We start from the raw sequence: 112,924 nt of genomic DNA, 5'->3' as shown, positions 1-112,924 counted from the left end.
GCCGGCTGGACTTCATGGTCAACAACGCCGGCATCGCCGTCGGCGGCACCGCCCTGGAGATGACGCGGGCGCACTGGGACCGGACGATCGACGTCAACCTGCGCGGCGTCGTGCACGGGGTGCTGGCGGCCTACCCGATCATGGTGCGGCAGGGGCACGGGAACATCGTCAACACCGCGTCGATGGCGGGGCTGGTGCCCGCGCCGCTGATGCTCCCGTACACCGCCACCAAGCACGCCGTCGTCGGGCTGTCGCTGGCGCTGCGGGCCGAGGCGGCCGAGCACGGCGTGCGGGTGTGCGTGGTCTGCCCCGGTTTCGTGGACACGCCGCTGCTCGACAACGCCAACCCCGGGCTGCCCGCCACCAGGATCGGCGCGGCGGCGCGGCAGGCGATCGGCCCCGGACGGCTCTACTCCGCCGACGCGCTCGCCGCGGACGTCCTGCGCGGCATGGCCCGCGGCAAGGCCGTCATCGCGGCGCCCGCGTCGGCGCGGATCGCCTGGCGGCTGGCGCGGCTGTGGCCCGGCGGCGCGGTGCGGGTCGCCGGGCTGGCGTCCCGGCGGGTCAACCGCGGGGAGGACGGCGCGCCACCACCACCTCGGTCTGCCTGACGTGCTCCCACTCGCCTGAGGGGTTGTCCGCGAGCAGCTCTCTCCTCGCGTCCTCGGCGAACGCCTCCAGCCGCTCGCCGAGGTGCGCGGGCGTGCTGTAGGAGTAGGAGAACTGCAGGCCGAGCACGGTGTCGAGGCCGGTCGTCACGCGCCGCTCCCAGCAGGCCGTGGTGACGTCGGAGAAGGGCGAGGCGGCCAGGACGTCGTGGTGGTGCAGGCCGGTCGCCTGGTAGGTGGCGGGCGCCGTCTGCTTGCCCACGCCGAAGCGGGCGCGCACCCGCCGCATCGCCGGCTCCCACGGCTCCTCCGGCGGCTGCCGGGACGGCCCCAGCAGCACGACCACGCCGTCCGCCGGCAGCAGCCGGTCGAGCTCGGCCAGCACCGCGCGGCGGTCCATCCAGTGGAACGAACGTCCCATCACCACGTGGCCGAACGGCGGCAGCGCGGCCAGCCCGGTGGAGTCGCCGGACAGCCAGCGGATGTTCGGCACGTGCGCGCCCCGGCGCCGGCCCTCCGCCAGCATCTCCGGGTCCGGATCCACGGCCAGGACCTCGCGTACGTGCGGGGCCAGCGGGATCGCCACCGTGCCCGGGCCACAGCCGAGGTCGAGCACCGTCGCGTCCTCGCCCAGGACGGCGGCCACGTGGGCGACGGCCTCCTCGCCGTGATCCAGCCGGTGTCGGGCGTAGTACGGCGCCGCGCCGCTGAACGGGCTTCCCATGGATGGGACCATATACGGGTTCTTGACGTGTTCGATGGAAGGCTTTCGGCTTTGAGGCGGCTACTCACGGTCCTGCTGCTCGCCTGTGTCGCGGCGGTGATCGTTCCTCCGTACGCGGCTCAGGCGCACAACGTACTGGTCGGCAGCGACCCCCGGGACGGGGCGACGCTGACGGCCGCGCCCGGGCGGGTGACGCTGGTCTTCGACCAGGCGGTGCGGCAGGGATACGCGCAGATCGGGGTCACCGGGGCGGACGGCTCCTCCTGGGCCGACGGGGACGCGGTGGTGGCGGCGGAACGGGTTTCCGTGAAGCTCAAGCCGCTGCCGGGGGGCGGGCCTTACGTGGTGGGCTATCGCATTTTGTCGGCCGACGGGCACCCGGTGACCGGCAAGCTCACCTTCACCCTGGCCCCGGCGGGCCCCGCCTCCCCAGCACCTGCGGACGCCACCTCGGCCGCTACGGCCCCGAACGCTGCGGCGGCGTCGGAGGCCGCAGGGGCCTCGGGGGCGGCGGCCGAGGCGGCGGCGAACGGAGGGGCCGGGATGGCGGTCGTCTGGATCGTCGGGGCGCTGGTGCTGCTCGCCGCCGGCACCGCCGTCGCCCTCCGCCGCACCCCACCCCCGGCCCCTGCCGCACCAGGCACCCCGCCTCCGGCCTCGGCGGCGCCCGCTGCCTCGGCCCCGACGGGGCCTGCCGCCCCGGACGCTCCCTCCACGACCGGCCCCGCCGTCCCAGGAGCCCCCGGCTCCGTGGGAGCGGCGGGGGCCGGTGAGGGTCAGGGGGCGCGGTCGTGAGTGTCGCGGCTCCCACCCTCGCCCGCCCCCGGACCGGCGGCGGGCGGCTGCTGGCCGGGGCGTTCGGCGTGTGCGCCGTGGTCGCGGCCGTGGCGGCGAGCACGTTCACCGCGCAGGAGGCCGTCCCCGGCATCCCCATGCCCGGCCCGGTCGTGGAGTTGGGCCTGCCCGTCGTACGGGTCCTGCTCGACCTCTCCGCCGTCGCCGTGGTCGGCCTGAGCCTGCTGCCGAAGCTGCTCGGCTTCGACGCCCCCGACCGTACGGAGCCGATCCTGCTGCGGGTACGCCCGCTGGCCGTGATCGCGGCCTGGGCGTGGGCGATCTGCGCCCTGCTGACGATCGTGTTCCAGACGGCGGAGCTGAACCCGGGCGTCGTGCCCACGTTCGGGATGATCGCCGACTATGTCGGAAACGTCGGGACAGGCCAGGGTCTGCTGTTCAGCGCCGCGTGCGCGCTCGCCGCCGCCGGGATCGGGCTGATGGCGGTGCGGTTCGGCGAGAAGGTCCCCGCCGAGCTGCGGCTGGTCGTGGCCCTGTTCGGCCTGCTGCCCATCCCGGTGACCGGCCACGCCGTCGACTCGGTCTGGCACGACCCGATCATGGTCTCGATGGAGATCCACGTGATGGGCTCGGCCGCCTGGACCGGCGGCCTGATCGCGACCGTCGCGTTCGTGGGCCCGCACCGCGATCTGCTGGCGGTGACGCTGCCGAAGTTCTCCCGGCTGGCGACGTTGTGCCTGCTGCTGGTCGGCCTGTCGGGCCTGGTGACCGGGCTCGGCACGATGGCGCTGACGCCGGGCGTGACGCTGCCGGACGCGATCGTGACCAGCCACTACGGCCTGCTGGTCGTGGCCAAGACCGCGCTGGTGGCCGCGCTGGTGCCGCTGGCCGCGCACATCCGTTTCCGCCTGCTGCCCGCCATCAGGACCGGCCGGGCCACCGCCCTGGTGGGCTGGGCGGTGGCCGAGGTGTCGGTGATGGGCCTGGCGTACGGGGTGGCGGTCGCGCTCACCCGCGCCTCCATCGCCTGACCCGCCAGGATCGGGGCTCAGGCGGTGGCGACCGCCGGGGCCTCGATCGGCGCGGGGGCGGGGACCCGTCTGTGGGCGATCCACTCGGCGGCGAGCCAGGCGGCCAGCAGTCCCAGCCCGGCCCACACGGCCGAGGCCGTGGCGAGGGGCGGCGCGCCGGCCAGCCCCTCCTGGCCCTTCACGGCGCCGTACACCGCGCCCATGATCGTGCTCTGCGCGACGAGCGCCCCGTACGCGACGGCGGTCGCCCCCACGGCCCCCACGACGGCCCGTACCGCGGGCATCCGCAGCAGGAACGCCACGTCCACCATGAGCCCGGCCACGACCAGGAAGAACGGCACCGCCGACGGCGGGAAGCCGGTGAAGGTCAGCAGCGGCCAGATCAGCGTGCGGAAGGCCACGTACGCCCCGGCGACGAGGGTGGCGGCGCCGAAGCGGCCGATCAGCAGCCGCGCCACCACCAGCACCGACAGCCCGGCGACCACGGCGTAGACCGGGTAGAGGAAGTCGGGCACCGGCAGCGCGAAGCCGAGCATCATCGTACGGTCCACCGGCCGCCCCATCTGGTCGGCGGCGAACTGCAGCAGGATCGGCTCGGCGTAGACGGCGTTGTTGTCCCAGGCGCCGACCGACAGGATGCCGTACTCCTGGTGCTGCTCGGGGAAGTGCACGTTCTCCAGGAAGAAGGCGAGGAACGCGGCCAGCACGAGCGTGCGCTCCCTGCCGGGCGGCGCGCCCAGGAACCAGCCGCGGATCACCCCCGCGATCATGAAGAACGTTCCAACGTAGAGCATGATGTGCGACGGGCTCCACGAGGTGATGTCGAGCCCGTTGACGCGGTGGTTGATCAGGTCGAGCGGGACCGCGACGAGGAAGATCCCGGTGCCCCACTGGATCAGCCTGAGCGCGAGCTTGTCCACGCCGTAGCCGGTGTAGCCGTGGATGATCGTCAGCGCCACCACGATCGCCGTGCCCGCCGAGTTGAGCAGGTGGGGCGGGGCGAGGTCGTCGCGCAGCCACTTGAAGTGCCACGAGACGTCCCAGGCCGAGCCGAGCAGCTTGAGCGTGAGCGCCACCAGCCATCCGAAGTAGAGCACCCTGAACAGGTCGTTCGGCGTCTCGCGCCCCGCCTGGCCTCTGGTCCAGTACGGCAAGGCCCACTCAGCGGCCTTTTTGATCGATGCTGGAGACTTCACGGGAGTGAATCTTACGGTCCTTGGCGACCCCGGGTCGCGGTCCCTTGAACGTAAGGGACATACACCCCTCCTACTGCGACAATCCGCCATATGTCATACGAAATTCGGGCGGCTCGGCCGGAGGACGCCGGCGTCATCGAGGAGGTCCGCCTGGCGACCTGGCGCGTCGCCTACCGGGACGTCATGCCCGCGGACTTTCTCGCCGGGCTGGAGGTGCGGCCCGAGATCGTCCGCGGCCGCGCCGACGCCCTGGCGAGCGGGCGCGTGACGGGCCGGGTGGCGGTACGCGATGGCGTACGCGGGTTCGCCCTGTACGGCCCCTCGCGGGACGAGGATGTGCCCGGTATGGAGGTGTACGCCATCTACGTGCTGCCCGAGGAGTTCTCGACAGGCATGGGGCGGACCCTGATGGCCTCCGCCGTCGAGGACCTGGCGTCGGCCGGGCATCGGGAGGCCGGGCTGTGGGTGCTGGCGGCGAACGCGCGGGCGCGCCGGTTCTATGAGCGGTTCGGGTTCAGCCCGTCCGGCCGGTCGAAGATGCTGCCCGACCCGCCGCTGGAGGAGGTCCACTACCGGATGGGCCTTACAGGGGACGCGCGGTCAGGCGTACCGGCAGGCTCTTGAGTCCGTTCTGGAAGTTGGAGGTGAGGCGCCGGGGCTCGCCGGCGAGCTCGACGTCCCAGCGGAGCAGTTCCCTGAGCATCGCGCGGAACTGCGCGCGGGCCAGGTGCGCGCCGAGGCAGACGTGCGGGCCGAAGCCGAAGCTGACGTGGTCGTTCGGGGCGCGGGCGAGGTCGAGACGGTCGGGGTCGGGGAAGACGGACGGGTCGCGGTTGGCCGAGGCGTGGTAGACGACCACCTTCTCGCCCGTACGTACGGGGTGCCCGCCGAGGGTGAGGTCACGGGTCGCCGTACGGCGGAAATGGATCACCGGCGGCCAGAACCGCAGCAGTTCCTCGACCGCGGGCTCCAGGAGGGACGGGTCCGCGCGCAGGCGGGCCAGCTCGGCCGGGTGCTCCAAGAGCGTGAGCAGGCCGCCGGGGATGCCGTTGCGCAGGGTCTCGTTGCCCGCGACGGCGAACAGGAAGAACATGTTCTCGAACTCGCTCTCCGTCAGCCCGCCGCGCCGCATGGCGGACATGACGGACCCGTCGTCCCCGGACGCCCCGGCGAGGGCGTGCGCGTAACCGAACATGTCCGCCAGCGCCGCCCGCGACCTCGGGTTCACGCCCGGCCGCGGCTGCGGCCTGGACGTGACCGCCCGGCGGCCCATCGGCGTGAGCGAGGCGACGTCGGCCGTGGACAGGCCCGCGTGGTCGGCGTCCTGGTAGCCGATGACCCGCGAGGCCCAGTCGTACAGCAGCCGCCGGTCCCGCGCGGGAACCCCCATCACGTGGGCCAGCGTCCAGACGGGCAGGTCGGCGGCCACCTCCACGAAGTCGCACGTGCCCTGCGCGAACAGCGCCGCCGCGCGTTCGGCGATCGCCCGCTCCAGGGTGCGGACCGCGCGCGGGGTGAAGGCCGCCGCCACGATCCGGCGCAGCCTGGAGTGGTCCGGCGGGTCCATGTTCAGCATCATGTCCTGGACGAACGCCAGGTCCGACGGGGTGTCGGGGTCGCGGATCTGGGTGGCGCCGAGGTGTGAGGAGAAGTCCTCCGGGGTGCGGAGGACGTGCTTGACGTCGGCGTGCCGGAAGACGGCCCAGAAGCCGGGGCCCTCGCGCCAGGGGCCGACGGCGGGCTCGGGGATCCAGCGGACCGGGGTTTCTGCGCGGAGGCGGGCGAAGAGGTCATACGGGACGGAGTTCTCGTACGTGGACGGCAAGAAGACCTGAACCGCCTCCGCGTCCATCACTGCCGCCATGTCCGATCGATACACCGTCATCCCTGCCCTTCCCCGCCGGCCCTCTCGCTCCGCATACGAGCGTTCCCTCATCCCCGCACGGAGTTATCCACAGGCAGGCACTTCTCGCGCGACGGCGGGCGAGCGTGCATGATGACCGCGTGACCTCAGCAGATCTGACACCGCAAACTCCGGCACCGGCCGCCGGCCCAGAAGCCCTGGACGCCATCCTCCGTGACAACTTCGCCCCGTGGATCCAGCGGCTCGGCCTGCGCGTCGAGGAGGCGGGCGAGCGCCGCACCGTCCTGCGCCTGCCCTGGTCCGACGAGCTGGCGCGCGAGGGCGGCGGCCTGTCCGGGCAGGCGATGATGGCCGCCGCCGACACCGCCACGGCCCTGGCCGTCTGCGCCGCGCGCGGCGGGTTCGTGCCGATGACGACCGTGCAGCAGTCCACGACGTTCCAGCGTCCGGTGTCGGGCCGCGACGTCCTGGTCGACGTACGCATCACCAAGCTGGGCCGCACCCTCGCCTTCGCCGAGATCACCCTCACCGCCGAGGGCGCCACCGAGCCGGCCGCCCAGGCCACCACGGTCTACGCCCTCCTGGGCTGACCGTCCCGTCATCAGTGATCTTCCTGTTTCCGCAGGTCAACGGCACCGAGCACGACCGTGACGGGCCGCCGGGACGTCCGTCTCAGAAATTTCTCAGGTCCGGAAAGTAGGCTCTCGGCATGAAACGTGTGGCCGCGCTGGTGGCAGCACTCGCCCTGATCGGGGTGACGACCTGGCTGGTGTGGCCGTCGGCCCCGCAGGCGCGGGGCCAGGACCAGGCGATAAGTGTCGTCGACGGACCCGACGATGACCAACGGGTGCAACTGGACGCCACCTTCTTCCCTCCCTCCGGCGGCGGCAAGGCGCCGGTCGTGCTGCTCGCGCACGGGTTCGGCGGCAGCAAGCAGAGCATGAGGCAGCAGGCGGCGCAGCTCGCCCAGGACGGCTACGCGGTCCTGACCTGGTCGGCGCGGGGCTTCGGCCGTTCGACGGGCGAGATCGCGCTCAACTCCCCCGACTACGAGGTCAAGGACGTCAAGCAGCTCATCGACTGGGTGGCCAAGCGGCCCGAGGTCCAGCTCGACGCGGCGGGCGACCCGCGGGTGGGCATCGTGGGCGGCTCGTACGGCGGAGCCATCGCGCTGATGACGGCGGCCTTCGACCAGCGCGTCGACGCGATCGTCCCGCAGATCACCTGGGCCGACCTGGCCGACGCCCTGTTCCCGAACAACGCCGCCCAGAGCACCGACGCCGCCGCCCAGGCGACGTCCGGCGGGCTCGGCGACCCTGAGACCGGCGTCTTCAAGCGCATGTGGTCGGGCATCTTCTTCGGCCGCGGCCTGTCCCTCGAAAGCTTCGCCCAGCAGAGCCAGAGCCAGACCCAGGGCCAGACCCAGGGCCAGACGCAGAGCCGGGGCCCGGCGCAGAACGGCCAGGGTCAGAACGGGCAGGGTCAGAACGCTCAGGGCCAGAGTGCTCAGGGCCAGAACGGCCAGACGCGCGGTCAGGGACTTGGGCAGACGGCCATGCCGATGACGCCCGAGGAGGCGCGGTGCGGCCGGTTCCTGCCGGCCATCTGCGACATCTACCAGACCGTCGCCAAGGACGGCCGGGCCACCGCCGAGGCGATCACGCTGCTGCGCGCCTCCAGCCCGATCACCGTGGCCAACCGCATCAAGGCCCCCACGCTGCTGCTGCAGGGCCAGCGCGACTCGCTGTTCCCGCTGAGCCACGCCGACGCCAACGCCAAGGCGATCGCCTCCGCGGGCACTCCCGTCAGCCTCGCCTGGTTCGACGGCGGGCACGACGGCGGCAACGGCGAGGCCGACTGGCTCTACGAGCAGACCTCCGCCTGGCTCGCCCGTTATCTCAAGGGCGAGGGCTCGGCGCAGGCCACGCCGCCGGTCAGTGGCTTCACGGTCACCCGTGACGGCGGCCGCGACCCCGGCACCCGCCAGCGCATCCGCCTGCACCCGGAGACGGCGTCGTACCCGGGTCTCGCCGGCACCGACACCACCACCGTCCAGCTCAGCGGCCCCGAGCAGAACGTCGTCAACCCGCCCGGCGGCGCCCCCGCGGCGATCTCGACCGTGCCCGGCGTCGGCTCGCTCCTGGGCGGCCAGAGCGGCGGCGTGTCGATCGACATGCCCGGCCAGAGCGCGGTGTTCGAGTCCGCGCCACTGACCGCGCCGCTGCAGCTCACCGGCAGCTCCACCGCCAAGGTCAAGGTGACCGGTGAGGGCGAGGCGACGCTGTTCGCCAAGGTCTACGACGTGTCCGACGGCTCGCAGCTTCCGGTCCTGCCCGCCGGGCAGGTGGCGCCGTTCCGGGTGACGTTCCCGGACGGCGGCGGCAGCGTGGAGGTCACGGTCGCGTTGCCCGCCGCCGACCACAACTTCGCCGCCGGGCACCGGCTGCGCCTGGTGGTGGCCACGACCGACATGGGGTTCGCCACGCCGGCCGAGCCCGCCACCTACCAGGTGGCGCTCTCCTCCCCGGGGCTCGCCGTCCCGACGGTGCGCACCCTGTCGGCCCCGCCGGCCGGGATCGCCTGGTGGGTGTGGGCGATGCCACTGACCGCGGTCGTGATCGCCACCATCGTCCTCGCCACGGGCCGCACCTCCTCGGGCCGCACCTCCTCGGGCCGCACTTCCTCGGGCCGCGCCCGTATCGGCCGCGCCTCCACGAGCCGCACCACCGCTCCCGACCCCAGCACCGCCCCCGACGCCGCCACCGCCCCCGACCTCACCACTGCCCCCTCCCTCACCACCGCCACGCCCGAGCCGGGCGCGAGCGACGGCCAGGCGGTGCCGCTGGACATCAAGGGGCTCACGAAGGCGTACCGCAACGGGGAGCTGGCCGTCGACGGGCTGTCGTTCCGCGTCGAGCAGGGCCAGGTCCTCGGTCTGCTCGGCCCCAACGGCGCCGGCAAGACGACCACGATGCGGATGATGATGGGACTCATCCGCCCCGACGACGGCGAGGTCCGCATCTTCGGCGAGCGGGTGACGCCGGGCGCGCCCGTGCTGTCCAGGCTCGGATCGTTCGTCGAGGGTCCCGGCTTCCTGCCGCATCTGTCCGGCCGCGACAACATCCAGCTCTACTGGGCGGCGACCGGCCGTCCCCCCGCCGACGCGCACTTCGAGGAGGCGCTGGAGATCGCGGGCCTGGGCAAGGCGCTGGATCGGGCCGTACGCACCTACTCTCAGGGCATGCGGCAGCGCCTGGCCATCGCGCAGGCCATGCTCGGCCTGCCGGATCTGCTGGTCCTCGACGAGCCCACGAACGGTCTCGACCCGCCCCAGATCCGCGAGATGCGCGAGGTGCTCAAGCGCTACGCGCGCGACGGCCGTACCGTGATCGTCTCCAGTCACCTGCTCGCCGAGGTGGAGCAGACCTGCAGCCACGTCGTGGTCATGCAGCGGGGGCGGCTCGTCTCGGCGGGCCCGGTTTCGCGGCTGCTCACCTCGGCCAAGCCCACCAACGGGCACGGGCCGCGCCTGGAAGACGTGTTCCTCGACCTCATCGGAGACAAACCTTGACAACCTCCCCCTCGCGAACGAGGGGGATTCCGACCGTCGCCGGTCGGTCTTCCTGCTTCACCGCCGATCGCCCGCCCGAGAGGAGGACTCCCGTTGAGGTCTTACACCAGCTCCACAGGCGTTTCAGCTCTCCGCCAGCCCGGCGGCGAGCACGTTTCTGGCCGCGTTCACATCCCGGTCATGCACCACGCCGCAGGCACAGGCCCACTCACGCACGCTCAACGGCATGTTGTTCCGCAGGGCCCCGCAGGCCGAGCACAACTTGGAGGAGGGAAACCAGCGGTCTGTCACCACCAGGGTGCGCCCGTACCAGGCCGTCTTGTACTCCAGCATGCTGCGCATTTCCCGCCAGCTCGCGTCGGAGACGGCGCGGGCCAGCCTGTGGTTCTTGACCACGTTGCGGACGGACAGGTCCTCCACGGCGATCACTTGATGCTCGCGAACAAGCCGTGTGGTGACCTTGTGCAGGTAGTCGCGCCTGCGGTCAGCAATGCGGGCGTGAACCTTCGCCACTTTCAGCCGGGCCTTGGCCCGGTTCTTCGACCCCTTCTCCTTACGGGCCAGCGCCCGTTGGGCCTTGGCCAGCCTGCGCCGCTCACGCCGCTCGTGACACGGGTTGGCGATCTGCTCGCCGTTCGACAGCGTGAGCAGCGCGGTGAGACCGGCGTCCACGCCCGTCGACTGCTCGACCGGCGGCAAAGGCGCGATCCTCTCCTCCACCAGCAGGGACACGAACCACCGCCCGGCCGAGTCCCGGCTGACGGTGACCGTGGACGGCTCTGCCCCCTCGGGCAGCGGACGCGACCACACGATGGCCAGCGGCGCGCCCATCTTGGCCAGGGTGAGCCGGCCGTCACGCCAGCGGAATGCCGAACGGGTGTATTCGGCCGACGCCCGCGACCGTTTACGGGACTTGAACGTCGGGTACTTGGCCCGGCGGGCGAAGAAGTTCGCGAACGCCGCCTGCAGATGCCGCAACGCCTGCTGCAACGGCACCGACGACACCTCACACAGAAACGCCAGCTCCGGCGTCTTCTTCCACGCGGTCAGCGCGGCCGACGACTCCGCGTAGGAGACACTACGGCCCTCCTCGGCGTAGGCGCGGGTCCGCTCTTCGAGGGCCTTGTTGTAGACCAGGCGCACGCAACCGAACGTCCGGACAAGCTCCTCGGCCTGCTCAGGGGTCGGGTAGAAGCGGTACTTGTAAGCCCGCTTCACCAGCTGCGCCACCCCTCGATCCTAGGTGCGAGATCACTCGCGCACCGGCCGAATCCGAAAGACGACGGCGCTCCGCCTGACGGCGTATCGCCTGCTCCTGCCCTGCCCGGCAGGAGTCCGATTCCTCCCCCGCCTGAAGGCGGGGGTCTCCTCGGAGGTATCTGATGACCGCCGCGCCGGGCTACGCGCCCCGCCGCACCCTGCCGCTGCGCGTGGAGATCGTCCGGCAGTTCAAGCGGCGGCGGACGCTCGTCATGTTCGGGCTGCTGCTGGCCCTGCCGTGGATCCTGGTGATCGCCTTCCAGTTCGGGCCCCAGTCCAACAACGGCGGGCAGTCGCTGCGCATCTCCGACCTGGCGACGCAGAGCGGACTCAACTTCGCCGCCTTCGCCCTGTCGGTGTCGGCCAACTTCCTGCTGGTGGTGGCGGTCGCGATGTTCTGCGGCGACACCGTGTCCAGCGAGGCCAACTGGTCGTCGCTGCGCTACCTGCTGGCCGCGCCGATCCCCCGGGACCGGTTGCTGCGGCAGAAGCTGATCGTGGCGCTCGGCTACTCGGCGGCGGCCGTGATCTGCCTGCCGGTGATGGCGCTGGTGGCGGGCACGCTGGCGTTCGGCTGGAACGACATCCAGGTGCCGGTCACCGGCGAGATCATCCCGGCGCTGGACGTGCTGCCACGCTTCGGCATCGTGATCGGGTACGCGCTGGTCAGCCAGCTCGTGGTGGCGGCGCTGGCGTTCCTCGTCTCGACCATGACCGACTCCCCGCTCGGTGCGGTCGGCGGGGCGGTGGGGCTGTGGATCGTCTCGACGATCCTGCAGGCGGTCGAGGCGCTGGGATCGCTGCGCGAGTTCCTGCCCACCTACTGGAACAATGCCTGGACGGACGCGCTCACGCCCGAGGTCGACTGGGGCGGCATGGTCAAGGGCGCGTCGGTGTCGATCACGTACGCGGCCATCCTGATCGCGCTCGCCTTCCGCCGCTTCCGCCGCAAGGACGTGGTGAGCTGAACGGAACCCGGCCGGCCCGCGTCCCCGCGCCAGCGGGCGGCGGGCCGGCCGGGTGAGGACACGGCCTCCTGAGCCGTGTGCGCGAGGACGGTCTCCAGGAGCCTCGCCTCCCGTGGACGCGCGCCTCCTGAGCCGCCTGTGCGAGCGCGGTCTCCAGGAGCATCGTCTCCCCTGGGGCCGCCCGTCCCGCAATGGATGCGCAGATAGGCCCCGGCGCCGCTGGCCGACGCTCCGAGGAGGGTCAGGGGAGGGTGCGTTCGAAGGTGATCAGGGTGGTGCCGGGGCCGTTGTAGGCGGGGTGCGGGCCGCGGACCGTGAATCCCATGCGCCGGTGGAACGCGATCGACGTCTCGTTCACGGGCGAGGTGATCGCCTTCACCACCTGCCGCCCGTGGTCCCGCGCGATGCCGAAGAACGCCTCGTACAGCCTCCGGCCCAGACCGGTGCCCCGGGCCGCCGGGGAGACGCCCACGAAGTGGATGTACGCCTCGTCCTCCGCCGACGGCGAGGGGAAACCGACGAGAAAACCGGCGAGCTCACCCGCGTCGGTCGAGGCGACCAGGCTCGTACGGTGAAAGTGGTCGAGGAAGAGCCGGGGCAGGGAGGGGAGGATGGGGCGGCCCCACCACGTGTCGACGACGGCGGCGATGGCGTCGTAGTCGCCCGGGGTGGCGGGGCGCAGCCCAGGTGCGGTCACGGGGCTTCAGTCCCAGTGCGGGGGCCTGTTGTCCAGGTAGAAGCTGTCCGTGTCCTCGTCGGGGAGGTCGTCGCCCCAGCCGAGGTCCAGGTCGTCCGAGGTCTGCTCGGGGTAGAAATCTTCCACGACCGCCATGCTACCCAGACATACAAAGCAACACCGCGCGTGTCCCCAGGTCCAGGGACACGCGGCATTCGCGGGGGTACGATGCCAGGGTTGGTGTCGCCTGTCCCCCGTGAGGCTGCGCATGGCCACCCCGACAGGCTGGCGACGAGAGGGCAATCTTCCGGCGGAGCTCACCAGTTTCGTCGGCCGCACGCGCCTGCTCGCCAACCTCAAACGGCACCTGAGCGAGTCCCGGCTGGTGACGGTCACGGGCATCGGAGGCGTCGGGAAGTCGCGGACCGTTCTGCGCCTGGCGCATCAGGTCCGCGCGCAATACCCGGACGGCGTCTGGTTCGCCGACCTGGCCCGGCTGCAGGACGCGGGCATGGTCAAGCACACGATCTCCTCGGCGCTGCGCATCGCCGACCAGTCCTCGCGGGCGGAGTCGGAGTCGCTGTCGGAGTGGGTGGGCGAGCGCGACATGCTGCTCATCATCGACACCTGCGAGCACGTCGTGCAGGGCTGCGCGGAGCTGGTGCACGAGCTGCTGGAGGCGGCGCCCAACCTGAAGGTGCTGGCCACGAGCCGCCAGTCGCTGCACCTGCCGTACGAGCACGTGGTCCCGGTCCCGCCGCTGCAGGTGCCCGGCGACGACCCGGCGGAGAACCTGTTCACCAACGAGTCGGTGCAGTTGTTCGCCGCCCGCGCGGGAGCGAGCGTGCCCGACTTCCAGCTCGACGAGGGCAACATCGGCACGGTGGCCGAGCTGTGCCGGCGGCTCGACGGCATCCCGCTGGCGATCGAGCTGGCCGCGGTGCGGCTGCGGGCGCTGTCGGTCGATCAGATCCTGGGGCTGCTGGCCGACCGGTTCAGCCTGCTGGCCGGGGCGAGCCGGACGGCCCTGCCGCGTCACCAGACGCTGCGCGCGGCGATCGGCTGGAGCCACGAGCTGTGCGAGCCGGCCGAGCGGCTGCTGTGGGCGCGGCTGTCGGTGTTCGCGGGCGACTTCGAGCTGGACGCGGCCCGTTTCGTCTGCTCCGACGGCCGCCTGCCGTCCGAGGACATCACGGACCTCGTGACCGGCCTGGTGGAGAAGTCGGTCCTGCTGATCAGGAGCAACCACGCCGGCGTCCGTTACAAACTGATCGACACCCTGGCCGAGTACGGCGACGAGTGGCTGGACAAGCTCGGCCAGCGCGAGCAGATGCGCCAGCGGCACCTGGAGTACTACCTGAGCCTGGCCCAGCGCAGCGAGGACGCCTGGTCGGGCCCGCGGCAGATCTACTGGTTCGTACGGATGCGCCAGGAGCACGACAACGTGCGGGTGGCGCTGGAGCACGCGCTGAAGACGCCGGGCAGGGAGGTCTCGGCGCTGACGCTGCTGTCGTCGCTGTGGTTCATGTGGGTGTGCTGCGGTTTCGCCCGCGAGGGGCGGCTCTATCTGGAGCGGGCGCTGGAGGCCAATCCCGAGTTCAGCAAGGAGCGCTGCAAGGCGTTGTGGGTGCTGTCGTACGTCAAGAGCGCCCAGGGCGACAGCGCGGGAGCCCAGTCCTCGGCCGAGAAGTGCAGCACCGAGGCGGTGCGGGTGGGCGACTCGCGGGCGGTGATCCTGGCCTCGAAGATGCAGGGCACGGCCGCGCTGCTCCAGGGCGACCTGCAGAAGGCCAGCGCGCTGCTGGGCGTGGCGATCGAGTTCAACACCGACAACAAGGAGCTCAACCCGGGCCTGCTGCCCGCCATCGTCGAGCTGTCGCTGGTGCTGTCCTCGCAGGGCGAGCTGTACGAGGCCGAGTCGCTGCTGCAGGACTGCCTGCAGGTGTGCCGCGAGCGCGGTGAGCTGTGGGTCAGCTCGCACGCGCAGTGGGCGCTGGCGGGCGCCAGGCTGACGACGGGCCGGGCGGACGAGGCGCTGCACAACGTCCGGGAGGCGCTGCGCATCAAGCGGCACTTCCACGACACGCTCGGCACGCTGCTGGCGCTGGAGACGGCGGCGCGCATCTTCGCCGCGCTCAACGACGTCACGACGGCCACGCAGTTGCTGGGGGCGCTGCAGCAGAACTGGAAGACGGCCGGCCTGCCGCAGCTGGGCGCGCCCTGGATGACCGACGACCACGACGAGTGCGTACGGGCCTGCAAACAGGAGCTGGGCGAGCTGACGTACAAGAACACCTTCGAGGAGGGCGCGCGGCGCGACCTGGACGAGGCGTCCGCGCTCGCGCTGGGCGAGCTGGACGCCACCGACGAGAACCGGCCCTGAGACGGCCGGAGGGCTAGACGGCTCGGGGCCAGCGGGTGTCCTCGGGCCACGCGCCGACGTAGCGGGCGCTGCCGAGCGAGAACTCGATGTGCCCGCGGACCCAGTGTTCGAGGCCGCGGACGTACTTGCGGACCGGCAGGGTGGCCCAGCGGTCGAGCGCCGCGCGCCGGTCGAGGAAGGCCGCGACGGAGTCGTTGTGCATCTGCGCGACTTCGACCAGGGCGTCCTGGAGCGTGAGCGACTTGTGCGTGGCCAGCACCGTGACGAGGTTGTGCCGGGCTTTGTCGTTGTCGCGCTCCTTGGCGTAGGACAGCAGGTCGTTGTCCCAGCCGATGAGGTCGCAGGCGAGGTCGGAGAGTGTGCGCACGTCGGGGTGGTGCCACTCCTCGGCTTCGAGCCGGTAGCCGCCGCCCACGTCGATGAGGGCGAAGCAGGTGTACGTGGCCCCGGTGATGCGGCGCATCATGACGTAGTCCTCGGGGGTGGGGATCAGGTCGACCTCGCGGTTGGCGGCCTCCCATATTTGGGCGAACAGGTACTCCTTCACCGTCGTACGCCAGCGGTCCACCTGGGCGGGGGTGGCGAGTTCGGAGATGCGGTGGAGGAGCTCCTTCAGCGCCAGGCCGAACGCGTCGCCCTCGTCGGGCTCGCGGCGGTCGTCCAGGATCTCGAGGAGCGGGGGCAGGGCGCGGGCCAGCGCGGCGGCGCGGTGTCCCATCAGCTCGCCCTCGCAGAAGGCGTCGTCGAACGCGAACAGCCAGTTGTACCAGTCGTTGATCAGCCTGAGGCTGTCACGCGGCACCGCGGGATTGGTCCGTGCCGCGAGCATACCGATCTTGGAGCGCCGGAAGTGCTCGATGGTCTCGGCGCCTTTGAGCATGTGCGAGGCGGCCAGCCAGGTGTGGCTCTCCGCATCGACCGCGACGCCGTGCTCGTTGGTCTCGCTGGGGAACGGGCACGGCAGCGGAGGGATGTGGAGCGGTCGCCCGGAGAAGGAATGCGCAGAAGTAGCCACGCCCCAAGCATGACTACGGACTGCTCGAATGGCCACAGTCAGCATGTTCACCGGCTTTAATTCTTATTTCACACTGTGAATCCCATCCCGCACGCCTCGATAGGGTGCCGTGCGCGGAATCGTTCCGACCCGCCATAGGTTCTGGAAAGAGTACCTACGGAAAGGCTGTCCAACCGTGTTCGACCCGAAGGATCTCTACGAGCTCGCAGATGAGCTGCCCGAGCTGCGTGAGCCGGTGTTGCTGTACCACTTCGACGGCTTCGTCGACGCGGGGGGCTCCGGGCGTCTGGCGCTGGGCCACCTGCTGGCAGAGCTGGAGCACCGGGTCGTGGCGACGTTCGACGTGGACCGGCTGCTCGACTACCGGTCCCGCCGGCCCATCATGACCTTCGACACCGACCGCTGGGTCGAGTGCGAGAGCCCGGAGCTGGCCGTTCACCTGTTGGAGGACGCGACGGGGACGCCCTTCCTGCTGATGCAGGGGCCCGAGCCCGACCGGGAGTGGGAGCTGTTCACCGCCGCGGTGAAAACGCTGGCGGAGCGGCTGCGGGTGAACAAGCTGGTGACCGTGCACGGCATCCCGATGGCCGTCCCGCACACCCGCCCGCTCGGGGTCACCATGCACGCCAGCCGGCCGGAGCTGGTCAACACCCAGAACAGCGCGTTCGGCCGGGTCCAGGTGCCGGGCAGCGCGGCGGCGCTGATCGAGCTGCGGCTCGGCGCGCAGGGCTTCGACGCGATGGGCTACGCCGTGCACGTGCCGCACTACCTGTCGCAGGCGGAATACCCGACGGCCGCGGTGACCGCGCTGGAGGCGGTGACGCGGGGCACCGGGCTGGTGTTCCCGATGGACGCGCTGCGCGACGCCGCCGAGCGCACCACGGCGGAGATCGAGGAGCAGATCCGGGCCTCCACCGAGCTCTCCACCGCGATCACCGGCCTGGAGCAGCAGTACGACGCCTTCGCCGCGGGCGCCGAACGCGAGAACCTCATCGCCGAGTCGACCCCGATGCCGACCGGCGACGAGCTCGCCGCCCAGTTCGAACGCTTCCTCGCCGAACGGGAGGATCCGCCCGCCTCCTGAGCTTGGGTAGCCTGGCCGGATGAGCGAGATCAGGGTCGGGCTGGTCGGGTACGGAGTCGCCGGGGCGTTCTTCCACGCGCCGCTGATCGCCGCCACCCCGGGGCTGCGGCTGGCCACGGTCGTCACCCGCGATCCGGGACGGCAGTCCGAGGTGGCCGGCCGCTACGGCGCGCAGGGCGTCGCCGACGTCCGGGAGCTGTGGGAGCGGAGCGACCTCGTCGTGGTCGCCTCGCCGAACAGGACGCACGTGACCACCGCCGCCGCGGCCATCGAGCAGGGACTGCCGGTCGTGGTGGACAAACCGCTGGCCGGCACCGCCGACGAGGGCCGCGAGCTGGTACGCCTGGCCAAGGAGCGCGGCGTGCTCCTGACCGTCTTCCAGAACCGGCGATGGGACGGCGACTTCCTGACCGTGCGCCGGCTCGCGGAGGAGGGGGCGCTCGGCGAGATCCGGCGCTTCGAATCGCGCTTCGAACGCTGGCGGCCGGTCCCCAAGGGCGGCTGGCGGGAGAGCGGCGGGCCCGAGGAGATCGGCGGGCTGCTCTACGACCTCGGCAGCCACCTGGTGGACCAGGCCATGCGGCTGCTCGGGCCGGTACGCGAGGTCTACTGCGAGAGCGACGTACGGCGGCAGGGGGTCTCCTCCGACGACGACACGTTCGTGGCGCTCACGCACGACGGCGGGGCGCGTTCGCACCTGTGGGCCAGCTCGGTGGCGGCGCGGCCCGGCCCGCGTTTCCGGGTGCTGGGGTCGGCCGGCGCGTACGTCAAGCACGGCATGGACGTGCAGGAGGAGCGCCTGCGCGCCGGGATCGCGCCCGACGCGCCGGGCTTCGGGGAGGACGAGGAGGACCGCTGGGGCGAGCTCGGCACCGCCGAGCGGCACCGGCGGGTGCGCACCGAGCCGGGGTCCTACCTCGACTTCTACTGGGGCGTGGCGGCGGCGCTGCGCGACGGCGGGCCGCCGCCGGTGGACCCGGAGAGCGCGGTGGACGTGCTCACCGTGCTGGAGGCGGCCCGGCTGTCGGCCACCCAGCGCATCGTCGTCCACCTGTCCTGAGGATCGCCGGCCGCGGGCGTCAGTCCCGCAGGCGGGCGCGCATGGCCGCCGTGTCGTCCGCGGTCCAGCCGTTGGCCGCCAGCCAGCCCATCGGCCCGCCGAACCGTTCGTCCAGCACCCCGAGGAACTGCTCCAGGTAGCGGGCGCGGGGCGCATGGTCGTCGGCGGGACGGGAGTCGAGGTCGCCGCGGTAGGTCTCGCTGGCGCGCAGGCGCTCCAGGATCAGCTCCAGCCGCTCGCCGGTCGCCACGTAGTCGGCCACGATGGCCTCCCGCGTCGCGCCCGCGACCTCCAGCGCCAGCGCGCACAGCACGCCGGTGCGGTCCTTGCCTGCCGCGCAGTGCACCAGTGCCGCCCCGTCGTCCAGGGCCATCGTGCGCAGCGCCTCGATCACGGCGGACGGCCGGTCGCGCAGGTAGCCGAAGTAGAAGCCGGTGACCCGCAGCTCCTCGTCCAGCGCCCGCTCGGCCCACGGCAGCACCCGCTCCCCGTCGATGCCGGTGGGGGCGGTGTCGGCCTCGACGTCGGTGTAGCGCCCGCCCTCGGCGAACAACGTCAGATGGTGATGCCGCACCTCCGGCACCCGCGTGAGCGGGCCGGGGCCCTCCAGCGCGACCTCCGGCGTGGAGCGCAGGTCCACCACGTGCCGCAGCTTCAGCTCGCCGACCAGCAGGTCGATGTCGCGGGGCGTGAGCCCCTGCAGGTTGTCGGACCGGAAGATCCGGCCACTCTTCGTGACGCCGCCGTCGCCAAGGGCGACGCCACCCAGGTCGCGCGCGTTGACCGCGCCCTCAAGCTCGATCCACCTCGTCATTTCGCTCATCATCTTCGACCCTATATGTCCACCAAATATGAGCGGATTCGAGCTTCATAACGCAGCATTAACGTATGGATCCACGAGCTCTGCCTCCACGGCTGGTGATCGATCCCTCGCTGCCCCGGGAGATCTCGGTAGAGCTGCGGTCGAGCCCGCACATCCTCCGCATGGCTCGGACCGGCAAGCGCCTGGACACCACGTTCAACCCCGCGCTGCTGTTCGTCCTGCCCGCCTTCCTGCTGCTGATCGGCCTCCTGGTCAGCCTTCCGATCGCCGTCGTGGCCACCGTCGGCGTCGGGCTGATCACGCTGTTGCGGTGGGCGGCGGTGGAGGGGTCGTACCGCACGACGAAACGGCGGCTGCGCCTCGCCTACGCGCACGCCGACCGCTACGTCCTCGCCGAGGACCTGGACTACCCCTGCCAGCAGCTGCTGCGCCGGGCCCAGAACGCGGTCGAGGTCATCCTCGGCTCCAAGGTGCACCGGGCGGGCCTGATCGACACCATCGACAACCAGGTGACGCTGCCGGAGGAGGTCTGGCAGATCGCGCAGCGGCTGCGCAAGCTGTCGGCCATGCACGCCGAGCACGGCAAGCTGGTGCCGCGCGAGCTGCCGCCCGGCATGGAGGAGGCGTTCAAGCCGTACTCGAACGCCCTCGACGCCGCCTGGACGTCGCTGTCGCAGCGGGTACGCCACCTGGAGAAGTACGCCAAACAGGTGGTCAAGACCGACAAGGTCTACCAGACGCACCGGCGGCTGGAGGCGCTGGCGGCCAGGACGCCGGATTACCAGCGGCTGATCGCCGAGACCGTCCACGACGAGCTGGCGCACCAGCACATCAGGGAGCTCGCCGACCAGGCGGCGCACGCGCGAAAGATGTTCGAGGAGAGCATCATCCAGGCGAGGCAGGCGGCGGGCGCGCTGCTGCGTACCCCGCTCACGTGAGCGCTCAGGTGGCGGCCCGCCGGAGCAGTTCGAGGGTCCGGCGCATGCCCGCCTCGTTGCCGAGGCTGCGGTAGATGTCCCTGGCCTGCTCCAGCGGCCCCACGGCGGCCTGCGGCCCGCCCGCGTCCAGGTGGACCTCCCCCAGGTAGCGGAGGCTGAGCGCCATCCACCATCGGTCCTGGAGCTCCTCGAAGGCGGCGACGGCGCGGCGCAGCTCCCGCTCCGACTCCTCGGTGCGGCCGAGGCGGGCCAGCGCGCGCCCCGCGGAGACGGCGGTGCGTGCCCCGCCCCACGAGTCGCCGAGCGCGGCCAGGATGTCCTCCGCCCTGCGTACCTGGTCCAGCTCGCGCAGCCCGCTCGCGGGGTCGCCGACCTCGCCCGCGGCCCGCAGGCAGCGGGCCTCCTCCCACAGCTCGCCCCGCTGCCGGAACATCTCCGCCGCCCGGTCGAGGCTGAGGCTCGCCCGGGTGAACAGTCCGGCGGCGATCCTGCGGTCGCCCTCGCGGTGCTCGCCGCGCGCCTGCGCCGCCAGCACCTCGCCGTAGACGCGCAGCGTCTGGGCCTCGGAGTAGCGGTTGCCCTGGCTCTCGAACACCTGCAGGGCCTCCTCCAGCAGCTCTCTCGCCTCCTCGGGCCGCCGCTCGGCCATCCGCATCTCGGCCAGGTTGCGCTGGGTGCGGGCCATCCACCACGGGTCGTCCTCGCCCTTGAAGGCGGTGATGGCCGCGATCAGGTAGTCCTGGGCGCGGTCCAGGTGACCGTCGTTGAACAGCGTCATGCCGATGGTGCGCATGGCTCTGGCCGCCCACCAGCTCTCGCCCAGCTCGGTGAAGACGTCCATGGCCTGCTTGGCCTCCTCCAGCGCGTGCTCGCGCAGGCCGAGGCCGCCGTGCACGGCGGCGCTGTCGAGCAGCGTGATGGCGAGGGCCCGCGGGTCGCCGGCGCGTTCGGCCGCGGCACGGCCGATCTCCGCGACCGCCTTCCAGTCGGCCCAGTACGCGCGCAGCGAGTGACACAGCGAGCAGAACGCGCGGGCGAGGCCCCAGGTCAGCTCCCACAGTTCGAGCCGGCGGGCCAGGTCGACCATGGCGAGCAGCGTCAGGCGTTCGGCGTTGAGCCAGTCGGCGGCCCGGACCTCGCCGTCGGCGGTGGAGCGGCGGCCGCCCTTGCTCCAGTCCTGCGGCCAGCGGTTCTGGGCGGCCTCCTCGGCGCGGCGGCGGTAGCCGTACAGCACCCGCTCCAGGGCGGCGCGGCGGCGGGCCGGTTCGTCCTGGTCGGCCAGCTCGGCGGCGAAGACCTGGACGAGGTCGTGCAGCCGGTAGCGCATCGTGCCGGTCTGGTCGGTGCCGGAGCATTCGGCGAGCTGGGCGTCGATGAGCGCTTCGAGCTGGTCGCCGCCCTCCAGGCCGCTGATGTCGAGCAGCTCGCCGGCCACCCAGCCGGGCACGTCGGGGGCGGGCAGCGCGCTGAGCAGGCGCAGCAGGCGGCGTTGCATGCCGGTGCAGTCGTCGTAGCTGAGCTGCACCGACGCGCGCACGCTGGTCTCGACGGTCTGGGCCACTTCGAGCTGGTCGAGGCGGCGGCGGGTGTCGGCGAGCCGGCCCGCCATCTCGCGCAGCGTCCACTGCTCGCGGGTGGCGAGGCGCCCGCCGCAGATGTTGATCGCGAGCGGCAGGTGGTCGCAGAGCCGGACGATCTCCTTGGCGGAGGCGAGGTCGTCCACGATGCGGGCGCCGCCGGCGAGCCTGGCCAGCAGTTCGACGCCGTGCGCCTCGGTGAGCACGCCGAGCCGGCTGTCGTGGGTGCCGGCCAGGAACAGCGGGGAGCGCGAGGTGACCAGCACCGCGCAGCCGGGCTCGGCCGGGATGAGCGGCCTGACCTGGTCGGCGTCGTGGGCGTTGTCCAGGCCGATGAGGATCTTGCGGCCCTTGGTCCAGGTGAGCCAGAGCTTGCGCAGCTCGTCGAGCCCGCCGGGATCGGTGGTGAGGCGTACGCCTAGCGCGCGCAGGAAGCCGATGAGGACCTCGTCGGGGCGGACCGGGGCGCCGACGCCGCCGCGCAGGTCGGCGTAGAGGCGGCCGTCGGGGAACCAGCCGGCGATCTCCTGGCTGAAGCGGGTCATGAGGGCGGACTTGCCGACGCCGCCGCGGCCGTAGAGGGAGATGACGAGCGGCGGCGCGAGGTCGCCGGCCTTCCGGCGGGCGGTGGCGACGCCGCGCAGCTCGGCCAGGGCCTCGGCGCGGCCGGTGAAGTGCTCGGGTACGGGCGGCCACTGGTCGGGCGCCTGGCCGCCGCCGGCGCGTTCCGCCGCGCGGCGGCGCGGCTGCGACTCGGTGGTGGCCCAGGTGGTGAGGCCGACGAGAACGGCGGCTGCCACGGTCACGCCGACCTTGGCGGCGGGCGGGATGTCCCAGTCGACGCTGGCCGCCAGGATGCTCGCCGCGGCGGCCGCGAGGCCCGCCGACACGGACGCGGCCCACGGCACCTTCCCGCGCCTGCGGCGGGGCCTGTCGGGTAAGTCCTCGATCTTCTCCGGCAGGTCGTCGCTCAACCGGCACCCCCTTCCGGGGGTCGATTCAAGCCGATGGGGCACGGCCGCGCCAGCCGTGCCCCACCGTTTTCCACGGATTCTCGCTACAGGCCGATCACCTGGCAGCTGGCGGTCATCGTCTTGGTCGGGTCGCTCTCGGACGTGGCCGTGAGCTTGACCTGGGCCAGGCGGGCGCCGCCGGCCTCGCGGACCGCGTTCACGGTCACGGTGTCGTGCTTGCCGAAGGCGACGGCGGCCAGCTCGTTCGGGACCTGGACGGTCCAGCCCTTGCCCTTGACCTCGGCCGACAGCCGGTAGACGTCGGAGCCGAGGTAGGCGCTGACGTCCTCGGGGTGCTGCCCCTGGGCCGGGGCCGCCTTGCCGGTGTTGAACAGCGGGAACTTGCAGGAGGAGAGGTTCTTGCCGGTGGGGACGCCGGCGCCGGGCAGCAGCTTGACGCCGCGCCGCTGCGGGCCCGCGCCGTCCAGCGAGCGGACGGCCACCTTGTACGTCAGCTCGCCGTCCTTGTTGCGCTTCAGGTCGAGGACGTAGAAGTGCAGGCGGTTGGCCTCGTCCACGTGCTCGTACTGGCTGCCGGAGCCGGTGCCGGCGTGGAAGAGCGCGTCGGAGAGCTGGCGGTAGTCGCCGATGGTGATCGGGACCTTGGTGCCGTCCGGCAGGACGTAGTCGGTCATGCCGATGTCCTGCGGGTTGGCGTCGATCACCCACTCGAACGGGGAGCGGTCCTGGTTCTTGGTCTTGGCCAGGAGGACGCCCGAGTCGGGGGTGAAGGAGTCGGCGCCCATGCGGTCCACGACCTCGACGGTGTAGTTCTCGTAGCCGCCGCCGTCGCACATCGGGTCGGCGGTGTTGCAGGAGCTGTTGTCGGCGCCGTCGAAGGCGATGTTGACGCCGGACAGCTCGTCCTTGCCGGGCTGCACGGCGCGCGCCAGCACGTCGGCCACGACCAGGCCGGACTGGGCGAGGGCGGGGCGGGACAGGCGCAGCACGTTCTGCTCGTCCACCATGTTGAGCTTGATCTTGTTGCGCAGCATGTGCTGCGCGCCCATGGACCCGCCCCCGGTCGGCGGGATGAGCCAGCGCGAGTGCGGGCCGCCGGGGCCGTTGAAGCTGCCGCGGCTCAGCATCTCCCAGATGCCGGTGTAGGCGCGCTTCGGGGGCACCGAGTACGGGTTGTTGTAGTTGTCGGCGATGCCGAAGATGTGGCTCAGCTCGTGGGCGTAGACCCCCATGCCGGAGCTCTCGGCCTGCACCGAGTCGACGCCGAAGCGGGCGTTCGGCCAGAAGGTGGAGCCGGCCTGCCAGGAGGTCCAGTCGACGTAGCGGGTCTTGGACCAGTTGGGCAGGTTGGGGTCGTCGGGGCCCCACTCGTCCGGCACGTCCTCCTTGGTGGGGAACTTCATCATGCCGAACTCCTGCCAGGTGGACGACTCGTCCTGGCCGGCGCTCAGGTAGAAGACGAAGTCGAACTGGGCGGCGCCCTCCTGGCCGACGTCGGCGAGCCAGGCGGCGTTGCCGTCGCTCCGCAGGTTCTTGGTGCAGGTGTCGCCGGCGGGGCAGGCGTCCCGCTGGTACTCCATGGCGTACTCGTGGTCCTTGCCCGGCATCGTGTACGGGCCGAACCCGGTCAGCTCGACCCCGATGCGCCCGCCGGAGTCCTCCATCCAGTACTCGTGGATGGTGTGCCCCTTGTTGAGCGCGTTGGGGGTGTTGAGGAAGTCCTGGTAGAACTTCGCGACCTGGTCACGCGGGACGTCGTGGGCCTCGGCGCTCGGGTTCGCGAAGATCGTCGAGCCCTTCGGCTGGGTGACGACGAACGGCTGGTTCGGGTAGTCCAGCAGGACGAGCGCGCCCTTGAAGGTGCGCTGCGAGCCCTTGACGCTGGGGTCGTTCCACTTGGTGCCGGGCGGCTTCTTGTAGTCCGCCCAGGTCATGTTGTCGGGGTTTTCCCAGTTCTGCGGGTCGATCGGCTGGATGCCCGGGGTCGTGGGGCGGCCGCGCAGGGTCTGGGGGCTGTCCAGGGGGGTGTCGCTCTGCCACGGCTGCGTCTGCGGCCAGTGGTCGCGGCGCCACGGGTGCTCGGGGTCGCTGGGGGGTGCTGCGGAAGCTGGGGTCGCCACCAACGCGATCGGAACCATCACGATGGTCGCGAGCAGCCCCTTGAATAGCTTCTTCGGGACAATCACGACACGACGCTATAGACGTTGTTGACCCAGATCATCGCGCAGTTGTAGGGAAGACCCATAGCACCTTGTCCTACAAATGCAGAAATCTCCAGGTGAAGGGGTCTTCGTGGCGGATCTCCAGCGGACCGTGGACGAGCTCGCCGCCCGTCTCGGCCGTCCCCTGCTGCTGGAGGACCGGGTGCAGCGCGTCGTGGCCTACAGCGAGCAGAACGGCGCCATGGACGACATCCGCCGCGACTCGATCCTGCGCCGGCGTACGACGCCGGAGGTGCGCGCCTGGCTACGGTCGGCCGGCATCCACGAGGTCACCGCGCCCATCCGCACCGCGGGCGCGCCGCACCTGGGCCTGCTGCCGCGGGTGTGCGTACCGGTCCGGCACGCCGACGGGCTGCTCGGCTTCCTGTGGTTCATCGACTCGGACCCGCCCATGCCGGACGCCCAGGTCGCCGAGGCCCTGGCCGCCGTACCCGGCCTGGCGCTCGCGCTCTACCACGAGAGCCTGGCCTCGGAGCTGGCCTCGCACCGGGAGCTGGAGGCGGTCACCGGGCTGCTGCTCGGCGAGCAGGACGCGGCCAGGCAGCTCATCGAGGCGGGCGCGTTCCCGCAGGCGCGGGCCGTGACCGTGCACGTGGCCAGGCCGCTCGCGGCCGAGCCGTCGGACTCGCTGCGGCTGGCGCTGGAGCAGGGGCTGCTGGCGTTGCGGCGGCGGCTGAGCGGGCACCATCCGCTGCACCTGGTCCGCTACGACCACGGCGTGCTGCTCACGGCCGGGACCGCGCTCGCGGCGGACGAGCTGCACGCGGCCATGCCGGTGCCGGTGGTCGTCGGGGTCGGGAGGCAGCGGGCGGCGCTGGCGGAGGCGGCGGAGTCGTACCGGGAGGCGCGGCACGCGGCCGAGGTCGCCGCCCGCGTCCCCGCGCTCGGCCGTACGACGGAGTGGGCCCGGCTCGGCGTGTACCGCATGCTCACCCACCTCCCCGCCCAGGAGCTGCATCCGGGGCTGGAGGAACTGCTCGCCGACGCCCAGCACCTGCCGCTGCTGGAGACCCTGGAGATCTACCTCGACCTGGCGGGCAGCGCGGTGGCGACGTCGCGGGCGCTGCGGCTGCACCGCACCTCGCTGTACTACCGGCTGCAGCGGGTGGAGGAGCTCGCGCGCACCGACCTCAAGGACGGCGAGGAGCGGCTGGCCCTGCATCTCAGCCTCAAGCTCGCCCGGCTGTCGGGACGTTACTCACCTCGGGATTTGCCCTAGCGATTTGCGTACTTGGACCTGATTGATTCCCTGGCCCGGCTCACGTTTAATGCCCTGAAGGGTTATCGGACGGAGAGTGCTGATGCCGCTGGCGACGCGTGCGGGACCGATGCTCGGGCGGCCCGCCCGGCCGCGCCCGGGGCGGCGGCGCCCGTCCGCGCCGGTCGTGCTCCACTCCGCGCCGATCGTGCTGCCCGTCAGCGCCGCGCCGCTGCGCGACGGGGCCGTGGTGGTCCGCGGCGACCGGGTCCTGCAGGTGGGGGCGCGGGCGGAGCTGCTCGCGTACTTTCCCGTCGAGACCGAGCACCGCTGGCCCGGGATGATCGTGGCCGGAGCGGTGGACGCCTGCGCGGCCGGAGCGCCCGAGCCCGGCGTGACCGCGCGCGCCACGGTGGTCCGCGATCCGCACGAGCCCGCCGCCGGGCTGCCCGGCATCGCCTACGTCGAGGTGCGCAGCGCCGCCGAGGAGGAATGGGAGTCACGCGAGCGGGACGCCGTCATCACCGCGATCCACGAGGCCGACCGGCCGGGCGGGTGCGGGCTCGCCGCACGTACCCGGGATCCGCAGGTGCTGGAGGACGTGGCGGTGCTGGCCCGTACGTTCGGGCTGCGGCTGCTGGCCGACCTCGACGCCCACGCGCCCGTCGCCCTCGACGAGGCCGGGGTGCTCGGGCCGCTCTGCCACGTGATCTGCTCCCGGCCGCTGGACCCAGGCGAGCGCAAGCTGCTGCGGCTGCGCCGTACGGCCGTGGCCGTCGGCCCCGCGCATCCCGCGGCGGACGTGCTGGCCCTGCTGGAGGAGGGCAACGTCGTCGCCTTCGGCTGTCTCGGGCTGCCGGGCGGGCCGCTCGCGCTGGCGGCGGACGTACGGCGGCGGGCCCGCGAGCTCGGGCTGCGCCCCCGCGGGCTGGACCGGCGGCTGGTGGCGGCGGCCACGCTGGGCGGGGCGCGAGCGCTCGGCATGGACCAGGGGGCGGGCCGGATCGGGACGCTGGGTCCCGGGGCGCGGGCCGACTTCGTGGTGCACGACGCGCGCGGGCGTTATCCGTACGCGGCGCTGCTGGCCGGGGCGCCGTGCGCCGGCACGGTGCTCGGCGGCGCGATCGTCGCGGGCGCCCCCGAATAACCTGGTCACCCCTCGCGTGACCTGGTCACCCCTCGCGGGCCTGCTCCAGGTCGCGGCCCCTGGCCTGCGCCGCCGCGTCCACGGTGGCGAGCAGCTCGCCGAGCTGCTCGCGCTGCCCGGGCGTGAGCACGGCGAACAGGTCCTCGCCCGCCTGCCGGCGCGCGTCGCGGGCCCGCTCGTCGGCCGCCCTCCCCTCGGGCGTCAGCTCGACCAGCGTGGAGCGGCGGTTCGCCGGATCCGTACGCCGCCGCACCAGCCCCGCCTCCTCCAGCGCGTCCACGACGGGCGTGAGCGAGCGCGGCACGATGCGCAGCTCCTCGGCGAGCTGGACCATGCGGAGCGGCCGCTCGGGATCGGCGGCGAGCACCCGCAGCGCCCGCGCGTGGCTCGGGCTGAGCCCCATCGGGACCAGCCGCCGCACGTAACCGTGCCGCAGCCGCCGGTTGACCAGGTGCATCAACTCCGCCAGCTCTCTCTCACCCATGGAGACAGTTTAGCCGGAACAAATATGAGTTAACCTCTGTTTGAGTGCGCATCTGAAAGGAGCACCACTTGGCGGAGGAACCACGGGCGCCGCTGCGGCGCATCATCACCCTGTTCCGCCCCTACCGGGGCCGGCTGGCCCTGGTGGGCTCCCTCATCCTGCTGTCGTCGCTGGTGTCGCTCGCCTCGCCGTTCCTCCTCCGCGAGGTGCTGGACGTCGCCATCCCGGCCAGGGACGCCGGGCTGCTCGCGCTGCTGTCCCTCGGCATGATCGCGGTGGCGGTCACCACCAGCGTGTTCGACGTGGTGCAGACGCTCATCTCCACGACGGTCGGCCAGCGGGTGATGCACGACCTGCGCATCGCCGTGTACGCGCACCTCCAGCGCATGTCCCTGGCCTTCTTCACCCGCACGCGGACCGGCGAGGTGCAGTCCCGCATCGCCAACGACATCGGCGGCATGCAGCAGGTCGTCACCTCGACCGCCTCCTCCCTCGTCTCGAACCTCACCACCGTGATCGCGACGATCGCCGCGATGGCCGCGCTCGACTGGCGGCTGACCGTGATCTCGCTCCTGCTGCTGCCGCTGTTCGTGTGGATCAGCCGCAGGGTGGGCGCCGAGCGCAAGCGCATCACCTCCGAACGGCAGCGCAAGCTCGCCACCATCGCCTCGATGGTCCAGGAGTCGCTGTCGGTCAGCGGCATCCTGCTCGGCCGTACGATGGGCCGCTCCGACGCGCTGACCGAGCGCTTCGGCCGCGCCTCCGACGAGCTGGCCGACCTCGGCGTACGGATGAGCATGTCCGGGCGGTGGCGGCAGGCGTCCATCCAGATCGTCATGGCCGCGATGCCGGCGGTGGTCTACTGGGCGGTCGGCCACACGGGGGCCATCTCGGTCGGGACGCTGGTGGCGTTCACGACGTTGCAGACGAGCCTGTTCCGGCCGGCGGTGTCGCTGCTGCGGCTGGGTGTGGAGGTGCAGACCTCGCTGGCGCTGTTCGGGCGCATCTTCGAGTACCTGGACCTGCCGGTCGACATCCGGCCCGGCACGCGGACGCTGGAGGGGGTGCGCGGCGAGGTGCGGTTCGAGGGGGTCGAGTTCGCCTACGGCGACACGCCCACGCTGAGGGGCGTGGACCTCACCGTCCCCGCGGGGTCGAGCGTGGCGGTCGTGGGCGAGACCGGCGCGGGCAAGACCACGCTGAGCTACCTGCCACCCCGCCTGTACGACGTCACCGGCGGCCGGGTGACCATCGACGGGGTGGACGTGCGGGAGCTGACGTTCGAGACGCTGAGCGCGACCGTCGGCGTGGTCTCGCAGGAGACCTACCTCTTCCACGCCTCGATCGCCGACAACCTGCGCTTCGCCCGGCCGGACGCCAGCGACGAGGAGCTGGAGGCGGCGGCCAGGGCGGCGCGCATCCACGACCACATCGCGGCCCTCCCCGACGGGTACGACACGCTGGTGGGCGAGCGCGGCTACCGCTTCTCCGGCGGCGAGAAGCAGCGCCTGGCCATCGCACGGACGCTGCTGCGCGACCCGCCGGTGCTGATCCTCGACGAGGCCACCAGCGCGCTCGACACGCAGACCGAGCGGGCGGTGCAGGAGGCGCTGGACGCGCTGGCGAAGGGGCGTACGACGATCACGATCGCGCACCGGCTGTCCACGGTGCGGGACGCCGACCAGATCGTGGTGCTCGACCGGGGCCGGATCGCCGAGCGCGGCACCCACGAGGAGCTGATGGCGGCGGGCGGCCACTACGCGGCGCTCGTCAGCCGGGACCGGCCGGAGCTGCTGTCCGCATAATCGCGCTTTAAACCGTGTTCTGCCTCACATTTCGGTCAGACCGGAATGTGCGTGCCGGATCCGCACGTTCGGACCTCCGGTTTGCAAGTTCAAGGCTAGGACCCCCGTTTTGTCTGCGTCATCCTCCACGTTCCGCGCCCTGCGCCATCACAACTACCGGCTGTGGGCAGGGGCCGACATCGTCTCCGTCACCGGCACGTGGATGCAGGTCCTCGGCCTCAACTGGCTCGTCCTGACGATCACCGACTCCGCGACCAGCGTCGGCGTCAGCCTCGTCGTACAGGCACTGCCGACGCTGCTGCTGGGAATGTGGGGCGGGGCGCTCGCGGACCGGCTGCCGACCCGTCCCGTCGTGATCGCCGCGCAGCTCGCGCACGCGGCGCTGGCGGCCGCGCTGGCCGTGATCGCGTTCACGGGAGTCACGTCGGTGGCGCCGATCTACGTGGTGGCGCTGCTCAGCGGCGTGGTGGGGGCGCTCGGCGGGCCCGCGCTCGGCCGCTTCGGCGCCGAGGTCGTGCCGCCCGACGACCTGCCGAACGCGATGGCGCTCGGCTCGATCCTCAGCTCCGGAGCCCGCATCCTGGGCATGAGCCTGGCCGGGGCGCTGCTGCCGCTCACCGGCGACGGCGGCCTGTTCGTGATCAACGCGGCCACGTTCTTCGTGGTCATCGCGGCGGTGCTGGTGATGCGGCGCGCGGAGTTCCACCGGCTGGAGGCGGCCGAGCGACAGCCCGGCGCGGTGCTGGAGGGACTGCGGCTCGTGCTGCGCACCCCCTGGCTGCTCGTGGTGCTGGCGCTGTGGTTCGTCTCGGGCAGCGTGGGCCGCAACTTCCAGGTCACGATGGCCGCCATGAGCGCCGGCCCCCTGGGAGCGGGCGTGGGCGGCTACGGCCTGCTGTCCACGGTCTTCGCCGTCGGCACGGTGATCGGCGGCTTCCTCGCCGCCTCCCGGCCGAGCCTCACCGTACGGCTGCTGCTGATCACCACGTTCGTGACCGGCGCGGCGCAGACGCTGAGCGGGCTCATGCCGGGGCTGTGGGCGTTCGCGGCGCTGATGGTGCCGATCGCGGCAGGCGCGGTGACCGTGGACACCACCGTCAGCGCGCGGGCGCAGCTCGACAGCCCCGAGGCGATGCGCGGGCGGATCATCGCGGCGCTGTCCATCGTCAGCGCGGCCGCGGGCGCGCTCGGCGGGCCGCTGCTGGGCTGGCTCAGCGACACCTTCGGGCCCCGGCTCGCGCTGGAGGTCGGCGGCGTGTGCTGCGTGGCGGCCTCACTCCTCGCGGCCGTGGCCCTGGCCCGCCTTTCGGGCCGGACACTCCGGCAAGCGGTACGGCCACGCCCGGCTCCCACGCTCACCTAACCGTTTGGACAGGTTTTGCTTACCTCGCTTGTCTGCCCCTCCCGATGGAGTTAACCTGTAACTGCAGTTGGAGGTTAGATACAACCGAGAGCGCAGCGAGGAGGTCCCGACATGCTTCTCACCTCGATCGACCCGTTCATCCAGGAGTTCGAGCGGCAGTTCAACCGCCTGGCCCGGCAGACCCTCGACAACGGCTCGGCCATGCCGATGGACGGCCTGCGCCGTGACGACGACGTCGTCCTGCGCTTCGACCTGCCCGGCATCGACCCCGACTCCATCGAGGTCACCGTGGACCGCGGCGTCCTCAGCGTCAGCGCGCGCCGCGAGGAGGAGCTCGGCGAGAACGAGCGGGTGTTCGTGCGCGAGCGCCCCATGGGCGTCTTCACCCGCCGGGTCTACCTGTCGGAGCACCTCGACAGCGAAAGGATCGACGCCGGCTACGCCAACGGCGTGCTCACCGTCCGCATCCCGGTGCTGGAGCGGGCCAAGCCGCGCAAGGTCGAGATCCAGCGAGGCGACACCAAGGCCATCAGGGCGTGACCCGCGCGGCGCGGGGGCGGACGCCCACGTCCGCCCCCGTACCATGAGGAGGTCATGATGGCCGATCTGCCCTTCGACGACGAGCACGCCCCCCTCTACTCCCTCGGGCAGGTGGCGGCGATGCTCAACGTCCAGCAGGCCTACCTGCGCCGCCTCGACCAGCACGACGTGGTCACGCCGCGCCGCTCCGAGGGCGGCCAGCGGCGCTACTCCCGCCGTGACGTCCTGATCGTCCAGCACGTCACCCGCATGGCCGACGAGGGCATGACCCTCATCGCCATCCGCCGCATCCTGGAGCTCGAACGCGAGCTCGCCGCGCTCCGCGAGGAGCTGAAGCGGACCCGGGAGCGCCTGCGCGAGCTGGAGTGACCCGGCGATTGGACGGCGTTCCCTTGGGTAGCGCTTGACCTTATGGCAACCGACGTCATCACCTTGATCACCAAGGACCACCGGACCGTCGAATCCCTCTTCGACCGGCTCAAGAAGGGCGAGGGCGACACCAAGGCCACCGTGGCCGAGCTCCACGCCCTCCTGGTCGCGCACGCCCGTGCCGAGGAGGACCGCGTCTACCCCGGCCTCGACGCCCACCACGGCGTCGAGGAGCACAAGGAGGCCGAGGTCCTGCTCGACGCGCTCGTACGGGCCACGCCCGGCACCCCCGAGTTCCGCACCACCCTGGAGAAGCTCGTCGAGTCGGTGCAGCACCACGTCGAGGAGGAGGAGACCGACCTCCTGCCCCAGCTGCGGAGGTCCGCCGACGACAAGCGGCTCCAGGAGCTCGGACGGGCCTTCGAGGAGCGCAGGAACGCCGAGCTCAAGGCCCTCGGCGCGACCGCCCCGACCACGGGCGACACGACCAAGGCCGAGCTGTACGAGCAGGCGCAGCGGGCCGACATCCCCGGCCGTTCCGGGATGGACAAGGAAGAGCTCGCCGAAGCCCTCAAGCGGGCCGATTCATAGGATTTCGTACCTGTCCGGGGGTAGGGGATTCTTATGAGTCAACTACCTCCGGACCGGTTCGGAATGAGCGACGAACAGGACGTCGAGGTCTCGGAGTGGACCGACGACCTCGGGCTCAACCACGAGGTCGTCCCCGACGACCCGCGGCACCGGGACACGCTCGACGAGCGGCTGTGGCGCGAGGCGCCCGACCGCCTGCACGAGCCGCGCTCGCTGCACCGGCTCACGCAGCCCGACGAGGGCCTGGAGCCGGATCGGGAAGACGAGGAAGTGGCCGAGGACCAGGGCGCCGACGACGGCGACCTGTCGGCCGAGGAGCGGGCGATCCACATCGACCTCGGCGAGGACCTCGACGAGGACTTCAGATGAGGGCCTGAGGCGCCGCCGCTACGTCAGTCGCCGCGCCGCCGCCAGGACCTCGTGCAGGTCGTCGACGACCACGTCGGCCGCCCGTGCCTCCGGCCGCGCGGCGTGCAGATAGCCCCAGGGGCCGCGGCGGATGAGCGCGGTGCGCATGCCCGCCCGCCCCGCCGGGAGCACGTCGTTGTCGAGCCGGTCGCCGACGTAGAGGATCTCGCCGGGCTCCCGCCCCGCCACCGCCGCGACCTTGGCGAAGAACTCCGGCTGCGGCTTGGCCACCCCCCATCCCTCGGAGGTGTGGACGGAGTCGGCCGGCAGCTCCATCGCGGCCAGCGCGTCATAGGCCCGGCGCGGCTGGTTGCCCGCGATGATCACCTGGTAGCCGGCCTCGCGCAGCGCGCCGAGCGCCGGGCGGACGTCCGGGTAGAGGTCGTCGCCGTCGAAGTGGTTGCGCAGCCCGTCCGGGTCGTCCCGCTCCCACGCCGCCTCCTCGGCCTCAAGATCGATGCCCGGCCGGATGATCTCGAACGCCTCGCTGTGGGACCGGTCCAGCGCCGCCATGCCGCCGAGCGCGCCCATGAGCACGAAGTGGCTCACGCCGATCCGCTCGGCCCACCGCGTCCAGATGCGCGTCTCGTCGACCAGCGTCTCGCCGACGTCGAACACCACAGCCCTGACCATCGATCCCCCTGCACTTCGCAATCAACCGCAAATCGGGATTCTCGCACGCTCGGGTTCGTCTCCCGCGACCGGCCGTGCGATACTTAGCGTGCCCGTTCGAATACGAAGGGATAACTCCGATGGTAGCGATGGCGACCGAGCCTCCGGCGGCCCAGCCAGAGGAGATCCACATGCCGCAAACAGCACGTGAGTTGCTGGGCAGCCCGGAACACACCTTCATGGCGGTGAACCTGCACAACGTTCTGCTGCCGCTGAGTCTCGAACGGAGGTGGCTCGCGGCGCCGGGCGGCCTCAGCGTCTGCATCGAAGGCCCCCGCGACGCGCTCGTGCCCGACTACGCCCTGCTGCCACCGGACTGTCCCCGCTGGGGCCGAGGCGAGCTGCTCTCCTCCGGCTTGATCATGGTCGCTGAGGTGGTCTCCCCCAGCAGCGTGCACATCGATCGCGAGGAGAAGCGGCACCTCTACGCCGTCGGCCGGGTGCCCGTCTACCTGCTGATCGACCCCGTGCCCGAGGTGCCCTCCGTCACCGTGCACAGCGACATCGCCGACGGCGCCTACCGGTCGATCGCCACCGTCCCGATGGGCAAGCCGCTGCCCCTGCCCGCCCCAGTCGACTTCGAGCTCGACACCTCGGTCTTCATGATGTGAGCTTGTCCATCGCCTTGGTGATGCGCTTCTCGCTGATCGGCGTGGGCGTGCCCAGGGTCTGGGCGAAGAAGCTGACCCGCAGCTCCTCGATCATCCAGCGGATCTCCACCACGTCGGGATCGCCGCGCCGCGCCGGCGGCAGCTTGTCCAGCAGCTCGTGGTAGTCGTCCTCGACCTTGTGCACCCGGTCCATCCACTCCTGGTCGCGCCACGGGTCCTCGGGCAGCTTGCCGAGGCGGCGCTCGACGGCGCGAATGTAGCGGAGCAGGTCGGACAGGCGCCGGTGGCCGGTCGCCGTGACGAACCCCTTGTAGATCAGGTGGCCGAGCTGGTCGCGTACGTCGTCGGTGGCGGCGCTCGGGCGCAGGGCGTCGAGGCGGGCCGCCGCCTCGTGCCACACGGCCAGGATCTGCTCCACCTTCGCCAGCACCCCGGCCGCCGTGTCGTGCAGCTCGGCGCGGACGTGCTGATAGAGGCGGTCGAAGGCGACCGGGTCCCAGGCGGGACCGCCGGCCTCCCCCATGAGCTGGTCGACGGCCGCGTTGACCACGTCGTCGAAGAGCGCGACCGCGCCGCCGTGCGGGCTGCGCGACAGCGCCAGCTTGGCCTGGTTGCTCAGGCCGGCCAGCAGGGACTTGGCCGGGTTGGTGACGTTGAGCAGGAGCAGGCGGCGCACACCCGGCCAGTGGGCGCGGCGCTGCTCGGCCTCGGTCTCGAAGATCTTGATGGAGACGGAGTCGCCGGCGTCCACGAGCGCCGGGTAGCCCTTCATCCTGCCCTGCTCGAACACCCGCGGCAGGCTGCCGAAGCTCCAGGTGCGCAGGCCCGTCCGCTCCAGGTCGTCGCCGGCCTCGGCGAGCGTCTGACGCAGCCGGGGCGCGAGACGGCGCTTGAGCGCGTCGAGGTCCTTGTCCTCGGCCAGCGTGCGCTTGCGTTCGTCGATCACGCGGTACGTGATCCGCAGGTGGTCGGGGATCTGGTCGAGCTGCCAGGCCTCGCGCGGCACCCGTACGCCGGTCAGGCGCAGCAGCTCACGCTCCACGGCGGCCAGCAGCGGCTCGCCACCCGGCTTGACCGCGGCCAGCACCTGCTTGGCGTAGTTGGGGGCGGGCACGAAGTTGCGGCGCAGGTTCTTCGGCAGGGAGCGGATGAGCGCGGTGATGAGCTCCTCGCGCAGGCCGGGGATCTGCCAGTCGAAGCCGTCGGAGCCGACCTGGTTGAGCACCTGGAGCGGCACGTGCACGGTGACGCCGTCGGCGTCGGCGCCCGGCTCGAACTGGTAGGTCAGCCGCATCCGCTGGCCGAGCTGCTTCCAGGTGTCGGGGTAGTCGCGGGCGCTGATGTCGGCGCCCTCGTTGACCAGCATCTCCGGCGAGAACGTGAGCAGGTCGGGCGTCTCCTGCCTGGCCGTCTTCCACCAGGAGTCGAAGTGCCGGGCCGAGACCACGTCGGCGGGGACCCGCTGGTCGTAGAAGTCGAACAGGGCCTCGTCGCCCACCATGATGTCGCGCCGGCGGGCGCGGTTCTCCAGCTCCTCGACCTCGCCGAGCAGCTTGCGGTTGTCCTTGAGGAACCGGTGGTGGGTGTCCCAGTCGCCCTCGACGAGGGCGTGCCGGATGAACAGCTCGCGGCACAGGTCGGGGTCGATGCGGCCGTAGTTGACCTTGCGGCCGACGACGAGCGGCACGCCGTAGAGCGTGACCTTCTCCAGGGCGATGACGGCGCCCTGGTTCTTCTCCCAGTGGGGCTCGGAGTAGCTCCGTTTGACCAGGTGCTGGGCGAGGGGTTCGACCCAGGCGGGCTCGATCTTGGCGTTGACCCGCGCCCAGAGCCGGGAGGTCTCGACGAGCTCCGCCGACATGATCCACTGCGGCTGCTTCTTGGCCAGGGCCGAGCCGGGGAAGATCGCGAAGCGGGCGTTGCGGGCGCCGAGGTATTCCTGGATCGGACGCCGGCCGCCGTCGGCCGGGCGCTGCTTGTCGAGCACGTCCTTGACGCCGATGTGCGACAGCAGGCCGACCAGCAGCGACACGTGCACGTAGTAGGGGTCGGCGGGGGTGCTGTCGGGCTGCACGCCGAGCGACTGGCGGAGCTGGCTGTAGATGTCCTGCCACTCGCGTACGCGCAGGTAGTTGAGGAACTCGGCCTTGCACAGCCGGCGGAACGCGCTGGAGGACAGCTCCCGCTGCTTCTCGCGCAGGTAGTTCCACAGGTTGAGGTGGGCCATGAAGTCGGAGTCGGGGTCGGCGAAGCGGCGGTGCTTCTCGTCGGCCTGCTGCTGCTTGTCGGCCGGCCGCTCGCGCGGGTCCTGGATGGACAGGGCGGCGGCGATGACCATGACCTCGCGCAGGCAGCCGTTCTTCTCCGCCTCCAGCACCATGCGGCCGAGCCGCGGGTCGACCGGCAGGGTGGCGAGCTTGCGGCCGATCGGCGTGAGCCGGCCCTGCGCGTCGAAGGCGCCCAGCTCGTGCAGCAGGTTGACGCCGTCCTTGACCTGGCGGCGGTCCGGCGGCTCGACGAACGGGAACGCCTCGATGTCGCCGAGCCCGATCGCGGTCATCTGCAGGATGACCGAGGCCAGGTTGGTCCGCAGGATCTCGGGGTCGGTGAACTCGGGCCGGCTGAGGAAGTCCTCCTCCTCGAACAGCCGGATGCAGATGCCGTCGGAGGTGCGGCCCGAGCGGCCCTTGCGCTGGTTGGCGCTCGCCTGCGAGATGGGCTCGATGGGCAGGCGCTGGACCTTGGTGCGGTGGCTGTAGCGGGAGATGCGGGCGTAGCCGGGGTCCACGACGTATTTGATGCCGGGGACGGTGAGCGAGGTCTCGGCCACGTTGGTGGCGAGGACGATGCGCCGGCCGGTGTGCGACTGGAAGACGCGGTGCTGCTCGGCGGCGCTGAGCCGGGCGTAGAGCGGCAGGATCTCGGTGTTGCGGAACTCGGCCTTGGCCAGGGCGTCGGCGGCGTCGCGGATCTCCCGCTCGCCGGACAGGAACACGAGGATGTCGCCGGGCCCCTCGGTGATCAGCTCGCGGCAGGCGTTGACGATGCCCTGCGTCTGGTCGTCGTCCTCCTCCAGCGGCCGGTAGCGCACCTCGACCGGGTAGGTGCGGCCGGAGACCTCGATGATCGGCGCGTCGTCGAAGTGCCGGGAGAAGCGCTCGGGGTCGATCGTGGCGCTGGTGATGATGACCTTGAGGTCGGGGCGCTGGGGCAGGAGCTGCTTGAGGTAGCCGAGGATGAAGTCGATGTTGAGGCTGCGCTCGTGGGCCTCGTCGATGATCAGGGTGTCGTACTGGTCGAGCAGGCGGTCGTTCTGCAGCTCGGCCAGCAGGATGCCGTCGGTCATCAGCTTGACGAGCGTGCGCTCGCTCGCCTGGTCGGTGAAGCGCACCTTGTAGCCGACGACCTCGCCGAGCCCGGTGCCGAGTTCCTCGGCGACGCGCTCGGCGACCGTGCGGGCGGCGATGCGGCGGGGCTGGGTGTGGCCGATCAGCCCGCGTACGCCGCGCCCCAGCTCCAGGCAGATCTTCGGGATCTGCGTGGTCTTGCCGGACCCGGTCTCACCGGCGATGATCACGACCTGGTGGTCGCGGATCGCGGCGAGGATGTCGTCCTTGCGCTGCGAGACCGGCAGGTTCTCCGGATAGCGGATGGCGGGCACGGCGGCGCGGCGGCGTTCGAGACGCCGCTCGGCGCGTTCGACGTCGGCCAGGATCTCCGCGACGATCTTGTCCCGGGTGTCGCGGGAGCGGACCCGGCGCATGCCGTCGAGCCTGCGCCGCAGCCGCCGCTGGTCGCGCGGCATGAGCTCGGGCAGGCGGGACTGGAGGTCGGCGAGCGGAGAGGACACGGAAGGCGTTCCCATACTGCTTTCAAGGATATTTGAGCCGCGCAGAAGCGGAGCCAACGGCCCATCGTGCCTCACCGTCCGCGACCGGCGCATCTGAATATCGCCAGACCCGGCCGGGGCTGGTCAGGGGCGGGCGGCCAGGGCCGCGCCGATGATGCCGGCCTCGTTCTGCAGCCCGGCGGGCACCACACGGGTGCGCAGCGTGATGTGCGGCAGGAACTTCTCCGCCTTCTTGCTGACGCCCCCGCCGATCACGACGAGCGACGGGGAGAACAACATCTCCACGTGCTCCAGGTATTCCTGGACCCGCTCGGCCCACTTCTCCCAGCTCAGGTCGTGCTCCTCGCGCGCCCGCGAGGAGGCCCGGTGCTCGGCGTCCTTGCCGTGCAGCTCCAGGTGCCCCAGCTCGGTGTTGGGCACCAGCACGCCGTCGCGGAACAGGGCGCTGCCGATGCCCGTGCCGAAGGTCAGCATGAGCACGGTGCCCTTCTCCCCGCGCCCGCAGCCGAACCGCATCTCGGCCACGCCGGCCGCGTCGGCGTCGTTGAGCACGCTCGCGCCGCCGAACAGCGCCGCCGCGTCCACCCCGATCCATGACCGGTCGACGTTGGCGGCCGTGCGCACCACGCCGTCCATGATCACGCCTGGGAAGGTCACCCCGACGGGCCCCGTCCAGGCGAAGTGTTCCCGGATCTCACGTACGGCGGCCTCGACCGCCTCCGGGCGGGACGGCTCAGGGGTCGGGATCCGCAGGCGCTCCTCGGTCAGCTCTCCGGCGTCGGTGTCCACGGGGGCGCCCTTGATCCCCGAACCACCGATGTCGATGCCCAGCACGTTCATGCCTGTCCCTTCCCCGATGCGGCGCGATGAATTCGCCTGACGATTTTTCCCCATGACGGAACCTGAACCTGCCTTCGCCCGTCCACGTACCTCCCGTCACAAGCGCTAACTAGGAGGCAACGGATGCGGACACGCATCATCACACTCTGCGCTGTTGCGGTCGTCTTGGGAGCGACTCTCACCACTCCCGCACACGCCACCACCAGGACTCGTTTCGACGTCACCAACCTTGTGTCGGACGTCCAGGGCAAAGCCCCGGTCACCGACGCCAAGGTCGTCAACCCGTGGGGCCTGGCCATGGGCAAGACGCTGTGGGTCTCCAACACGGGCACCGGCACCGCCACGGTCTACTCCGGCACCGGCAAGAAGGAGCAGACCGAGGTGTGGATCCCCGGCGGAGCACCCACCGGCCAGGTCTTCAACTCCGGCAGCGGCTTCACCGTCAAGGGCAAGCCCGCCACGTTCATCTTCTCCAGCCCGAGCGGCGCCATCACCGGCTGGAACGCCGAGGTGGACCCGAAGAACGCCGTCATCGCCGCGTTCACCCGGGGCGCCGACTACAAGGGGCTGGAGCTCGTCCAGACCGAGGACGACGCCTTCCTGCTGGCCGCCGACTTCGCCGGTGGCCGCATCCACGCCTTCGACCAGGACTTCCAGCGCATCCGCCTGTCGCGCTGGCAGTTCAGGGACCCGGGGGTGCCGAGCAACTACCACGCCTACAACGTGGCGGTGGCCAACGGCAACATCTGGGTGTCGTACGCGCTGCGCGACCCGTCCACCGGCAAGCCGGTCTTCGGCAACGGCAAGGGCTTCGTGAGCCGTTTCAACGCCTCCGGCCGCGTCACCGGCCGCATCTCCCGCGTCGGGCTCAACGCCCCCTGGGGCATCACCGCCGCGCCCAGAGGCTGGGGCCAGTTCGCCGGCGCCCTGCTCGTCGGCAACTTCGGCGACGGCACCGTGCACGCCTACAAGAACAGCCGTCACCTCGGCGCGCTGACCACGTCGAACGGCCGGCCGATCGTGCTGCCGGGCCTGTGGGACCTGGAGCCGGGCACCGCGGCCACCGGCGGCGAGCGTTCCCTGTGGTTCTCCGCGGGCATCGACGGCACCAAGCACGGCCTGATCGGCGTCATCACCCCGCAGGGCGTGAAGCCGACCTCCACCGGCGCGGCGGCCAACCCGTCCGCCTCCCCGAAGCACCCGTCGGGGCACAAGACGAGCGCCCCAGCCACCACCTCGCCGTCCTCCCAGAACCCGTACGGCGGGTACTAGGCCGGCGCTCTCGCGCCGCCGTCCCCGGCGGGCTGCATCGCCCGGCGAGGAGCGCAGCTCGCCGAGACAGCGAGCCGGGGACGGCGGTCCCGCAGACGTTTCCGGCGCGGCCGGCGCGAGCCGCGCCGGAAACAAACGGGTCAAGAAGCAAGCGGCCAAGCAGCAAGAGGGTCAGAACGCGCCGGCGAGCACGGCCGCCAGGTCGGCCGCCGTGCGGAAGTGCACCCCGGCCATGCCGAGGGCCTCGGCGGCCTGCACGTTCTCCAGCCGGTCGTCGACGAACAGGCACCGCTCCGGCGGCACGCCGGCCCGCTCGGCGGCGATCTCGTAGATGCGCGGATCGGGCTTGGCCACCCCCACGCGGTAGCTGCTGACCAGGTCGTCGGCGAAGTAGCGCAGGCCCAGCCGGTCCAGGTGCTCCTCCACGGTGTCCATGGCGTTGGTCACGAGGATCACCGGGACGTGCCGCTGCGCGCTCGCCAGCAGCGCCCTGACCTCCTCGTCGACGAAGAACGGCACCTCCATGAACTCGGCGACCGCCTGCCTGGCCGCCTCTCCCCCGCCGAGCGCGGCGACGATGGACTCCGCCCACTCCGTCTCGGTGGCGAGGCCCAGCGTGGGCGGCCCGATCAGGGCGGGATCGAAGGCCGTCTTCCGCAGCGGCAGGCCGTAACGGGCCTCGATCTCGGCCTGAACGCCGTGGTCGAACTGGCGCAGCACTCCGTCAAGGTCCGACAGGACCGCATCAAACCGGATCACAGGCCTCATTCTCGCAGCTCGCGCCTTTTCCCGTACCACCGGAAGGTGCCTGAGCGATCGTCGGCACTACCATCTCCGAGACAGGATTCGGTATCGGAACGGTAGGGCATGAACGATCACCGGCTGCCACGTGAGCTGTGCCGGCTGTTCCCCGACGGCGGCAGGGGGCGCAGCCTCGGCGCGTCGCTGCCCCCGGGCGAGCTGATCTGGCCCGATCCCGGTTACACAGGGCAGGGCCAGGCGGTGACGCCCGCGTTCTGGATGAGCTCCGAGCCGGTCGCCGGCGAGGACTGGGCGCTCATGCGCGCGTGGCATCCGCACAGCGGGCTGTGGCCGCTGCTGCTGGACGAGTCCGCGCAGCCGTGGGCGGTGGGCCAGGTCGTCCCCGACGATCCCCGGCAGATCGATCACTTCACCGCCGAGGGCTTCATGACCGAGGTGTGGCAGGAGTGGGTGGCGCAGATGCCGGCGGACGCGATGGAGGAGCTGGAGCCGTACGGCGCGATCTGCCCGGGCCTGGCGCCGCCGGGCGAGCTGAGGGCCGATCCCGAGGCGGTCGCCGAGTGGTACGCGGGCCGGCTCGCCGCGCGGAGCCTGCCGCTCGGCCTGGTCGCCGCGGCGCGTGGGGCGGACGCGCTGGCCGTCATGGGCTGGCAGGGGGCGCTGCACCACAACGAGTGGATGGTGCCGATGGCGGCGGTCGTGCGGAGCTGGGAGGAGCGGTTCGGGGCGCGGGTGGTGAGCGTGGGCTTCAACACGCTCGAACTGAGCGTGGCCGCCCCGCCGGTGGACCCGGAGCACGCGCTGCACGTGGCGGCCGAGCACTGGACGTTCTGCCCGGACAACGTCGTGCAGGGCCCCGGCGACCTGCGGGGGTACGCCGAGCAGATCATCGGCGGGCACGCGTGGTCGTTCTGGTGGGACTGAGACCGCGCCACGGGATGCGGGGTCACGGGATGCGGGGTCACGGGATGCGGGCCACCGCGCCATAAGTGCCCGACGCGCTCGGGTCGTCCAGTCCGGCGGCGTCGTGACCGTCGGGCCGCCACTCCGGGACCCACACCAGCCCCGGATCGACCAGCACCAGACCGTCCAGCAGCGCCGCCACCTCCTCCCTGGCGCGGATCGCGTGACCGGGCAGCGTCATCGCCAGCAGGTCGTGGATGGCGGGCAGCAGCTCGGGCGGCACCCCGTCGAACGTGGTCTGCAGCAGCGACAGGTAGCTGCCCTCCGGCACCGCCTGGCGGATGCGCTTGATCACGTAGTGGAAGTACTCCTCGTCGTTCAGGCTGTGGGTCGACAGCAGCAGCACCGCCACGGGCCGGTCCCAGTCCAGGAAGGTCCGCATGACGTGGTCGTCGAGGACCTCGTCGATGTCGCGTACGTCGCCCTCGACCACGCGGACGAGGTCGGTGACGGGCTCGATGGTCGCCCGCGCCCCGGCCAGCACCATGGGGTCGTTCTCCACGTAGACGACGCGGGGCCGGCCGCCCGGGAGCGCCTCGCGGGCCACGTCGTGCAACTGCCGGCCGGCGGGCAGCCCTGAGGGCACGCCGCTGCCGACGACGACGAATTGTTCGACGCCACCGGCGGCCAGCCAGCGCACCACACGGCGCACATGGTGAAGCACCGCCCGCGCGGCTTTCGTGGTGATCGGAGCCGCGAGGTCATAACGCCGCATCGCATCCCGGTCGGCCACGAAGTTGTTCTTTCCACCCGCGGCCGCGTCGAGGATGCGGGTGGCACTGGCCTGGGTCATCTCCAGCTTCGCCAGGTTTCGGATGGCACGCTGACGCATTGAGTGTTGCCCCTTTCCCCTCGCCCACAATCTCGGGAAAAGTTGTCCTTTCGGACCCCACTCGATGACCCAGAACCTATGATCCCCGCCGGGTGAGAGAACACAACACGAAATGCCATTAGTTTTGGGTATATCTGGCTAACCGCCGCAAACGATCACTTTCCGAGCGAACGCGAAAGCCTTTCGCAATGGGCGCTCAGCAGCTCGACGGTCTCCTCGCGGGTGGTCGTCGTCACCGACAGCTTGGTGAACGCCTGGTGGTAGGACTCCACCGCGCCGGTGTCGGTGAGCAGCTCGTCGCGGTCGATGCCGTGGGCGCAGGCGACGTCGGCCTCGTACGCCTCCGCGAAGCGCCAGAGCGTGAAGGGGCCGGTGCGCGGCACGTAGGCGGGGTCGTCCATCGGCACCACGTGCAGCGAGACGTTGGGCCGCTTGGCCTGGTCCATCAGCGTCTCGAGCTGGCGTAGCTGGATGTGCCTGCCGACGATCGAGCGCAGCAGCACGCTCTCGTCGATGATCGCCCACAGCACGACGCCGCTCTCGCGGGTGAGCGCCTCCTGGCGGGCCGTCACCAGGGCGAGCGCCTCCTCGACCGTCGGCTGGCCGAGCGTGGCCGGGCCCATCACGGTGAGCGCGGCGCGGGCGTATTCCTCGGTCTGCAGCAGCGGCGGCACGAACTGGGTGTGGAAGGTGCGGATCAGCGTGGCCCGCTGCTCCAGCGCGTAGGTGGTGGCCAGCCAGACCGGAATGGAGTGCGCGTCGTACCAGGCGGCCTCGCGCTCGCCGCGGGCCAGCGACAGGACGTATTCGCGGATCGGCGGCGAGCCGACGCCGAAGAGGGTGAGCAGCCGCTCGACGGTGATCGGCGGCGGCGCGAGCCGGCCCTCCTCGATGGCGGGGATCGGCGCCGCACCCCTGCCGAGCGCGGTCTCGACCTGCTCGACCGACAGGTCGGCGGCCAGCCGCAGCCCGTGCAGCCGGCGGCCGAGCGCCCGGCGCTGCGAGCCGGTCAGCGGCGCGGCGGCCGCGGGGATCTCGTCGGCGGGCTCGGGCTCGTCGGGCAGGCCCTCGGCCCTGCGGGCGAGGTCGACCACGCCGCGCAGCACGCTCAGCGACGCCTCGGACAGGCCGGAGGCGGACAGGCCGAGGGTGGCGGCGCGCACCTGGAGGTCCTCCACCGCGCCGGACTCCAGGTGGTCGTCGCCGACCAGCCAGCCCACGCTCACCTGGAGGCAGGAGGCCAGCGCCCGCAGCACCTGGAGCGTCGGGTTGGTCTGTTTGCCCGTGCGGAGCTGGCTGACGTAGGCGCGGGTGATGGGGATGCCCGCCTCCGTCAGCGTGGAGGCGACCTGCGCGCCCGTGAATCCGCGCTTGGTCAGCGCGAGATCGAGCCGCTCGGCGAAGTTCGCCACGGCACACCTCCTACTGCCCGTGAACTTTTCCAGCGTAAGGGACGCGGGGCCCGGTGTCCCCCGCCATGCGGGCTAGCTCTGCCCCGCGGGTGGGAACCAACTTATGCGGAAACTGTCAGTTGACATAGCCCCCTCTCGAAGCAGACTATCGGAGCACGTTGATAAGTGAGGCTTAACGGCCGGAAGATTCTGGAGAGAGTTACCCGACGAGGAGGTGGCCGGAGGTGACCATGGAAGTCTCGGGCGGTTCCTGGTTCCAAGCGGATTCGGTCCCTTCCCCTCAGGAGCGCGTGGTACATCGCATCTGCGGCCGCGTCGCCGGGGCGGGCGTGCGCGTCGCCGATCTGCCTCTGGGCGGCGTACAGGTCTGGCTGGACGACGCCGGCGACCGCTGGCGTCACTACCACCGGATGGCCCGCGAGCTGCGGCTGGCCGGCTGGCACACGGAGACCGGGCCCGACCGGCTGCTGCTGCTCGGCTGGAGCTCGGTGTGCCTGAGCCACCGCGCGAGGATGCTGGGCGCCGCCCTGTCGGGACGGCTCGCCGACTTCGACCGTACGGCGTTCACCGCCGTCATGGCCGCCACCCGGCTGCTGCACGACGGCTTCCCCGCCCAGGACCTCGCGGCCGAGGTGGAGGCGCGCTGCCGCCACCTGCTGCGCTGGCCCGAGCGGCTGGCCGACCTCGACGGCCTCCAACGTACGTCGTCGCTGGAGCCCATGCGGCTCCGCCTGGCCCAGGTGGCCGGGCTGGAGGCCAAGGTGGGCCGGCGCTGCGGCGAGCACCTGGCGCTCGCGGCCAAGGTCGCGCGGATGGTCGCCGGCGGCGCGATGCCGGCCGCCGCCCCCGCGGGCGGCCCGCGTGCCCGGCACGCCGGCCGGACGGCCGAGCGGGCCGGGCTGGGCCAGCGGGCCGGGCTGACCGAGCGCATGGTCTGCGCCAGCGTGCCGAACCTGGCCTTGAGCGCGGTGACCGCGCGATGACGACCGCTTCACTCCACACGTACGCGCCGCCGCCCGGGAGCGGGCCCGGCCCGCTCGTCCCCTCCGGGGGACCGGCGGCGCGATTGGCGCTGGCCCCGGCGCTGTCCTGCCTTCCCGGCACCGTGCGGCACGTGCCCGAAAAAATCGGCACGGTGCTGTTGGCCAGCGCGGTCGCGGCTGGCGTGCTGGCCAAACCGGAGGACAGCGCCTGGGGTCGGCTTGGTCCGCGTTCGCCGGGGTGCGGGGTTTCGCCCCGTCCCCGGCGGCGCGCGGCCCCGACGACAGATCTCTTCACCGAAATGCTGATGACCACAAGGGACGGGATCATCTCTGGCGGGGGTCCCGTCCCGTGCGGAGGCCGCGCGAGGCGCGTCTCCGTGTCCGAGGCCATCGGCATGGGGGCGATGCCGGGCAGTGCGATCGGCGTGACGGGCGCCGCTGTGCTGATCGGCCGGCCGTTCGGGAACGGTCCGGTGCCCAAGCGTTCCTCCGTGCTGGTGGCCGTCCTGATGGCCGCCGTTCCGCTCGACTCCGCGGCGCTGGTGCGGGTCGCCGCTGCGTCGAGCCATGAGACCGCACGTCGATCTCACCATCGATCTCAACGTCGATCTCAGCGCGCGGCAGGTGGGGGGCCGGCGATGCCGAGCCGGCCCTCCGCCCACTCCGTGCGCGACCGGTTTCATCGGGTCCCCAGCCCAGCCATGCACCGATAGACAGGAGCGGACATGCTCGCGGACGAGATGCGCAGGTCACGACCACACGAGGTTCGCCCGGCCCGGCCAGGGCCACCGCACGACGAACCCGGCGCCGAGACGGAAGCGCGCGGCGCGCACCGGCTGCGCAGGATTCGAAAGATGCCCGCCCAGACGCCGGCCGACCGGACGCCACGGCACCGTGCGCACTGATCCCGCCGCTCCCGAGGAGACCTCGATGCGCACTCGTTCGGTGGTGAGCCGCGGCAGGGTGGGCGTGATCGTGGCGCCCGCGAACCCGTCGGCGGAGCCGGAGCTGACCCGCCTGCTCGGGTCGCGGGCCGACATGCACGTGGCCCGCTTCCCCGTGAGGCGCGGGCTGCCCCTGGCCGAGCGCCTGGAGAGCTACAACGACGAGCTCCCCCTCATGGTGTACGCCTTCGACGGCCTGCCGCTCAACGCCATGGTCATGGCCTGCAGCGAGCCCCGCTACCTGCTCGGCCCCGACGAGGACCGCGAGCAGTGCGCGCGGCTGAGCGCGGCGGCCGGCGCGCCGTTCGCCTCCTCCACCCTCGCCACACGCGAGGCGCTGGCCCACGTCGGGGTGAGCGACATCGTGCTGGTGTCGCCGTACCAGCCGTGGCTGACGGAGCTCGCCGAGCGCTTCTGGAAGACCGCCGGGCTGACGGTCACCCAGACGGTGCAGGTGCGTGCCAAGACCGGCTACTCGTCGTACGCGGTCACCCCCTCCGAGCTGATCAGCCAGGTCGAGCTGGCCGACGTGCCCGAGGACGCGGTGCTGCTGTTCACCGGCACCGGGCTGCCCACGCTGCCCGTGCTCGGCCCGCTGAGCACCGGCAACGACCGGCTGCTGCTCACCTCGAACCTCTGCACGGCCTGGTGGGCGCTGTCACGGGCCACCGGCCAGCACGTGACGCTGAGCCGCGTCCCCCACCGCAGCCGCGTCCCCGCGCAGGGAGGTCACGTCCCGGCGCAGGGAGGCCCCGTGCCGCCGCAGGGGAGCCCGGTCCCCGCGCAGGGGAGGCGCCCGGCATGAACGGCGTCATCGTGGTGGGCGCGGGGCCCGCGGGACTGACCGCGGCGCTCTCGCTGGCCAGGGCGGCGATCCCGGTCACCGTGCTGGAGAGCGGGAACGAGCCGCCGCGCCAGCCGCGTGCCTGCACCTTCCACCCGGCCACGCTCGACCTGCTCGACGGGCTGGGCGTGGCGGCGCCGCTGGTCGCCGGAGGGCGGGTCGTGGACCGGGTCCAGTGGCGCGACCGGCTGGGCACCGTGCTCGCCGAGATGGGCATGAACCAGCTGGACGGGCTGACCCGGCATCCGTTCCGCGTCCACGCCGACCAGAACGCGCTCACGCCGCTGCTGCTGCGGGCGCTCGCCGTCTACGGCGACGCCGACGTGCGCTTCGGCGCCCGCGTGGACGGCGTGGCCGAGGGCGGCACGGGCATCCGGGTCCGCGTGGGCCACACCTGGACGAGGGCCCGGTACCTCATCGCGGCCGACGGCGCGCAGAGCACCGTGCGGGCCGCGCTGGGGCTGCCGTTCCCCCGGTCGGGGCACATCGCGCAGGCGCTGCGGGTGTTCACCGACTCGCCGCTGGACCGGCTGCTGCCGAGTCTCGCGCCGCTCACGTACGTGCGCGACGTCCAGCAGTCGTGCACCCTGTTCGGGCTGTCCGACCACTGGCGGATCATCTTCAAGATCCCCGTGGACGGGCACGAGCCGCTGTCGCAGGGGAACCTGTCGATGCTGGTGCGCCGGGCGCTGCCGGGCGCGGGCGGGCCGATCAGGGTGGCCGGGGCGGACCGGTTCGGCCTGTCGCGGGGGGTGCTGCCCTCGTACCGGTGCGGGCGGGTGCTGTTCGTCGGCGACGCGGCGCATCTGACCTCGACCGTCGGCGGGCTCAACATGAACGCCGGCATCCACGACGCCGCCGAGGCCGCCCAGGTGATCGCCGCCGTGCTGCGCGGCCGCGCCCGGCCGGCCGCGCTGGAGGCGTGGGCGTGGCGGCGGCGCTCGGTGCTGATGCAGCGGGTGCTGCCGCGCGGCGAGACCCGGCTGGTGGGCGTGCGCGAGCACGACAGCGCCCGGCTGGCCGCGGCCATGGACGGGTTGCGGGCGATCGCCGGCGACCCCGACGCGACCCGGGCGTACCTGGCCCAGGCGTCCCTGCTCGACAACGTGCCGGGACGAACGTGACGAGGAGGTGACGCCGGATGTGGCGGACGCTGTCCGACGACGCGCGGCAGGCCATCCGTGACCTGTGCGACCAGCACGGGGCGCGCCTGTACGACTACTGCCGCACCGAGCTGGCCGAGGGCGACGCCGAGCAGGCGGTCGCCGGCGCGCTGCTGACGGCTCACCTGTACGCCGAGCGCGCGGGCGACCCGGCCGTGAACCGGCCCTGGCTGTACGCGCTGGCCCGCGCCCACCGCGCCATCGTCGCCAAACCGGCGAGCATCGGCTCCTGGTCCCGCCCCGGCCGCATGTCGGAGCTGCTGCCCGAGGCCCTGCTGTCGCTGGAGCGGCCGCAGCGCGAGCTGCTCGACCTGTCCGTACGGCACGGCCTGGCCGACGCCGAGCTCGCCACGATCTTCGAGCTGGACGCGGCCGAGGTGCGCGCGATCGTGACCCGGGCCGCGGCCGGCCTGGAGGAGTGGTTCGCCGCGATCCTCGCCGCGCGCGGCCCCGACGGCTGCCCCGACCTGACCGCGCGGGTGTCGGCGTGGGTGGCCGCGCCCGGCCGCCGGGCCAGGGCGAGGCTCGGCCGCCACATCCAGTCCTGTGCGACCTGCCGGGCCGCGCCCAGGACCGTGACGGCGGCGGCGCTGCTGCGCCGCCTGCCGATCGCCACCGTGCCCGGCACCCTCGCTGACCGGCTGGCGTCCGCGCAGCCGCTGCCCGGAGAGGGACCCCTCTGGCGGGCGGACGGCTTCCCCGTGCAGGCACGCACACTGGTGGAGACCGGTTCCGCGGAGACTGGCCGCTGGGCCGGCGCTCCACCGGTCGCCGACGCCACGCCGTCCGTCCCCGTCGCCGACCCCACGACGGCGACGCAGGGAAAGCCCTGGTCGGCGGCGGGCGCGGCCGCCGCCGACCAGGAGCTCCCCGCCGCTCCCGCGGCGCGCGGGCGGCATCCGTTCGCGCCGCAGAGCCGGACCAGGGCCTTCCGCGGGGGCGCGTACACCGACAAGCTCGTCTACAGCACCACGCTCAAGGGCGAGAGCAACGGCCACGCCAGGTCCCCCGACGCGATCATCCGCTACGGCGGCATCACGATGAGCGGCGAGCCGGACGGCGCGGCCAAGCAGTGGCAGGACTACTGGAAGGAGCCGCCGGGCGACGACCCGGAGGCGGGCGCCCCGATCCGCGCGGTGTCCCGGCTGGCGCTCGTCCTCGGCGTGGGCCTGCTGGCGGCCGGCCTGGTGTGGGCGCTGCTGAACGCCCGCGACCACCCGGCCGTGGTCACCAAGGCGGCGGCGCAGACGAACGTGCTGCTGGAACGGCCGTCGAAGTGGGTGGCCGAGGTCACCGCGCCCACGGCGGAACCGGTCCCGGCCGGGCGTTCCGGGCTGAGCAGCGTGCCGCGGACGGCTGAGTTGCCACGGCCGGCGCCGCCGGTGGCGCGGCTGACGCCGGCGTCGATCTCGCTGGGCGCGGCCCGCGCCGGGTCGTTCGCGCTGGCCTGCACGGGCCGCTGCACGATCACCTCGGTCAGCGCCACGTCCGGTCTGTCGGTCTCCGGGCGCAACTTCCGGGTACGCGAATCGGCCGCCGACTGCGGCGACCGGAACCGCAGCGGCCGGATCCTGGTCCGCTGGACCGGGACGGCCACCGGCGACGGCGTACGCACCGGCGGCACGAGCACCGCGCGGGGCACGCTGACCCTCGCCGTGAGCTGGACCACCGGCCGGGGCCCCTGCGAGTAGGGGCCCCGGGGAGCGGATTTAGAAGAAGGTGAATCCTTCCTCGGGCTGCGGCAGCTCGACCCGGTCAGGTCCGCGGAACCTGGCCTTGTCCTGCGGCACGTCCGCGAGCGGCGTCCCGAGCACGAACGGCACGGCGACGGAGCTCCGCGACAGGTCGACGGTGACGGTGGCGCCGGTCCCGCTCTCGTCCGTGTAGGTGGAGTCGGTGCCGGCGATCACCAGGCCGATCCTGTGGCCCTTCCTGAAGGTGTAGTCCTGCGGCAGCGTCAGCCACTTGACGGTGCCGTACGTGCCGACCGGCAGCGGCTTCGCCTGGCTGAGCGAGTCACGGTTCTGCACGTCGATCCAGCCGCGGGCGACGATCTCCAGCGGGCGGGTGGCGACGTTCGTGACGACCTTGCGGTAGCAGCCGTCGTCGGCCGCGGTGCTCTCGCCCCAGCAGTCCTCCTCGGTGAGCGTGGTGATGCCCTGGCCGCGCCGCCAGTCGACGCGGGCGCTCTCGCCGAAGTCGACGAGCAGGGCGGTCAGGTTGGCGGTCGGCTTGTCCAGCTTGACCCGCAGGTCGGCGGTGGGCGTGCCGGACAGGCGCAGGTCCAGCGGGAGCGCGCCGGTCGTGAACGCGACCCGGCCGGGATGGGCGGTGCCGACGTCGGCCACCATGTCGTTCTCGCTCATGGCGAGGTCGGTGAAGGTCGCGGTGCTGTTCTTGGCGGCCGGGCGCAGGCCGAGCGAGCCGTCGGCCGCGGGCCGCAGCGACGCCTTGAGCGCGAGCGGCGCGGGCCAGTCGCGCTGCGTGATCCACTGCGCCGGGCCGATCTCCACGTCGGCGCGGGGCTCCTGCGCGATGCCGTTGCGCACGCCGTGCAGGTAGTGGTCGAACCAGCGGTGCAGGGTCTCCACCCAGAGCCCGCGCCGGCCCTCGAAGTCGAACGGGTCCACGTGCTGGGTCTGGCCGACCCAGATCTTGCGCGGCACGCCCCGGTCGGCGAGCGCCTTCCACCAGGTGGAGAAGTTGTCCGGCCGGACGTTGAGGTCGTTGACGGTGTGCACGGCGAAGACGCTGGCGCGGACCTTCGAGGCGTCGCCGAGCAGGCCCTTGATGTAGTCGCGTTCGGCCCAGAACGCGTTGTAGTCACCGGTGTCGTCGCCGTCCTCGGCGTCCATCCGGTCGCGGACCGCCTGGCACTTGGCCTCGGGGTCGGTGTCGACGTAGTTGGCCAGCCAGGAGGCGTAGTCGTAGTTGTAGATCACGCCGTTCGAGCGCTGGTACTTGTACCAGGAGCTGATGGCCGAGATCGGCACGATCGTCTTCAGCCCGGCCACGCCGGTGGCGGCGACGGCGTTGGCCAGCGTGCCGTCGTACGACTTGCCGATCATGGCGGCGCTGCCGGTGGTCCAGTCGGCGACGGCCGGGCTGCCGTCGGCCTTGGTGGCCTTGGCGCGGCCGTTCAGCCAGTCGATGACGGCCTTGCCGCCCAGCACGTCGGCCTTACCGCCGACGTCGGGGCAGCCGTCGGACTTGGTGGTGCCGAGCATGTCGACGTTGAGCACGGCGTAGCCGCGGGGGACGAAGTAGTTGTCGTAGAAGAGCGGGAACTTCACGACGTTGCCCGCCGCGTCGTAGACCTTGCGCTCGCCTTCGTTGCCGCGGCCGGAGTTGTCGTAGTAGGGGCTCTCGTCGATGATCACCGGCACCTTGAGTCCGGGGCCGGACTCCTTGGGGCGGATGATGTCCACGCGTACCTTGTCGAGCGCGCCGTCGGCGTCGCTGTCCACGGGGGACTCGACGTACACGTGCTCGCGGACGGCGTCGGCGTAGGAGAAGACCGGTTGGGTACGGCCGTTCTCGACGGTGATGGCGGGGGTGGCGGCGCGCGCGGGGAGCGCCGTGACGGTCGTGGTCGCCAGGGTGACCGCGACGGCCACGAGAGCCGGGCGTAAGGATGACACGCATGACCTCCAAGGGGGCATCCGGGACAAAACGCAATCTCTCAGACAGATGGGGACAATGACAAGATTGACTCGCGAATGTCGGTGCCGGATGCCCGGCGGGCGAAGCGCTTAAGGTGAGAGTCCCCACCCGAAGGAGAAGAGGGGGCACATGCGCAACGTCGCACGGACCTCGCTCGTCGACGCGGCGATCGGCGAGCTCCGCCGGGAGATCGCCGACGGCACCTGGCCGGTCGGGACGAAGATCCCGTCCGAGAGTCAGCTCGCCCAGAGCCTCGGCATGAGCCGCCTGTCGGTGCGCGAGGCGGTGCGCGTCCTCGTCCACGCCGGGCTCCTGCACACGCGGCAGGGCGACGGCACGTACGTCACCGCGACCGACGAGTCCAGGGTCGCGCTGCGCCGCCGCCTCGACACGGCGGCCGCCATGGACATCATCGACGTACGCCGCGGCCTCGACCTCGTGGCCGCCCGCCTGGCCGCCGGCCGCCGCACCGACGAGGACCTGCTCGCGCTCCGCGAGATCCTCGCCCGCAGGGCCGCCGCCGCCCGGGCCGGCGACCTCGACGGCTTCGCCGACGCCGACGTCGAGTTCCACGTACGGGTGGCCGACGCCGCCCACAACGCGCTCCTCGCCGACCTCTACCGGGGGATGAGCGACGCGCTGCGCGACAGCGTCCGCGACCAGGAGGAGGCGGCGCTGACGCCGGACACCTCGCACGAGGACCTGCTGGGCGCGATCGAGGACGGCGACCCGGGGCGCGCGGTCGCCCTCTCGATCGCCATCCTCGACCAGCAGGCCCGCGACCTCTGACGTGTCAGGGGCTCAGCCGGAGATGACGATGGTCTCGGCGGAGGGGTCGCGCGGCGGCGGCTCCTCGTCCTCCGCCGCCCGCCGCCTGACCAGCCACCACCCCGCGCCCGCCAGCGCCGCTCCCCCGGCCGCCGCGAGCGGCAGCGTCCACGCCGGCACCCCGGCGGCCTCCGCCACCCGGGACGAAGGGGGCGAAGGGGGCGGAGCGGACGGCGGGGGCGGCGCGGACGCCGCGGCCGTGCCCCGCGCGACCGGCGCCGGCTCCGCGGGCAGGTCGGGGAAGCCCGGCGGCCGCACCGCGCCCCAGTAGTCCACGCCCTGCGCCACGAACCCGTCGATCGACTCCTTCCGCACCGGCTCGGCCTTCAGCCCGCCGGGCACGGACACCGTCCCCGCCTGGTACGGCGCGAACATCCCCTGCAGCCCCTCGACCTTCCAGTCGCCCTCCGGCAGCACCACGGAGGCGGCGTAGTGCCCGGCCTCCGGCAGCGGCGTGCCGGGAAAGGTCAGGCTCTCACCGTCCGGACGGGTGAAACGCAGCCCGACCGGCGACAGCTCGCCCTCGTACGGATGGGTGCCGTGCTGCAGCACCCAGAACCCCAGCGTGTACGACGTCCCCGCCACGAACCGCTGCGGCGCCGGGTCCAGGGACGTCTCCGCCCACGCCCCGCTCGTGCCGCCGAGCCAGCCGGCGACCAGCAGAGCCAGAATCCATTTCATACGCCGGATACACCGCCCGACGGGCGGAGGTTCCCGGACAATCGACATTTCCCGATGGGAGGCGCGTCATTCGCGCATGCGACGCGCACAATGAAAAGGCAGGGCGAGAATTCGGCGAGGAGCGAGGAGGCTGCCGCCGTGTCCGCCGCCGGACGTCAGAATCTCGACGCGATGCTGGACGTGCTCGTCTACGAGAACGTGCTGGTGGCGTGGCGGCGCGCGCCGCTGGGCGGCTACCTGATCGTCTCCCACGAGGGCGAGGAGATCAGGATGACCGCGCAGCAGGCGGACATGTGGTCGCGGGGCGCGTTCGCCGTCTATCTGGCTCTGGTCGACGCCCGCCGGATCAGCCCGCGCATCCCCGGCGACGGCGCACGTCACTAGGGCGTCAGGGGTTGCGCGCCCGCCCCAGGATGTGGGTCAGCGTCGGCGACGACGGCAGCGCCTTGAAGGGGAAGCTCTCGCACTCCTCGACGACGAGCCCGCTGTCGCGCAGGGCCCGGGCGGTGTCGCGGTTGGGCCGGCAGTCGCCGGTCACCAGCCGCCACAGCGGCGTGACGGCGTGCTGGAGCAGGCCCACGGCCGGGCGGGCCGAGCGTACGTGCTCGAAGAAGCGCACCTCGCCGCCGGGCCTGAGCACGCGGCGCACCTCGGCCAGGGCGGCCCGCTGGTCCGGCACCGAGCACAGCACCAGCGACAGCACCACCGCGTCGCAGCCGCCGTCGGCGACCGGCAGCGCCCCGCCGTGGCCGGCCACCACGCGCACGGGCACCTTCGCGGCTGCCGCCGCCCGCTCGGCGAAGGCGCGCAGCACGTCGTCCGGTTCGACCGCGACGACCTCGCGCACCTCGGCCGGGTAGTGCGCGAAGTTCAGCCCGTTGCCCGCGCCGACCTCGACGACCCGCCCCCACAGGCCGGCCAGCAGGCGCGCGCGCAGCTCGCCGGTGGCCCGGGTCTCCGCCTCGGCGCTCAGCCTGGCGTAGGCGCGGGCGAAGCGCGGATGCTGGAACCGCGACAGGTCCTGCGGCAGATCACCCATGATCCCACCGTAGGTCAGGACCGCACGAGGCGCGCGATCGCGTCCGAGGTCTCCTTGACCTTCGCCTCGGCCTCGGCCCCGCCCGCGCGCCACACCCCCTCCCGTGTTACGGAACCTGCTCCGGTCAGCCCGGCTTGTTGGTCATGAGGTCCGTGATCTTCCACTGGCCGCCCTGGTCGGCCAGCAGGAACAGCTCGCGGTAGGCGTCGCCGCCCTGCTTGCTGCGCGCGCGGACCACCGCGTACTGCTGGCCGAGGTCGCGCGAGTCCTCGATGGTGTGCGTGGCCTTGGAAACGTCCTTGTTCTTGAGCTGCTCCTGATAGAGGCTGCGGATCGCGCTTCCGCCGGTCGCCGTGGCCTTGCCGGCGATGGCGACCACCGCGTCGTCGGAGAAGGAGCTGACGACCTTGTCCACGTTGCCCGACTTGAGGGCGTCGAAGAAGTTCATGACGGCCGAGCGCGCCTGCGCGGCACCGGCGGTGCCGGTGGGCGAGCCCGTCTCCGTCGAGGTGGGCGATTCGGACTCCATGCCGGTGCCGGTCTCTCCCGGCGACATCATGCCGGTGGGCGAGGCGGGGCTCGCCTCGCCCTTCATGGCCTGCGAGTCGGTGCCCGCGGCGCAGCCCGCGACCAGCAGGGCGGGAACGACGGCGGCCAACAGGAATGCTCTGCGGTGAGAAATCTTGCTCATGGCCGCTTTGATGCCCCGGCGATCGATTGACGAATGCGCGGTTTAGGCACTTCCGACGGGTTCTTTACTCGGTCCGGTATTACTCGACTGAATGACCCGATATGCCGAGACCGTTCAGAGCTTCGATCGTTGCCGGGGCGAGACCAGCGAAGCTGGTGCCCCCGATACCGTCGCTCCAGTGCCGCGAACCCAGGCGAATCCGGACCCCCTTCCGCAGCGTGAGGACGCCGAGCGTTGCGACAGCTCCGAGACGGGACGCCGCTGCGTCCTGCCCGCGGGCCACCGCAGCCCACACGTCTTCCCGCCGGCCGAGGAGCTCCGGCGCTGACGGCTATGTCCGCACCTCCACCGCCGCACCCGCCAGCCGCACCCCGTAGACCGGCACGCGCACGCCCCGCTCGTCCAGGCACTGGCCGGTGGCCAGCGAGAACACCTGCTTGTGCAGCGGCGAGGCCACGGTCGGCTCGCCCTTCCTGGTGCCGACGATACCGCGCGAGAGCACGTACGCCCCGCTGAACGGGTCGAGGTTGTCCAGCGCGTGCAGCCCGCCGTCCCAGGTGCGGAACAGCGCGACCTGCCGGCCCCCCACCAGCACGCACACGCCGCGCTCCGGCAGCAGGTCGTCGTAGCCGCACACCGGCGTCCACGCGGCGCTCATCGGGCCATCACCGGCTTGATCTGGCCGCGCTCGCGCTCGAACACGATCGACGGGTCGGGGACGCCCGGCGCGTTGACGAAGCTGACGAACCGCCGCAGCTTGTCCGGGTCGTCCAGGGTGGCCGACCACTCGTCGGCGTACGTGGCGACGTGGTGCGCCATCTGCGCGTCGAGGTCGGCGCAGATGCCCAGCGAATCTTCCATGATCACCTCACGCAGGTGGTCGAGGCCGCCCTCCAGCGACTCCAGCCACGCGGAGGTGCGCTGGAGGCGGTCGGCGGTGCGGACGTAGTACATCAGGAACCGGTCGATGGTCCTGATGAGCTCCTCGGTGGACAGGTCGGCGGCCAGCAGGTCGGCGTGGCGGGGCTGGAAGCCGCCGTTGCCCGCGACGTACAGGTTCCAGCCCTTCTCGGTGGCGATGATGCCGAAGTCCTTCGAGCGGGCCTCGGCGCACTCGCGCGCGCAGCCGGAGACCGCGGACTTCAGCTTGTGCGGCGAGCGCAGGCCCCGGTAGCGCAGCTCCAGCTCGATGGCCAGGCCCACCGAGTCCTGCACCCCGTAGCGGCACCAGGTGGAGCCGACGCACGACTTCACGGTGCGCAGCGCCTTGCCGTAGGCGTGGCCGGACTCGAACCCTGCGTCCACGAGCCGCCGCCAGATCAGCGGGAGCTGCTCGACGCGGGCGCCGAACAGGTCGATGCGCTGACCGCCGGTGATCTTCGTGTAGAGGCCGAAGTCGCGGGCCACCTCGCCGATCACGATCAGCTTCTCCGGCGTGATCTCGCCGCCGGGGATGCGCGGCACGACCGAGTACGTGCCGTTCTTCTGGATGTTGGCGAGGAAGGCGTCGTTGGTGTCCTGGAGCGCGGCCCGCTCGCCCTCCAGCACGTGCCCGTTGTGCAGCGAGGCCAGGATGGAGGCCACGGCCGGCTTGCAGACGTCGCAGCCCCGCCCCTGCCCGTGCTCGGCGATGAGCTGCGAGAACGTGGTGATCCCGCGGACCCGTACGATGTCGAACAGCTCGGCCCGCGAGTGCCCGAAGTGCTCGCACAGCGCCTTGCCGACCTCGACGCCCGACTGCTCCAGCAGCCGCTTCAGCATCGGCACGCACGAGCCGCACGTGGTGCCCGCGCGGGTGCACGCCTTCAGCCCCGGCACGTCGGTGACGCCCTGGTCGGCGACGGCGGCGCGGATGTCGTCCGCGCACACGTTGTTGCACGAGCAGACGAGCGCGTCGCCGGGCAGGTCCAGGCTCGCTCCCGCGCCGCTGAAGAGCAGGTCGGACGGCGGGGCGGGCAGTTCCTTGCCCACGAAGGGCCGCAGCGAGGCGTACGGCGAGGCGTCGCCCACGCAGATGCCGCCGAGCAGCGTCCGGGCGTCGTCGCTGACGAACAGCTTCTTGTAGACGCCGGCCACCGGGTCCATGTAGGTGACGTCCAGCGCCCCCGTCATGGCCCCGAACTGCGCGACCTCGACGCCGAGCAGCTTGAGCTTGGTGGACAGGTCCGCGCCGGTGAACGTCGCCGAGCCGCCCGTGATCCGGTCGGCGGCGACCTCCGCCATCGTGTTGCACGGCCCGGCCAGGCCGTAGATCATGCCGCCGGCCAGCGCGCACTCGCCGATCGCGTAGATCGACGGGTCGGAGGTGCGCATCCCGGGATCGACGACGACGCCGCCCCGCTCGCCCACCTCCAGCCCGGCGGCGCGGGCCAGCTCGTCGCGCGGCCTGATGCCCGCGGAGAACACCACGACCTGCGCCTCCAGCAGCGTCCCGTCCGGCGTGCGCAGCCCGGCAACCCGGCCCGCGCCGTCCACGACGACCTCCCGCACGCCCGAGCCCGCGTGCACGCCGAGCCCCAGGCCCTCGATGTGCCGCCGCAGCACCGCGCCGCCGCCCTCGTCCACCTGCCGCGGCATGAGCCAGGAGCTCATCTCCACGATGTGCGTCTTCAGCCCGAGCGCCCGCAGCGCGTCGGCCGCCTCCAGCCCGAGCAGGCCGCCGCCGACCACGACGCCCTCGGCCGCGTCCTTGGCGGCGGTCCTGATGGCGTCCAGGTCCTCGATCGTGCGGTAGACGTGGGCGTGCTCCGCCCCCGGCACCGGCGGCACGAAGGGCGCCGAGCCGGTGGCCAGTACCAGCACGTCGTACGGCAGCGCGCCCCCGTCGGCGGTGAACACCCGCCGCGCCTCCCTGTCGATGCCGGTGACGCGGGTCCCCAGCCGGGTGACCGTGCCCTCGGGCACCTCGTAGGCGAGGTCCTCCGCGCTGGTGCCGGACAGGTACGAGGTCAGCCGCACCCGGTCGTAGGCCGGCCGCGGCTCCTCCCCGATCACCGTGACGCGCCCGCCGAAGCCCTTGTCCCTGAGGCTTTCGACGAGCCGATGGGCGGCCGGCCCGAACCCGACCACGACGAGCTCCTTCATACGGAGATCCCTTCCTGCTCGCACAGCCAGCCGACGATGCCTTCCACGGCGTCGCGGCAGGTTCCGCATCCGGTGGTGGCGCGGGTGGCGGCGGCCACCCCGGCCAGATCGCGCGCCCCCGCCTCCCAGCACGCCCTGATCTGGCCCTTGGTCACGTTGTTGCACTGGCAGACCCTGGCGGCGTCCGGCATGAGCGTCGGGCTGTCGGCCACGGGCGCCGCCGACAGCCCGGGGAACAGCAGCCCCGCCCGGTCGCCCGGCACCGGCCCGCCACGGTCGAAGAGCTGGGTGAGCGTGCCGACGGCGTCGCTCTCGCCCAGCAGGATCGCGCCGACCAGGCGGCCGTCGCGGATGACGAGCTTGCGGTAGGTCCCGCGGGCCCGGTGGCTGAACCTGACCACCTCGGCGTGCTCCTCGGTGAGGTGCGTCTCCCCCATGGCGGCCAGCTCGACGCTGCGCGCCTTCAGCCGGGTCACCAGGCGGGAGCCGCGGTAGAGCGCCTTGCCGCCGGTGATGACGTCGGCGGCGACGGCGGCCTGCTCCCAGGCGGGGGCGACCAGGCCGTAGACGGTGCCGTCGTGCTCGGCGCACTCCCCGATCGCGAAGATCGACGGGTCGTCGGTACGCAGCTCGTCGTCCACGACGACGCCCCTGCGCACCTCCAGCCCCGCCTCGGCGGCGAGGCCCGTGACCGGGCGGACGCCGCAGGCCAGCACCACGAGCCCGGCCTCGACCAGCTCGCCCCCGGCCAGCCGGACGCCGTCCTCCAGCACCGCCTCGGCGGAGACGCCGGTGCGCGTCTCCACGCCGAGCCCGGCCAGCGTCTCGCCCAGCACCTCGCCGGCCTCGACGTCGAGCTGCCGCTCCATGAGATGCCCGGCGAGGTGCAGCAGCGTGACCGGCAGCCCGCGCCCGGCCAGGCCGCGGGCCGCCTCGATGCCGAGCAGCCCGCCGCCGACGACCACGGCCCGGCCGGCGTACTCGGCCGCGGCGAGGATGCGCGCGCAGTCGTCCAGGGTGCGGAACGGCACGGCCCGCTCCACGCCGGGGATCGGCGGCACGACGGCGTCGCTGCCGGTGGCCAGCACCAGCAGGTCGTACGGCTCACGCCGGCCGCTCGCGGTGACGACGTGCCTGGTCTCCCTGTCGAGGTGGGCCACGGCGTCGCCGAAGACGGCCTCGACGTCGTGGGCGGCGTACCAGGAGGCGTCGAGCAGCCGCACCTGGTCGGGGCGGGAGCCGCCGGCCAGCACCTCGGACAGCAGCACCCGGTTGTAGGGCCGGCACGACTCCGCGCCGAACACGGTGATCCTGATGCGGGGGTCGCGGGCGCGCACCTCGCTGACGAGCCGCGACCCGGCCATCCCGTTGCCCACGACGACGAGCCTCATGAGTCCCTCTCCACCCTGACCGCGCAGACCTTGAACTCCGGCATCCTCGACGTCGGGTCGAGCGCCGGGTTGGTGAGCCGGTTGGCGCCCTCCCAGTGGAAGGGCATGAACACGGTGTCGCGCCTGATGGCGTCGCTGATCCTGGCGACGGCCTTGGCCTCGCCCCGCCTGCTGGTGAGCCGCACCATGTCCCCGGCGGCGATCTCCAGCCGCTCGGCGAGGTCGGGGTGCAGCTCGACGAAGGGCTCGGGGGCGGCCTGGACGAGCGGCGCGATCCTGCGCGTCTGCGCGCCGCTCTGGTAGTGGGCCAGCACCCGGCCGGTGGTGAAGTGGACCGGATAGTCGTCGTCCGGCTCCTCGGCGGCCGGCCGGTGCCGGACCGGCACGAACCTGGCCCGCCCGTCCGGGTGCGCGAAACGGTCGAGGAAGGGGCGCGGGGTGCCCGGGTGCCCCGGCTCGGGGCAGGGCCAGAAGACGCCCTTCTCCTCGGCGATGCGCTCGTAGGTGATGCCGGAGTAGTCGGCGGGCCCGCCCCGGCCGGCCCGGCGCAGCTCGTCGAACACCTCGGCGGGCTCGGTGGCGAACCGGTGCCCCAGCCGCGCGGCGAGGCCCGCGATGACCTCCAGGTCGCTCCGCACCCCGTCCGGCGGGGCGACCGCCTGGTTGCGCAGCAGCACGCGCCCTTCGAGGTTGGTCATGGTGCCGCCCTCCTCGGCCCACTGCGTCACCGGGAACACCACGTCGGCCTGGGCGGCGGTCTCCGACAGGACGAAGTCGCAGGCGACCAGCAGGTCCAGGGCGGCGAGCCGGGCGGCGACGTGCTCGGCGGCCGGGGCCGAGATCAGCGGGTTGGAGCCGAACACCAGCAGCGCCCTGGGCCCGCCGGGCGTGCCGAGGGCGTCCAGCAGCTCGTACGCCGACCGCCCCGGCCCCGGCAGCGACTCGGCCGGCACGCCCCACACCTCGGCCACGTGCGCCCGCGCCGCCGGATCGTCGATCCTGCGGTAGCCGGGGAGCTGGTCGGCCTTCTGGCCGTGCTCCCGGCCGCCCTGGCCGTTGCCCTGCCCGGTGACGCAGCCGTAGCCGGAGCCCGTACGGCCCGGCAGGCCGAGCGCGAGGGCGATGTTGACGAAGGCGGTGACCGTGTCGGTGCCCTTGGCCTGCTGCTCGACGCCGCGGCCGGTCAGCACGTACGCGTTCGACGCGGCGGCGAGCGCCCGCACCGCCTGCCGCATCCGGTGGACGGGCACGCCGGTGATCCGCTCCACCCGCTCGGGCCACCACTCCGCCAGCGAGGTCCGCACGTCCGCGAAGCCTGTGGTGCGGGCGGCCACGTACTCCTCGTCCACCAGGTTCTCGGCGACGACGAGGTGCAGCAGGCCGAGGGCGAGCGCCAGGTCGGTGCCGGGGGCGGGCTGCAGGTGCAGCCAGGCGAGCCGGGCGGTCGGGCTGCGGCGCGGGTCGATGACGATCAGCCGCGGCCCCTCCAGGTGGCGGACGAGCGGCGGCATGGTCTCGGCCACGTTGCCGCCGGCCAGCAGGACGACGTCGGCCGCGGCCAGGTCGGTGACCGGGAACGGCATCCCCCGGTCCATCCCGAACGCCCGGATCGAGGCGGCGGCGGCCGAGGACATGCAGAAGCGGCCGTTGTAGTCGATCTGGCTGGTGCCGAGCGCCACCCGGGCGAACTTGCCCAGCGTGTACGCCTTCTCGTTGGTCAGGCCGCCCCCGCCGAACACGGCCACGGCGTCGGGGCCGTGCTCGGCGCGGATCGCGGCCAGCCGGCGGGCGACGTGGTCGAGCGCCACGTCCCACTCCACCGGCTCGCCGTGCAGGAGGGGCGTGGTGAGCCGCTCGCCGCTGGTGAGCAGCTCACCCGCCGTCCAGCCCTTCTGGCAGAGGGCGCCCGAGGCGTTGGCGGGGATGTCGGTCCTGGGCCGGACGGCCAGATCCGCGCCGTTTTCTGGGCCGATCTCCATCCCGCACTGCAGGGCGCAGTACGGGCAGTGCGTCTTCACCGGCGGGCCCACGGTCAGACCCTGGCGTGGGCGAGGCTGGCCACGACCCGGACGCCCACCTTGCGGACGTAGCACCACCAGGTGAGCGCGAAGCAGGTGGCGTAGAAGAGGCCGAAGGCGAGGAAGGCCGGGGCGGGCGAGCCGGAGGCGGCGAACGACATCCCGAACGCGCGGTTGATGAGGAAGCCGCCGAGCGCGCCGACCGCCGAGATGACGCCGATCGCGGCGCTGGCCTGCCGCTTGCCGTACAGCAGGGCCTCCTCGCCCTCGCCGCGCTCGGCCACGGCCTTGGCCTGGAAGATCGCCGGGATCATCCGGTACGTGGAGCCGTTGCCGATGCCCGAGGTGAGGAACAGCAGCTGGAAGGCCAGGAAGAACGGCCAGAAGCCGCCGCCCTCGCCGGCCGCCCAGACCAGCAGGACGCCGCCGCCCATCGCGGCGAAGTTCCACAGGGTGACCGGCGCGCCGCCCAGCCGGTCGGCCAGCCAGCCGCCGAACGGCCGGACGAGCGAGCCGATGAGGGGCCCGGCGAAGGCGACGGCGGCGTACGGGGAGTCGGGGAACAGGCTCTTGCTGAGCAGCGGGAAGGCCGTGGAGTAGCCGATGAACGAGCCGAACGTGCCGATGTACAGGAACGACATGATCCACGTCTGGGCCTTGCCGGCCACCGCGATCTGCTCGCGCGGGTTCGCCCTGGCGGTGGTCAGGTTGTCCATGAAGAACCAGGCGCAGGCGGCGGCCACCACGATGAACGGGATCCAGAACCAGCCGGCCGCGGCCAGCCCGAACGCGCCGATCACCAGCGGCATGACGAGCTGCACCGAGCTCACCCCGACGTTGCCGCCCGCGGCGTTGAGCCCGAGCGCCACCCCCTGCTTGGCCCGGGGGTAGAAGTAGGTGATGTTGGCCATGCTGGAGGCGAAGTTCCCGCCGCCGACCCCGGCGAGCGCCGCGATCACCAGGAACAGCCAGTAGGGCGTGCCCGGGTTGTTCACCGCGACCGCCAGCAGCACCGCGGGGATCAGCAGCAACAGCGCGCTGACCACGGTGAAGTTGCGCCCGCCGAACCTGGCGGGGCCGAAGGTGTAGGGCAGCCGCAGCGCCGAGCCGATCAGGTTGGGCAGCGCGACCAGCCAGAACAACTGGTCGGTGGTGAACTCGTAGGAGCCCATCCGGGTCGCGACGATGCTCCACAGGGTCCACACGGTGAAGCCGAGGTGCTCGGCGAGAATCGAGAAGATCAGGTTGCGTCGTGCGACGCGCTTTCCTGAGCTTTCCCAGAAAGCTGGGTCATCGGGGTGCCAGTCGGCGATCCAGCGCGCCATCGACCTCTCCTACGCTCGGCGTCGGGGAGCTCCAACGTAGGAATCGGTCGTTACGCACACGCACTTTCCGTGGCTGTGCGTCCGTTACAGGTGATTCACCGCGGTAACAAGCCACGCACAAGCGTCACGCCGGAAACGTGCGCGTAATGCCCGGTTACTGCCGTCTTCCTGGGGTAACGACACTCAGCAAGGGGGGGAATCATGATCAAAACACTTCACAAGATGGGCATCAAGTCCAATCACATGTACGTGGCCGGGATCTGCTCGGTCGGCCTGGCCTTCGCTTCCTGGTTCGCATCCAAGCAGACCGAGCATGCAGGGCTCGACCGCGCGGACCGATGGGGCATCTTCGTCGGGGAGTGGGCGCCCACGTTCTTCGCGATGGGGGTCGCGCTGCGCATCGAGGAGACGCACCGCGAGCTGGAGGAATCCGAGATGGAGCCCTTCGGCAGATCCCAGGAGATGCGCGGCCGGACGCACGCGGGGGTTTGACCGGCACGGCACGCGGGTCACTGGGCGTGACCCGCGTGACCGCCGTCGTCACGCAGGGCCGTTGTTACGCGGGGGTGTTGTTACGCGGGGGTGTTGTTACGCGGGGTCGAGGGCCCGGTCCGCCAGCCGCCGCAGCGGCTCGTCGGTGAGCCGGTACCGGTACCAGTCGTCCTGACGCGCCGCGCCGAGGCCCTCGTAGAAGCCGATGCTCGGCTCGTTCCAGTCGAGCACCGCCCACTCCAGGCGCTGGTAGCCGCGCTCGGCGCAGATCCTGCCCAGCTCGCCCATGAGCGCCATCCCGAGGCCGCTGCCCCGGTGCTGCGGGCGCACGTAGAGGTCCTCCATGTAGACGCCGTGCACGCCTCGCCACGTCGAGAAGGTCAGGAACCACAGGACGAAACCGGCGACCTCGCCGTCGAGCTCGGCGATGTGGGCGAAGACGGCGGGCCGCTCGCCGAACAGCGCGGCGCGCAGGCCCTCCTCGGTGGCGCGCACCTCATGGGCGGCCTTCTCGTACTCGGCCAGCTCGCGGATCAGATCGAGGATGACGGGCACGTCGTCGGGGGTAGCGGGACGAATCATGCCCACCAGGGTACGACCAGGTCAGACCTGCCCCGCTCCCCCGTTCCCCGTCACCAGCGGTCGTGGACCTGCGGGCGGATCAGCTCGTCGTAGACCCCGTTGACCGCCTCCAGCGTGGCGGCCGGCAGCGGGTCGAGCCCGGCGGCGGCCGCGTTGGCGGCGGCCTGCGCCGGGTTGCGGGCGCCGGGGATGACCACCGAGACCCCCTCCTGGTCGAGGATCCAGCGCAGCGCGAACTGCGCCATCGTCGCCCCCTCCGGCACCAGGGGAGCCAGCCGCCGCACCGCCTCCAGCCCGGTCGCGAAGTCGACGCCCGAGAACGTCTCCCCCACGTCGAACGCCTCGCCGTGCCGGTTGAAGTTACGGTGGTCGTCGGGCGCGAAGGTGGTGTTCTCGTCGTAGCGGCCCGACAGCAGGCCGCTGGCCAGCGGGACGCGGGCGATGATGCCGACCCCGGCGGCACGGGCCGCGGGCAGCACCCGCTCCAGGGGCTTCAGTCGGAAGGCGTTGAGGATGATCTGCACGCTCGCCACGTTGGGGCGGGCGATGGCGGTCAGCGCCTCCTCGCAGGTCTCCACGCTGACGCCGTACGCGGCGATCTTCTTCTCCGCCACCAGCGTGTCGAGGGCGTCGAAGACCGCGTCCGTCGAGTAGACCGGCGTCGGCGGGCAGTGGAGCTGCACCAGGTCGATGGTGTCCACGCCGAGGTTCTGGCGGGAGCGCTCGTTCCACGCGCGGAAGTTGGACATCACGTAGTTGGCGGGGAGCTGCTCCATCCGCCGGCCCATCTTCGTGGCGACCGTCAGGCCGGGGCGGCCCTTGGCGAAGCGGCCGACGATCTGCTCGCTGCGGCCGTCGCCGTACACGTCGGCGGTGTCGATGAAGGTGACGCCCGCGTCCGCGGCGGCGGACAGCGTGGCGAAGGCCTCGTCCTCGGAGACCTCGCCCCAGTCGGCGCCGAGCTGCCAGGCGCCGAGGCCGATGACGCCGACCTCACGACCGGTGCGTCCCAATATGCGGTGTTCCATCAGGGTGGCTCGCTTCCTTTGCGTACTGCCTCATATTCCACCACGGCCCGTTCACGGCCTTTTGTCGGCCGCACGCGGGCGGTCCGGGTCAGGCGACCGTACGGCCGCGGGCGGTGGTGCCGAGCGTGCGGGTCAGGATCCGCAGGACGCGGCGGAGCGTGACGCCGTCCAGGTGCCCGTAGTGCAGGACCAGGCCGTTGCCGAGCGTGTGCATGCCGCCGGGCCGCTGATAATAGGGGCCGAGCTCGGCCACCGCGATCCGCCGCCCGCGCAGCCTCTCCAGCACGGCACGGGCCTCCATGCGGCCGGGAAGCAGGAGCGTCACCGAGGCGCCGGTGTCCGCGCCCAGCAGCCGGATCCCCGGGTACGCCGCCAGCGCCTGCCGGACGAGCGTCCGCTTGGCGGCGTACTGGGCGGCCAGGCGGGCCGCGCGCCGCCCCACCGCCCCCGAGGCGAGCAGGTCGGCCAGCGCGAGCTGACAGGCGTACGACGGCTGCGCGGACGCGGCACGCTCCGCCGTCCGGCGCGGGGCGACCGCGAACGCCAGGCGCAACGACGGCGTCAGCACGTCACGAAACGTCCCCACCATCGCCACCCCCTCCCCACCCCCGACCGCCAACACACTCGGCACCACCTCCACGCGGTCGAGCAGGCCGTCGAAGGCCGGTTCGATCACCAGGCCGCCGGTGCGCCGGGCCCACGCCGCGAGCGCCCGCCGCCGTTCGTACGGCATCCGCGTCCCCAGAGGGTCGCCGCGTTCCGGCAGGACCGCGACCACGTCGCAGCCCCGGGGGATCAGGTCGGGCCGCGCGCCCGCCCCGTCCGCAGGCAACGGCAGCACCGTGCCGAGGCGTGCGTAGGCGGCCCTGAGCTGCGGCGGCGCGGGATCCTCCAGCGCGATCACCGGCCGCCGCCCGCCGCAGTGCCCGCGCAACAGCAGCTCCAGCGCATCGCCGTACCCCGCCGCGACCACGATCTCGTGCCGGTCGAGAACCAGGCCGCGGGCTTCGCACAGGTACGCCGAGATCGCCGCCCGCAGCTCCGGCAACCCGCCAGGCGGCAACAACCCGCCGTCGGGCGGCGTCCGCCCGGCCGCCCGCCGCCACGCCGACCGCCACGCGGCCAGCGGGAACCCCTGCTCGCTCGGCCGCCCGCGCCGCAGGTCGACGAGCTCACCCGGCGCCGGACGGCGGCCGCCGGGCGGGGCCGGCTCGGTGCCGCCGCTCACGTACGTCCCGGACCCGTGCCGCCCCTCCACGCACCCCTCGGCCAGCAGCTTCTCGAACGCCGCCAGCACCACGCCCCGCGAGACCCCGAGGGCGGCCGACAGCGTACGGGTGGAGGGCATCCTGGTGTGCGGAGCGAGCCGTCCGGCCCGGATCGCGTCGCCGAGCTGCGCGGCGAGCTGGGCCTGCAGCGGCTCGGGCAGATCGCGGTCGAGCTGGATCGGCACGGTGAGTCGTTGCGCGGTGCGCATATGGACGTTCTCCCTGGAAGGCGATCGAAACGGATCCGTCACCCTGCGGGCGTGCCATCCCGTTCCATCTCCCGTCCGCCGCGTCACCGGGGCCGATAGCAGCAGCGAAGTCCGGTCTGCACGGACGCGCGCAGTTCCTCCCCGATCACCGGATCCACCCCGGCGATCCGCGACAACGCCCGCCGGATCGCCTTCCCCACCGCGATCCTGGCCCGCTCCTCACCGCCCGCGAACGGCCGCGCCCGCCCGCCGATCCCCGTAGCCGCCGTCAGCTCCGCCACCAGCCACTCACGCTCCAGCCGCAGCGCCGACGCCCGTTCCAGGTCGTTCATCTCCTCGAACTCGTCGATCTCGGCCTGGAGCTGCGTGAGCCGTTCGCGGTAGGAGTCCCGTGCGACGTCGTCCAGCACGGGCTGCGCCGACGAGCCCTCGCCCTCCTGCGACCAGGTGCCCGCCGCCAGGTCGGCGGCCAGGATCTCGCGTCCGGGGTGGGCGACGAGCGCCGCCAGGTGGGCCATGCCGACGCTGTGGTCCGCCACCGCGACCCGCCCGCCCAGCTCGATCCGCCAGTGCCGCCCGTCGCGGTGGAACCGGCAGGTCCGCTGCGCCTCGCCGGCCCGGCCGGCCGCGCTGCCGACCACGCCGGGCAGCGCCATCCCCAGGTCCCTGGCCTCCCGCGCCGCCGCGGCCAGCTCGGCGCGCGCCGCCGCGTCCCGCGGCCCGTCGCGCAACGCCAGCGCCTGCCCCAGCCGGCACCGCGACAGCGCCGCCGCCGGCCAGTGTCCGAGCGCCAGGTTCGCCTGCACGGCGGCACGCAGATGCCGTACGGCCAGATCCAGGTCGCCCGTGGTCAGCGCGGCCATGCCCAGCGGGTGCTCCACCGACCCGAAGCACACGACCCCGAGACTGCCGATCACCGGCAGCCCGGCGTACGGGCTGAGCAGCGCGTACGCCCGCGCCGCCGTCCCCACGTCCTCCAGCAGGTGGGCCGTCTCGGCCACGAAGTACATCGAGACCAGCCAGGAGCTCGAACGGGGCAGCTCGGCGAGATCCCGCCCCCGCACGCGGGCCAGGTGCCCGGCCGCCAGCCGGTGATCCCCCGCGACGGCCGCGACCAGCGCCAGACCCGCCAGGTACGAGTTGTCGATCGGGCTGAGCGTGGGCGAGCTGGCCAGGTCACGCAGTCCGGGCAGGAGCTCGGCCGCGCGCCCCTGGAACCAGCGGATGGCGCCGAGCTGGCCGCCGAGCCAGCCGGTGGCGTCCATGTCGCCGGCATTGACGCCCCGGTCGAAGCACTCGCCGGCCAGCTTCTCCGCCTCGTCGAAGCGGCCCGCGCGGATGGCGAGCATGACCTCGATGGCGTTGACCACATACCCGACCGCGAGGTAGGCGTGCTCGCGCAGCAGCCGGCGCAGCTCCTCCAGGCAGCGCTCCGCGTGCGGGTCGGCGGCCAGGAAGAGGTCCACGGTCCGCCACATCAGGCCCATCAGCAGGTCGCTGCGGCGCTCGGTGACCCCCGCCAGGCCGATCAGCTCGCCGGCCAGCTCACGCCTGAGCGCCGCGTGCTCGGGCCCGAGCAGGCAGTGGTGCGCCAGGTTGAGCGCCTCCGCGACGGCGAGCGGGTCCCCCGAGTCCCGCGTCTCGCGGAGCAGCCGCAGGATCCCGTCGTGCGTGCCGTTCCGGTAGTCGTCCTCCCCCTGGAGCCGGACGCGCAGCCGCAACGCCGGCGGCGAGGACGGGTCGAGCAGCGACAGCGCCCGTAACTGCCGCGTACGCACCCGCTCGGACCCCGCCGACGTCCGGTGCTCCTGCACCCAGCGCCCGCCGAGCCCCAGTGCCGCCAGCCCCAGCACGATCGGGTCGCCGGACTCCTCGGCCTGGCGATAGGCGGCGTCGAACCAGCGCCGCGCGGTCTGCAGATCTCCGTTCACGTGCAACGCCCGCTCCCCCAGGACGAGCGACAGCCTGGCATCCGAACTCGGGGCCGGCACCACCTCCGGCCGTTGTGCTACGCCCACACTCCGCTCCTGTCGGTCTCCTGGGCTGAGCTCGCGAACGGTCCCCCGAATACCGTTCGAGGAGTAGGACGTCCGGTATCGCCGGGCGGTTCAATTGAGTCGAAACTGTCGGTGCCGCACGGAAGAATGCGGAGCACCATGATTCCTTTCAACGCCGTACGCACCCCGGGTGGCGACATCGTCGTCTTCTACGTGGGCTCCGAGCCCCGCATGACCCCCGACCAGGCTCTCGCGTTCGCCGACCAGCTCCGCGCCCTCGCCGCCGCCGACCCCAGGCCGGCCCCCGCGATGGCCGCCGCCGTCTGACCTTCCCGGTCCGCCCTCCGGCCGAAGCCCCGCCGGCCCCTCAGCAACTCCTCGTCCAGCCCGCCCGCGCCCGGCCACCTTGATCTTCGTCGGCCCCGTCCGTCACGATGACTACACATCTGACCGGATTTGCCCGCACCCCCCACCCGACCCGCCCCGAGGAGCCGGCGCACATGGACGTGACGACGACATGGGTGTTCTTGGCCGTTGCCGGGTGCGTCCTGGCCGCACTCGGCATCCACACCCTGGCCACCGGGCGGATCCTCCTCGCGTCGAAACGCCGGCGCGCAAAGCTCCGGCCACGCCCTGAGGGCCTGGGCCAGCTCCTCATGGGCCTCTTCTTCGTCCTCCAGCCACTGCCCAGCGCCGTGGCGAGCCCGTCGTCCGCGCTGTACTACGTGGTGTTCTTCGCATCGGTCGGATGCCTGGTGGCAGGGATCTGCTTCCGTATGGCCGCGATGATTCCCGAGGACCGGCCCTGACCCCGGCAGCGGCAGACCGCCCACAGAAGCGGCGGCAGACCGCCCACGCAGGCAGCGGCAGAACGCCCACACGACCTCCGGCAGAACGCCCACACAACCGTCTCTACCTGCGATAACCTGCGGGATCGTGACGTACACCTCTCTGTACCCGCGCCACACCCAGGCCATGACGCTAGAAGCACTGGCGGACACCCGTGTGGTCGTGCTGAACGGCGCCCGGCAGACCGGCAAGAGCACGCTGGCGGCACTGATCGCCGACCACGTGGCCGACGCGCATCAGCTCTACCTGGACGATCCGGCGACCTTGTCCGCGGCCGAAGAGGATCCCGTCACCTTCGTCCGGCACGACGGGCTCCTGCTGATCGACGAGATCCAGCGCGCCCCTGCGCTACTCCTGCCGATCAAGCACGAGGTCGACCGGGATCCCCGCCCGGGGCGTTATCTGCTCACGGGCTCCGCGCGCCTGCTGGGACTGCGCGACCTCCCTGATGCCCTGCCGGGCCGTACGGAGACCATCGAGCTGTGGCCGCTCTCCCAAGGGGAGATCGACGATGCTCCCGACGGCTTCGTGGACTGGGTCTTCACCCACGATCTCGACGCCGCCATGCGTTCCTCTTCCCTCCGCAAGAAGGACTACGTCGAGAGGGCGTTGCGCGGTGGCTACCCGGAGGCGGTCCGGCGAGATGCGGGACGCAGGCGTAACAGGTTCTTCGACTCGTACATCACCGACCTGATCACGCGCGACGTGCGTCAGATCTCCGACATCGAACGCCCTGCTGAAATGCGCAGGCTGTTGAGCGTCGTCGCCGCCCGTATGGGCGGATTGGCGGTGATCCAGTCGATCGCCGGCGATGTGGGACTGCCCCGGATGACACTCGCCCGCTACCTGGATCTGCTGGAGTTGGTGTTCGTCATCAAGCGCATACCGGCCTGGTCGTCGAACCTCACCCGCCGCGCCATCTCCACCCCGAAACTGATCATCACGGACAGCGGTCTCGGCGGCCGCCTGATCGGCATGTCGTCCGAACGCGCCAGAGACGTCACCGCCCCCGTCGGCCCCCTGCTGGAGAACTTCGTCACCGGCGAGGTGGCGCGTCAGCTCACCTGGGCCGACGAACCCGTCCAGTTGTTCCACTACAGGGACCGCGACCAGGTCGAGGTGGACATCGTCCTGGAGCACGCCTCCGGCGAGGTGATCGGGATCGAGGTCAAGGCCGCGGAGACCGTGCGCGGCGACGATTTCCGCGGCCTACGCCACCTGGCCGACCGCCTAGGCGCACGGTTCCGCGCGGGCTTCGTGCTCTATGCCGGTGAACAGGCGCTGGCGTTCGGCGAAAAACTGCGGGCCCTTCCCATCGCGGCCTTGTGGACGCTCGGGGACGCTTGAAAGAGCCGGCGCCAGGTCAGCTCTCCTGCGCTCGCTGCTGCTTGAGGCGGAGTGCCTCCTTGCGGGCCTCGGCCTGGACGGAGCGCTCGTGCTCCAGCCACGCCGGGTTCTCCGCCTTGATCTCGTCGATCTCGGCGGTGGTGAGCGGCTGGGTGATGCCGCTCCTGGCCAGCCCTGAGATGGAGACCCCGAGCTTGGCGGCCACGACCTGCTTGGGGTGCGGGCCGTTGCGGCGCAGGTCGGCGAGCCAGGCGGGCGGCTTCGCCTGCAGGGCGTTCAGCTCGTCCCGGGAGACCGGCCCGGCCTGGAACTCGGCGGGAGTCGCCGAGAGGAGGACTCCCAGCTTCTTCGCCGCGGTCTCGGGCTTCATCGTCTGGACGGTCTTCGGTTTGGGCGACGGCATGACGCCAAGCGTAGTCAGTCGGAACGGGTTCCCTGACATCGGTACGCTGAGGCGGTGACCGATGGCGAGAGCGGCAGGGCGTTCAGGTTGGCGTACGCGCCCGGGGTGACACCCGCCAAATGGGTCAACATCTGGGCCGAGCGGATGCCCGACGTACCACTCAGCCTGGTCGCGGTCCCCGCCGCCGAGGTGGTGACGCTCCTGCGCGACGGCGGCGCGGACGCCGGATTCGTCCGGCTGCCGGTCGACCGCGACGTGCTCAGCGTGATCCCCCTCTACGTGGAGACCACGGTGGTCGTGGTGCCCAAGGACCACGCGGTGGCCGCCGCCGACGAGGTCACCCTCGCCGACCTGGCCGACGACGAGATCCTCCACCCCCTGGACGACACCCTGGAATGGGCGACCCGGCCGGGCCTGCCCGCGTTCACCCGCCCGGCCACGACGGGCGAGGCGGTCGAACTGGTCGCGAGCGGCGCCGGGCTCCTGGTGGTCCCGCAGTCGCTGGCGCGCCTCCACCACCGCAGGGACCTCACGTACCGGCCGCTGCTCGACGCGCCGCAGTCGCAGGTCGGCCTGGCCTGGCCCACCGACGCGACCACGGACCTGGTGGAGGACTTCATCGGCATCGTACGAGGCCGCACGGTCAACAGCTCCCGAGGCCGCACCCCGGCAGCCGCCGCCGAGAAGCCGGCCCAGCGCCGCAAGGAACGCAGCCCCCACCAGGCCGCCTCCGGCCGCCGCTCCACACCACCGTCGCCGAGCCGCAGAAGAAAAGGCAACCGAGGCCGCTGATCCGCGCAGGCGACGAGAAGCACACCACCACTGTCGCCGAAGAACAGTACGAGCGACCTTCACCCCAAGTGAGTAGCGACCATTCCCCCATCTTCATAGCGACCAATTCACCACGAGACCTGCGACCGACTCACCATGACGGCAGCGACGAACTCACCACGACCTGTCATGATGAGGGCATGGTCACCACCCCGCTCGGGCGCTTGATCCACCGTCACGCGGAGCAGAGAGTCGCGGACGCCCTGGCCGACACGCGCGTCGTTCTGGTCAACGGTGCACGGCAGTCGGGCAAGAGCACGCTGGTCCGGCGGCTCGCCAAAGCAAACGGCACCGAGTGGCGTGACCTCGACGATCCAACGACCCTGCGAGCCGCGTTGAGCGACCCCAGCGGCTTCGTCGACTTCCCTGGGCCCATGGTCATCGACGAGATCCAGCGCGCCCCGGAACTGCTGCTCGCCATCAAGTCCCAGGTGGACGCCGATCCGAGACCAGGCAGATACCTGCTCACCGGCTCCTCCCGGCTACTCGCCCTACGCGGCCTGCCGGACACTCTGCCCGGGCGAATGGAAACCATCGAACTATGGCCTTTCGCACAGGGCGAGATCGACGGCCGTCCTGATGCCTTCATCGACGCGGTGTTCGCGCACGGCCCGGACCTCCGGCACGCCTCCCGGCTCACCCGGGCCGACTACGCGGACCGCCTGGTCCGCGGCGGCTACCCCGAGGCGGTCGCCCGCACCAACCCCAGACGCAGGCAACGCTTCTTCGACTCCTACGTCGGCGATCTGATCAACCGTGACGTGAGGCAACTGTCGGAGATAGAACGTACGGCGGAGCTACGCGCGTTGGTCAGGTCGCTGGCGGCCAGGTCCGGCCAACTCCTCGTCGTTCAGGCGCTGGGCCGTGACCTCGGCCTGCCCGGCACCACCACCGCCAGATTCCTGGCGCTGCTGGAAGAAGTCTTCCTCATCAAACGCATCCCCGCCTGGTCGAAGAACATCAGCAGCCGGGCCGTACACACGCCCAAGGTCACCTTCGTCGACTCGGGAGTGGCAGCGAACCTGCTGGGCGTCGACGCGCACAGCCTGCTCCGGCCCGATTCGGCGTTCGGGCCGCTGCTGGAGGGCTTCGTCCTGATGGAACTGGCCCGGCAGGTGACCTGGGCGGACACCTTGGTCGACCTGTACCACTACCGGACCAAGGACAAGGTGGAGGTGGACGCCGTCCTGGAGAGTCGCCAGGGCCGGGTTGTGGGCATCGAGGTCAAGGCCGCCTCCACCGTACGACCGGACGACTTCAAAGGACTCCGTCACCTGGCGCAACGCGTAGGCCCCGACTTCGTCGCCGGTCTGGTCCTGCACACCGGCACGCAGACGTTCTCCTTCGGCGATCGGATGCTGGCCGTCCCGGTCGGCGCCCTGTGGGAGACAACGTGACGTACGGCAGACCGCTGACGGTCGTCGCCTATTCGATGGCGCGTGGGACGACGACCACCTGATCGTCGTCCTCATAGATGATCCTGCCCGGGTCCGCCGATTCGAGGCGTACGCACTCCACGCCGTGCGCGGCGAGAATGGCCAGATATCCCGGCACCCGCCGGATGAGGTGGCCGGCCGACGCCTTGAACCAGGCCGCCGCCTCCGGGTTGACGGCGCGGTCGTAGACGGTGGGGTCCACGGTGGCGGGGTCGGTGAAGTTGGCCTCGTACCAGGCGTTGTTCTCAAGCCTGAAGGCTTCCTCCGCGTCCGACAGACGTCCCTGCTTGGCCAGGTTGTTGACGAGGCCGAACACGCCCGGATATGTGCCTCGTCTGTTCGGCACGGGGCTTTGAAACCGCACGTACATTGCGCTCCTTGATGACTCGGCCGCGACACGACGGCGGCCCCCCGGCGTTCCCAAGCCGGGGGGCCTTGAATGTTGCCGCCATATGTGAGGCCAGCAGCGTTTAAGAGAGCAGGTCAGCTCTGACGATGTGCGCTCTGCCATTGAGCCACCGCGGCATGAAGAGCCGCGGGCCGGATTCGAACCGGCATCTCAACAATCAAGGCCTGCCCTCGGTCGATGTGGCTCTCGACGGTCAATGCTGAGCTTCGAGCGAGAATCTGAATGTGATCGGCTGCCTCTACCGGGTTGGGCTACCGCGGCGCGAAACCGCGGGGAGGGCTCGAACCTCCGCTTGGGCCGTTCGTCAGCTTCAGCTTCAGCCTCAGCTTCGCGCTTTCGCGCACCCCGCGCTCAACGGGGAGTCTCTACGCTAGCCGAACAGGTAGGCGAACACCGCGTCGCCGACCCTGCGGTCCTCGACGTCGGCGCTGTTGGCCTCTTCCCGGGCGTACTTCACGGCGTCCTGCAGCTTCTGCACCCGCGCCAGCAGCTCGTTGACGCGGCGGGCCGGCAGGGCGCCGGAGAACGCCGTCTTGGTCCAGTAGCCGACGACGATGTCCTCGGTGAACACCTGCACCTGCGCCGGGTGCTTGTCGGTCGCCTCGGCGAGCACGTGGTTGCGCGGCACCTTCTTGGTGCGGGTCGTCTTGACCGGCTCCGTACGCCACGCCTCGGCGTTGTCGTCGAACGTCCACGTCTCCGCCGGGTCCAGGGTCGGCAGCTTGGCGATGAACGCGTACAGCTCGACGAGCTGCTTCTCCAGGAACAGCAGGTAGGTGACCGGTACGCCCTCGATGAGGGCGGTCCCGTCCACGACGACGTCGGCCTTGGCGACGGTGTTCGTCCAGTCCTTGGTCGCCGTCACGTCGAACAGCTTCGTGAGCGCCTTGCCGACCTCGGCCAGCACCTCCTCCGCCTTCACCTGGACGCGGGTGGACTCCGGCGGGAGCTGCTCACCCTCGTCGTCGATCGGCTGGTAGGTGCGCGACAGGCCCGACAGCAGGGGGTGCTTCTGGATGGTGTGGTGGGCGTCGGCGACCGCACGCTGGCTGCTGGCTTTGACGCCCTTCTCCACGGCGAGGATCTGGTTCAGCTTCGCCACGGCGAGGGTCCGTTCATGGGAGGGGTTGACGGGACGAAAGCGTACTGCGGTACTCCCAAAACGACGCAACTCGTTAAATCGTCCAGCGACTCGGTCATTTGAGACGACGCTCATCCACCTGGACAGTCACTGTCTCCGCCGCTGTACTCGGCACAGTAGCCGGACGGCAGAGGCAGCGGAGGACGTCGCAACTCCGCCTGTCGCGCCTCCTTGAACAGACCCGCCAGGACGAAGAGCACGCACGCGGTCGCGACGAGGCCGAAGATCCAGGCGCGCACGGCTCTGCCGGTGAAGACGCAGATGCCGGTGGCGAGGACGGGCACGACAGTGAAGATCACCGCCGCTGCGGCCACCCACCCGTTCACGCCGGCACCGTCGAGTTCGAGGTCACCCGTGAGGGCGGTGGCGAGTGCCTGCCAGAGGCACAGCGGAACGCCGATGAACCAGATCATCGCCAGCAGGCCGAGGACCATGCCGCTGACGTTGCTCGGCTCCGTCTCCTCCACCTTCACGACAAGGGACTATTCCGTCCGCCTGTCATGGAGCACAAGTCAGGAGTCGAGCTGCTTGCTTCCCTTGTCCGTCAGCGACGCCAGGTGCACGGCCACCCCGAAGGTGGTGAAACCCGACCTGGCCGCAGCCGTGAACCCTGCGATCACCGCCTCTGACGGGTGATCCCTGACCAGGACGTCATAGGCCGCGAACCCGTGGTCCCGGATGGCGGCGAGAACCATGTCCGTGGTCAACTCGGAGTGACTCACGATCTCCTCCAGCAGGTCGCCCTGCCCCCTACAGTCTCACCGTCTGCCGACGGCGGTCTACCGTCTGTCCAGGATCGGGCACGAACAATCCTTCAGGCACGTGCTCGCGTGCAGCGCGCGGGCGAGCGGACCACCACGCTCGCCCGGCAGCGCTCGCTTCGTCATGACTGCGTGAGAGGTCGGCTCTCCACGGCGCCGGTGCCCGCGAGGTGGCGGCGGCGGCTCGGCATCAGCATGGTCGGGTGGGAGATGCTCCAGGCCGCGCTCGCGCAGATCATCTCCTTGATGCGGGCGGCGGTCCGGCCCGTGAAGACGGTGGACGTGACCTGGTCGTCGGGGGTCACGCGCTGGATGATCCCGTCGCGGCGTCCGAGGCTGATGCACTGCACGGAGTAGCCGATCGTGGTCTCCGGAACCTTACGACCGGTCAGGCGCGCGGCGATGACGTCGGCCGCCAGCCACGCCATCGGATTCGCCGAGGCGCAGGACATCCGCAGCGGCTTGCCACCCGCTCCTTCGGCGTACGCGGCGTCGCCGACGGCGTACACATCGGGGTGCGAGACCGATCGCATGCCGGCGTCGACGATGATCCGCCCTGTTTCGGACACCTTCAGGGTGGTGGCGGCCGCGATCGGGTGCACGGTGAAACCCGCGGTCCACACGGTCACCTCGGCCGGGATCTCGCTGCCCGCGGCGGTGACCACGCCGTCCGCTTCGACCCGCGTGATGTCGGCATCCTCGTGCACCGTGATGCCGAGCCGGTCCAGAGCTCCGCGCAGGTGGCGCTGGGCCTTGTCGCTGAGCCAGCCGCCGACGCGGCCGCCGGCGGCGATGGCGACCTCAAGGTCCGGGTGGGCCTCGGCGATCTCGGTGGCCGCCTCGATGCCGGTCAGGCCGCCGCCCACGATCAGTACGGTCCCGCCGGGCTTCACCTCGCTCAGGCGCGCCCGCAGCCGGAGCGCGGCCTGCTTGCCGGCCACGTTGCAGGCGTGCTCCGCGACACCGGGGACGCCGTGGTCGGCGACGGCGCTGCCCAGGGCGTACACGAGGGTGTCATAGGCGAGGGTCTCGCCGCCGAGATCGACGGTCTTGGCTTCCACATCGACGGCGGTGACCCGCGCGGTCCTGACCTGTACGCCGGTGCCCGCGAAGACGTCGCGCAGCGGGCGGGGCCGCAGATCCTGCCCGCTCGCGAGCTGGTGCATGCGGACCCGTTCGACGAACTCCGGGTCGCCGTTGACCAGCGTGATCTCGACGTCGTCGCGGTGCAGCCGCTTGGCGAGGCGACCGGCGGTGTTGGCTCCGGCGTACCCGGCTCCCAGGACGACGATGCGGTGCTTCATGGCTCGCTCCTATCTGGTTGCTTTCACCTCCAGAACCGGACAGGCGCGCGATCCCTGACAGGGGCAATGTGTGATGTGAGTCACCAACTCGCCGGAAGCGGGCGATGAGTTCCAGCGGCCTCCCACTGGCGCGCGACGCGCTGAAGCTTGTCGGGGTTGACCTGGATGTGGATCGAAGCGAGGCCGTCGGGGGTCGCATCGAGGCAGATCACGCCGACGATCTGCTCACCGACCTCGACCAGCACGGCAGGGCCGCCGTTGACGACGACGGCGTAGAAGACGGGATCACCGCCGACGAGGGCCCGCTTGGAGTCGCTCCGCCGGAACATGCCACGCAGGTACTGCGCGATGTCCATGGCTCCGATGACCGGCGTCCTGCGCGCGACGACCTTCCCGCCGCCGTCGGCCACACTGACCGCGTCGTCGGCGAGCAGCCGGATCAGCGGCTCGGTGTCGCCGCTGAGTGCCGCGGCGAGAAACTCCTCGACGATCTTCCGCGCGGCGACCACGTCGATCTCCGTACGGGATCGTTCGACGGCCAGATGCTGCCTGGCCCGCCGGTAGATCTGCTGACAGTTCGACTCGGTGAGGTCCAGGATCTCCGCGATCTCGCGGTGCGCGTACCCGAACGCCTCGCGCAGCACGTACACGACGCGCTCATTGGGGGTCAGCCGCTCCATCAGGGTGAGCATCGCCATGGAGACCGACTCGCGCTGCTCGAAGGTGTCGGCGGGACCGAGCATCCGATCCCCGTCCAGCACCGGCTCAGGAAGCCACTGCCCCACGTACGTCTCCCGCCTGGCCCGCGCCGAGGTGAGCTGGTTGAGGCAGAGATTGGTGAGCACCTTCGTCAGCCACGCTTCTGGCGTCTCGATCCGTTCCCGGTCCGCCGCGTGCCAGCGCAGGTACGTGTCCTGCACCGCGTCCTCCGCATCACCGGCCGACCCCAGCAGCCGGTAGGCGATCGCCTCCAAACGGCCCCTGAAGCTCTCGAACAGATCGGTTTCGTACATACGGAGCGACATGGCCCCATGATCGGCCATCCGCGCAGGTCACGTCCACACCGCGCCCCCGGACTGGACCCGCTGGGCCTTAGAAACAGCGCCAATCTCCGTCCCTTCGGCGGCAGCGGGTAGGCAAGGACGCGATCATAGAAGTCGTCCAGGCGGGCGTCATCACGCCATATCGGAATCATGACCAGCAGAAACAGCCCGAAGAGCGGGATGATGACGACCGTGGTCAAGCAACCCCACACGATTCGCACCATTTCTCCCTGATGCGGGCTACGTAGGACAGTGTGCAGTAACCGGTCACACGTCGTAATAGAGCTCGAACTCTGAGGATCAGGTCCTTATGAGTGCCTTGGCTGGCGTTGTGCTGTCTGGTCATGGCCACACGCATCAGAGAGTGCTTCGAGCCTCCTCAGCCGCGGAGTTGGTACAAGGATCAAAACGGTACCGCCGCACACGGGGGTGTAGCGCTCATGGCACCCCTCCGTGCCACGAGCCCATTGTGGCCAGCCTTGTTCTCGAAAATGCCGGCAGCGATGACATCCAATGGGCGGTCTGTCAGCGAGGGCTGGACAGCTTGCGGCAGCAGAGCGGCAGAGCTTAGGCCACAGAGCGGTTCACGGCCGTTGACCTAGGACCACAGAGCGCTCTATGCCGAGCAAGACTTTGATCATTAGAAGGCCACCCGATGGCCAGGGCCCACTGTGGACCTCGTGCTCTAGATTGTCGGCGTCGATCCGTTCGAGAAAGCTGGTTGTCCTGTGTTCAGTGAGGTCGCTAAGCGTTACGCCGAGCTGGTTCGCCGGATGCCGTGGGAAGGGATGGCGTGCACGGTGACGCTTCCTGACGATGGCGTGATGACGGTCGAAGACGCGGTGCGCCGGCTCGGGCTGGATACCGCCATCCTGCGCGCTGCGAGAGAGGTCGAGCCCAACGACCTCGAACTTCAACAAGCCGGCTCGGGCGTCGTCACATGGTCGAACAACCCTTATCCCGATGGCAAGGAGATGACGGATCGACTCGGGGGCCAAGGATTCCGGCACTGGTATCTAAGTGACGACATCGAGGGCAACACCACCCTGTATGCCTCCTATGGAGAGAGTAACGGGCAGCTTCAATTTCCCGAACCTGATTGGTTGCCCTTCATTCCCTGGACCGAACAGATCGGGCCGCTGGCACCCTACGCGGACAAGTTCGCTGCCGTCTACGACACCTGGTCGGGCACACCCGAGACTTGGTCGGACAACCGCGAGGTATCGGTGCTGGGCACGTGTCTTGCGGTGATCGAGTTGGAAAGCGGCGTTCGCCTGGACAAGGAGATGAGCAGGGGCCCGAGGACATACGTGCCGATGCCCACGTGACCCTCGTAACGGCTGTCGCTCGCCGAAGCACTCTGGCCGGAAGGTTGCTGCGGCCGGAATGGCGACACGGTGATCAACCATATGGCTCGAACCAGTAAAGAAACTCTGAGCCAGCTCTCGCCTAATTTCGAGATCAGAGATCAAACCTCTACGTAGGTGGGCGGTACTGGGTTCGAACCAGTGACCCATCGCTTGCAAAAAGCCATGATCGCCTGCGCAGCGCTGTTGACGTGCGTGTGAGCCTCGTTCCGCCAATGCTCAAGAGCGTCGACGCTCACGAATTCCCGCCTCAACCCGCAAGCCAACGCCGATTAGGGCCATCATCCACAGACCAACGAGCCACGGCCACGAGGGGGATCGTTCATCGAAGATCAGAATCCCGAAAGATACGGCGACACCGGCGACTATGGAGACAGTCCCTATGATTCGGACCGTTTCATAGCCCTCGGGGACATTGGTCGGCGAACGGTGGAGCTGGGGATCCTCGGGCTCAGTCACAGCGCAGAGCATGCCACATGGGATCGAACGGCAGGAATCCCCTACCTCGCTCTCCGCCCTGCCCGATCTTCCCGTCTGCCTCGTCCCACATGCAATGCAGCGGATCAAGGCCAGGGGGCAAGGTGGAGCGCCCTACTGGACAAACGGCCTTGACCCCTGGCCTTGATGGGCTGGGCTCTGCCTGGGACGTGGCGGACGGGAAGATCGGGCCTACCTCAGCCAACCGACTGCCCCGGTTAGGCACGGTCGCCGATCACCCCGGAGCCGACTCCCCCGCCGGAGGCATAGATTTTCGAGGGTGAGCCGTATCCGTCGTGGTGTCGCACTGGTGATGGTCGCAATCGGCCGAGAGGTCGTGGCCGTCATGCCACGCGGGCGGCTCTTCCAACCCCTCGGCCCGCGCGACTCCCGCGCGAGACCGGCCCCCAGGCCGCACGCTCGCGCGGGGAGGGCCGCGCGGGTGCGGCGGCGGAGCCGCCGCCTTGATTTCGCCAAGGGAACCGTCAGCGTGCGAACAGCACGTCGAACTGGACACCGGCAAGCTCTTCATAGGACCACCGAAGTCGCGGGCCGGCGTGCGGACGGTGGCGATCCCGGCGTCGATCATTCCCGCTCTGCAAGCGCACCTCGACAAGCACACCGAGCCCGAGCCGGATGCGCTGGTCTTCACCGGATCACCGCGGCGGCGCCCTTTCGGGGGGCGAAGCAACTTCCGGCGCGCGGCCAAGTGGAACGAGATCACGAAGAAGATCGGTGCCCCTAGCCTGCACTTCCATGATCTCCGACACACAGGCAACACCTCGCCACAGCGTCCGGCGCAAGCCTCCGAGACCTCATGGTCCGGATGGGACACGACTCGGTACGGGCCGCGCTGATCTATCAGCACAGCGCGGCAGAGGCAGACCGAAAGATCGTCAACGCGATGGACGCCGTGATCATTCGCGACCTGATGGCACGAAGCCCCGTTTCCATGATCGGAAACGGGGTTCTTGATGCAGGTGGGCGGTACTGGGTTCGAACCAGTGACCCCTCGCTTGTAAGCCACATCATGGTCAGGTGGGATGGTCGGCGATGTAACCTCCCACCTGGCCGTTCACTCCCTGGACGATCACCGACGTCCGTGCCCGTCCACGGCGGTTGTCACCCAGTTAGTCACTCAGGCTTCGAGCGCTTCGCCTGCTCGGCCTCGATCTCCTTGCGCTCTTCGGGCGTGGTCACGAAGCTGCCCATGCCGGGCTCCGTACGGATCAGCCCGTCCGCGCGAAGGGCGCGCATGACCTTCTGACCGGTGGCATTGGCGATACCGAACTCTTCGATGAGATCGATCAGGGACGGGATGCGCTCCCCTGCCTTGTACTCGCCCGTGCGGATGCGCTCGGCGATGATCGCGTGCACCTGCCGCCACCTGGGCTGATTCGCCTTCAACTCCACCATTGCAGCAACGTTAGGGAGACATGCCGCGCCATGGCGATGGACAGCGCGCCAGGCACGCTATGGCGCGCTATAGCTTGGCTTATGATGCGGCCATGACACCAGCCCAGAACCTCCTCGGCCTCGGAATCGGTGAGTGCGCGAGCCGCCACGTACGCATGCTGAGAAAAGATCATCAACGCGTAGAGTGGGCGTCACCATGCGGCACCATCGAACGACTTCGCCCGCTGGCCTGGACCTGCCCGTGCAAGGCCACGGTGTACGAGCTGTGCTCCAGCGGGGCCAGAGGTCTCATCCGGCGTACTGTCCAGCACAGCGCAGGGCACGTGCTACATGAGACGCGCATGATGTCGATCAACGATGCTTGGACCCTCTGGGCCGCTCTCTTGGATGGCGCCGCCCGCTGAGCCACCAGAGAGGCCCCTCCTCTCCAGAGGCTGCAAGTGCGGCCACCACCTTGTCACCTCGTACGCCGTCGACTCACCGCGTAGCGGCAGCGGGCCGGGGACGGAGCGTCAAGCCCGGCTTCGCGTGTACGTTCGCCGGTCGCCGCTCCTCGGCCATGTGTTGCCCTGCGGTCAGAGCCGGGCTTGATGCGGAGGAGCCGGGCTGCTGGGCTTGCCCGAGTCGATGGTGTGCGAGGTGATCCCCACCTCGGGGCCGGAGTGCTCCCGCCGGAGGCATGACGGTTGAAGAGCCGCGCGTCTCTGGTGAGTGGAGCGGCCGGCAAGACCGGCGAGTTGGGCACCCGGTCGCTGAAGTTGATCCACGGCATCCTCAACCGGTCGGTCAAGAGCGCCATGCGCCGTGACAAGGTGAAGAGGAACGTCGTGGATCTGTGCGACATCCCGGAGGGGCGCGCCGGTCGTCCGTCCAAGGCTCTGACGCTGGCCCAAGCTCTCGCCGTCCTCACGCAGGCGGAGAAGAGCGGCGAGCGCATGCGGGCCTACATCGTCTTGTCCCTGCTGATCGGCGCTCGCACGGAGGAACTGCGGGCGCTGCTCTGGTCGCACGTCGTGGCGTACGACGAGAGTCGTGCCGCCTGGCTGCCGGTGGCTCAGGCGGGCTGGGAGCACAGTGACTTCGCGGTCTACGTCTGGCGGTCCGTCCGGCAGAAGGGCGACACCAAGACCGTGAAGTCCCGCCGGTCACTCAAGCTGCCCCAGCGTTGCGTGGACGCGTTGCGCCTCCTCAAGGAAGCCCAGGACGTCGCGCGGGAGAAAGCGGGAGACCGATGGCAGGACACAGACCTCGTGTTCTGCACACGGACAGGAACGCCCGTCACGGCCCACAACGTACGGCGCGACTTCCGGAAGGTCGTTGAGGCGGCAGGGCTCAACGGACGGGATTGGTCGCCTCGCGAGCTGCGGCACAGCTTCGTATCCGTGCTGTCAGACTCCGGCGTCCCCATCGAGGACATCTCGCGCCTCGTCGGGCACTCCAACACGGTAGTCACCGAGACGGTCTACCGGCACCAGATCCGGCCCGTGATCATGCAGGGAGCTGCGGCGATGGACAAGATCTTCGGGAGTTAGTCACTCAGACGCCGTTTTCAAGATCAGAGATCAAACGTTTACGCAGGTGGGCGGTACTGGGTTCGAACCAGTGACCCCTCGCTTGTAAGGCGAGTGCTCTACCGCTGAGCTAACCGCCCCTGATCGGCACTACACCTTACGACACCAAGGGGGCCGATCGCACATCCACATCCCACCCGGGCCCCAGTTCCGGCCGGCCGGCGGCGCGCCAGCCCAGGAGGGCGGCGCCGAGCATGCCGGCGTCGACGCCCAGGGCGGCCGGGATCAGCGGCGGGGCCTCGCGGAAGGCGAGGCGCTTGACCAGGCGCGTGCGTACGGGGTCGAACAGGGCCGGGCCGGCCTCGGCGAGGCCGCCGCCGAGGACGATGGCCGAGGGGTCCAGCAGCAGCGTGTACGTGGCCAGGGCGAGCGACAGCGCCTCCACGGCCTCGTCCCAGACCTCGATGGCGATCGGGTCGTCGGAGGTGACGACCTGTTCGGCCCTGACGCCTTCGAGGCCGGCTCGCTGGCTGTAGCGGCGGCCCACGGAGGCGGCCGAGGCGTACGTCTCCAGGCAGCCGAACTGGCCGCAGGCGCACTGTTCGCCGTCGGGGAAGACCGGGGTGTGGCCGATCTCGCCGGCCCAGCCGGAGGAGCCGCCGTACGGCTCGCCGCGGATGACGGTGGCGCCGGCGATGCCGGTGCCGATGGGGAGGAAGAGGAAGTCGGCCATGTCGCGGCCGGCGCCGAGTACGCTCTCGGCGAGGCCGCCCGTACGGACGTCGTGGCCGAGCATGACCGGGATGTCCAGCGTGGTGAACGCCGAGGCGGGGACGTCCCGCCAGCCGAGGTTGGTCGCGTAGACGGCGGCGTGCTCGGTGACCAGGCCGGGTACGGCGAGGCCCACGCCGGCCGGCTCCCCGTCGCCCACGGCGGCGAGGTGGCCGATGAAGTCGGAGATGGCGGCCACGACCGCGTCCCCGCCCTCGGTGCGCGGGGTGGGGCGCCGCTCGCTCAGCAGCACCTTGCCGGAGTCGCTGACCAGGCCGCCCTTCATGGACGTGCCACCCACGTCGAGCGCGACGACGAACGACGAGCTACTCGACGTACTACTCAATGCGGACACGGTAGGAGACGATAGCGCAGCTCATGCGATGGCAGGGAAGCCCCCCGGAGGGAGGTCAGGCGCGGCCGAGTACGCGGTTGAGCGCGGCCTCCACCTCCGCCGAGAGTCCCGGCGGCGTCTCCATCGCGGGCGGGCAGCCTGGCGCCTTGCCCGCGCGGGCCATCCAGACGGATCCGCAGGACCGGCACTCCACCTCGCCGAGCCGGCAGATGAGCGCCGTGGACCCGCAGGTGCCGCAGTGGTCCAGGTCGAGGTCGTGCAGGCGTTGACAGTCCGGGCAGATCAGCACCTGGGACTCCGCGCGCACCCCGCGCTGCCATGGGCTGGAGCCGCGGACCGGGTCCGTCTGCCGGGCCCCGCAGCGGTAGCAGGGCATCCTTGCCTCCGAAGTCAGTGCCGGTGTCAGTGGATGTCGTGCAGTGGATGTCGTGTCAGTGGATGGCGGCGAGCGCCTTGACGTAGTCGGCGACGTCGCGCGCGGCGGAGATCGGGTTGATCACCGACCATCGGGTCACGCCCTCGCCGTCGATGATGAAGGTGCCCCTGCGTGCGAGCCCCTTCGCCTCATCGAACACACCGTACGCCTGCGCGACCTGTCCGTGTGGCCAGAAATCGGAGAGCAGCGAGAAGGGGTAACCCTCGCGATCCGCCCAGGCGCGGAGGGTGAAGACGGAGTCGACCGAGACCGTCAGCACCCGTACGTCGTCGCCGAACGCGGTGTCGCGCAGCGCGTCCAGCTCGCTGCCGCAGATGCCGCTGAAGGCAAGCGGATAGAAGACCAGCACGACCTTGCGGCCCCTGAGCCGGGACAGGCGCACTGGAGCGCCGTGCTGGTCCTGCAGCTCGAAGTCCGGAGCCGGGGCGCCGACCTCGACAGGATGTGCGTTCACGCCCATATCCTGCCGTATGGCGGGCGCCGTGACTCCCCGGGTGGTCGAAGCTCTCTGCGGGTCCTTTACCTCCGGCCCTTGGGCGTCACGAGCCGGGTGCCGGACCAGTCGGGTGCCGCCGAGATGCTGCTGGTCTGCGACAGGCCCGCGGTGGCGGCGTCCTCTCCGATGTCGCTCGGCTCCACATGGCCCTCGCGTCCGGACTTTGGGGTGAGCAGCCAGATCTGGCCGCCCTCGGCGAGTGCACGCATGGCGTTGGTCAGCGTGTCGAAGAGGTCGCCGTCGCCGTCGCGCCACCACAGCAGCACCACGTCCACGACCTCGTCGCTTTCCTCGTCCAGCAGCTCGGTGCCGGTCAGGTTCTCGATGGAGTCGCGAAGATCGTCGTCGACGTCCTCGTCCCAGCCGATCTCCTGCACCACCTGACCCGGCTTGAGGCCGAGTCGTTCGGCCAGGCCGCGCTCGCCCTGCGCCTGACCCGCGGTCGCGCTCACGTTTATCCCTCCTGCTTGAGTGGCCCCGCTTATGCGGTTTATCGCTTCGGGACAGTCCACACGCTGTGACCCTCAGTCGTCAACGGTCGCCACGGGTACGGCCGTAGTCGGCCAGATTCACTGGACCAAAAACGACAGGCGAACCTGACGTTGCGTGTTGTCGACATTCAGGTCCACGACGGCGATGGACTGCCACGTGCCGAGCGCCAGCCGCCCGCCGAGCACCGGTACGGTCGCGTACGGCGGAATCAGCGCGGGCATGACGTGCGACCTGCCGTGACCGCGTGAGCCGTGCCGATGACGCCATCGGTCGTCGGCCGGCAGCAGCTCCCGCAGTGCCGCGAGCAGGTCGTCGTCGCTGCCGGAGCCCAGCTCCAGCAGGGCGACCCCGGCGGTGGCGTGCGGCACGAATATGTGCAAAAGGCCGTCTTCGCCGTGACCGCGTACGAATTCGGCGCACTGGCCGGTGATGTCGTGCACGGTCTCTCGCGAACCTGTGGCCACAGAGATGATTTCTGATCTCACGAACTGATCTTACGTAGGCACATCGACGGCATCAGGACCGGCGGACACCGGCCCGCGGCGCCCGTCACCGGAGCGCGCCACGCGGGGCGGCTCTCCGTACGAGCTCTGGACCTCCCTGATGACGCCGCTCCTGTCCTTTTCCTCCACGCCGTCGGCGTGGGCCAGGAGACGGTCTCCTGCCGTTGCCTTCATACCTCCCACATTGGGCCTCGGAAAGCCGGACGAAAAGACCATTTCCCTAGAACGGACGATTTTTACCTCCCTCTCCTGGGGGAGGACCCGGGCCTGACCGGGACGTTACGCTGCGAAAGGTGTGGGGTTCCGGGCTGCGCGGGCGGATGGCGGCCTCGTACGTGCTGGTCACGACCACCGCCGTGTTCCTGGTCGAGGCCGTGATCGCGGCGACGTTCCTGATCCCGCAGGCCAACGCCTCCGATCTCGCGGAGGTGCTGCGGGAGCAGGCGTCGAGCGACGCGCAGGTGATCGGCCTGGAGGTGACGCGGCTGAGCGGCCCCACCCCCGTCCGCGCCGAAATCGCCGTTCCTGATGTTCCCGACGTTCCGGACGTCCCGGGCGAGGCCGTGAGAAGAGCCGGCGCGGACGGCCGCGAGCTGCTGCGGGCGGCCCTGGCGGGGGCCGGAGGACGTACGGTCGCGGGCGGCGCCCGGCCGCACGCCGAGCCTGGCCTCGCCATGCTGGAGACCGTCGTCGACGTGAACGGCGTGATCCTGGCGGCCAGCGCCCCCGGCATCCACCGCCTCGGCACCGAGCTGGACGTGCCGCTGCCGCCGCTCGGCCGGGAGAACGCGGGCGACGGCCGCACCGTGACGGGGCGGGCGGTCTGGCACGTCAGCCCGGTCCTGCGCAAGGAGCGGGCGGGGCCGCTCGGGTTCGAAGTGATCGGGTACGTGCACGTCCAGGCCCCCGCCGACGCCGAGGTCACCTCCGTTCCCAGCCTCACGCCCATGATCGCCCCGACGCTGCTGGTGCTGGGCCTGGTGCTGCCGGTGGGGCTGGTGTTCGGGCTGCTGAGCACCCGGCGGCTGATCGGCCGCCTGCGCCGGCTGGCCGCGGTCACGACGGCGGTGGCGGCGGGCGACTTCCGCCCCCGGGTCGAGGTCTCGGGCTCGGACGAGGTGAGCACGCTGGAGCAGTCGTTCAACGTCATGACCGACCGCCTCGGCGCGGCGGTCGAGTCGGCCAGCCTCACCGCGCGTACCGAGGCCAGGCAGGCCGAACGCGGCAGGATCGCGCGGGAGCTGCACGACTCCATCTCCCAGGACCTGTTCTCGCTGAGCCTGCTGGCCGCGGGCATGCGCAGGGCGGCTCCCGAGGGGCTGCGCGGTCAGGCGGAGGCGATGGAGCGGACCTCCGCCCGCGCGATGCGCGAGATGCAGGCGCTGCTGCTGGAGCTGCGGCCGGTGGCGCTGGAGGACGCCGGGCTGGTGCCCGCACTGGAGGAGCTGTGCCGGGCGTACGAGACCAGGCTCGGCGTACGGGTCGAGGCCGTGCTGGAGGAGGTCGCGCTGGAGGCGGCGGCCGAGCACGCGGTGCTGCGACTGGTCCAGGAGGCGCTCGGCAACGCGGTCAAGCACGCCGCCCCCTCCCGGGTGGAGGTGCGGCTGGGCCGGGGCGCGGACGGCGCGGTCACCGTCTCGGTGTCGGACGACGGCTCGGGCTTCGACCCGGCGGACGTGGCCGGGCGGCACGGGATGGGGCTGACGCTGATGCGCGAGCGGGTGACGGAGCTCGGCGGCCGCCTCGACGTCCGCAGCGACGCGAACGGGACGACGGTGACGGCCACGACAGCCGGGGCGGTGAGTCGCGCGTGAGCGTCCGGGTGCTGATCGTGGACGACCACGAGGTGGTCAGGCAGGGCCTGCGCTTCGTCCTGGAGCAGGAGGACGGGATCGAGGTCGTGGGCGAGGCGGGCGACGGTGAGGCCGCCCTGCGGGCCGTACGCGCCCTGCGGCCGGACGTGATGCTCCTCGACCTCGTCATGCCCGGCATGGACGGGCTGCGGGCGCTGGAGGCGCTCAGGGAGGCCGGCGACGGCCCGGCGCCCGCGGTCATCGTGCTGACGTCCTTCCAGGAGGAGGACCGGGTTGTGGAGGCGGTGCGGCTCGGCGCGCTGTCGTACCTGTCGAAGACGAGCGCGGTGGACCGGGTGGTCGAGGCGGTCCGCGCGGCCGCGCGCGGCGGCAGCGTGCTGGAGCCGGGCATCGCGGCGCTGCTGGTCCGCCAGGTGCGGCGGGCCGAGCGGCCCCGTCCGCTCGACACGCTCACGCCGCGGGAGCGGGACGTGCTGGCCGCGCTGGCCCGTGGCCGCTCGAACGCCGAGATCGCCCGCGACCTCCGCATGGGAAGGGAGACAGTCAAGTCGCATGTCAGCAGCATCCTCGCCAAGCTCGGCGTGTCGGACCGCACCCAGGCCGCCATATACGCCCTCCAGCAGGGGCTCGTGCCGCTCGACGAGGCTCTTTGACGGCTCGGCGGGGAGCCCGGCGGCGGCCTTCGGGAGGCATGACCGCTAGACTCGGCCGGCCGCCCGGTGACGGCCCAGTCTCCCAGCGGGGAGGCGCGTCCCCTGGGAGGAAGGCCGGGCGCGGCAGGCAGGGCCCCGTGGAGCAGGACCGGGACACGCGAGCGAAATTTCGTTCATTTTGCTGTCTTGTTAAAATGCTCCCGGGATGTAACCTTTGACTGCGAATCGTCCTACCATCGGTGGTCTAGGCCATCGAAGAGGTCCCTGCCAGCAGGGACACGCTGGTTACCGGTCAGTAGAGATGCGTTTTCTACGGCTAGAGACCAGGATGGAAGACGACCAGACCAGACATCAGTCATTCTCGGAAGGCGAGACCCAGTGGCTTCCGGACGCCAGCGTTTCTCGATCATCAGCGACGGCCTACCCAGCCAGCTGCCTGATGTCGACCCCAGTGAGACCAACGAGTGGCTCGAGTCTCTCGACAACGTCGTCAAGACCGAAGGCCGCACCAGAGCCCGCTACCTGATGCTGCGCATGCTGGAGCGGGCCCGCGAGCACCAGGTCGGCGTGCCGGGCCTGCGGAGCACCGACTACATCAACACGATCCCGCCGGAGCGCGAGCCCTGGTTCCCGGGTGACGAGCACGTCGAGCGCCGCATCCGCGCCTACATCCGCTGGAACGCGGCGGTCATGGTGTCCCGGGCCAACGCCCGCACCAACGTCGGCGGTCACATCGCGACCTACGCCTCCGCCGCGTCGCTCTACGAGGTGGGCTTCAACCACTTCTTCCGCGGCAAGGACCACGGCGAGTCGGGCGACCAGGTCTTCTTCCAGGGCCACGCCGCGCCGGGCATCTACGCCCGCGCCTACCTGGAGGGCCGGCTCAACGAGGCGCAGCTCGACGCGTTCCGCCAGGAGCTCTCGCACGGTTTCCACGGGCTGCCCTCCTACCCGCACCCGCGGCTGATGCCCGACTTCTGGGAGTTCCCGACCGTCTCCATGGGCCTCGGCCCGATCGGCGCGATCTACCAGGCGCGGTTCAACCGCTACCTGCTCAACCGCCAGATCAAGGACACCAGCCGCAGCCACGTATGGGCCTTCCTCGGCGACGGCGAGATGGACGAGCCCGAGTCGCTCGGCGCCATCGGCGTGGCCGCCCGCGAGGAGCTGGACAACCTCACCTTCGTCATCAACTGCAACCTGCAGCGGCTCGACGGCCCCGTACGCGGCAACGGCAAGATCATCCAGGAGCTGGAGTCCTACTTCCGCGGCGCCGGCTGGAACGTCATCAAGGTCGTCTGGGGCCGCGACTGGGACCCGCTGCTCGCCGCCGACGTCGACGGCGTGCTGGTCAACCAGATGAACACCACGCCCGACGGGCAGTTCCAGACCTACTCGGTCGAGTCGGGCGCCTACATCCGCGAGCACTTCTTCGCCTCCGACCCGCGCCTGCGCAAGATGGTCGAGCACCTGTCCGACGACGACATCCGCAAGCTGTCGCGCGGCGGCCACGACTACCGCAAGGTCTACGCGGCCTTCAAGGCGGCCCGCGAGCACGTCGGCCAGCCGACCGTGATCCTCGCCCAGACCATCAAGGGCTGGACCCTCGGCAAGGACTTCGAGGCGCGCAACGCCACGCACCAGATGAAGAAGCTCACCAAGGCCGAGCTCAAGGAGTTCAGGGACCGGCTCTACCTGCCGATCCCCGACTCGGCGCTGGAAGGCGACCTGCCGCCCTACTTCCACCCGGGCGAGAACGACGCCGAGATCCAGTACATGAAGGAGCGCCGGGCGGCGCTCGGCGGCGTGCTGCCCAAGCGGGTGCAGCGGGCCAAGCCGATCAAGCTGCCGGGCGACGAGGTCTACAAGTCCTTCGGCAAGGGCTCGGGCAAGCAGCAGGTGGCCACCACCATGGCGTTCGTCCGCCTGCTCAAGGACCTCATGCGCGACAAGGAGATCGGCCACCGGTTCGTGCCGATCATCCCCGACGAGGCGCGTACGTTCGGCATGGACGCCATGTTCCCGTCGGCGAAGATCTACTCGCCGCACGGCCAGACGTACGAGGCCGTCGACAGGGAGCTGCTGCTGTCGTACAAGGAGGCCGTGCAGGGCCAGATCCTGCACGAGGGCATCAGCGAGTCGGGCTCGATGGCCTCGACGATCGCCGCCGGCACCTCCTACGCCACGCACGGCGAGCACATGATCCCGATCTACATCTTCTACTCGATGTTCGGCTGGCAGCGGACCGGCGACCAGATGTGGCAGATGGCCGACCAGATGACGCGCGGCTTCCTGCTGGGCGCCACGGCCGGCCGCACCACGCTCAACGGTGAGGGCCTGCAGCACGAGGACGGCCACACGCCGCTCATCGCCTCCACCAACCCGGCCGCGATCTCCTACGACCCGTCCTGGGCGTTCGAGGTGGCCCACATCGTCAAGGACGGCCTGCGTCGCATGTACGGCGACCAGCCGGAGGACGTCTTCTACTACCTGACCGTCTACAACGAGCCCTACCTGCAGCCCGCCGAGCCGGCGAATCTCGACGTGCAGGCCCTGCTCAAGGGCCTCTACAAGTTCGCCGACGGGCCGCAGACGCAGGGCCCGAAGGCCAACATCCTGTGCTCGGGCGTCGCGGGCCCGTGGGCGATGGAGGCGCAGCGCCTGCTCGCCGAGGACTGGGGCGTCTCCGCCGACGTGTGGTCGGCCACGTCCTGGTCGGAGCTGCGCCGCGAGGCGCTGGCCTGCGAGGAGCACAACCTGCTCAACCCGGAGGCCGAGCAGCGCGTCCCCTACGTCACGCAGGCGCTGTCCGGCGCCCAGGGGCCGTTCGTGGGCGTCAGCGACTACATGAAGGCCGTCCAGGACCAGATCGCGCAGTGGGTGCCGGGTGACTGGTCCTCGCTGGGCACCGACGGGTTCGGCCTGTCCGACACGCGCTCGGCGCTGCGCCGCCACTTCCACGTGGACGCGGCCTCGATCACGCTGGCGGTGCTGACCCAGCTCGTACGCCGCAAGGAGCTCGACGGCGAGGTGCTGCGCGAGGCCATCGCCCGCTACCACCTCAAGAACGGCGTCACCGAGGCCGGCGGCGCGGAGAGCAACGACACCCAGTCGATGGGCGTCTGACACATCCATCAGGGACGCTCCCGCGAATGTCCTCGCGGGAGCGTCCCCATGTTCGGGGGACGGACGGGTGAGGCGGCGCGTTAGGAGGGGTACGGGCCGCCTCACCCACGTTTGGTGCGAGGTCGCGTATTGTGGGCACTCTTCCCCCGGAGTAGACGAGGGGAAGTTTGTGCCATGCGAGGTGTCCTAGCCGTCGCCCTGCTCGTCGGGGCCGCCGGTTGTTCCGCCATTCCGGCCGAGCCCGCCGCACAGTCCGTCCCAGGGCCCAAAGTCGGCGCCGACCAGGTCGAATGGGGCCCGTGCACCGACATCAAGCGCCCTGACGGCGAGCCGCCGGCCCGTCAGGACAGCTCGGTGCGGTGCGGCAAGCTCGCGGTGCCGCTCGACTACGACAAGCCCGGCGGCGAGAAGATCGAGCTGGCGCTGATCAAGATGCCGGCCACCGGGCAGCGGCTCGGTTCGATGGTGTTCAACTTCGGCGGCCCCGGAGCCTCGGGGGTGGACACGCTGGACCAGGCGGGCAAGGTCCTCGCGCCGCTGCGCACCCGCTACGACCTGGTCAGCTTCGACCCGCGCGGGGTCGAGCGCAGCTCCGGCGTGAGGTGCGGCAACGGCGCCGAGATGGACCGGTTCACCGCCCTCGACACGCTGCCGCCCGACGATCGGACGCACCGCGAGGGCGAGCAGATGAACAAGCAGTTCGCCGCGCTGTGCCAGAAGAACTCCGGCAAGATCCTGCCCTACGTCGGCACCGTGAACGCCGCCCGCGACATGGACCGCATCCGCGCCGCCGTCGGCGACCCGAAGCTCAACTACGTCGGCATGTCGTACGGCACCCAGCTCGGCGCCGTCTACGCCACCCTGTTCCCCAAGAACGTGGGCCGCATGGTGCTGGACGCGCCGCTCGACCCGACGATCACCTTCGAGCAGCGCACGGTCGCCCAGACGCGCGGTTTCCAGCACGCCTACGACAGCTTCCTGAAGGCGTGCGTGAAGGACGGCTCGTGCGCGGTCGGCAAGGACGTCGCGACGGCCAACACCAACGTCGAGAACTTGATGAACGAGCTGACCGCCAAGCCCATCAAGGTCAAGGACCGCGAGCTCACCCAGGGGCTCGCCTCGACGGGCGTGGCGGCCGCGCTGTACTCCGAGCTGACCTGGCCGTTCCTGGAGCAGGCGCTCGGCGAGGCGCTCCAGGGCCACGGCGAGGCGCTGCTCTACCTGGCCGACACCTACACCGGGCGGTCCACGGACGGCAGCTACTCGACGCAGATGACCAGTTTCCCGGCCATCACCTGCGTGGACACCGCCGAACGGCCGAGCGAGGCCGAGCTGCGGCGCACCGAGCAGCAGGCGCTGCAGATCTCGCCGCTGTTCGGCAGCGAGGGCTCCGGCGGACTGTGCCGGGTGTGGCCGGTCAAGGGCAGCGACCAGGCGCGGCACGTGGACGCGACCGGCTCCGCGCCGATCGTGGTGATCGGCGGCAAGGGCGATCCGGCCACGCCGTACGAGTGGGCGCCCAAGCTGACGGCCCAGCTCAAGACGGCGACGCTGGTGACGTACGAGGGCGAGGGGCACGGCGCCTACCTGTCGGGCAGCAAGTGCGTCCGGGCGCTCGTCGACACTTACCTCATCAACGGAAAAGTGCCGCAGAAGGGCGCCACCTGCCCGGCGGCCTAGTCTGGTGCGGTGAACTACGAGCCGCTGATCGAGCAGGAGACCGAACGCCTGGCGGAGCTCGCCGGTGACCTGTCCGCGCCCGTGCCCTCCTGTCCGGGGTGGACGATGGGCGAGCTGGTCACGCACGTCGGCCAGACGCACCGCTGGGCGGTGCACGTGCTGCGCGACCGGGTGCAGGAGCGCATCTGGTCGCGCCAGGTGCCGAGCGGGCTGCCCGAGGGGCGCGGCGGGGACGCCGGATGGCTGCGGGCCGGTGCGGCCGAGCTGGTGCGCACGCTGCGTGAGACCGACCCGGACACGCCGGTCTGGACCTGGGGCCCCGACCGGCGGGCGGCCTGGTGGCCGCGGCGGATGGCGTATGAGCTGGTCGTGCACCGGGTCGACGCCGAGCTCGCGCTCGGCGTCGACCCGGTGGTCCCGGCGGCGACCGCCGCGGACGGCATCGAGGAGTTCCTGCACAACCTGCCGTCCGCGGTGTGGGTCACCCGGCGGCTGGCGGAGCTCGGCGTGGAAGGGGCCACGATCCACCTCCACGCCACCGGCCCCTCCGACGCCGCACCCGTCCCCGGGGGCGTCCGGGGCGAGTGGACGATCACGCAGGGCCCCGGCGGGCGCGTCGAGTGGACGCGCGGCCACGCCAAGGGCGACGTCGGCGTGCGGGGCCCCGCTGCGGACCTGTTGCTGCTGCTCTACGGCCGCCGCTCGCCGGAGGCCCTCACGCTCCACGGTGACCACGCCCTCCTGACCCGCTGGCTCACTGCCGCGGCCTTCTGACCCCGGCCCTGCCGGCCCGGGGCCGTCGGATGCACCGGGCTGCCTGGGACCGTCGAAGGCCCTGCCGGCCCGGTCCGGCGAAGGCCCGGGCTGCCTGGGACCGTCGATGGCCCGGACTGCCCGGGTCAGGGCCCTGGACGCGCCGCCGCTCGGCGATCGGCGGCGTGTCCAGGGCGCGGGGTGACTCCGCGCCGCCCGCGAACCCCTCGTCGTGAGCCCTGAGAGGTAGGGCGGGCACGCGCGGCCCCGTGGCGGCCGGGATCGGCGGGGAAGGTGCTTCCCCCGGCCCGCGCACGGGTCATCACCTGCGGTGGAAGATCCCGAAAAGGCTGCCCGAGGTGTCCTGGAGGTAGGCGAAGTCGGTGCCCGCGCCGTCGCCGACGACCTTGGTGATCACCTTGCCGCCGAGCGCCTCGGTGCGTGCGCAGGTCTCCTCGACGTCGGCCACCTGGACGTGGAAGACCGCGTGGTCGGGGAACTCTCCCTTGGTGTTGAAGAGCCCGCCCGCCGGCTCCCCGCCGCCCGCATAGCCGATCATGCGGTAGTCCATCGGCCCGCCGCCGTCGCCGGCGGCGAACGTCCAGCCGAACAGACCTCCGTAGAACCGCTGGGCGCCTTCGGGGTCGCCGGTCGCGACCTCGAACCAGGTCACCGTGTTGTCCATCGCCATCTCCCTCTTTCTCGAACAAGACAACGATGCATCCGTTGAGCGACAACCCTATGTCGGTGTTTCCTCTTGACTTTTCGAACATCTGAATGGCCTAGTCGAGAAGCGTGCCGTGCACGATCATCTCCGGGACGTCGGTGGCGAAGCCCTCCAGCGGCCGGTCGGGGCAGCGCTCGGCGGTGACGGTCGCGGCGGCGATGCGGTCGAGCCTGAAGACGCGTACGTCGTCGCGGAGCCGGCACCAGGCCACGAGATACCAGAAGCCGCCGCGCCCGCCGAGGAAGACGCCGGGCTCGACGTCGCGCGAGGTGAGCGCGCCCTTGGCGTCGGCGTAGTCGAGGCGCAGCACCCGCCGCCGCAGCAGCGCCTCCTCGATGGCGCGCGAGACGTGCTCGGCGCCGAGCGGCCGGGACTCCTCGCCGTCCTCGCCCGGACGGCGGACGAGCTGCACCCGGCGGGCCAGCTCACGGGCCAGCTCGCCCTCCGGCCCCGGCATGGCGGAGACGACCTTGCGTAAGGCGCTGTGGGCGTGGCGGCCGAACGGCTGCTCGCCCGCCTGGCTGAGCGCCACCGCGATGGCCACGGCCTCGGCCGGGCTGAAGTTGAGCGGGGGGAGGGACATCTTCTTGTCGATGGCGTAGCCGCCCTTGCGGCCCGGCTCGGCGTAGATGGGGACGCCCGACTCCTGGAGCGCCGTGATGTCGCGCTCGATCGTGCGTACGCTGACCTCGAACCGCTCGGCGAGCGCGCGGGCGGAGCGGCAGCGGGGCGCGATGGCGCGCAGGTCCTCGACGAGCGCGTACAGCCGGTCGGTACGATTCACAGCCGTGACGCTACGTGCCGCCACCGACAATCGCGGCCCGCGGCGCTCCCCCGCCACAGCCTCCTGTCCGCCCGGCCACGACATTGTCACCGCGCCGGCCACCGTTTCCGGTCCAAGGAGGTGCTTCCCGGGGCGCCCGGCTTTCCCATCGAGCAAAATCGCGCGAACCTGACGACCCTTACCTCCGGGCCGAAGGGTGACATCTCGATAACGCCGAGTTACCACCGGGCCGCGAGAAGGAGTAGCGTCCAGGCCATGCGCCTGAGAACGATTTTCATCGCTGTCCTGGCCGGCTGCGCGACGCTCGTCCCGGCGGTTCCCTCCGCCGCCGCGGCGGCCCGCGGCACCGCTCCCTCCTGCGTCGCCCGCATCGCCGACGAGCAGCCGCACGGCCTGATCGTGTGGGTGCGCAACGGCTGCGGCAAGACCATGCGGGTCAAGGTCATCATGGACTGGGCCCGCGACACCGACTGCGTCACGCTGGCCGACGGGCGCTCGCGCGAGTGGACGTACAAGACCGGGTCCTACAACCGCACGGTCACCTGCTGAGCCGTTCGGGGCGGGCGCGGGTCCAGTCGAGCAGCCGCTCCAGCGGCCAGGTGTTCACGATGCGCCCGGCCTCGATCCCGCATCTGGCCGCCCGCTCGCAGCCGTACCGCTGCCAGTCGAGCTGGCCGGGCGCGTGCGCGTCGGAGTCGATCGCGAACAGACAGCCCATCTCGTACGCCAGCCGCATCAGCCGCTTGGGCGGGTCGAGCCGGTCGGGCCGGGAGTTGATCTCGACCGCCACCCCGAACCTGCGGCACGCCTCGAAGACCAGCTCCGCCTCGAACTCCGACTCCGGCCGCTTCACACCCCGCTCGCCGCCGGCCCGCACCACCCGCCCGGTGCAGTGCCCGAGCACGTCCACCCGGGGGTCGGCGACGGCGGTCACCATGCGGCGGGTCATCTCCTCACCGTCCATGCGCAGCTTGGAGTGCACGCTCGCGACCACCACGTCGAGCCGGTCCAGCAGCTCGGGCTCCTGGTCGAGCGAGCCGTCGAGGTTGACGTCCACCTCGATGCCGGTGAGGATCCTGAACGGCGCGAGCCGTTCGTTGAGCGCGGCCACCACGTCGAGCTGGCGCTCCAGCCGCTCGGCCGACAGCCCCTTGGCGACGGTGAGGCGCGGCGAGTGGTCGGTCAGCGCCCAATATTCATGCCCGAGCGAGCGCGCCGCCTCGGCCATCTCCTCGATCGGCGAGCCGCCGTCGGACCAGTCGGAGTGGCTGTGCAGGTCGCCCTTGAGCGCGTCCCGCAGCGCCGAGGTCTCGGCGTCCAGCTCCACGCCCTCAGTGGCCCGCATACGCCGCAAATACGTCGGAACCTGGCCGTCGAGACTTTCGTTGATCACCAGTGCGGTGACCTTCCCGATGCCGGGCAGGTCGCCGAGCCCGCCGTCGCGGGCCAACCGCAGCAGCTCCTCCTCGGGCAGCTCGGCGACGACCGCGGCGGCACGGCGGAAGGCACGCACACGGTACGTCGGCTCACCGGCGCGTTCGAGCAGGAAGGCGATCTCGCGCAACGCCTCGACCGGGTTCATGTGTCCCTTCTACCCCACGACCTCGGGCGGGGCGCGTTCATGGATTGATCGCGGCCGAGAGCCACCGGTAGGCTGATCGGCCACTGAAAGCAGGAGCTACATGGCAAAACCGCCGCAAAACAGTTCGAAGCCGCCGCAGGACCGGAAGTCATCCAAAGTCGTTCAGCTCACCATCCTCGGCGTCATCTCCGTGGTCCTCGTCGGTTACTGCGCCGCCACCGCGGACGACGACGAGGTCACCGCCGACTGCGTGGTGCAGCTCGCCGACGGCACGTACGAGGTCGTGGACGACGACTACTGCGACGACGACGACGGCCACATGCACTACTACGGCGGATCGCGCGGGGCGTACATGTGGTACTACGGCGGCACCCGCACCGGCAACAAGATCCGGGGCGGCACCACCTACCGGCCCACCGACGTGGACATCTCCTCCCGCAGCGGCAAGTCCATCCAGCGCGGCGGGTTCGGCAAGAGCTGGAGCGGCGGGAGCTGAGGCATGCGTCGCGAGCACAGCACTCCCAGGGACGGCTGGGAGAAGACGATCGAGGGGCAGGGCCTGGCCTACCACCGCGCCGCCCACCCCACGGGCCTCACCCGCCCCTACTGGGACGAGTCGGTGCACTACATCTTCTCGATGGAGGAGATCGAGGCCCTGGAGGAGCAGGTCGAGGAGCTGCACGGCATGTGCCTGCGCGCCGTCGAGCACGTGGTGAGCACCGGCCGCTTCGCCGACTTCGCCGTGCCCGAGTGGGCGTGGGAGGAGGTCGCGCGCTCGTGGGAGCGGCGTGACCCGCACCTGTACGGCCGCTTCGACCTGCGCTACGACGGCACCGGCCCGGCCAAGCTGCTGGAGTACAACGCCGACACGCCCACCTCGCTGGTGGAGGCGTCGGTCGTGCAGTGGTTCTGGCTGCAGGACGTCCACCCCGGCGACGACCAGTGGAACTCGCTGCACGAACGGCTCATCGACCGCTGGCGCGCGCTGCGGCTGCCGCCCGGCCCGGTGCACTTCGCGTTCACCAACGCCGACGAGACGGGCGAGGAGGCCATGACGGTCGCCTACCTGCAGGAGACCGCCGAGCAGGCCGGGCACGCGACGATCTCGGTCGCCATGGAGGACATCGGCTGGGACGGCCTCGAACGTCGCTTCGTGGACGCCGGCGACCAGGTGATCCGCTCGGCGTTCAAGCTCTATCCGTGGGAGTGGATGCTCTCGGACGACTTCGGCCGCCATGCCGTGCGCCACGCCACCTGGATCGAGCCGCTGTGGAAGGCGCTGCTGTCCAACAAGGCGCTGCTCGCCGTGCTGTGGGAGCTCCATCCCGGGCATCCCTCGCTGCTGCCCGCCTACCTCGACGGGCCGCGCGAGCTCACCTCGTACATCTCCAAGCCGCTGCTCGGCAGGGAGGGCGCCTCCATGAGGATCGTCACCCCCGGGGGCACACAGGAGACGCCCGGCCGCTACGGCCGCGAGGGCTACGTCCATCAGGGCTTCGAGGCGCTGCCGGAGTTCGGCGGCCAGCGCCCGGTGCTCGGCGCCTGGGTGGTCGCCGACGAGGCCGCCGGGCTCGGCATCAGGGAGAGCACGGGTCTGATCACCGACGACACCTCCTCCTTCGTCCCGCACCGCATCGCCGACTGACATCCCCCCGAAGAACGAACCAAGGAACAGACGTGACCCTTCTGGAAACCCTCGCCCGCGGCTCCGGTGCCGTCGCCTCGTACGCCGCCGTGGGCGTGCTGCTCATGATCGTGGGCTTCTACGTGATCGACTGGGCCACGCCGGGCAAGCTGAGCGAGATCATCCGCACCGAGCGCAACCCCAACGCCACCCTGCTGGCCTCCTCCGCCATGGCGGCGGTCGGCCTGATCGTGGCCGCCTCCATCTGGGCCTCCGGCGGGCGGCTCGCCGAAGGACTGGCGGGCACGGCGGTGTTCGGCCTGGTCGGCATCGTGGTGCAGACCGTGGCGATGCTGGTCTTCGACCGGATCGTCGGCATCTCCGTACGCGACCTGGTCCAGGAGCCCGAGCTGCAGCCGGGCGCGCGGCTGCTGGCGGTGACGCACGTGGCGATCGGCCTGATCACCGCGGTCGCGGTGATCTGAGCACGGGGTCCGGCCGGCCGCGCGGACCGGGCGGCGTCGCGTTCATCGCGAGCCACCTGGCACTCTAGAGTGCGTGACAGACCGGACCCGGGAGGACACCACACGTAGGCTCGAGCGAGCCATGGGCTCGCTCGGCACCGCGGCGCAGGCCCGCATGGACGAGCAGCTTCCCTGGTTCCGCGCGCTCAGCGCCGAGGACCGCTCCTGGGTGGGGCTCGTCGCGCAGGCCGGCATCGCGGCGTTCGTCGAGTGGTTCTCGAGCGCCGGGGAGGACCGGCCGACGCCCAGCATCGAGTTCTTCGGCACCGCTCCGCGCGAGCTCAAGCGCTCGATCTCGCTGCAGCAGACCGTCGACATCGTGCGCGTCGTGGTCGAGGTCGTCGAGGCGCAGACCCACGAGCTGGCCGCGCCGGGCGGCGAGGACCAGCTCCAGCAGGCCATGCTGCGCTACACCCGCGACGTGGCCTTCGCCGCCGCGCACGTCTACGCCCGCGAGGCCGAGGCGCGCGGCTCCTGGGACGCCCGGCTGGAGGCGCTGATCGTGGACGCCCTGGTCCGGGGCGAGGTCGACGACGGGCTCCACTCCTGGGCCGCGGCGCTCGGCTGGACCTCCTCCCCCGTGGTCGTCATCGCCGGCCACGCCCCCGAGGGCGACCCCCGCGCGGTCATCGACGGGCTGCGCGAACGTGGCCGCCGCATCGGCATGGACCTGCTGGCCGGAGTGCAGGCCGACCGGCTCGTCGTGATCGTCGGCGGGGCCGACGACGTCAACGCCGCGGCCAAGCAGGTCGTGTCCCGCTTCGGCATGGGGCCCATCGTGATCGGCCCCGAGGTGCCCGACCTGCACGCCGCCCCCCGGTCCGCGCGGGCCGCGCTGGCCGGGCTGAAGGCCTCCGCGGGCTGGCCCGACGCGCCCCGGCCGGCGCACGCCGAGGACCTGCTGGCCGAGCGGGCGCTCGACGGCGACGAGGACGCCAGGGAGCAGCTCATCGAGAACGTCTACCTGCCGCTGGCCGGCACGCCGCTGCTCGACACGCTGGCGACCTACCTGGAGCAGGGCACGTCGCTGGAGGCGACCGCGCGGCTGCTCTTCGTCCATCCCAACACCGTGCGCTACCGGCTGAAGAAGATCACCGAGCTGACCGGCTACCAGCCCACGGAGGGCCGCTCGGCCTTCACGCTCCAGGTCGGCCTGATCCTCGGCAGGCTCGCGGAAGCGGCCGTTACATGGCGACCCCTAACGTAATCGACCCGAAATCCTCACTGTGGGGTTCCTACAAATAAGCCTGGACAAAGTTCGTATGGATCTCCAGCCGCGTGTCGAACCTCTACAGGGCATGGTGGAATGCGTGCTTGTACTCGTCGCTCCGGGCCAAGGTGCCCAAACTCCAGGCTTCCTCACTCCCTGGCTCGAGCTGCCCGGTCTGGCCGACCGGCTCGGCGCCTGGTCGGAGGTCGCCGGGATCGACCTGATCGCCTATGGCACGACCGCCGGCGCCGACGAGATCCGTGACACGGCCGTCGCCCAGCCGCTGCTCGTGGCCGCCGCGCTGGCCTCGGCCGAGGCCCTGGGCGTGCAGCCCGACGTGCTCGCCGGCCACAGCGTGGGCGAGTTCGCCGCGGCCGCGCTGGCCGGGGTGCTCACGGCCGAGCAGGCGCTCTCCCTCGTACGCGAGCGGGCCCAGGCCATGGCCAAGGCCGCGGCGATCACCGAGACCGGCATGACCGCCGTGCTCGGCGGCGCCGAGGACGAGGTCCTGGCCGCCATCGACAGGCACGGGCTCACGCCCGCCAACATCAACGGCGCCGGCCAGATCGTCGCCGGGGGCACGCTGGAGCAGCTCGCGGCCTTCGCCGAGGACGCTCCGGCCCGCGCCCGGCTGCGCCCCCTGTCCGTGGCGGGCGCCTTCCACACCCGGCACATGGCGACGGCCGTGGAGAGCCTGCGGGCCGCCGCCGAGGGCCTCACACCCGCCGACCCGCGGGTGACCCTGCTGTCCAACGCCGACGGCCAGCCGGTGGCCGCCGGCGCCGAGTTCGTCGAACGACTGGTCAAGCAGGTCAGCAGCCCCGTCCGGTGGGACGCCTGCATGGAGACCATGGCCGGGCTCGGCGTCACCCGGATGATCGAGTTGCTGCCCGGCGGCACGCTGACCGGCCTCGCCAAGCGCGGGCTGCGCGGCGTCGAGACCGTGGCACTGAAGACACCAGACGACCTCGAAGCGGCCAGGGAGCTGATCAAGTGAGGATTCCCGACATCGCCCCCGGCGCCCGGGTGCTGGCGCTCGGCCATTACCAGCCGGCCAACGTCGTCACCAACGACGACCTCGCCAAGAACATGGACACCAACGACGAGTGGATCCAGTCCCGCGTCGGCATCAAGGAGCGCAGGGTCGCCGCCGCGGGCGAGTCGGTCGAGGACATGGCCGCCATCGCGGGCGGCAAGGCGCTCGCCGCGAGCGGGCTGTCGCCCGACGACGTCGACCTGGTGATCGTCGCCACCTGCACGCTGGAGACGCAGATCCCCAACGCCGCGGCCATCGTGGCGCACCGCCTCGGCATCAAGTCGCCGGGCGCGTTCGACGTCAACGCCGCCTGCGCGGGCTTCTGCTACGCGCTCGCCACCGCCAGCGCCGCCGTACGCGGTGGTTCGGCCAGGAACGTGCTGGTCATCGGGAGCGAGAAGCTGTCGCAGTGGGTCGACTGGACCGACCGCTCCACCGCCGTGATCTTCGCGGACGGCGCGGGCGCCGCGGTCGTCGGCCCCGCCGAGACCCCCGGCATCGGCCCCGTCGTCTGGGGCAGCGCCGGCGACAAGTCCGAGGCCATCCAGATCCAGGACCGCACGACCTTCCTCCAGCAGGAGGGGCAGACGGTCTTCCGCTGGGCCACCACCACGCTGCACCCGGTGGCTCTGGAGGCCTGCGAGCGGGCGGGCGTCGACCCGTCCGAGCTGTCAGCCTTCGTCCCCCATCAGGCCAACCTGCGCATCATCGAGGCGATCGCCCGTAAGCTGGGCGCCGAGAAGGCTGCGGTGGCGCGCGACATCGTCACCGCCGGCAACACCTCGGCCGCCTCCATCCCGCTCGCGCTCTCGCGCATGCTGGAGCGCGGCGAGGTGCAGTCCGGCGGGCTGGCACTCGTGCTGGGCTTCGGCGCGGGGCTCACGTACGCGGGCCAAGTGATCGAGATCCCGTAGGATCCCGCCCGCACCACTCTCTTGCGCGGTCCACGACCGTGCGGATCCAAGAAAAACCAAAGGAGAACAACGACATGGCTGCCAACGAGCAGGACATCCTTGCGGGCCTCGGCAAGATCATCAACGAGATCACCGGCATTCCGGCCTCCGAGGTGACCCCCGAGAAGAGCTTCGTGGACGACCTCGACATCGACTCCCTGTCCATGGTCGAGATCGCCGTGGCCGCCCAGGACGAGTTCGGCGTCGAGATCCCCGACGACCAGCTCAAGAACCTGAAGACGGTCAAGGACGTCCTCAACTTCATCCAGGGCTGAAAACCACCGCAGTACACAACTGATCACCAGCAAGGAGCGCGAAACGTGAGTGCGAACCGGGTACGTGTCGTCGTCACCGGGCTTGGCGCGACGACGCCCGTCGGTGGAGACGTCACCTCGACCTGGGCGGCGCTCCTCGCCGGTCAGTCGGGTGTCGAGACCCTCGCCGCGGACTGGATCGACACCGTCCCCGTGAAGTTCGCGGGGACGGCCGCCGTCGATCCGGCCGAGGTGCTGCCCCGGCCCGAGGCCCGCAGGCTCGACCGCAGCGAGCAGTTCGCGTTGGTGGCCGCACGGGAGGCCTGGCAGGACGCCGGCGCCCCCGAGGTGGCTCCCGAGCGGCTGGGCGTGGTGGTCTCCAGCGGCATCGGCGGCATCACCACCACGCTCAACGCCTACGACACCTACCGTGAGCGGGGCTGGAACCGTCTGTCGCCGTTCACCGTGCCCATGCTCATGCCCAATGGCCCGGCCGCCTGGATCGGCCTCGACCTGGGCGCTCAGGCGGGCGTGCACGCCACCGTCTCGGCGTGCGCCTCCGGCGCCGAGGCCATCGGCAGCGCCATGGACATGATCAGGGCCGGCCGCGCCGACGTCGTGGTGGCCGGCGGCACCGAGGCCGCCATCCACGGGCTCAACATCGCGGCCTTCGCCGCCGCGCGGGCCATGTCCACCCGCAACGACGACCCGGCGGGCGCGTCCCGCCCGTGGGACCGCGACCGCGACGGGTTCGTGCTCGGCGAGGGCGCCGGCATCATCGTGCTGGAGTCCGAGGAGCACGCCAAGGCGCGCGGCGCGCGCATCTACGCCTACTGCGCGGGCGTCGGCTACTCCGCCGACGCGCACCACATCACCCAGCCCGAGCCCGAGGGCCGGGGCATCATCATGGCGATGACCCAGGCGCTCAACAACGCGGGCGTCTCCGGTCAGGACATCAAGCACGTCAACGCGCACGCCACCTCGACCCCCGCCGGCGACGTCGGCGAGGTCAAGGCGATCGCCAAGGCGATCGGCACGCACCCACTGGTCACCTCGACCAAGTCCATGACCGGGCACCTGCTGGGCGGCGCCGGCGGCATCGAGTCCGTCTTCACCATCAAGGCGCTGCAGGACCGGATCGTCCCCGCCACCATCAACCTGCACAACCTCGACGACGGCATCGAGGTGGATCTCGTCCACGGCGAGAATCGCAAGCTGCCCGAAGGCGACATCGCCGCAGTGAACAACTCGTTCGGCTTCGGCGGGCACAACGTGTCCGTCGTGTTCAAGGGGGCTTAAATGACCGTGCTCGACAACGGGGTGGTGACGCCCGGCTCCGAACAGGAGCCCGCCGATCCCCGTGACCCACTCGTCCGCCTGTCGGCCCTGCTCGACGAGGGCTCGCTGCGGCTGATCACCCCGGAGGACAAGAGCGGCGTCCTCGCCGCCATGGGCCGCGTCGAAGGCGTGCCCGTCGTCTCCTTCTGCAGTGACGCCCGCTTCCAGGGCGGCGCGATGGGCAGCGAAGGCTGCGAGCACATCGTCCACGCCTACGACGTCGCCGTACGCGAGCGGGTGCCGGTCATCGGCATCTGGCACTCCGGCGGCGCGCGCCTCACCGAGGGCGTCGAGTCGCTGCACGCGGTCGGCAGGGTCTTCGCCGCCATGACCAAGGCGTCCGGGGTCGTCCCGCAGATCTCCGTGGTCGTCGGCCCCGCCGCGGGCGGCGCCGCCTACGGCCCGGCACTCACCGACCTGGTCATCCTGGCCGACACCGGCCGCATCTTCGTCACCGGTCCCGACGTCGTCCGCAGCGTCACCGGCGAGAACGTCGACGCCGCCGCCCTCGGCGGCCCCGAGCCGCACAGCAAGCGCAGCGGCGTCGTGCACGTCGTCACCAAGACCGAGACCGACGCCTACGTCAAGGCGCGCCAGCTCGCCACGCTCCTCGGCCACCAGGGGCGGGTGCGCGCGGGAGAAATCGAGGAAGTGGACTTCTCCACGCTGCTGCCGGAGTCCGCGCGACGGGCCTACGACGTCAAGCCGCTCGTCAACGGCCTGCTCGACGAGCCCGGCATCGAGCTGCACCCCAAGTGGGCACCGAACATCGTCACCTCGCTCGGCCGCCTCGGGGGCCGGACCGTCGGCGTCATCGCCAACAACCCGATGCGGCTCGGCGGCTGCCTCGACGCCACGTCCGCCGAGAAGGCCGCCCGGTTCGTACGCATGTGTGACGCGTTCGGCGTGCCGTTGGTTGTCCTGGTGGACGTTCCCGGTTACCTGCCGGGCGTCGGGCAGGAGCACGACGGCGTCGTACGCCGCGGAGCCAAGCTCCTGCACGCCTTCGCCGAGGCCTCGGTGCCGCGGGTCACGCTCGTCACGCGCAAGGCGTACGGCGGGGCCTACATCGCGATGAACTCCCGCGCCCTGGGCGCCACCAAGGTCTTCGCCTGGCCCACGACCGAGGTCGCGGTCATGGGGCCCGTGGCGGCGGTGCGCATTCTCAAGCGGCGCGAGCTGGCCGCCGCGCCCGAGGAGGAGCGGGCGGCGCTGGAGGAGCGGCTGGCCGAGGAGCACCAGAAGCTGGCCGGCGGGCTCGAACGCGCTCAGCAGCTCGGGGTCATCGACGAGGTGATCAGCCCCGGGGAGACGCGCGGCGCCATCGCCAAGGTCCTCGCCCAGGCCACCCCCGCCCGGGGCGCCCACGGCAACATCCCCCTGTAACACCGGCTTCTCCGAAAGGCCCCGCACTCGCCCTCTTCCTGCGGCGAGCGCGGGGCCTTTCTGCGTCATGGGCGGCGGACACCGCACAGCCCAAAAGGCCCCGCACCGGCGATCGGTGGGGGCCTTTTTGCGGGGGAGGTCGTGTGGGCGCCGGTCAGACGGCGGCGTGCAGCCAGCGGACGGGAGCGCCGTCCCCGGCGTACCGGAAGGGCTCCAGCTCCTCGTCCCACGGCCGGCCGAGCAGCTTGTCGAGCTCCTCCTCCAGCACGCAGCGCCCCTGAGCGGCCAGCATCATCGCGGCCCTGAGCCGGTCCTCGGGGACCATGATGTCGCCGTTGACCCCGATGACCGCCGTGAAGGCGCCCAGGGTCGGCGTGTAGCAGTGCCGGGACCCGTCCACGCCCGGCGAGGCGTCCTCGGTGATCTCGAACCTGAGCCGCTGCCAGCCCATGAGCGAGGAGGCGATGGCGGCCGCGATGCCGGGCCTGCCCTCCCACTCGGCCTGCGCCCGTACGACGTTGGGCGCGGCGGGCTGCGGCGTCCACGTCAGGTCTACGGGCACGCCAAGGACACCCGCGACCGCCCATTCGATATGAGGGCACAGCGCGGGCTGAGCCGAGTGGACGTAAAGGACGCCACGTGCAGTCACCGGACCTCCCGTTCGGTACGAGGTGCGCCTTCCCCAACGGCCTCGTACATAGGGATGATCACAAGTGACTAGGGAGAGACTACCGTCGGTCGCCACCCGGCACCAGTGGGGGGCCATACCAAGTTGGTGCGGGAGTGTCGCGTGACACCTGGTGCGGGCGGGAAACATACGTCGCCATGAACTTCCAATCTGTCGGCGAGTCGCTCATCCGGCCAGGTCAGCTGCTGGGCGACCGGAGCACATTGTCCGCCGTCGCCCGCTGGACCCAGGCCTTCTCCGAGGCGGACGGGGTCTGTGTCGCGCACCTGGCTCCCGGGGTGGACCCCTGCGAGCTCGCCTCCGAGCTGCACGCCAGGGGCCTGCGGGCCTCCCCCAACCACGTGTTCCGCGGCCAGCCGCTGTTCTTCGGGGGCCCGGCGTCGCGGCCGTTCCCGGTGGAGCCGATCCCGTACCGGCAGGTCAGGAACCGTTCCGCGGCGACGGTGGCGGTGCTCGACACGGGCGTGGCCAAGCATCCGTGGTGGTCGGGCACGGAGTGGTTCGCCCGCGTGGGCCCGGAGGACGCCGACGCGGCCGAGGGGCAGCAGGCGGGGCACGGGACGTTCATCGCGGGCCTGCTGGCGCGCCTGGCGCCCGGCGTGTCGCTGCGCGTGCGGCGGGTGCTGGACAGCGACGGCATCGGCGACGAGGCGAGCGTGATCCGCGCGCTGCACCGCCTGCGTGAGGACCCGCCCGACGTGATCAACCTGTCCTTCGGCGGCCACACCTTCGACGACCGGCTGCCGCCCCTGCTGAACGACGCGATCGCGGCGCTGAGCGACACCGTGACGGTGGCCTGCGCCGGCAACACCGCCTCCGACCGCCCGTTCTGGCCGGCGGCGCTGCCCGCCGTGGTCGGCGTGGCGGCGCTGGAGGCGACGGGGCGGCGGCGGGCCGCCTACTCCGGGTACGGCACGTGGGTGGACGCCTGCGCGCGCGGCGACTGGCTGGAGAGCAGCTATCTGGACCTCGGGGAGTTCGGCGGGTTCGCGACGTGGAGCGGCACGTCGTTCGCCGCGGCGCTGGTGTCGGGGACGATCGCGGCCGGGGCCGTCGCCGAGCCGGCCAAGGAGGTGGTGCGGCGGCTGCTCGACGGGGATGACGCCCGGCAAATTCCCGATCTGGGAGTTGTCGTTCCGGCGAGTCTGTAGAGTTTACGCTCAGTCCACGTTCGATCACGGGGAGGAATGATCCCCTCCCCGTCCCTGACGTGAGGGAGTCCTCGTGCACCCCCAGCGCGCCCCAGCGGAGCTGCTGCGAGCCGCCGCCGACGGCGACCGGTCGGCGTGGGACGCGCTCGAGGCCGAGTTCGGCCCGCTCATGTGGGCGGTGGCCCGCGCGAGCGGGCTCGGCCCCGCCGACGCGGCCGACGTGGTGCAGGGCGGCTGGCTGCGGCTGCTGCAGCGCCTGGAGGACATCAGGGAGCCCGAGCGGCTGGGCGCGTGGCTGGCCACGGTCGTGCGCCGCGAGGCGCTGCAGATCCTGCGCGAGGGCAGCCGTCCGGGCGTCCACGTCCTGGCGGTGGTCGAGGAGCCCGAGCCCGGCGCGGCCGTCCTCGGCGACGACGACAGGCAGTTGCTCTGGAAGGCGGTCTCCACCATGCACGAGCCCTGCCGCACGCTGCTCCAGCTGGTCGCGATCGACCTCGGGAGCCGGCAGACCGCCGCCCGGCTCGGGATGCCGATCGGCAGCGTCGGCCCCACCCGGGCCCGCTGCCTGGAAAAACTGCGCACTCTGATCTCATCTCAGGAGATGGCGCAATGATCGACGACGAATACTTCCTGGCCGCGCTCCGGCTGGCCGCGGGCACGGACCCGCCCCCGGCCCACGTGACCGCCGCCGCGCGCGAGGTCTACGGCCTGCGCGTCGCGGGCTCGCTGACCGCCGCCCCGGTGGCCGAGGCGATGCTCGCCGGCGCGGGGGCGCGGGGCGACGACGGCTCGCACCTGGTGCGGTTCGTCTCCGACGGGCTGACGTTCGACCTGGAGGTGACGGTCGGCGACGGGCTCATCGACGTGGCCGGGCAGGTGCTCCCCTGCCCGGGGGAGGACACGCTCGTCGACGTACGCACCCCGCACCTGACGTTGTCCCGGCGGGTCAGCCGCAACGGCTGCTTCGCGGCCACCGGGCTGCCTCCGGGCTGGCTCAGCGTGGTCTGCCATCGGCCGGGGCACGCGCCCGTACAGACCCGCTGGGTGCGCATCCGACCGTGATCCGCCCGGCCACCTCGATCCGCAGCCCCGACGGGAGGGGCATGTCCGCAGCCGACCGTTCCCCTCAGGGCCGGCCATGAGCGACGCCCCCTGTCTTCTCGTCGAGGCGGCCGAGGCCGCCATGCTGCGGTCGCTGGTCGATCCCGAGCACGCCCTGCGCGCCGCCGGCGCGGTGCTCGCCGCCGCCCGCCGGTCCGGCGCCCACGAGGCCGAGGCCGTGGCGCTGCGGGCCATGGCGCTGGCCGACCGCGAGCTGGGCGACCTCGACAGCGCCGAGCACCACCTGCGGGCCGCGATCGCCGTGCCGGGCGCGCCGCGCGAGCGGGTGGCGCAGGCGCGGCTGTCGCTGGTCACCGTACGCACCGAGCTCGGCCACCCGCTCCAGGCCCTCCGCGTGGCCGCCCTGGCCTGGGCCTACCTGCGCCCGCTCGACCGGGCCAAGCTCGACACCCAGCGCGCGGTCGCGCTCGCCCACCTGGGCCGCCACCAGGAGGCCATCGCCTCCTGCGACCGGGCGCTGCGCGCCCTGGTGCACGCCCCCGGCACCGTGGACGACCGCAGGTTCCTCGCCGGCGGGCTGCTCAACCGGGGCCTGGTCCGCTGCTGGCGGGGCGAGTGGGAGGCCGCCATGCGCGACCTCACCGCCTGCCTGGAGATCTCCCAGCACGCGGGCCTGCGCCACCTCGCCCGGCTCTCGGCCGCCAACCTGCCCTTCCTCTCCGTACGCCGGGGCGACATCGCCGGCGCCTTCCACTACTACCGCGAGGCCGAGGACACGCTGTTCGGCTATCCGGAGCGCCTCGCGACCATGCGGGCCGACTTCGCCGGCGCCCTGCTGGCGGCTCACCTGCCCGGCGAGGCCAGGGCGATGCTCAACCTGGCCGTGCCCGACCTGGAGTCGTGCGGGGCACGGGTGGCGCTCGCCGAGGCGCGGCTGAAACTGGCCCAGGTCGAGCTGCTCACCGGCGACCCGCACCGGGCGCTGCAGGTCGGCGAGCAGGCGGCGGAGGAGCTGGCCGGGCAGGAACGCACCTCGTGGCTGCCGCTGGCCAGAGAGGTCGTGCTGCGCTCGCGCCTCGCCCTCGGGCCCGTCACGCCCGAGCTGGTGTCCGGCCTGATCGCCTGCGCCGACGAGCTGGAGGACGGCCTCGCCCAGCTCCCCGGAGCGGCGGCGCTCCGGCTCACGGCGGCCGAGGCGGCGCTCGCGGTCGACGACCACCCCGCGGCCTCGGCGCAGCTCGCCCGCCTGACCCGGCACGCGGCCGTGGACGAGCGTCCCGACGAGCCGTACTCCGGCGGGCGGCTGGCCGGCGAGTGGCAGGTGCCCGCGCCGGTGCGGCAGCACGCGCTGGCGCTGGAGGCGGCGCTGCGCGAGGACGTGCCCGGCGCCTTCCGCGCGGTACGCGAAGGGCTGACCGAGATCGGCGAGGGCGTGGAGTGCTTCGACGACCCGTCGCTGCGGGCCCACGCGGCGCGGGCCGGGGAGCGGCTGGCGGCGTTCGGGCTCTCGCTGGCGGTGCGGGACGGCCGGCCGGACGACGTGTTCGAGTGGGCCGAGCGGTGGCGGGCCGTCACGGCGCCCGCGCACGGCTCCCCGGCGATCGATCCGGAACGGGTGCGCGCGGAGCTGGGCTCGGGCGCCCTGGTGGAGTTCGTGATCGACGGCGAGTCGCTGCTCGCGGTGCTGGTCGGCGGGGATCGGGTGCTGCTGCGCTGGCTGGGCGGGGTGCGGGCGGTCGAGGAGGCGGTCGTACGGCTGCGCTACGCGCTGCGGCGGCACGGCGAGCGGCGCGACTGGTCCGGGTCCGCGGGCCCGGACGGCGGGCACGATCTGGAGGTCGCGGCGCAGGAGGTGGACCGGCTGCTGTTCCGGCCGCTCGACGCCGAGCTGGCCGACGGGCCGCTGGTGGTGGTGCCGGTCGGAGCCCTGCACACGCTGCCCTGGGGCGCGCTGCCCAGCCTGCGCGGACGTCCGGTCGGCGTGGCGGCCAGCGCCGCCGGCTGGCTGCGGGCGCGGGCGCGGCACGACCGGCGCGGCGAGGACGTGCCCCGGGTCGCCGCGGCGGCGGGGCCCGGGCTGACGCACGCGCACGCCGAGGTGGCGCACGTCCTGGCCTGCCATCGCGTCGCCGCCGAGATCCCCGCGCGCGGCGGCCGCGTACTCGACGCCCTCGGCGAGGTGGACGTGCTGCACCTGGCCGCGCACGGCGTCTTCCACGCCCGCAGCCCCCTGATGTCCGGCATCACCCTGGACGACGGGCTGCTGATGGCCTACGACCTGCTGACGCTGGATCGGGCGCCGGAGCTGGTGGTGCTGTCGGCGTGCAACTCCGGCATGTCCCGTGCGCCGGTCGAGGGGGCGCCGCTCGGGCTGCCGGGGACGTTCCTGGCACAGGGGACGTCGTGCGTGATCGCCGGGATGGTGCCGGTGCAGGACGAGGCGGCGCGGGCGGTGATGAGCGCCTTCCACGAGCTCGTCGCGGCCGGGCAGCCGCCGGACGCGGCCCTGGCCGCCGCCGCGGCCAAGACCGGCGTGTACGAGTTCACCTGCTTCGGCGCGGGCGACCGGCCGCTCTACTGACTCAGCCTTTGACGGCCTCCGCGATCCGCAGGGCGACCTGGGCGGGCGTGAGGTGCGTGGTGTCGACGACCTCGGCCTCGGCGTGCAGCCACGTGCGGGCCGCCTCGGCGTAGGGCTCAAGGTATCTGAGACGGAACGGGGAGGGGACGGGGGCGAGAACAGTGTCCCCCTCGATGCGCCCGCGGAGGGTGTCCTGGTCGGCGTGGAGGACGAAGTGCCGTACCGGGATGTCGTACCGGGCGAGGCCGGCGCTGATCTCGCGCCAGTACTCCTCGACCAGGACGGTCATGGGCATCACCAGCGTGCCGCCGGTGTAGTCGAGCACGCGGCGGGCGGTCTCGACCACGAGCGGCCGCCACGGCGGCCAGTGCTGGAAGTTGTCCGTCGCGGGCAGCCCCGGCGTGATGTCCATGAGCGTCTCGCCGACCTTCTCGGCGTTGAACACCTGTGAGTCCGGGATCAGTCGCTGCACGAGTGCACTGGTCGTCGTCTTGCCCGCGCCGTGGGTGCCGTTGATCCAGATGATCATGAGATCCGATGCTAGCGCTGTGCGGCCCCCGGAGACGGACGCCGAGAAGCGGCCCCGGCGTCAGCCGCCGGTCGCGACCGGGCGGGCGGGGTCGGTCACCCAGTGGGACCAGGAGCCGACGTAGAGGGCGGCGGGCAGCCCGGCCAGCTCCAACGCCAGCACCTCGTGCGCCGCCGTCACCCCGGAGCCGCAGTAGGCGCCGGCCGGCACGCCCTCCCCCGCCCCGAGCGCGGCGAAGCGGGCCCGCAGCGCCGCGGGGTCGAGGAACCTGCCGTCGGGGCCGACGTTCTCGGTGGTGGGCGCGCTCACCGCGCCCGGGATGTGCCCGGCCACCGGATCGACCGGCTCGGCCTCGCCCCTGAACCGCTCCCCCGCCCTCGCGTCGAGCAGCACGCCGCCGGTGGCCAGCGCCCCGGCCTCGTCCGCGGACAGGACCGGCATGCCGCCGGGCCGGGCGGTGAAGTCGCCCTCGGCGACGCCGGGGGCTTCCTTGGTGAGCGGCAGGCCCGCGGCCGTCCAGGCGGGCAGGCCGCCGTCGAGCACGCGTACGTCCTGGTGGCCGAAGTAGCGCAGCGCCCACCAGGCGCGGGCGGCGGAGGTGGAGCCGGCGTCGTCGTAGACGACGACCGGCCGACCGTCGCGCACGCCGAGGCGGCGCATCGCGGCCTGGAACGCCTCCGCATCGGGCAGCGGGTGGCGGCCGCCACCACCAGGGGGCGCGGCGAGGTCGTGGTCGAGGTCGCAGAAGACCGCGCCCGGCAGGTGGCCCTCGCGGTAGAGCTCGACGCCCGGCGGGCCGCCGAGCCGCCAGCGGACGTCCAGCAACGTCACGTCATGGCCGAGCGCCGCGAGGTCGGCGGCGATGATCAGCGGGCCCGTCACGGGCGTACCTCCAGAAGCGGGACGTTCTGCTCGGCGGCGGTCATCGAGCCGTGGTAGCCGGTGAACAGCGCCTCGACGGGGTGGCGGGAAGGGGCGATGATGGCCAGGCCGTCGTGCGGGACCGCCACGACGTCGCCGATGCGCTCCAGCCACTCCTCGCGTACGCGGGGCCCGAACCAGCCGGAGTCCACCGCCTCCTGGCGCGAGACCACCCACGCCTTGCCGTGGAAGGTCTCGGCCCACGCCTCCAGGACGTGGCGGGCGGCGCCCGGCTCGGTGTAGACGTGCCTGGCCCGCGCCTCGCCGCCGAGCAGCGCGACGCCCTCCATCAGCTCGGGGACCTGCTCGGCGTCGACCTTCTCGGTGGCGTTGACCATGCCGTGGTCGGCGGTGACGTAGAGGGCGGAGCCGGGCGGCAGGCCCTCGGCCAGCCGGGCGGCCATGTCGTCCACGACGGCGAGCTGGCGCAGCCATTCGTCGCTGCCCCAGCCCACCATGTGGCCGGCGGCGTCGAGGTCGCCGTAGTAGACGGTGACGTGGGCGTGGGGCTCGCGCATGGCCTCGTGCACGCGGGCGATCCGCTCGTCGACGGTGTCGGCCGCGAGGTAGCGGACGCCGCGGTAGACGGCCCTGGTAAGGCCGGTGCCCTCGAACTCGGCGGGGGCCACGTAGCTCGGCCGGACGCCGGCCTCGGCGGCCCGCTGGTAGACGGTCTTGGCGGGCTGCCACTGCTCGGGGTCCATGCTCAGGCCGCCAGGAAGGCTCCAGCGCAGGCAGTTGAACAGCTGGCCGGTGCCGGGGACGGCGAGGGTCAGGCCCAGCATGCCGTGCTCGCCGGGGGTCATGCCGGTGCCGAGCGAGCACAGGCTCGTGACGGTGGTGGCGGGGAATCCGGCCGTGAGCGTGCGGGCGGTCAGGGAGGACAGGAACGGGGCGGCCTCGGGGTGAGCGCGCAGCAGGTCGGCGCCCAGACCGTCGACGAGGAACAGGCAGACGCTGTCGGCGGGCGCCAGAGTCAGGCCGGCGTTCTCATGACGGGCGGACTCGGGGACTCCCAAGGCGGCCAGCAGAGCGCCGGGCAGGTCGGCCAGCGACCCCCCGCCGTAGCCTGGCAGCAGCAT

The 112,924-nt window shown here is 71.6% G+C and carries 105 protein-coding genes, 2 tRNA genes and 1 pseudogene (1 of these 108 cut by a window edge); 56 read left to right on the top strand and 52 right to left on the bottom strand.

What is annotated here, in order from left to right; genetic code table 11:
- Window positions 1-611, top strand: partial view of an SDR family NAD(P)-dependent oxidoreductase gene (locus tag SMD20_RS00540; protein ID WP_329573718.1) — the 3' portion only. The gene continues 214 nt to the left of window position 1, outside the view; only the last 611 of its 825 coding nucleotides appear in the window; the start codon falls outside the window, past its left edge; it ends in the stop codon at window positions 609-611.
- Here SMD20_RS00540 and SMD20_RS00535 read toward each other — a convergent pair.
- Window positions 565-1,332: a class I SAM-dependent methyltransferase gene (locus tag SMD20_RS00535; protein WP_329573716.1), complete on the bottom strand. Its 768-nt coding sequence runs from the start codon at window positions 1,330-1,332 to the stop codon at window positions 565-567. The genes SMD20_RS00540 and SMD20_RS00535 overlap by 47 nt on opposite strands.
- A 51-nt stretch (window positions 1,333-1,383) precedes the next feature.
- On the opposite strand from SMD20_RS00535, the gene SMD20_RS00530 reads away from it, so the two are divergent.
- Both SMD20_RS00530 and SMD20_RS00525 read left to right on the top strand, forming a co-directional pair.
- On the top strand, window positions 1,384-2,127 hold the full coding sequence (locus tag SMD20_RS00530; RefSeq protein ID WP_329573714.1) for a copper resistance CopC family protein: 744 nt from the start codon (window positions 1,384-1,386) through the stop codon (window positions 2,125-2,127).
- Window positions 2,124-3,158 (top strand): copper resistance D family protein, encoded by a 1,035-nt coding sequence (locus SMD20_RS00525; RefSeq protein ID WP_329573713.1) that lies wholly within the window; start codon window positions 2,124-2,126, stop codon window positions 3,156-3,158. The genes SMD20_RS00530 and SMD20_RS00525 overlap by 4 nt, the downstream gene beginning before the upstream one ends.
- A gap of 17 nt (window positions 3,159-3,175) precedes the next feature.
- Here SMD20_RS00525 and SMD20_RS00520 read toward each other — a convergent pair whose 3' ends face one another.
- On the bottom strand, window positions 3,176-4,354 hold the full coding sequence (locus SMD20_RS00520) for a hypothetical protein (RefSeq protein WP_329573712.1): 1,179 nt from the start codon (window positions 4,352-4,354) through the stop codon (window positions 3,176-3,178).
- Between the two features lie 90 nt (window positions 4,355-4,444).
- Here SMD20_RS00520 and SMD20_RS00515 point away from each other — a divergent pair, with 90 nt between their 5' ends.
- Entirely contained in the window at window positions 4,445-4,978 is a 534-nt protein-coding gene (locus SMD20_RS00515) for a GNAT family N-acetyltransferase (protein WP_329573710.1), read from the top strand.
- Here SMD20_RS00515 and SMD20_RS00510 read toward each other — a convergent pair.
- Entirely contained in the window at window positions 4,938-6,218 is a 1,281-nt protein-coding gene (locus SMD20_RS00510) for a cytochrome P450 (protein ID WP_329573709.1), read from the bottom strand. The two genes, SMD20_RS00515 and SMD20_RS00510, sit on opposite strands and share 41 nt — an antisense overlap.
- 140 nt (window positions 6,219-6,358) lie before the next feature.
- Here SMD20_RS00510 and SMD20_RS00505 point away from each other — a divergent pair, with 140 nt between their 5' ends.
- The gene (locus tag SMD20_RS00505) at window positions 6,359-6,808 is read left to right on the top strand and encodes a PaaI family thioesterase (protein WP_329573708.1); all 450 of its coding nucleotides are present in this window, start codon (window positions 6,359-6,361) and stop codon (window positions 6,806-6,808) included.
- 119 nt (window positions 6,809-6,927) lie between these two features.
- Window positions 6,928-9,789: an alpha/beta fold hydrolase gene (locus SMD20_RS00500; RefSeq protein WP_329573706.1), complete on the top strand. Its 2,862-nt coding sequence runs from the start codon at window positions 6,928-6,930 to the stop codon at window positions 9,787-9,789.
- Here SMD20_RS00500 and SMD20_RS00495 read toward each other — a convergent pair.
- A pseudogene (locus SMD20_RS00495) lies at window positions 9,770-11,019 on the bottom strand (RNA-guided endonuclease InsQ/TnpB family protein). The gene SMD20_RS00500 and the pseudogene SMD20_RS00495 sit on opposite strands and share 20 nt — an antisense overlap.
- Window positions 11,020-11,171: 152 nt before the next feature.
- On the opposite strand from SMD20_RS00495, the gene SMD20_RS00490 reads away from it, so the two are divergent.
- Window positions 11,172-12,017, top strand: coding sequence for an ABC transporter permease (locus tag SMD20_RS00490; RefSeq protein WP_329573704.1), 846 nt, complete (start codon window positions 11,172-11,174; stop codon window positions 12,015-12,017).
- 241 nt (window positions 12,018-12,258) lie between these two features.
- Here SMD20_RS00490 and SMD20_RS00485 read toward each other — a convergent pair whose 3' ends face one another.
- Window positions 12,259-12,714 (bottom strand): GNAT family N-acetyltransferase, encoded by a 456-nt coding sequence (locus SMD20_RS00485; RefSeq protein ID WP_329573702.1) that lies wholly within the window; start codon window positions 12,712-12,714, stop codon window positions 12,259-12,261.
- Window positions 12,715-12,961: 247 nt separating this feature from the next.
- Between SMD20_RS00485 and SMD20_RS00480 the strand changes: the two genes are divergently transcribed.
- Complete coding sequence (locus SMD20_RS00480; RefSeq protein WP_329573701.1) at window positions 12,962-15,076, top strand: ATP-binding protein; 2,115 nt, start codon at window positions 12,962-12,964, stop codon at window positions 15,074-15,076.
- Window positions 15,077-15,089: 13 nt separating this feature from the next.
- Here SMD20_RS00480 and SMD20_RS00475 read toward each other — a convergent pair whose 3' ends face one another.
- Window positions 15,090-16,091: a terpene synthase family protein gene (locus tag SMD20_RS00475; RefSeq protein ID WP_329573700.1), complete on the bottom strand. Its 1,002-nt coding sequence runs from the start codon at window positions 16,089-16,091 to the stop codon at window positions 15,090-15,092.
- Between the two features lie 175 nt (window positions 16,092-16,266).
- On the opposite strand from SMD20_RS00475, the gene SMD20_RS00470 reads away from it, so the two are divergent.
- Window positions 16,267-17,175 carry a proteasome assembly chaperone family protein gene (locus SMD20_RS00470; protein WP_329573699.1) on the top strand — a complete coding sequence of 303 codons (909 nt, stop codon included), beginning with the start codon at window positions 16,267-16,269 and terminating at the stop codon, window positions 17,173-17,175.
- A 19-nt stretch (window positions 17,176-17,194) separates the two neighbouring features.
- Window positions 17,195-18,235 carry a Gfo/Idh/MocA family oxidoreductase gene (locus SMD20_RS00465; protein ID WP_329573697.1) on the top strand — a complete coding sequence of 347 codons (1,041 nt, stop codon included), beginning with the start codon at window positions 17,195-17,197 and terminating at the stop codon, window positions 18,233-18,235.
- Between the two features lie 19 nt (window positions 18,236-18,254).
- Here the strand turns inward: SMD20_RS00465 and SMD20_RS00460 are convergent, their stop codons facing one another.
- Window positions 18,255-19,049 (bottom strand): tyrosine-protein phosphatase, encoded by a 795-nt coding sequence (locus tag SMD20_RS00460; RefSeq protein WP_329573695.1) that lies wholly within the window; start codon window positions 19,047-19,049, stop codon window positions 18,255-18,257.
- A gap of 74 nt (window positions 19,050-19,123) precedes the next feature.
- On the opposite strand from SMD20_RS00460, the gene SMD20_RS00455 reads away from it, so the two are divergent.
- Window positions 19,124-19,996, top strand: a complete 873-nt coding sequence (locus tag SMD20_RS00455; RefSeq protein ID WP_329573693.1) for a hypothetical protein — start codon at window positions 19,124-19,126, stop codon at window positions 19,994-19,996.
- Between the two features lie 4 nt (window positions 19,997-20,000).
- Here the strand turns inward: SMD20_RS00455 and SMD20_RS00450 are convergent, their stop codons facing one another.
- Together SMD20_RS00450 and SMD20_RS00445 are read right to left on the bottom strand one after the other, a co-directional pair.
- Window positions 20,001-22,547 carry a tetratricopeptide repeat protein gene (locus SMD20_RS00450; protein WP_329573691.1) on the bottom strand — a complete coding sequence of 849 codons (2,547 nt, stop codon included), beginning with the start codon at window positions 22,545-22,547 and terminating at the stop codon, window positions 20,001-20,003.
- Window positions 22,548-22,630: 83 nt separating this feature from the next.
- A complete protein-coding gene (locus tag SMD20_RS00445) occupies window positions 22,631-24,733 on the bottom strand; it encodes a M6 family metalloprotease domain-containing protein (RefSeq protein WP_329573689.1) in 2,103 nt (700 codons plus the stop codon).
- Between the two features lie 106 nt (window positions 24,734-24,839).
- Here SMD20_RS00445 and SMD20_RS00440 point away from each other — a divergent pair, with 106 nt between their 5' ends.
- Both SMD20_RS00440 and SMD20_RS00435 read left to right on the top strand, forming a co-directional pair.
- Entirely contained in the window at window positions 24,840-25,988 is a 1,149-nt protein-coding gene (locus SMD20_RS00440) for a PucR family transcriptional regulator (protein WP_329573687.1), read from the top strand.
- Between the two features lie 82 nt (window positions 25,989-26,070).
- Window positions 26,071-27,114 (top strand): amidohydrolase family protein, encoded by a 1,044-nt coding sequence (locus tag SMD20_RS00435; RefSeq protein WP_329573685.1) that lies wholly within the window; start codon window positions 26,071-26,073, stop codon window positions 27,112-27,114.
- A 25-nt stretch (window positions 27,115-27,139) separates the two neighbouring features.
- Here the strand turns inward: SMD20_RS00435 and SMD20_RS00430 are convergent, their stop codons facing one another.
- The gene (locus SMD20_RS00430) at window positions 27,140-27,598 is read right to left on the bottom strand and encodes a MarR family winged helix-turn-helix transcriptional regulator (RefSeq protein ID WP_329573683.1); all 459 of its coding nucleotides are present in this window, start codon (window positions 27,596-27,598) and stop codon (window positions 27,140-27,142) included.
- A gap of 68 nt (window positions 27,599-27,666) precedes the next feature.
- Between SMD20_RS00430 and SMD20_RS00425 the strand changes: the two genes are divergently transcribed.
- The 6 genes from SMD20_RS00425 to SMD20_RS00400 all read left to right on the top strand — a co-directional run bounded on the left by SMD20_RS00425 (window position 27,667) and on the right by SMD20_RS00400 (window position 32,635).
- Window positions 27,667-29,403 (top strand): ABC transporter ATP-binding protein, encoded by a 1,737-nt coding sequence (locus SMD20_RS00425; protein ID WP_329573681.1) that lies wholly within the window; start codon window positions 27,667-27,669, stop codon window positions 29,401-29,403.
- A gap of 109 nt (window positions 29,404-29,512) precedes the next feature.
- The gene (locus SMD20_RS00420) at window positions 29,513-30,766 is read left to right on the top strand and encodes an MFS transporter (RefSeq protein WP_329573679.1); all 1,254 of its coding nucleotides are present in this window, start codon (window positions 29,513-29,515) and stop codon (window positions 30,764-30,766) included.
- Window positions 30,767-30,877: 111 nt separating this feature from the next.
- Window positions 30,878-31,306: an Hsp20/alpha crystallin family protein gene (locus tag SMD20_RS00415; protein ID WP_329573677.1), complete on the top strand. Its 429-nt coding sequence runs from the start codon at window positions 30,878-30,880 to the stop codon at window positions 31,304-31,306.
- Between the two features lie 54 nt (window positions 31,307-31,360).
- Window positions 31,361-31,675 (top strand): MerR family transcriptional regulator, encoded by a 315-nt coding sequence (locus SMD20_RS00410; protein ID WP_329573675.1) that lies wholly within the window; start codon window positions 31,361-31,363, stop codon window positions 31,673-31,675.
- A gap of 42 nt (window positions 31,676-31,717) precedes the next feature.
- Complete coding sequence (locus SMD20_RS00405; RefSeq protein WP_329573673.1) at window positions 31,718-32,266, top strand: hemerythrin domain-containing protein; 549 nt, start codon at window positions 31,718-31,720, stop codon at window positions 32,264-32,266.
- A gap of 63 nt (window positions 32,267-32,329) precedes the next feature.
- Entirely contained in the window at window positions 32,330-32,635 is a 306-nt protein-coding gene (locus SMD20_RS00400; protein WP_329573671.1) for a DUF5709 domain-containing protein, read from the top strand.
- An 18-nt stretch (window positions 32,636-32,653) separates the two neighbouring features.
- Here the strand turns inward: SMD20_RS00400 and SMD20_RS00395 are convergent, their stop codons facing one another.
- Complete coding sequence (locus SMD20_RS00395) at window positions 32,654-33,307, bottom strand: HAD family hydrolase (protein WP_329573670.1); 654 nt, start codon at window positions 33,305-33,307, stop codon at window positions 32,654-32,656.
- A gap of 170 nt (window positions 33,308-33,477) precedes the next feature.
- On the opposite strand from SMD20_RS00395, the gene SMD20_RS00390 reads away from it, so the two are divergent.
- Complete coding sequence (locus SMD20_RS00390) at window positions 33,478-33,957, top strand: Uma2 family endonuclease (protein WP_329573668.1); 480 nt, start codon at window positions 33,478-33,480, stop codon at window positions 33,955-33,957.
- Here the strand turns inward: SMD20_RS00390 and hrpA are convergent.
- Together hrpA and ppgK are read right to left on the bottom strand one after the other, a co-directional pair.
- Complete coding sequence (gene hrpA / locus SMD20_RS00385) at window positions 33,947-37,822, bottom strand: ATP-dependent RNA helicase HrpA (RefSeq protein ID WP_329573666.1); 3,876 nt, start codon at window positions 37,820-37,822, stop codon at window positions 33,947-33,949. The two genes, SMD20_RS00390 and hrpA, sit on opposite strands and share 11 nt — an antisense overlap.
- Before the next feature lie 108 nt (window positions 37,823-37,930).
- Window positions 37,931-38,647: a polyphosphate--glucose phosphotransferase gene (ppgK, locus tag SMD20_RS00380; protein WP_329573664.1), complete on the bottom strand. Its 717-nt coding sequence runs from the start codon at window positions 38,645-38,647 to the stop codon at window positions 37,931-37,933.
- A 123-nt stretch (window positions 38,648-38,770) separates the two neighbouring features.
- On the opposite strand from ppgK, the gene SMD20_RS00375 reads away from it, so the two are divergent.
- Window positions 38,771-39,919, top strand: coding sequence for a TIGR03118 family protein (locus tag SMD20_RS00375; RefSeq protein ID WP_329573662.1), 1,149 nt, complete (start codon window positions 38,771-38,773; stop codon window positions 39,917-39,919).
- Window positions 39,920-40,090: 171 nt separating this feature from the next.
- Here the strand turns inward: SMD20_RS00375 and SMD20_RS00370 are convergent, their stop codons facing one another.
- A complete protein-coding gene (locus SMD20_RS00370) occupies window positions 40,091-40,678 on the bottom strand; it encodes an HAD family hydrolase (RefSeq protein WP_329573660.1) in 588 nt (195 codons plus the stop codon).
- Between the two features lie 108 nt (window positions 40,679-40,786).
- On the opposite strand from SMD20_RS00370, the gene SMD20_RS00365 reads away from it, so the two are divergent.
- The gene (locus SMD20_RS00365; RefSeq protein WP_329573659.1) at window positions 40,787-41,605 is read left to right on the top strand and encodes a DUF4253 domain-containing protein; all 819 of its coding nucleotides are present in this window, start codon (window positions 40,787-40,789) and stop codon (window positions 41,603-41,605) included.
- A 37-nt stretch (window positions 41,606-41,642) separates the two neighbouring features.
- Here SMD20_RS00365 and SMD20_RS00360 read toward each other — a convergent pair whose 3' ends face one another.
- Both SMD20_RS00360 and SMD20_RS00355 read right to left on the bottom strand, forming a co-directional pair.
- Entirely contained in the window at window positions 41,643-42,476 is an 834-nt protein-coding gene (locus tag SMD20_RS00360; protein WP_329573657.1) for an SAM-dependent methyltransferase, read from the bottom strand.
- Window positions 42,477-42,631: 155 nt separating this feature from the next.
- Window positions 42,632-43,888, bottom strand: coding sequence for a helix-turn-helix domain-containing protein (locus SMD20_RS00355; protein ID WP_329573655.1), 1,257 nt, complete (start codon window positions 43,886-43,888; stop codon window positions 42,632-42,634).
- 290 nt (window positions 43,889-44,178) lie between these two features.
- Between SMD20_RS00355 and SMD20_RS00350 the strand changes: the two genes are divergently transcribed.
- The 5 genes from SMD20_RS00350 (at window position 44,179) to SMD20_RS00330 (ending at window position 49,513) form a co-directional block, all read left to right on the top strand.
- Window positions 44,179-44,871: a hypothetical protein gene (locus SMD20_RS00350; protein ID WP_329573653.1), complete on the top strand. Its 693-nt coding sequence runs from the start codon at window positions 44,179-44,181 to the stop codon at window positions 44,869-44,871.
- 377 nt (window positions 44,872-45,248) lie between these two features.
- The gene (locus tag SMD20_RS00345) at window positions 45,249-45,584 is read left to right on the top strand and encodes a hypothetical protein (protein ID WP_329573651.1); all 336 of its coding nucleotides are present in this window, start codon (window positions 45,249-45,251) and stop codon (window positions 45,582-45,584) included.
- A 217-nt stretch (window positions 45,585-45,801) separates the two neighbouring features.
- Complete coding sequence (locus tag SMD20_RS00340; RefSeq protein ID WP_329573649.1) at window positions 45,802-46,620, top strand: maleate cis-trans isomerase family protein; 819 nt, start codon at window positions 45,802-45,804, stop codon at window positions 46,618-46,620.
- Window positions 46,617-47,783 (top strand): FAD-dependent oxidoreductase, encoded by a 1,167-nt coding sequence (locus tag SMD20_RS00335; RefSeq protein ID WP_329573647.1) that lies wholly within the window; start codon window positions 46,617-46,619, stop codon window positions 47,781-47,783. The genes SMD20_RS00340 and SMD20_RS00335 overlap by 4 nt, the downstream gene beginning before the upstream one ends.
- A gap of 17 nt (window positions 47,784-47,800) precedes the next feature.
- Window positions 47,801-49,513 (top strand): RNA polymerase sigma factor, encoded by a 1,713-nt coding sequence (locus SMD20_RS00330; protein WP_329573646.1) that lies wholly within the window; start codon window positions 47,801-47,803, stop codon window positions 49,511-49,513.
- 18 nt (window positions 49,514-49,531) lie between these two features.
- Here the strand turns inward: SMD20_RS00330 and SMD20_RS00325 are convergent, their stop codons facing one another.
- Complete coding sequence (locus SMD20_RS00325) at window positions 49,532-51,463, bottom strand: Xaa-Pro dipeptidyl-peptidase (protein ID WP_329573645.1); 1,932 nt, start codon at window positions 51,461-51,463, stop codon at window positions 49,532-49,534.
- A 151-nt stretch (window positions 51,464-51,614) separates the two neighbouring features.
- On the opposite strand from SMD20_RS00325, the gene SMD20_RS00320 reads away from it, so the two are divergent.
- A complete protein-coding gene (locus SMD20_RS00320) occupies window positions 51,615-52,274 on the top strand; it encodes a FadR/GntR family transcriptional regulator (RefSeq protein WP_329573643.1) in 660 nt (219 codons plus the stop codon).
- A 12-nt stretch (window positions 52,275-52,286) separates the two neighbouring features.
- Here SMD20_RS00320 and SMD20_RS00315 read toward each other — a convergent pair whose 3' ends face one another.
- Window positions 52,287-52,994, bottom strand: coding sequence for a hypothetical protein (locus SMD20_RS00315; protein ID WP_329573642.1), 708 nt, complete (start codon window positions 52,992-52,994; stop codon window positions 52,287-52,289).
- Between the two features lie 138 nt (window positions 52,995-53,132).
- Here SMD20_RS00315 and SMD20_RS00310 point away from each other — a divergent pair, with 138 nt between their 5' ends.
- Window positions 53,133-53,378: a hypothetical protein gene (locus tag SMD20_RS00310; protein ID WP_329573640.1), complete on the top strand. Its 246-nt coding sequence runs from the start codon at window positions 53,133-53,135 to the stop codon at window positions 53,376-53,378.
- A 4-nt stretch (window positions 53,379-53,382) separates the two neighbouring features.
- On the opposite strand, the gene SMD20_RS00305 is transcribed toward SMD20_RS00310, so the two are convergent.
- The 7 genes from SMD20_RS00305 to SMD20_RS00275 all read right to left on the bottom strand — a co-directional run bounded on the left by SMD20_RS00305 (window position 53,383) and on the right by SMD20_RS00275 (window position 62,542).
- On the bottom strand, window positions 53,383-54,033 hold the full coding sequence (locus tag SMD20_RS00305; protein WP_329573638.1) for a class I SAM-dependent methyltransferase: 651 nt from the start codon (window positions 54,031-54,033) through the stop codon (window positions 53,383-53,385).
- A gap of 124 nt (window positions 54,034-54,157) precedes the next feature.
- Window positions 54,158-54,724, bottom strand: coding sequence for a YybH family protein (locus SMD20_RS00300; RefSeq protein ID WP_329573636.1), 567 nt, complete (start codon window positions 54,722-54,724; stop codon window positions 54,158-54,160).
- 331 nt (window positions 54,725-55,055) lie between these two features.
- Window positions 55,056-55,382 carry a nitrite reductase small subunit NirD gene (gene nirD / locus SMD20_RS00295; RefSeq protein WP_329573634.1) on the bottom strand — a complete coding sequence of 109 codons (327 nt, stop codon included), beginning with the start codon at window positions 55,380-55,382 and terminating at the stop codon, window positions 55,056-55,058.
- Complete coding sequence (gene nirB / locus SMD20_RS00290; protein ID WP_329573632.1) at window positions 55,379-57,808, bottom strand: nitrite reductase large subunit NirB; 2,430 nt, start codon at window positions 57,806-57,808, stop codon at window positions 55,379-55,381. Before nirB ends, nirD begins: the two co-directional genes overlap by 4 nt.
- Window positions 57,805-59,199: an FAD-dependent oxidoreductase gene (locus SMD20_RS00285; RefSeq protein ID WP_329573630.1), complete on the bottom strand. Its 1,395-nt coding sequence runs from the start codon at window positions 59,197-59,199 to the stop codon at window positions 57,805-57,807. Before SMD20_RS00285 ends, nirB begins: the two co-directional genes overlap by 4 nt.
- On the bottom strand, window positions 59,196-61,229 hold the full coding sequence (locus SMD20_RS00280; protein WP_329573628.1) for a molybdopterin oxidoreductase family protein: 2,034 nt from the start codon (window positions 61,227-61,229) through the stop codon (window positions 59,196-59,198). Before SMD20_RS00280 ends, SMD20_RS00285 begins: the two co-directional genes overlap by 4 nt.
- Window positions 61,230-61,231: 2 nt before the next feature.
- Window positions 61,232-62,542, bottom strand: a complete 1,311-nt coding sequence (locus SMD20_RS00275) for an MFS transporter (protein WP_329573626.1) — start codon at window positions 62,540-62,542, stop codon at window positions 61,232-61,234.
- 201 nt (window positions 62,543-62,743) lie between these two features.
- Here SMD20_RS00275 and SMD20_RS00270 point away from each other — a divergent pair, with 201 nt between their 5' ends.
- Entirely contained in the window at window positions 62,744-63,034 is a 291-nt protein-coding gene (locus SMD20_RS00270; protein ID WP_329573624.1) for a hypothetical protein, read from the top strand.
- 96 nt (window positions 63,035-63,130) lie between these two features.
- Here SMD20_RS00270 and SMD20_RS00265 read toward each other — a convergent pair whose 3' ends face one another.
- The 4 genes from SMD20_RS00265 to SMD20_RS00250 all read right to left on the bottom strand — a co-directional run bounded on the left by SMD20_RS00265 (window position 63,131) and on the right by SMD20_RS00250 (window position 68,139).
- On the bottom strand, window positions 63,131-63,616 hold the full coding sequence (locus SMD20_RS00265) for a GNAT family N-acetyltransferase (RefSeq protein WP_329573623.1): 486 nt from the start codon (window positions 63,614-63,616) through the stop codon (window positions 63,131-63,133).
- Window positions 63,617-63,666: 50 nt separating this feature from the next.
- Window positions 63,667-64,644, bottom strand: a complete 978-nt coding sequence (locus SMD20_RS00260) for an aldo/keto reductase (RefSeq protein ID WP_329573622.1) — start codon at window positions 64,642-64,644, stop codon at window positions 63,667-63,669.
- Between the two features lie 88 nt (window positions 64,645-64,732).
- Window positions 64,733-66,121, bottom strand: coding sequence for an aminotransferase-like domain-containing protein (locus SMD20_RS00255; protein WP_329573620.1), 1,389 nt, complete (start codon window positions 66,119-66,121; stop codon window positions 64,733-64,735).
- Between the two features lie 83 nt (window positions 66,122-66,204).
- A complete protein-coding gene (locus SMD20_RS00250; protein ID WP_329573618.1) occupies window positions 66,205-68,139 on the bottom strand; it encodes a hypothetical protein in 1,935 nt (644 codons plus the stop codon).
- A 138-nt stretch (window positions 68,140-68,277) separates the two neighbouring features.
- On the opposite strand from SMD20_RS00250, the gene SMD20_RS00245 reads away from it, so the two are divergent.
- The 3 genes from SMD20_RS00245 (at window position 68,278) to SMD20_RS00235 (ending at window position 70,314) form a co-directional block, all read left to right on the top strand.
- Window positions 68,278-68,445, top strand: coding sequence for a hypothetical protein (locus tag SMD20_RS00245; protein ID WP_329573616.1), 168 nt, complete (start codon window positions 68,278-68,280; stop codon window positions 68,443-68,445).
- Window positions 68,446-68,618: 173 nt separating this feature from the next.
- Complete coding sequence (locus tag SMD20_RS00240; RefSeq protein ID WP_329573614.1) at window positions 68,619-68,927, top strand: hypothetical protein; 309 nt, start codon at window positions 68,619-68,621, stop codon at window positions 68,925-68,927.
- A 127-nt stretch (window positions 68,928-69,054) separates the two neighbouring features.
- Window positions 69,055-70,314 carry an ATP-binding protein gene (locus SMD20_RS00235; protein ID WP_329573612.1) on the top strand — a complete coding sequence of 420 codons (1,260 nt, stop codon included), beginning with the start codon at window positions 69,055-69,057 and terminating at the stop codon, window positions 70,312-70,314.
- Between the two features lie 16 nt (window positions 70,315-70,330).
- Here SMD20_RS00235 and SMD20_RS00230 read toward each other — a convergent pair whose 3' ends face one another.
- Window positions 70,331-70,717: a DUF5997 family protein gene (locus tag SMD20_RS00230; RefSeq protein WP_329573610.1), complete on the bottom strand. Its 387-nt coding sequence runs from the start codon at window positions 70,715-70,717 to the stop codon at window positions 70,331-70,333.
- A 54-nt stretch (window positions 70,718-70,771) separates the two neighbouring features.
- Here SMD20_RS00230 and SMD20_RS00225 point away from each other — a divergent pair, with 54 nt between their 5' ends.
- Window positions 70,772-71,509: a LysR family substrate-binding domain-containing protein gene (locus tag SMD20_RS00225; RefSeq protein ID WP_329573608.1), complete on the top strand. Its 738-nt coding sequence runs from the start codon at window positions 70,772-70,774 to the stop codon at window positions 71,507-71,509.
- Between the two features lie 179 nt (window positions 71,510-71,688).
- Window positions 71,689-72,945 (top strand): ATP-binding protein, encoded by a 1,257-nt coding sequence (locus SMD20_RS00220; RefSeq protein WP_329573606.1) that lies wholly within the window; start codon window positions 71,689-71,691, stop codon window positions 72,943-72,945.
- Window positions 72,946-72,973: 28 nt separating this feature from the next.
- On the opposite strand, the gene SMD20_RS00215 is transcribed toward SMD20_RS00220, so the two are convergent.
- The 7 genes from SMD20_RS00215 to SMD20_RS00185 form a co-directional block, all read right to left on the bottom strand.
- A complete protein-coding gene (locus SMD20_RS00215; protein WP_329573604.1) occupies window positions 72,974-73,330 on the bottom strand; it encodes a hypothetical protein in 357 nt (118 codons plus the stop codon).
- Window positions 73,331-73,515: 185 nt separating this feature from the next.
- A tRNA-OTHER gene (locus tag SMD20_RS00210) sits at window positions 73,516-73,654 on the bottom strand.
- A gap of 109 nt (window positions 73,655-73,763) precedes the next feature.
- Window positions 73,764-74,495 (bottom strand): DUF7873 family protein, encoded by a 732-nt coding sequence (locus SMD20_RS00205; RefSeq protein WP_329573602.1) that lies wholly within the window; start codon window positions 74,493-74,495, stop codon window positions 73,764-73,766.
- Window positions 74,496-74,605: 110 nt separating this feature from the next.
- Window positions 74,606-74,968: a hypothetical protein gene (locus tag SMD20_RS00200; RefSeq protein ID WP_329573600.1), complete on the bottom strand. Its 363-nt coding sequence runs from the start codon at window positions 74,966-74,968 to the stop codon at window positions 74,606-74,608.
- Between the two features lie 78 nt (window positions 74,969-75,046).
- Window positions 75,047-75,256, bottom strand: a complete 210-nt coding sequence (locus SMD20_RS00195; protein WP_329573599.1) for a hypothetical protein — start codon at window positions 75,254-75,256, stop codon at window positions 75,047-75,049.
- Between the two features lie 161 nt (window positions 75,257-75,417).
- On the bottom strand, window positions 75,418-76,599 hold the full coding sequence (locus SMD20_RS00190; protein ID WP_329573597.1) for an NAD(P)/FAD-dependent oxidoreductase: 1,182 nt from the start codon (window positions 76,597-76,599) through the stop codon (window positions 75,418-75,420).
- Between the two features lie 80 nt (window positions 76,600-76,679).
- On the bottom strand, window positions 76,680-77,624 hold the full coding sequence (locus SMD20_RS00185) for an RNA polymerase sigma-70 factor (RefSeq protein ID WP_329573595.1): 945 nt from the start codon (window positions 77,622-77,624) through the stop codon (window positions 76,680-76,682).
- Between the two features lie 746 nt (window positions 77,625-78,370).
- Between SMD20_RS00185 and SMD20_RS00180 the strand changes: the two genes are divergently transcribed.
- Complete coding sequence (locus SMD20_RS00180) at window positions 78,371-78,970, top strand: hypothetical protein (protein ID WP_329573593.1); 600 nt, start codon at window positions 78,371-78,373, stop codon at window positions 78,968-78,970.
- 1,650 nt (window positions 78,971-80,620) lie between these two features.
- Here SMD20_RS00180 and SMD20_RS00175 read toward each other — a convergent pair.
- A complete protein-coding gene (locus SMD20_RS00175) occupies window positions 80,621-80,902 on the bottom strand; it encodes a winged helix-turn-helix domain-containing protein (protein ID WP_329573591.1) in 282 nt (93 codons plus the stop codon).
- Window positions 80,903-81,609: 707 nt separating this feature from the next.
- Between SMD20_RS00175 and SMD20_RS00170 the strand changes: the two genes are divergently transcribed.
- On the top strand, window positions 81,610-82,434 hold the full coding sequence (locus tag SMD20_RS00170; RefSeq protein ID WP_329573589.1) for a site-specific integrase: 825 nt from the start codon (window positions 81,610-81,612) through the stop codon (window positions 82,432-82,434).
- A gap of 47 nt (window positions 82,435-82,481) precedes the next feature.
- Here SMD20_RS00170 and SMD20_RS00165 read toward each other — a convergent pair.
- The 7 genes from SMD20_RS00165 to SMD20_RS00135 form a co-directional block, all read right to left on the bottom strand.
- Window positions 82,482-82,553, bottom strand: a tRNA-Val gene (locus SMD20_RS00165).
- Between the two features lie 17 nt (window positions 82,554-82,570).
- Window positions 82,571-83,539, bottom strand: coding sequence for an ROK family protein (locus tag SMD20_RS00160; RefSeq protein WP_442942423.1), 969 nt, complete (start codon window positions 83,537-83,539; stop codon window positions 82,571-82,573).
- Window positions 83,540-83,594: 55 nt separating this feature from the next.
- Window positions 83,595-83,915, bottom strand: a complete 321-nt coding sequence (locus SMD20_RS00155) for a hypothetical protein (protein WP_329573585.1) — start codon at window positions 83,913-83,915, stop codon at window positions 83,595-83,597.
- A 55-nt stretch (window positions 83,916-83,970) separates the two neighbouring features.
- On the bottom strand, window positions 83,971-84,435 hold the full coding sequence (locus SMD20_RS00150) for a peroxiredoxin (RefSeq protein ID WP_329573583.1): 465 nt from the start codon (window positions 84,433-84,435) through the stop codon (window positions 83,971-83,973).
- Between the two features lie 59 nt (window positions 84,436-84,494).
- Window positions 84,495-84,923: a DUF3052 domain-containing protein gene (locus tag SMD20_RS00145; RefSeq protein ID WP_329573581.1), complete on the bottom strand. Its 429-nt coding sequence runs from the start codon at window positions 84,921-84,923 to the stop codon at window positions 84,495-84,497.
- A gap of 117 nt (window positions 84,924-85,040) precedes the next feature.
- Window positions 85,041-85,448 (bottom strand): secondary thiamine-phosphate synthase enzyme YjbQ, encoded by a 408-nt coding sequence (locus tag SMD20_RS00140; RefSeq protein WP_329573579.1) that lies wholly within the window; start codon window positions 85,446-85,448, stop codon window positions 85,041-85,043.
- Between the two features lie 9 nt (window positions 85,449-85,457).
- Entirely contained in the window at window positions 85,458-85,640 is a 183-nt protein-coding gene (locus tag SMD20_RS00135; RefSeq protein ID WP_329573577.1) for a DUF1918 domain-containing protein, read from the bottom strand.
- Between the two features lie 119 nt (window positions 85,641-85,759).
- Between SMD20_RS00135 and SMD20_RS00130 the strand changes: the two genes are divergently transcribed.
- From SMD20_RS00130 to SMD20_RS00110, 5 genes are all read left to right on the top strand, one after another.
- Window positions 85,760-87,280: a HAMP domain-containing sensor histidine kinase gene (locus tag SMD20_RS00130; RefSeq protein WP_329573575.1), complete on the top strand. Its 1,521-nt coding sequence runs from the start codon at window positions 85,760-85,762 to the stop codon at window positions 87,278-87,280.
- A complete protein-coding gene (locus tag SMD20_RS00125) occupies window positions 87,277-87,933 on the top strand; it encodes a response regulator transcription factor (RefSeq protein WP_329573573.1) in 657 nt (218 codons plus the stop codon). Before SMD20_RS00130 ends, SMD20_RS00125 begins: the two co-directional genes overlap by 4 nt.
- Before the next feature lie 378 nt (window positions 87,934-88,311).
- Window positions 88,312-91,059 carry a pyruvate dehydrogenase (acetyl-transferring), homodimeric type gene (aceE, locus tag SMD20_RS00120; RefSeq protein WP_442942422.1) on the top strand — a complete coding sequence of 916 codons (2,748 nt, stop codon included), beginning with the start codon at window positions 88,312-88,314 and terminating at the stop codon, window positions 91,057-91,059.
- Between the two features lie 174 nt (window positions 91,060-91,233).
- Window positions 91,234-92,739 carry an alpha/beta hydrolase gene (locus SMD20_RS00115; protein ID WP_329573571.1) on the top strand — a complete coding sequence of 502 codons (1,506 nt, stop codon included), beginning with the start codon at window positions 91,234-91,236 and terminating at the stop codon, window positions 92,737-92,739.
- Window positions 92,740-92,748: 9 nt separating this feature from the next.
- A complete protein-coding gene (locus tag SMD20_RS00110; protein WP_329573569.1) occupies window positions 92,749-93,513 on the top strand; it encodes a maleylpyruvate isomerase family mycothiol-dependent enzyme in 765 nt (254 codons plus the stop codon).
- A 301-nt stretch (window positions 93,514-93,814) separates the two neighbouring features.
- On the opposite strand, the gene SMD20_RS00105 is transcribed toward SMD20_RS00110, so the two are convergent.
- Together SMD20_RS00105 and SMD20_RS00100 are read right to left on the bottom strand one after the other, a co-directional pair.
- Window positions 93,815-94,177 carry a VOC family protein gene (locus tag SMD20_RS00105; RefSeq protein ID WP_329573568.1) on the bottom strand — a complete coding sequence of 121 codons (363 nt, stop codon included), beginning with the start codon at window positions 94,175-94,177 and terminating at the stop codon, window positions 93,815-93,817.
- A gap of 97 nt (window positions 94,178-94,274) precedes the next feature.
- Window positions 94,275-95,003, bottom strand: a complete 729-nt coding sequence (locus SMD20_RS00100; RefSeq protein WP_329573566.1) for a helix-turn-helix transcriptional regulator — start codon at window positions 95,001-95,003, stop codon at window positions 94,275-94,277.
- Between the two features lie 255 nt (window positions 95,004-95,258).
- Here SMD20_RS00100 and SMD20_RS00095 point away from each other — a divergent pair, with 255 nt between their 5' ends.
- On the top strand, window positions 95,259-95,552 hold the full coding sequence (locus SMD20_RS00095; RefSeq protein ID WP_329573564.1) for a hypothetical protein: 294 nt from the start codon (window positions 95,259-95,261) through the stop codon (window positions 95,550-95,552).
- Here SMD20_RS00095 and SMD20_RS00090 read toward each other — a convergent pair.
- The gene (locus SMD20_RS00090; protein ID WP_329573562.1) at window positions 95,542-96,585 is read right to left on the bottom strand and encodes a PHP domain-containing protein; all 1,044 of its coding nucleotides are present in this window, start codon (window positions 96,583-96,585) and stop codon (window positions 95,542-95,544) included. The genes SMD20_RS00095 and SMD20_RS00090 overlap by 11 nt on opposite strands.
- 190 nt (window positions 96,586-96,775) lie before the next feature.
- On the opposite strand from SMD20_RS00090, the gene SMD20_RS00085 reads away from it, so the two are divergent.
- The 9 genes from SMD20_RS00085 (at window position 96,776) to SMD20_RS00045 (ending at window position 104,910) form a co-directional block, all read left to right on the top strand.
- Window positions 96,776-97,081, top strand: a complete 306-nt coding sequence (locus tag SMD20_RS00085) for a hypothetical protein (RefSeq protein WP_329573560.1) — start codon at window positions 96,776-96,778, stop codon at window positions 97,079-97,081.
- A 3-nt stretch (window positions 97,082-97,084) separates the two neighbouring features.
- The gene (locus SMD20_RS00080) at window positions 97,085-98,230 is read left to right on the top strand and encodes a glutathionylspermidine synthase family protein (protein WP_329573558.1); all 1,146 of its coding nucleotides are present in this window, start codon (window positions 97,085-97,087) and stop codon (window positions 98,228-98,230) included.
- 32 nt (window positions 98,231-98,262) lie between these two features.
- The gene (locus SMD20_RS00075) at window positions 98,263-98,694 is read left to right on the top strand and encodes a DUF350 domain-containing protein (protein ID WP_329573556.1); all 432 of its coding nucleotides are present in this window, start codon (window positions 98,263-98,265) and stop codon (window positions 98,692-98,694) included.
- 121 nt (window positions 98,695-98,815) lie between these two features.
- Window positions 98,816-99,940, top strand: a complete 1,125-nt coding sequence (locus SMD20_RS00070; RefSeq protein ID WP_329592371.1) for a PucR family transcriptional regulator — start codon at window positions 98,816-98,818, stop codon at window positions 99,938-99,940.
- A gap of 103 nt (window positions 99,941-100,043) precedes the next feature.
- Window positions 100,044-100,940, top strand: a complete 897-nt coding sequence (locus SMD20_RS00065; RefSeq protein ID WP_329573554.1) for an ACP S-malonyltransferase — start codon at window positions 100,044-100,046, stop codon at window positions 100,938-100,940.
- Window positions 100,937-101,893 (top strand): beta-ketoacyl-ACP synthase III, encoded by a 957-nt coding sequence (locus SMD20_RS00060; RefSeq protein WP_329573553.1) that lies wholly within the window; start codon window positions 100,937-100,939, stop codon window positions 101,891-101,893. Before SMD20_RS00065 ends, SMD20_RS00060 begins: the two co-directional genes overlap by 4 nt.
- 74 nt (window positions 101,894-101,967) lie before the next feature.
- Window positions 101,968-102,207, top strand: a complete 240-nt coding sequence (locus SMD20_RS00055) for an acyl carrier protein (protein ID WP_091092160.1) — start codon at window positions 101,968-101,970, stop codon at window positions 102,205-102,207.
- A gap of 45 nt (window positions 102,208-102,252) precedes the next feature.
- On the top strand, window positions 102,253-103,485 hold the full coding sequence (gene fabF, locus SMD20_RS00050) for a beta-ketoacyl-ACP synthase II (RefSeq protein WP_329573548.1): 1,233 nt from the start codon (window positions 102,253-102,255) through the stop codon (window positions 103,483-103,485).
- Window positions 103,486-104,910: an acyl-CoA carboxylase subunit beta gene (locus tag SMD20_RS00045; RefSeq protein WP_329573546.1), complete on the top strand. Its 1,425-nt coding sequence runs from the start codon at window positions 103,486-103,488 to the stop codon at window positions 104,908-104,910.
- A 154-nt stretch (window positions 104,911-105,064) separates the two neighbouring features.
- Here the strand turns inward: SMD20_RS00045 and SMD20_RS00040 are convergent, their stop codons facing one another.
- Window positions 105,065-105,559, bottom strand: a complete 495-nt coding sequence (locus tag SMD20_RS00040) for a DUF3145 domain-containing protein (RefSeq protein WP_329573544.1) — start codon at window positions 105,557-105,559, stop codon at window positions 105,065-105,067.
- 176 nt (window positions 105,560-105,735) lie between these two features.
- On the opposite strand from SMD20_RS00040, the gene SMD20_RS00035 reads away from it, so the two are divergent.
- The 4 genes from SMD20_RS00035 to SMD20_RS00020 all read left to right on the top strand — a co-directional run bounded on the left by SMD20_RS00035 (window position 105,736) and on the right by SMD20_RS00020 (window position 110,392).
- On the top strand, window positions 105,736-106,749 hold the full coding sequence (locus SMD20_RS00035; protein WP_329573542.1) for a S8 family peptidase: 1,014 nt from the start codon (window positions 105,736-105,738) through the stop codon (window positions 106,747-106,749).
- A 73-nt stretch (window positions 106,750-106,822) separates the two neighbouring features.
- Complete coding sequence (locus SMD20_RS00030; protein WP_329573540.1) at window positions 106,823-107,362, top strand: RNA polymerase sigma factor; 540 nt, start codon at window positions 106,823-106,825, stop codon at window positions 107,360-107,362.
- Complete coding sequence (locus tag SMD20_RS00025) at window positions 107,359-107,811, top strand: hypothetical protein (protein ID WP_329573538.1); 453 nt, start codon at window positions 107,359-107,361, stop codon at window positions 107,809-107,811. The genes SMD20_RS00030 and SMD20_RS00025 overlap by 4 nt, the downstream gene beginning before the upstream one ends.
- A 76-nt stretch (window positions 107,812-107,887) precedes the next feature.
- Window positions 107,888-110,392 carry a CHAT domain-containing protein gene (locus SMD20_RS00020; protein WP_329573537.1) on the top strand — a complete coding sequence of 835 codons (2,505 nt, stop codon included), beginning with the start codon at window positions 107,888-107,890 and terminating at the stop codon, window positions 110,390-110,392.
- 1 nt (window position 110,393) lies between these two features.
- Here SMD20_RS00020 and SMD20_RS00015 read toward each other — a convergent pair whose 3' ends face one another.
- The 3 genes from SMD20_RS00015 to SMD20_RS00005 are packed head-to-tail and all read right to left on the bottom strand — an operon-like array spanning window position 110,394 to window position 112,924.
- Entirely contained in the window at window positions 110,394-110,921 is a 528-nt protein-coding gene (locus tag SMD20_RS00015; protein WP_329573536.1) for an AAA family ATPase, read from the bottom strand.
- A gap of 60 nt (window positions 110,922-110,981) precedes the next feature.
- Entirely contained in the window at window positions 110,982-111,803 is an 822-nt protein-coding gene (locus SMD20_RS00010; protein ID WP_329573534.1) for a sulfurtransferase, read from the bottom strand.
- On the bottom strand, window positions 111,800-112,924 hold the full coding sequence (locus SMD20_RS00005) for an alkaline phosphatase family protein (RefSeq protein WP_329573533.1): 1,125 nt from the start codon (window positions 112,922-112,924) through the stop codon (window positions 111,800-111,802). The genes SMD20_RS00010 and SMD20_RS00005 overlap by 4 nt, the downstream gene beginning before the upstream one ends.

It is taken from the genome of Nonomuraea sp. LP-02 (assembly GCF_036289125.1).
GTDB lineage: Bacteria > Actinomycetota > Actinomycetes > Streptosporangiales > Streptosporangiaceae > Nonomuraea > Nonomuraea bangladeshensis.
This window is presented reverse-complemented; position numbering and strand designations above follow the sequence as displayed.

Bases quoted from the DNA above. Each gene is read 5' to 3' on its own strand.
- SMD20_RS00025 (WP_329573538.1), top strand. From the start codon at position 107,359: ATGATCGACGACGAATACTTCCTGGCCGCGCTCCGGCTGGCCGCGGGC.
- SMD20_RS00240 (WP_329573614.1), top strand. From the start codon at position 68,619: ATGGACGTGACGACGACATGGGTGTTCTTGGCCGTTGCCGGGTGCGTC.
- SMD20_RS00365 (WP_329573659.1), top strand. From the start codon at position 40,787: ATGAACGATCACCGGCTGCCACGTGAGCTGTGCCGGCTGTTCCCCGAC.
- SMD20_RS00015 (WP_329573536.1), bottom strand. From the start codon at position 110,921: ATGATCATCTGGATCAACGGCACCCACGGCGCGGGCAAGACGACGACC.
- SMD20_RS00095 (WP_329573564.1), top strand. From the start codon at position 95,259: ATGCGCCTGAGAACGATTTTCATCGCTGTCCTGGCCGGCTGCGCGACG.
- SMD20_RS00260 (WP_329573622.1), bottom strand. From the start codon at position 64,644: ATGGAACACCGCATATTGGGACGCACCGGTCGTGAGGTCGGCGTCATC.
- SMD20_RS00185 (WP_329573595.1), bottom strand. From the start codon at position 77,624: ATGTCGCTCCGTATGTACGAAACCGATCTGTTCGAGAGCTTCAGGGGC.
- SMD20_RS00070 (WP_329592371.1), top strand. From the start codon at position 98,816: ATGGGCTCGCTCGGCACCGCGGCGCAGGCCCGCATGGACGAGCAGCTT.
- SMD20_RS00435 (WP_329573685.1), top strand. From the start codon at position 26,071: ATGCCGCTGGCGACGCGTGCGGGACCGATGCTCGGGCGGCCCGCCCGG.
- SMD20_RS00405 (WP_329573673.1), top strand. From the start codon at position 31,718: ATGGCAACCGACGTCATCACCTTGATCACCAAGGACCACCGGACCGTC.
- SMD20_RS00020 (WP_329573537.1), top strand. From the start codon at position 107,888: ATGAGCGACGCCCCCTGTCTTCTCGTCGAGGCGGCCGAGGCCGCCATG.
- SMD20_RS00150 (WP_329573583.1), bottom strand. From the start codon at position 84,435: ATGGGCGTGAACGCACATCCTGTCGAGGTCGGCGCCCCGGCTCCGGAC.
- SMD20_RS00320 (WP_329573643.1), top strand. From the start codon at position 51,615: ATGCGCAACGTCGCACGGACCTCGCTCGTCGACGCGGCGATCGGCGAG.
- SMD20_RS00510 (WP_329573709.1), bottom strand. From the start codon at position 6,218: ATGGCGGCAGTGATGGACGCGGAGGCGGTTCAGGTCTTCTTGCCGTCC.
- SMD20_RS00135 (WP_329573577.1), bottom strand. From the start codon at position 85,640: ATGAAGGCAACGGCAGGAGACCGTCTCCTGGCCCACGCCGACGGCGTG.
- SMD20_RS00230 (WP_329573610.1), bottom strand. From the start codon at position 70,717: ATGCCGTCGCCCAAACCGAAGACCGTCCAGACGATGAAGCCCGAGACC.
- SMD20_RS00415 (WP_329573677.1), top strand. From the start codon at position 30,878: ATGCTTCTCACCTCGATCGACCCGTTCATCCAGGAGTTCGAGCGGCAG.
- SMD20_RS00465 (WP_329573697.1), top strand. From the start codon at position 17,195: ATGAGCGAGATCAGGGTCGGGCTGGTCGGGTACGGAGTCGCCGGGGCG.
- SMD20_RS00400 (WP_329573671.1), top strand. From the start codon at position 32,330: ATGAGCGACGAACAGGACGTCGAGGTCTCGGAGTGGACCGACGACCTC.
- SMD20_RS00035 (WP_329573542.1), top strand. From the start codon at position 105,736: ATGAACTTCCAATCTGTCGGCGAGTCGCTCATCCGGCCAGGTCAGCTG.
- SMD20_RS00115 (WP_329573571.1), top strand. From the start codon at position 91,234: ATGCGAGGTGTCCTAGCCGTCGCCCTGCTCGTCGGGGCCGCCGGTTGT.
- SMD20_RS00410 (WP_329573675.1), top strand. From the start codon at position 31,361: ATGATGGCCGATCTGCCCTTCGACGACGAGCACGCCCCCCTCTACTCC.
- SMD20_RS00490 (WP_329573704.1), top strand. From the start codon at position 11,172: ATGACCGCCGCGCCGGGCTACGCGCCCCGCCGCACCCTGCCGCTGCGC.
- SMD20_RS00245 (WP_329573616.1), top strand. From the start codon at position 68,278: ATGATTCCTTTCAACGCCGTACGCACCCCGGGTGGCGACATCGTCGTC.
- SMD20_RS00155 (WP_329573585.1), bottom strand. From the start codon at position 83,915: ATGCCCTGCTACCGCTGCGGGGCCCGGCAGACGGACCCGGTCCGCGGC.
- SMD20_RS00515 (WP_329573710.1), top strand. From the start codon at position 4,445: ATGTCATACGAAATTCGGGCGGCTCGGCCGGAGGACGCCGGCGTCATC.
- SMD20_RS00090 (WP_329573562.1), bottom strand. From the start codon at position 96,585: ATGAACCCGGTCGAGGCGTTGCGCGAGATCGCCTTCCTGCTCGAACGC.
- SMD20_RS00375 (WP_329573662.1), top strand. From the start codon at position 38,771: ATGCGGACACGCATCATCACACTCTGCGCTGTTGCGGTCGTCTTGGGA.
- SMD20_RS00045 (WP_329573546.1), top strand. From the start codon at position 103,486: ATGACCGTGCTCGACAACGGGGTGGTGACGCCCGGCTCCGAACAGGAG.
- nirD (WP_329573634.1), bottom strand. From the start codon at position 55,382: ATGAGCGCCGCGTGGACGCCGGTGTGCGGCTACGACGACCTGCTGCCG.
- SMD20_RS00255 (WP_329573620.1), bottom strand. From the start codon at position 66,121: ATGCGCACCGCGCAACGACTCACCGTGCCGATCCAGCTCGACCGCGAT.
- SMD20_RS00500 (WP_329573706.1), top strand. From the start codon at position 6,928: ATGAAACGTGTGGCCGCGCTGGTGGCAGCACTCGCCCTGATCGGGGTG.
- SMD20_RS00190 (WP_329573597.1), bottom strand. From the start codon at position 76,599: ATGAAGCACCGCATCGTCGTCCTGGGAGCCGGGTACGCCGGAGCCAAC.
- SMD20_RS00535 (WP_329573716.1), bottom strand. From the start codon at position 1,332: ATGGGAAGCCCGTTCAGCGGCGCGGCGCCGTACTACGCCCGACACCGG.
- ppgK (WP_329573664.1), bottom strand. From the start codon at position 38,647: ATGAACGTGCTGGGCATCGACATCGGTGGTTCGGGGATCAAGGGCGCC.
- SMD20_RS00270 (WP_329573624.1), top strand. From the start codon at position 62,744: ATGATCAAAACACTTCACAAGATGGGCATCAAGTCCAATCACATGTAC.
- SMD20_RS00275 (WP_329573626.1), bottom strand. From the start codon at position 62,542: ATGGCGCGCTGGATCGCCGACTGGCACCCCGATGACCCAGCTTTCTGG.
- SMD20_RS00430 (WP_329573683.1), bottom strand. From the start codon at position 27,598: ATGGGTGAGAGAGAGCTGGCGGAGTTGATGCACCTGGTCAACCGGCGG.
- SMD20_RS00330 (WP_329573646.1), top strand. From the start codon at position 47,801: ATGTGGCGGACGCTGTCCGACGACGCGCGGCAGGCCATCCGTGACCTG.
- SMD20_RS00395 (WP_329573670.1), bottom strand. From the start codon at position 33,307: ATGGTCAGGGCTGTGGTGTTCGACGTCGGCGAGACGCTGGTCGACGAG.
- SMD20_RS00220 (WP_329573606.1), top strand. From the start codon at position 71,689: ATGGTCACCACCCCGCTCGGGCGCTTGATCCACCGTCACGCGGAGCAG.
- SMD20_RS00335 (WP_329573647.1), top strand. From the start codon at position 46,617: ATGAACGGCGTCATCGTGGTGGGCGCGGGGCCCGCGGGACTGACCGCG.
- SMD20_RS00175 (WP_329573591.1), bottom strand. From the start codon at position 80,902: ATGGTGGAGTTGAAGGCGAATCAGCCCAGGTGGCGGCAGGTGCACGCG.
- SMD20_RS00340 (WP_329573649.1), top strand. From the start codon at position 45,802: ATGCGCACTCGTTCGGTGGTGAGCCGCGGCAGGGTGGGCGTGATCGTG.
- SMD20_RS00285 (WP_329573630.1), bottom strand. From the start codon at position 59,199: ATGAGGCTCGTCGTCGTGGGCAACGGGATGGCCGGGTCGCGGCTCGTC.
- SMD20_RS00360 (WP_329573657.1), bottom strand. From the start codon at position 42,476: ATGCGTCAGCGTGCCATCCGAAACCTGGCGAAGCTGGAGATGACCCAG.
- SMD20_RS00480 (WP_329573701.1), top strand. From the start codon at position 12,962: ATGGCCACCCCGACAGGCTGGCGACGAGAGGGCAATCTTCCGGCGGAG.
- SMD20_RS00200 (WP_329573600.1), bottom strand. From the start codon at position 74,968: ATGGTCCTCGGCCTGCTGGCGATGATCTGGTTCATCGGCGTTCCGCTG.
- SMD20_RS00055 (WP_091092160.1), top strand. From the start codon at position 101,968: ATGGCTGCCAACGAGCAGGACATCCTTGCGGGCCTCGGCAAGATCATC.
- SMD20_RS00460 (WP_329573695.1), bottom strand. From the start codon at position 19,049: ATGACGAGGTGGATCGAGCTTGAGGGCGCGGTCAACGCGCGCGACCTG.
- SMD20_RS00005 (WP_329573533.1), bottom strand. From the start codon at position 112,924: ATGCTGCTGCCAGGCTACGGCGGGGGGTCGCTGGCCGACCTGCCCGGC.
- SMD20_RS00105 (WP_329573568.1), bottom strand. From the start codon at position 94,177: ATGGACAACACGGTGACCTGGTTCGAGGTCGCGACCGGCGACCCCGAA.
- hrpA (WP_329573666.1), bottom strand. From the start codon at position 37,822: ATGGGAACGCCTTCCGTGTCCTCTCCGCTCGCCGACCTCCAGTCCCGC.
- nirB (WP_329573632.1), bottom strand. From the start codon at position 57,808: ATGAAGGAGCTCGTCGTGGTCGGGTTCGGGCCGGCCGCCCATCGGCTC.
- SMD20_RS00315 (WP_329573642.1), bottom strand. From the start codon at position 52,994: ATGAAATGGATTCTGGCTCTGCTGGTCGCCGGCTGGCTCGGCGGCACG.
- SMD20_RS00305 (WP_329573638.1), bottom strand. From the start codon at position 54,033: ATGGGTGATCTGCCGCAGGACCTGTCGCGGTTCCAGCATCCGCGCTTC.
- SMD20_RS00080 (WP_329573558.1), top strand. From the start codon at position 97,085: ATGCGTCGCGAGCACAGCACTCCCAGGGACGGCTGGGAGAAGACGATC.
- SMD20_RS00265 (WP_329573623.1), bottom strand. From the start codon at position 63,616: ATGATTCGTCCCGCTACCCCCGACGACGTGCCCGTCATCCTCGATCTG.
- SMD20_RS00390 (WP_329573668.1), top strand. From the start codon at position 33,478: ATGCCGCAAACAGCACGTGAGTTGCTGGGCAGCCCGGAACACACCTTC.
- SMD20_RS00300 (WP_329573636.1), bottom strand. From the start codon at position 54,724: ATGAGCAAGATTTCTCACCGCAGAGCATTCCTGTTGGCCGCCGTCGTT.
- SMD20_RS00455 (WP_329573693.1), top strand. From the start codon at position 19,124: ATGGATCCACGAGCTCTGCCTCCACGGCTGGTGATCGATCCCTCGCTG.